Origin of the sequence: Streptomyces sparsogenes (assembly GCF_001704635.1) — a bacterium.
Classification (GTDB): Bacteria; Actinomycetota; Actinomycetes; order Streptomycetales; family Streptomycetaceae; genus Streptomyces; species Streptomyces sparsogenes.
Genome location: NZ_MAXF01000029.1, coordinates 1 through 93,983, shown reverse-complemented (window position 1 = coordinate 93,983; position 93,983 = coordinate 1). Strand labels below are relative to the sequence as shown.

Below are 93,983 nucleotides of genomic sequence, written 5' to 3'. Positions count from 1 at the left end.
GCTTCAGCAGGCCATCACCCCCGCCCGGCCGGATCTGCCCGAGCGGCGCTTCGGTGGCCGGATCTTCCGCGTCGGCGACAAGGTCACCCAGATCCGCAACAATTATGAGAAGGGGGCCAACGGGGTCTTCAACGGCACAGTGGGCGTTGTCACCTCCCTCGACCAGGACGAGCAGCGCCTGACCGTGCTGACCGACGAGGACGAGGAGGTGGCGTACGACTTCGACGAGCTGGACGAGCTGGCCCACGCCTACGCGGTGACCATCCACCGCTCCCAGGGCAGCGAGTACCCGGCCGTGGTCATCCCCGTGACCACCGGCGCCTGGATGATGCTCCAGCGCAATCTGCTGTACACGGCGGTGACCCGCGCCAAGCGCCTGGTGGTGCTCGTCGGCTCGCGCCGGGCCCTCGGGCAGGCGGTGCGTACGGTCTCGGCGGGTCGGCGCTGCACCGCGCTGGACCATCGGCTCGTTCAAAGGTGAACGTGTCGGGAGGGTTTCCGGACCGTCACGAACGGGGCAGGATGGGCGTGGATACGGCACTCAGTGCCGCCAAATGGCCCTTCGGCCGACCCCGAGTGCACGTTCATCGTCCGGATGGGGGAAGGTGGGGGGAGTCAGGGCACCTCGAAGAAGAGAAGCAGACGTCGGTGAGGGATGACGTGAGTGACAACTCTGTAGTACTGCGGTACGGGGACGGCGAATACACCTACCCGGTGGTCGACAGCACCGTCGGCGACAAGGGCTTTGATATCGGCAAGCTTCGCGCCCAGACCGGTCTGGTGACCCTGGACTCCGGTTACGGCAACACCGCCGCCTACAAATCCGCGATCACCTATCTCGACGGTGAGCAGGGGATCCTGCGCTACCGCGGCTACCCCATCGAACAGCTGGCCGAGCGCGCCTCGTTCCTCGAGACGGCCTTCCTGCTGATCAACGGGGAGCTGCCCACCGTCGACGAGCTGGCCGACTTCCGCGACCAGATCACGACGCACACGCTGCTGCACGAGGACGTCAAGCGGTTCTACGACGGCTTCCCGCGCGACGCCCACCCGATGGCGATGCTGTCCTCCGTGGTCAGCGCGCTGTCGACGTTCTACCAGGACAGCCACAACCCGTTCGACGAGAAGCAGCGTCACCTCTCCACGATCCGGCTGCTGGCCAAGCTCCCCACGATCGCGGCGTACGCGTACAAGAAGTCCGTCGGCCACCCGTTCGTCTACCCGCGTAACGACCTGGGCTACGTCGAGAACTTCCTGCGGATGACCTTCTCGGTCCCGGCGCAGGAGTACCAGCTCGACCCGATCGTGGTCAGCGCCCTGGACAAGCTGCTGATCCTGCACGCCGACCACGAGCAGAACTGTTCGACCTCCACGGTGCGGCTGGTCGGCTCCTCGCAGGCCAACATGTTCGCGTCCATCTCGGCGGGCATCAACGCGCTGTGGGGTCCCCTGCACGGCGGTGCCAACCAGTCGGTGCTGGAGATGCTGGAGGGCATCCAGGCCTCCGGCGGCGACGTCGACTCCTTCATCCGCAAGGTGAAGAACAAGGAAGACGGCGTGAAGCTCATGGGCTTCGGGCACCGCGTCTACAAGAACTTCGACCCCCGGGCGAAGATCATCAAGTCGGCGGCGCACGATGTCCTCTCGGCCCTCGGCAAGTCCGACGAGCTGCTCGACATCGCCCTCAAGCTCGAGGAGCACGCGCTCGCCGACGACTACTTCGTCGAGCGCAAGCTCTACCCGAACGTGGACTTCTACACGGGTCTGATCTACCGGGCGATGGGCTTCCCGACCGAGATGTTCACGGTGCTGTTCGCCCTCGGCCGGCTGCCGGGCTGGATCGCCCAGTGGCACGAGATGATCAAGGAGCCGGGCTCCCGCATCGGCCGTCCGCGCCAGATCTACACGGGTATCGTCGAGCGCGACTTCGTCCCGGTGGAGCAGCGCTGACACTGAGTGTCAGGCGAGCCACGCCATAGAAGAGGCAGAAGCGCCCCGCTGCCGATCCCCCCACGGGTCGGAGCGGGGCGCTTCCATTCCCGGTTACGGATTCCCCCCACGGGATCCGGCCGGGGGTCTGCTGGCCGCAGAAGCCCTCACCTGTACGCGATCTGCCGGGACGCGTACGCAACGGGAGGGCCGCTCAAAGCTCCCCGAGTACGTCGCCCCGGCCACGCGTAGCGGGATCCGTCCCCCAAGACGAACCCTCACCGCCCCATTAGACTCCCCACCCCCCGCGATGGTTACGTTCGGTCGCCTGTGATCTGCGTCTCTTGCCATATGGGGGCGTAAAAGGGCAAGAGCCTCGATTTGAAGATCGAGGCTCTCGTGTATGGGTGTTGTGCGGCTTATGGGGACTTGGTGAATCTATGGAGATTCGGTGAAGGTCCGCAGTCGCAGGCTGTTGGTGACCACGAAAACCGAGGAGAACGCCATCGCGGCGCCCGCGATCATCGGGTTGAGCATCCCCGCCGCGGCGAGCGGCAGCGCGGCGACGTTGTAGCCGAAGGCCCAGAAGAGATTGCCCTTGATGACGGCCAGGGTCCGGCGCGCCAGCCGGATCGCGTCCGCGGCCACCCGCAGATCGCCCCGCACCAGCGTCAGGTCCCCCGCCTCGATGGCGGCGTCCGTCCCGGTGCCCATCGCCAGGCCCAGGTCGGCGGTGGCCAGGGCGGCCGCGTCGTTGACGCCGTCGCCCACCATCGCGACCGTACGGCCCTCCGCCCGCAGCCGCCGCACCACGTCCACCTTGTCCTGCGGCAGCACTTCGGCGATGACCTCGTCGATGCCCACCTGGCGGGCCACCGACTCGGCGACCAGCCGGTTGTCACCCGTCAGCAGCACCGGGGTCAGACCGAGCCCGCGCAGCCGGGCCACGGCCTCGGCGCTGGTGTCCTTGACCGCGTCGGCGACCACGAGCACGCCGCGGGCGCGCCCGTCCCAGGCGACGGCCACCGCCGTGCGCCCTTCCGCCTCGGCCGCCGCCTTCGCGGCCGCCAGCTCCTCGGTCAGCCCGGCCCCGTGGGCCGCGAGCAGCTTCTCGCGGCCGACGAGGACCGTGTGTCCCTCCACGACGCCCTGGACGCCCAGTCCGGGCACGGACTCGAAGCCCTGGACCGCCGGGAGGGCGCCGGCCCGGGAGGCCGCCGCGTCGGCCACGGCGCGGGCCACCGGGTGCTCCGAGGCGTGCTCGAGGGCGCCGGCCAGCCGCAGGAGCCGGTCCTCGGTGACCCCGGGAGCGGTGTGGGCGCCGTGCAGCCGCATCCGGCCCGTCGTCACCGTGCCGGTCTTGTCGAGGACGACGGTGTCCACCCGGCGGGTGTTCTCCAGGACCTCCGGGCCCTTGATGAGGATGCCGAGCTGGGCGCCGCGGCCGGTGCCGACCATGAGGGCGGTCGGGGTGGCCAGGCCCAGCGCACACGGGCAGGCGATGATCAGTACGGCCACGGCGGCGGTGAACGCGGCGGTCGCGTCGCCGGTCAGCAGCAGCCAGCCCAGCAGGGTGCCGACGGCGATGAGGACGACGACGGGCACGAAGACCCCGGAGAGCCGGTCCGCGAGCCGCTGCACCTCCGCCTTGCCGTGCTGCGCCTCCTCGACCAGGGCGGCCATGCGGGACAGCTGGGTGTCGGCGCCCACGCGGGTGGCCTCGACGACCAGGCGGCCCGCCGCGTTGACGGTCGCGCCCGCCACGGTGTCGCCCACGGCGACGTCCACGGGCACGGACTCGCCGGTCAGCATGGAGGCGTCCACGGCCGAGGCGCCCTCGACGACCGTGCCGTCGGTGGCGATCTTCTCGCCGGGGCGCACCACGAAGCGGTCGCCGACGGCCAGCCGGGAGACCGGGATCCGGACCTCACGGCCCTCGCGCAGCACGGCCACGTCCTTGGCGCCCAGGTCCATCAGCGCGCGCAGCGCCGCGCCCGCCCGGCGCTTGGAGCGGGCCTCCAGGTAGCGGCCGAGGAGGATGAAGGTGGTCACCCCGGCCGCGGCCTCCAGGTAGATCGAGGAGGAGCCGCCGCCGCGGGCGACGGTGAGGTCGAAGCCGTGCCGCATGCCGGGCATGCCCGCGTCGCCGAGGAACAGGGCCCACAGGGACCAGCCGAAGGCGGCGAGGGTGCCGAGGGAGACCAGGGTGTCCATGGTGGCCGCGCCGTGCCGGGCGTTCGTCCAGGCGGCCTTGTGGAAGGGCAGGCCGCCCCAGACGACGACGGGCGCGGCGAGGGCGAGGGACAGCCACTGCCAGTACGTGAACTGCAGCGACGGCACCATCGCCAGGAGGACCACGGGCGTGGACAGGGCCAGTGAGATCAGGAGCCGGCGGCGCAGCGCGTCCGTACGGGCATCACCGGGCTCACCCGCCGCGGGCTTCCCGCCGGCGCGTCCGGCGTCCGTGGACGCGCCCGTGGACGCGCCCGTGGGCCCGCCCGTGGACCCGCTCGTGGAGGCGTCCGTGGGTGTGGACGGGGACGGGGCCGCGGGCTCGGACTCCGGCTCGGGTGCCGGGGGCCGCGGCGGCTCGGCGGTGTAGCCGGTCCTGACGACGGTGTCGATCAGGTCGGCGATCTCGACGCCGCCCTCGTAGGTCACCTTCGCCTTTTCGGTGGCGTAGTTGACCGTGGCGGTGACGCCGTCCATGCGGTTGAGCTTCTTCTCGACGCGCGCCGCGCAGGAGGCGCAGGTCATGCCGCCGATGGTGAGCTCCACCTGGGAGGCCGGGGTCGCCGGCGAGGTCTGCTCCGCTGTGGGTGTCTTCTCCTTCGCGGCGCGTGGGGCCGTGCTGGTCATCTCGGGCTCCTGGGGCTCCTGGGAGGAGGGCCGGGCCGGGTGGGCGGGGCCGCGCGGCCCGGCGGGGGTGGCGTCAGGCCCGGCCGGTCAGCTCGTAACCGGCCTCGTCCACGGCGGCGCGCACCGCCTCGTCGTCCAGCGGGGCGGCCGAGACGACGGTGACCTGGCCGGTGGCGGCGACGGCCTGGACGGAGCTGACGCCGTCGAGGGCGGAGATCTCCTGGGAGACGGCGCCTTCGCAGTGGCCGCAGGTCATGCCGGTGACCTGGTAGACGGTGGTGACGCCGGACGCGGTGGTGGCCTCTGAGCTCATGGCTTCTCCTCGGGTGAGCGGGCGGACACGGCTGAGTCCTCGGGTGCCCAGGGGGCGCGGGTTCCCCGGTGCCCCCTGATGATGACAAGCATAATACCCCTAGGGGGTATCAGGGGGTCCGGGACGGGGTCTCGGCGCCGATGATCGGGGCGAGATAGCCGTGGAGGGACGCCTTCAGCTCCTCGATGTACGCGGCCCGCTCCCCGCCCTCGTGGGCGAGTACGAGTTCGAGGCCCGCTTTGAACAGGGAGAACACCATCGTCGCGGTGCGGGTGCGGCGCTCGGGGGGCAGTGCGGGCTGGATGAACCCGATCAGCTCCTCGAGCCGGGCCTGCAGGGCGACGTGCAGCGCGTCGTGGTCCTCGGTCATCAGGCCGGGGATGTCACCCGAATGGATGAGAGTGAGGAAGACGGGGTTCTGGCAGTTGAACTCGACCATCGGATCGACGACCGCGTCCAGCATCCGGTCGAGCGGGAGCGAGGCGTACTCGGGGGTGAAGAGCACGCCGTGGGCCTCCCGCATCCGGTGGGTGAGCCGCTCCCCGAGCTCGACGGCGATGGCCTCCTTGTTCGGGAAGAACTGGTACAGCGTCCCGGGGGAGACCCCGGCCTCGCGGGCGATCGCGTTGGTGCTCGCCCCCGCGTAGCCCGCCCGGCAGAACACGCTGGCCGCCGCGTCGAGCAGCTGCTGGATGCGGCGCTCCCCGCGCGCCTGCCTGCGGCGCGGCTTCGCCTCGCCGGCGGGCTGGTCTGCCTTGGTCTCGGTCACGCGTCAATCCCCAGCTCTCGTGATCCATTGACAAACACGAGTGCTCGCTCGCATTCTGGAGAAACGCGAGCGGTCGCTCGTGTTTGCCGCTCCTTGGGCAATCAGCGACCCATGCTGCCTGCCTAAACGCCGACCGGGCGCGGCCGCGGGCGCATGGCCACAGGTGAAGGGGACACCGCGCTATGACCGTTGTCAACCGGCCGCAGGAGGGCCGGGCGGGAGGCTGGACCAGAGCGGTGACCGCCCGCCCGCGGCTCACACTGCTGCTCGCCCTGCTGTTCACGGCGCTGGCCGTCGTGGCCGGGCGGGGGGTCGCCGACCGGTTGGGAAGCGGCGGCTGGCAGGCCCCGGCCGCCGAGTCGGCGTACGCCACCAAGGCGCTGGAGAAGCACTTCCCCGCCTCCCAGCCCAATCTGCTGCTGCTCGTCGACAGCGGCGGGGCGACGGTCGACGCCCCGGCGGTCGCCGCCGAGGGCCGCGCGCTCGCCAGGAAGCTCGCGGGCGAGCCCTCGGTCACCGGCGTCACCTCCTACTGGGACGGGGCCGCCGGGCTGCGGGACCGGGGCGGGCATCAGGCGATCGTCGCCGCCCGGATCGTGGGCGACGAGTCCGCCGCCGCGAAGGTGCTGGAGCGCGTCGCCCCCGCCTACCGGGGTGACCACGGGCCGGTGAAGGTCTCGATCGGCGGCCCGGTCGCGGTGCGCCATGAGCTGCAGACCACCATCCAGGAAGACCTGCTGCGGGCCGAGATGATCGCCCTGCCCATCACCCTGCTGCTGCTCGTGATGGTCTTCGGCAGCGCGGTCGCCGCCCTGCTCCCGCTCTGCGTCGGCATCATCGCGATCCTGGGGACCAACGCCGTGCTGCGCGGCCTCACCGAGTTCACCGATGTGTCGGTGTTCGCGCTGAACCTGACCACCGCGCTCGGCCTCGGCCTCGCCATCGACTACGCCCTGTTCATCGTGCGGCGCTTCCGCGAGGAGCTGGGCCGGGGCGCCGGGACGCTGCCCGCCGTCGCCGCCACGCTGCGCACCGCGGGGCGCACGGTGCTGTTCTCCGCGCTGACCGTCGCCGTCTCGCTCGCCGCCATGCTGGTCTTCCCGCAGTACTTCCTGCGCTCCTTCGCCTACGCGGGCATCGCCGTGGTGCTGATCGCCGCGGCGGCCGCGCTGGTGGTGCTGCCCGCCGCGCTCGCCCTGCTCGGCGAGCGGGTGAACGCCCTGGATCTCACGCGGCTGATCCGCCGCGGCCGTCCCGCGCCGGGCGAGCCGGGGGCCGGCTGGGGCCGGATCGCCCGGCTGGTGATGCGGCGGGCCCCGCTGTTCGCGCTGGCCACCGCCGCCGGCCTGGTGGTCCTCGGACTGCCCTTCCTGCGGGTCGAGTTCGGCACCGCCGACGACCGCCAGCTGCCCGCGAGCGCCGAGTCCCACGTCGTCCAGCAGCACATCAGGGACGACTTCGCGGGCAGCCCCGGCGGGGCGATCGACATCCTCGTCGAATCCTCGCCCGGCCGGGCGGCCCTCGCCGACTACAGCGGCCGGATATCGGCCCTGCCCGGAGTGGAGCGCGTGGACAGCCCGGCCGGCCGGTTCGCCGGAGGCCGGCGAGTGGCGGAGCCCGGCCCGGCGGAGGCGGCGCGCGTCGCCGACGGGGCGGCCTACGTCACCGTGCTGGCCAAGGGAGAGGTGGTGGACCAGCCGAGCCAGCGGCTGGTGCGCGACATCCGGGCCCAGGACCCGCCGTTCGCCACCTCGGTCACCGGGATCGCCGCCGTCGTGGTGGACAGCAAGGACTCCATAGCCGAGCGGCTGCCCTGGGCGCTGGCCATCATCGTCGTGGTGACCCTGCTGCTGGTCTTCCTGCTCACCGGAAGCGTTCTGATACCCCTTCAGGCGGTGGTGCTCAACGCGCTGAGTCTCACCGCCATGTTCGGCGCGGTGGTGTGGGTCTTCCAGGAGGGGCACCTCTCCGGGCCGCTGTCGTTCACCAGCACCGGGGACATCGAGACCACCCTGCCGGTGCTGATGTTCTGCGTGGCCTTCGGGCTGTCCATGGACTACGGGGTGTTCCTGCTCTCCCGGATCAAGGAGGAGTACGACCGCACGGGGGACCACCGGGCCTCCGTCGAGTTCGGCCTGCGGCGCACCGGCGGGCTGATCACCGCCGCCGCGGTCATCCTGGCGGTCGTCATGGTGGCCATCGGCACCTCGCGGGTCACCAACACCAAGATGCTCGGCCTCGGCATCGCCCTGGCCGTGCTGATGGACGCCATGGTGGTGCGCAGCCTGCTGGTGCCCGCCGTGATGCGGCTCACCGGCCGGGCCACCTGGTGGGCCCCGGGCCCGCTGCGCCGGCTGCACGCCCGTATCGGCCTCAGCGAGGGCGAGTCCGCCACCCCCGGCACCGTCCCGGACACCCGGGACAGCCGCCCGGACATCCGAGACAGCCCGGACACCCGGGACGCCGGGGGTGGGTCCCGCGCCGCGCGGCCGGGCGGGGCGCGGGGCGAACGGGACGAGGTGAACGCGGGCCGCTAACGGTCCTCGGTCCCTCGCCGGGAGCGGTTGCCGGGTCTGAGGGTTACCCAGATCCGGATGGTGTCCGCGTACCAGTACGGCTTGCCGCCCTCCACGAGATCGGGGGGCGGCAGCAGACCGTGCTTGCGGTAGGACCGTACGGTGTCCGTCTGCACACCGATGTGCGCGGCGATCTCCTTGTACGACCAAAGCCTCCGGTCGGTCATCTCTCGCGCCTTTCCCGCAGGCGCCGCAGCCACGGCCCGCGAGGGCCGTCGGGGGAGCTGCGGCGCGACCGCTTGTGATCACTCAGCCTGTGCCCGGTCAACGACGGTGAGTGAGGTGAGGGAAGGCGTTGTTGAAGGGCTGTGACGGAAGGATCGCCGGGATGTGACGGCCGTGACGCCAGAGTTACCCAACGCGCATGACCCAGCCGTACAAACGCCGCACGCGTGGCTCAGCGGTAGAACGCGGGGCGCTCGATCATCTCCACGACCGTGCGCCGGCCGTCGGCCTGGGCCCGGACGCCCGCCGCGGAGACGGCGGCCGCGGCGTAGCCGTCCCAGGCGCTGGGGCCCTCCACCTCGCCGCGCCGGGTGGCGTTCACCCAGGCCTGCACCTCGCGGTCGTAGGCCTCCTCGAAGCGGGCCACGAAGTCGGGGGCGATCTCGCCGCCCCAGCCGCCGGTGCGGTTGATCAGCATGCCGTGGGCGTCGCCGACGCGCGCGGTGCCGCGCTCGCAGACCGCCTCCGCCTGCACCTGGTAGCCGAAGCCGCAGGTCGCGAAGATCTCGACATCGACCAGCGCGCCGCCGTCGGTCTCCAGGATCACCAGCTGGGGGTCGCCGAGCCCCTCGGGCGCGTTGGCGTTGGGGGTCGGGCGCAGCACCGTCACCGCGGTGATCTCCTGCTCCAGGAGCCAGCGGGACTGGTCCATCTCGTGCACCACCGAGTCGGTGATGAGCATGTCGGTGGTGAAGTAGGAGTGCACCGAGGCGTTGCGGTGGCGGCAGTGCAGCATCAGGGGACGGCCGAGTTCGCCGCTCGCGAGCAGCGACTTGAGCCGCATGAACTCGCTGTCGTAGCGGCGCATGAAGCCGACCTGGACCCGGCGGTGGCCCAGCCGCTGCTCGGCCTCCAGCACCCGCAGCGCGGAGGCCGGGTCCGGGGTGAGCGGCTTCTCGCACAGCACCGGCAGGTCCCGTTCGAAGGCGGCGAGCAGCGCCGCCTCGTGGGCCGGGCCGGGCGAGGCGATCAGCACCGCGTCCACGTCCGGGGCGGCCATGGCGGCGGCCGGGTCGGTGTAGGCCTGACAGCCCTCCACGCCGTGGGCGATGTGCTTGGCGCGCGCCTCGTCGATGTCGACGACGGCGGCCACCCGGGCGCCGCTGATCACCTCGTCGATCCGGCGGACGTGGTCGGCGCCCATCATGCCGGTCCCGATGACCGCGACCCCGAGCGTCCCCTGCTGCGTCATGGTGTCTCTTCTCTCTCTGTCCGGTGGGGGCGGGCTGTTCGGTGGGGGCGGGGGCGGGTCAGGCGCCGCAGGAGCGCAGGAAGCGGCGGGTGCGCTGGGCGATCGGGAACGGCTTGTCGGGCGGGCAGGGATACATGTCCTGCTCGACGATGGCGAACAGGTCCACGTCCAGCTTCCGGGCGGCGGCCAGCACCGGTTCGAGGGCGGGGACCCCGTGCGGCGGCTCGCACATGACGCCGCGCTGGACGGCGGGGCCGAAGGGCACCTCGTTCCTCACCACGTCGGCCAGGATCTCGGGATCCACCTGCTTGAGGTGGAGGTAGCCGATGCGCTCGCCGTAGGTCTCGATGAGCTTGACGCTGTCGCCGCCGCAGTAGGCGTAGTGGCCGGTGTCCAGGCACAGGCCCACCAGGTCCGGGTCGGTGGCGTCGAGGAAGCGGGCGACGTTCTCCTCGCCGTCGATGTGGGTGTCGGCGTGCGGGTGCACCACGATGTCGAGCCCGAAGCGCTCGCGCACCTCCCGGCCCAGCCGCTCCATGCCGGTGGACAGGTCGCGCCACTGCTCGGCGGTGAGCCGCGGCGGCTCGATCAGCTCGGCGGTCTTGTCGTCCCGCCAGAAGGAGGGGATGACGACCAGGTGCCGGGCGCCCATGGCCTGGGTGAGCGCCGCCACCTGCGAGACATGCTCCCAGGTGGCGTCCCAGACGCCGGGGCCGCGGTGCAGGGCGGTGAACACCGTGCCGGCCGAGACCTTCAGATTCCGCCGGCCGACCTCCTCGGCGAGCCGCGCCGGGTCGGTCGGCAGATAGCCGTACGGGCCCAGCTCGATCCACTCGTACCCCGCCTCGGCGACCTCGTCGAGGAAGCGCTGCCACGGGACCTGCTGCGGGTCGTCGGGGAACCACACCCCCCAGGAGTCGGGGGCCGAGCCGACCCGGATGCGGCCTGGGGCGGGTGCGGGGGAGGCGGCGGTCATGAAGGGGTTCTCCTCTCGCCGGCCGTCGGGGACCGGGGAAGGGCTGCGGTGCGGGTGCCGGCCCGGTGGTGTCCGGGACATGCTGTCCGGGCAGCTTCACGGCCCGGGTGGCCGTCCGTCAAGACTTCGTCAGGACATTCGGACGTAAGGTCAGGATGCCAGGCGAGGGGCGCGGGCCCGTACCCCTCCCCGGTGGCCCGCGCGCCAGGGGCGGGCATCAGCCGAAGTGTCGCCGATAGGTCCGAATGTAAGGACAAATTCTTGACACGGGGTGGGGGACACCTCTAGACCTGAAGGGCCACAGCCGCCCGGCAACTCCCGGGCCACCGGCCTGAGCTGTGTCTTTCCTGAAGGGGTGCGCATGAGTGAGCGGTACGACCTGATCACGATGGGCCGGATCGGGGTGGACATCTACCCCTTGCAGATCGGCGTACCGCTGCCGCAGGTCGAGACGTTCGGCAAGTTCCTCGGCGGCTCCGCGACCAATGTGGCGGTGGCCGCCGCCCGGCTCGGCCGCCGCACGGCGGTCATCAGCCGCACCGGCGCCGATCCGTTCGGCGAGTACGTCCACCAGGCGCTGCGCGACTTCGGCGTGGACGACCGCTGGGTCACCCCCGTCGAGGCCTACCCGACACCGGTCACCTTCTGCGAGATCTTCCCGCCCGACGACTTCCCGCTGTACTTCTACCGCCGCCCCAAGGCCCCCGACCTGGAGATCCACCCCGGCGAACTGGACCTCGACGCCGTGCGCGCCGCCCGCGTCTTCTGGATGACCGGCACCGGCCTGAGCGAGGAGCCCAGCCGCGCCGCCACCCTGACCGCGCTCGAGGCACGCGCCAAGGCCGGGCCGACCGTCTTCGACCTGGACTGGCGGCCGATGTTCTGGCCCGACCCGGCCGAGGCGCGCGCCCACTACGCTCAGGCGCTCCGCCACGCCACCGTGGCCGTCGGCAACCTCGACGAGTGCGAGATCGCCACCGGGGTCCGGGAGCCCGAGGCCTGCGCCGAGAGCCTGCTGGAGGCGGGGGTGGAGCTCGCCGTCGTCAAGCAGGGCCCCAAGGGCGTACTCGCCGTCCACCGCGACGGCACCAGGGCGGAGGTGGAGCCGGTCCCCGTCGAGGTCGTCAACGGCCTGGGCGCGGGTGACTCGTTCGGGGGATCCCTGTGCCACGGCCTGCTGTCCGGCTGGGACCTGGAGCGCGTCATGCGCTACGCCAACGCCGCGGGCGCCATCGTCGCGTCCCGCCTCGCCTGCTCCTCCGCGATGCCCACCGAAGCCGAGGTCGAGGCCCTGCTCGCCGGGCACTGACCCCAGGCGACCGGCCCGCCGGGCAAGTCGCCGCCACCCCGGCGAGTGAGCCGAGGCGAACCGAGCCCAGAAAACAAGAGGAGCACGCTTTGAGCATCAGCATCTCCGACCTCGTCACGGTGCGGAGCCGGCACCCGGAGGCGATCGCCGAGGCGGCCGCCCGCCGCGCCCGGCGCCCCCTCATCGGCGACAGCGGTCGTCTGATGATCATTGCCGCCGACCACCCCGCGCGCGGCGCCCTCGCCGTCGGAGGCCGCGAGCTGGCCATGGCCAACCGGGTCGAGCTGCTGGAGCGGCTGTGCGTGGCGCTGTCCCGCCCCGGCGTCGACGGCGTGCTCGCCACCGCCGACATCCTGGAGGACCTGCTGCTGCTCGGCGCCCTCGAGAACAAGGTCGTCATGGGCTCGATGAACCGCGGCGGCCTGGCCGGGGCCTCCTTCGAACTCGACGACCGCTTCACCGGCCACCGCCCCCAGGACATAGCCCGGCTCGGCTTCGACGCCGGCAAGCTGCTGCTGCGCATCGACTACTCCGACGAGGGCTCGCTGACCACCCTCGCCGCCACGGCCAGAGCCATCGACGAGATGGCCGAGCGCCGGCTGCCCGTCTTCGTCGAGCCCTTCATCTCCCGGCGGATCGACGGCAAGGTCCGCAACGACCTGAGCGCCGAGGCCGTCACCAAGTCCATCGCCATCGCCTCCGGCCTCGCCGGCACCTCCGCGTACACCTGGCTGAAGGTGCCGGTCACCGAGGACGCCGACGACATGGCCGCCGTCATGGAGACCTCCACGCTGCCCGCCGTCCTGCTGGGCGGGGACGTCGGCAGGACGCCCCGGGACCAGGAGGGCGCGTACGAGAAGTGGCGCAAGGCGCTGCGGCTGCCCACCGTCCAGGGCCTGGTGGTCGGCCGCTCGCTGCTCTACCCGGCGGAGGGCGGCGTCGAGCAGGCCGTCGACACCGCCGTCGGCCTGCTGTGACGGCGCCAGGACCAGGGACAGAGACGGCGCCAGGACCGGGGAAAAGAGGCGGCGCCAGGACCGGGGAAAGAGGCGGAGACTGACGACATGACCAGCGACCCTTCCACCAGCTTCCATCTGCCGGCCGGCAAGGCGGCCGCCGGCCCGTACGCCGTGCACATCGACCCCGCGCGGGCCGGGTGGGGCTACTCCTCCCTGCGCGTCCTGGACCTGCCGCCCGGCGGTACGCACGAGCTGTCCACCGGCGACAGCGAGTGGATCGTGCTGCCGCTGAGCGGCGGCTGCACCGTGGCGGCCGAGGGCCTGACCTTCGAACTGCACGGCCGGGAGAGCGTCTTCAGCGGGGTCAGCGACTTCGCCTACCTGCCGCGCGACGCCCACGCCCGGATCGCGAGCGAGGCCGGCGGGCGGTTCGCGCTCACCGGCGCCCGCTGCGAGCGCCGGCTGCCCGCACGCTACGGGCCGGCCTCCGCGGTCCCCGTCGAGCTGCGCGGCACCGGCAACTGCTCCCGCCAGGTCAACAACTTCGCCGCCGCAGGCGTCTTCGAGTGCGACAAGCTGATCGCGGTCGAGGTCCTCACCCCCGGCGGCAACTGGTCCTCCTACCCGCCGCACAAGCACGACGAGTGCCGCCCCGGCGAGGAGTCCGAGCTGGAGGAGATCTACTACTTCGAGATCGCCGCGGCGCACGGCAAGGAAGGCCTCGGCTACCAGCGGGTCTCCCCCTCGGGGCACGGCCGCGGCACGGACGTGCTCGCCGAGGTGCGCTCCGGCGACCTGGTCCTGATCCCCGACGGCTGGCACGGCCCCTCCATCGCCGCCCCCGGCCACGACATGTACTACCTCAACGTCATGGCGGGCCCCGGCGCGGAGCGCGACTGGCTGATCTGCGACCACCCCGACCACGCCTGGATCCGCGCCACCTGGCCGGACCAGCCGGTCGACCCCCGCCTCCCCCTCTACGACGCCCCCTTGGGAGACACACGATGAGTGGAGCCACCCGCAGGCTCACCACGGCCCAGGCCCTGGTGGAGTTCCTGGCCCACCAGTACACCGAGCGCGACGGGAGGCGGCGGCGCCTCATCGCCGCCTGCTGGGGCATCTTCGGCCACGGCAATGTGGCGGGTCTCGGCCAGGCGCTCCTGGAGACCGGCCGGGACGCCATGCCCTACCTCCAGGGCCGCAACGAACAGGCCATGGTCCACGCGGCCGTCGGCTACGCCCGCCAGTCCAACCGGCTCGCCGCCCAGGCCGTCACCACCTCCATCGGCCCGGGGGCCACCAACCTGGTCACCGGCGCCGCCCTGGCCACCATCAACCGGCTGCCCGTGCTGCTGCTGCCCGGCGACATCTTCGCGACCCGCCCCGCCGACCCGGTCCTGCAACAGCTCGAGGTCCCCTCCGCCGGCGATGTGTCGGTCAACGACTGTCTGCGGCCGGTCTCCCGCTACTTCGACCGGATCGTCCGCCCGGAATCCCTGATCCCGGCCGCGCTGCAGGCCATGCGGGTGCTCACCGACCCGGCCGACACCGGCGCCGTCACCCTCGCCTTCCCGCAGGACGTGCAGGCCGAGGCGTTCGACTGGCCCGAGGAGTTCTTCGCCGACCGCGTCTGGCACGTACGCCGCCCGGCGCCCGACCCGGCCGAGCTCGCCGCGGCCGCCCGGGCCGTGCGCGCCGCCCGGCGGCCGCTGATCGTCGCGGGCGGCGGCATCCACCACAGCGAGGCCGAGGACGCCCTGCGCGCCCTCGCCGACGCCACCGGCATCCCCGTCGCCTCCACCCAGGCGGGCAAGGGCTCGCTGCGCCACGACCACCCCGCCGACATCGGCGGCATCGGGCACACCGGCACCGCCGTCGCGGACGACCTCGCCCGCGGCGCCGACCTGGTCATCGGCGTGGGCACCCGCTACAGCGACTTCACCACCGCCTCCGCGACCCTCTTCCCGAACCCCGACGTCCGCTTCCTCAACCTCAACATCGCCCCGTTCGACGCGCACAAGCTCGCCGCGACCACCCTGGTCGCCGACGCACGCGCCGGCCTCGAAGCGCTCACCGAGGCGCTGGCCGGCCACCGCGTCGAGGAGGCGTACGAGGCCGAGTACGCCGCCGGAAAGGCCCGCTGGGAGGAGCGGGTCGACGCCGCGTACGCCGCCGTGGACGAGTCCGCCCGGCCCTCCCAGACCCAGGTCCTGGGCGCCCTCGACGCCGTCGTCGGCGACGAGGACGTCGTCATCAACGCGGCCGGCTCGCTCCCCGGCGATCTGCACAAGCTGTGGCGCGCCCGCTCACCGCGCCAGTACCACCTCGAATACGGCTACTCCTGCATGGGCTACGAGATCCCCGCCGCCATCGGCGTCCGGCTCGCGGCCCCCGACCGCCCGGTGTGGGCGCTGGTCGGGGACGGCACGTACCTGATGATGCCCACCGAGATCGTCACCGCGGTCCAGGAAGGCGTCAACATCAACATCGTGCTGATCCAGAACCACGGCTACGCCTCCATCGGAGGGCTCTCGGAGGAGACCGGCGGCGAGCGCTTCGGCACCGCCTACCGCTTCCGCGCCGCCGACGGCACGTACACCGGCGACCCGCTCCCCGTCGACCTGGCCGCCAACGCCGCCTCGCTGGGCATGGAGGTAATCCGGGCCGGCAGCGTCGCCGGACTGCGGACGGCGCTGGCCGCCGCGCGCGCCTCGGACCGGCCCACATGTGTCTATGTGGAGACCGAAACAGCCGACACAGTGTCCGGCGCGCCCGCCGCGCAGGCGTGGTGGGATGTGCCCGTCGCCCAGGCCGCGACCCGTCCGGCAGCCGTGAAGGCCCGCGAGCTCTACGACCGGCAGGCCGCCGCCCGCCGCCGCCACCTCTGATCTGTGAACGAAGAGAAAGGCCCGCAGCCATGAAGACCCTCAACCACTGGATCGGCGGCAAGCCCGTCGAGGGCGCGTCGGGCGAGTTCGGCCCGGTGTACAACCCGGCGACCGGCGCGCAGGACACCCAGGTGGCCTTCGCCTCCGTGGCGGAGGTGGACGCGGCGGTCGCCGCCGCCAAGGAGGCGTTCGCGTCCTGGGGCACCGTATCGCTGGCGAAGCGGACCGCGATCCTCTACAAGTACCGCGAGCTGCTGGACGCCCACCGCGACGAGATCGCCCGGCTGATCACCGCCGAGCACGGCAAGGTCCACTCCGACGCCCTCGGCGAGGTGGCCCGCGGCCTGGAGATCGTCGAGCTGGCGTGCGGCATCGCGGAGAAGCTGAAGGGCGAGCTGTCCACGCAGGTCTCCGGTGGGGTGGACGTGGCCTCGATCCGCCAGCCGCTCGGCGTGGTGGCCGGCATCACCCCGTTCAACTTCCCGGCCATGGTGCCGCTGTGGATGTTCCCGGTGGCCATCGCCTGCGGCAACACCTTCGTGCTCAAGCCCAGCGAGAAGGACCCCTCCGCCTCCTGGCGGCTGGCCGAACTGGCCGCCGAGGCGGGCCTGCCGGACGGCGTGCTCAACGTCGTCAACGGCGACAAGGTGGCCGTCGACCGGCTCCTCGAGCACCCCGACGTCGCCGCGGTCAGCTTCGTCGGCTCCACGCCCATCGCCCGGTACATCCAGTCCAGGGCCATCGAGCACGGCAAGCGGGTGCAGGCGCTCGGCGGCGCCAAGAACCACATGCTGGTGCTGCCCGACGCCGACCTGGACTTCGCCGCCGACAACGCCATCAACGCGGCCTACGGCTCGGCCGGCGAGCGCTGCATGGCCGTGTCCGTCGTGGTCGCGGTGGGCGACACGGGCGACGAGCTGGTGAAGAAGATCGCCGAGCGCGCCGCCAGGCTCCGCATCGGCCCCGGCGACGACCCGGCCTCCGAGATGGGCCCCCTCATCACCAAGGAGCACCGCGACAAGGTCGCCTCGTATGTGCACGGCGCCGCCGCGCAGGGCGCCGAGGTGGTGGTCGACGGGACGGGCTACACGGTCGAGGGCCACGAGAACGGCTTCTTCATCGGCGTCTCCCTGCTGGACAAGGTGCCCACCACCGCCGACGCCTACCGCGACGAGATCTTCGGCCCGGTGCTGTGCGTGGTCCGCGCCGAGACCTACGACGAGGCCATCGAGCTGATCAACAGCTCGCGGTGGGGCAACGGCACGGCCATCTTCACCCGCGACGGCGGCGCCGCGCGCCGCTTCCAGCTGGAGGTGGAGGCGGGCATGGTCGGCGTCAACGTGCCGATCCCGGTGCCCGTCGGCTACCACTCCTTCGGCGGCTGGAAGGACTCGCTGTTCGGCGACCACCACATCTACGGCAACGACGGCGTGCGCTTCTACACCCGCGGCAAGGTCATCACCACCCGCTGGCCGGAGCCCTCGGAGGAGGTCGGCATCAACCTCGGGTTCCCGAAGAACCACTGAGCCGCCGTGACCTTGTGATCGATCGCTCGTTCGGGTGAAGCCTCCCGCCGGTACGGATCCGGCGGGAGGCTTCGTGTGTATTCAGGGTGAGGGGGTCGCCAAGGCGGGGCTGTTACGGCCCTGTTGCACGGCGACGGGGCAACCATCCGCTCGGGGCGCGGGTCTCTCTTGGTGTTCGACCGATCAATGGCCACAAGGCCACTCACAGACTGATAAGCACCACACAGGGGGAAATCTCATGCTTCGTTCTCTTCGTCGCTCCGCGGCCCTCGCCGGTGGCTGCGCGGCCGCGCTCGGCCTCGGGCTCGTCCTCACCGCCGGCTCGCCCGCGTCCGCCGCCGAGCGGACCGACCCCAACGGCCGCTACACCGCGGAGGAGATCCACCACTTCCTGGAGGGCTTCTACGGCGACCACGGCCCGACCGCCTGGGAGCGCAAGCACCTAGTCTCCAAGCAGCTCAAGGAGAAGGCCGCCGAGAACCCCGGCTTCGACGTGCTGCTGTGCGCGCAGAACGAGCCGCTGGACATCGAGGTCGGGGAGGTCACCACGGCCCAGTCGGCGCGGGTGGGCTGGGCGACGATCACCACCACCTGGGGCGGCGAGCCGGGCACCGCGTCCTTCACCGCCTATGTGGACCTCGACGCCAGTAAGCCGATGAAGCTGCTGGACGTCGACTGCGGTGTGGCGGGCTGAGTGTCGCGCGGGCGCGACACCGACGAGGCGATGCCGCGGATGTGACTCTGCGGATGTGACGAACCAGTGCGGAACGGCCGGTTCAGTTTCCGTGGATCAAGGCCGTAACCTCGGCGTATGAGCTGGTCACACGCCTTGAAGGCGACCGCACGCGCGGGGCTTGCGATCGAGCGCACCAGGCTGGAACCGCTCGTCGCGCTGCGCGGCGCGTGCGGGGTCGCGCTGGTCATCGGCCTGACCCTGTGGCTCGGCTCGCCGACGCTGGCCGTCTCCTCGGCGTTCGGCGCCTTCTCGTCGGGGATCGCGACCTTCCAGCGCAGCTGGCGGCCGCGCCCCGCGCTGGCGCTGGCCGCCGCGGGCGGACTGGCGGTGTCCACGTTCCTCGGCTATCTGGCCGCCGCCCACACCGCGACCTTCCTCGTCATGATCGCCGCCTGGACGCTGCTGACGGGGATGGCCTGGGCGGTCGGCCCGGTGTCCGGGCTGGTGTCCACCCAGATGGTCGCGGTGATGCTGGTCACCGTCACCCTGCCGACCTCGGTGCTGGGCGCCCTGCAGCACGCCGCCCTGATCGGGCTCGGCGGGGTGGTGCAGGCCGCGCTCATCGTGCTCTTCCCGGTCCGGCCGTGGGGGGTGCAGCGCGACGCCCTCGCGGACGCGCTCGCCGCGGTGGCCGACTACGCGCGCCGGCTGCGCCACGACCCGGTGGCGCCGTTCGACCCGCAGCCGCTGATGGAGGCCCGCAGCGCCGCCGCCCTGACGCCCCGGCAGGCCCGGCGCCGCCCGCGCCAACTGCGTGGCTACCGGCTGCTCGCCGAGCGGATCCGGCCGGTGCTGGCCTCGCTCGCCGACCCGGTGGTCGGCGCCGCGCCGGACGGGCCCGAGCGCGACCGGGCGCGTGATCTGCTGGGGGCGACGGCCACCGTGCTGGACGCCGTCGCCCACGCGATCCGCTGGGGCAAGCCGGTGCGGCTGCCGCCCGACGCGATGGCGGTCCTGGAGGTGCCCCCGACCGGGCCGATGCTCAGCGGAGCCGCCCGCCGCGCCGCGCTGCGGCTGATGGCGCTGGTGGCCGATGTGGTGGAGTCCTCGGACGAGCCGGTGGAGGCCGTGACGGCCGAGGGGGCCAAGGACCGCCGCTATCTGCCCCGGCCCACCGTGCCCGGCATGGTGCCGGTGGCGCTGCGCGCCCTGCGGCGCGAGGCGCGGTGGTCCTCGCCCGTGCTGCGGCACGCGGTGCGGGTGTCGGCGGTCGCCTCCTGCGGCTATCTGCTGGGGGCCGCCCTGCCGTGGGGCCACGGCTACTGGGCGCCGCTCACCTCGGTGATGGTGCTGCGCCCGGACTTCGGCCAGACCTTCTCGCGGGGCGTGGCGCGCTTCACCGGCACGCTCGCGGGCGTGGTGCTCGGCGGCGCGGTGATGGCCCTGGCCCACCCCGGCCCGTATGTGAGCGCGGCGCTGGCCGTGGTCTGCGCGGCGTCGCTGTACCTGCTGATGCGCACCGGCTTCATCGTCGCCTCCGCGTGCGTGACCGCGTATGTCGTCTTCCTGCTGGGCATCGCGGGCGAGGGCTGGTCGCAGACGGTGGCGGCGCGGGTGGCGCTGACCCTGCTCGGCGGGGCGCTGGCGATGGCCGCCTATGTCGTCTTCCCCGCCTGGGAGACGCCGCTGCTGCGGGACCGGCTGGCCGACTGGCTGGGGGCGAACGGCCGCTATGCCGTCGCCGTCTTCGACGTCCACGCCCGCCCCGCCGACCGCCGCCCCCGCCAGGTGCGGGAGGCGCTGCTGGACGCCCGGGCCGCGCGGGCGGCCTGGGAGCAGAGCGAGGCGCGGGCCCATAAGGAGCCGGTGCGCCACCGCGGCCTGTCCCGGGGCGCCGCCCGGGCGGCGCAGACGGCGCTGTCCACCATGGGGCGGGTCACGATGCTGGTCGAGGCCCATCTGCCCGCCTCCGACGCGCCCGCGTCCAAGGAGGCCGAGGAGTTCGCGGAGGCGCTGCGGCAGTCGCTGCCGGAGGCGGTCACGGCCGTGCGGGAGCGCCGGGTGGCCGAGTGGGGCGCCGTGCACGAGGCCCTGGAGCGGTGGCAGGACCGGGAGGAGGAGCGGCCGGGGGTGGCGGTGCGCGGCGCCGAGCTGCTGGTGGAGGCCCTGGACGACCTGACCCAGGCCCTCGCCCGGCGGCCCGGTAAGCCAGGGAGCAGGCCAGGGGGTAATCCAGGGAAGGACTGACGCACCGCCTCAGCCGGGACTGCCGGGGCTGCCGGGGTTGTCGGGGTTGTCGGGGCTGCCGGGACTGCTGGGGCTTCCCTGGCCGCCGCTGAAGAGGCGCGCCAGGTGGGCGTCGATCAGGCCCATGGCCTCCTGGGGCGCGAGGGTCTCCATCAGCACCTCGCTGGAGAGCCCCTCGGTGAGCGCGATCAGCAGCGTCGCCTCGCCGACGGGATCCCGGTCCGCCGCCACCTCGCCCCGGGCGATGGCCGCCTTCACCTGGTCGGCGAAGAAGCCGCGGAGGGCCGCGGTGCCTTCCTTGGCGTGGGTGCGCAGCCGTTCGTCGTGCACGGCGCGTACGAAGTAGGAGATCTGCACCAGATGGCCGGTGCGGCTCGCGTCGTCCAGGGGCAGCATCTCGGCCAGCGTCTCGCGGAGGATGACCCACGGGGTGGGGGCGCCGGGCAGCGCCTCGATGCGGGTCCGTACGCGTTCCTCGGCCAGCTGCGCGATATGCCGGAGCGCGAAGACGATCATGTCGTCCTTGCTGGTGAAGTAGTGCTGCAGCTGCCCCAGCGAGATCCCCGCCTCCGTGGCCACATCGCGCAGGCTCGCCCCGTCCAGGCCGCGCTCGGCGGCGATCCGCCACAGCGCCCTGGCGATCTGTCTGCGCCGTTCCTCGTGGTCCACCCGCTTCGGCACACCGGCCTCCCTTCCCGCTTTCGCAAGTCGATCGTATTGCTATACCGTGGCGGGCGCGTGCCAATACAGTTGACTTGAAAAAGCCGGGGGATCTCCCATGTCCATGCCCACACCCGCGCCCCGTCTCAGGGATCCGCTCCACGGGGTCGATCCGCGCGCCCGCCGCTGGTGGACCACACAGGCGCTGCTCGTGGTGAGCGGGCCGATGCTGCTGACCGCCGCCGCCCTGCTGGTCCTCTCGCTCCTCTTCTTCCCCAGCGCGCTGCCCTGGCTCGGCCCGCTGCTGCTGGTCACCCTGGTGCTCCCCGCGCTCGGCTACGTCTGGGCCATGCCCCGGTGGCGCTACCGCACCCACGCCTGGGAGCTGGGCGTGCGCGCGGTCTACGCGGCGAGCGGCTGGTTCTGGCGCAAGCGGCGCATCGCCCCGCTGTCGCGGGTGCAGACCGTCGACACCGTGCGCGGCCCCCTCCAGCAGGTCTTCGGGCTGGCCACCGTCACCGTCACCACCGCCTCCACGGCGGGCGACGTCCGCATCGCGGGGCTCTCCGACGCCGACGCGCGGGAGCTGGCCCGGCGCATCGGCGACGCGGCGCAACTGGTGCCCGGTGATGCCGCGTGACCACCCACGGCACGACCCCGGACGACCCCGGACGGCACGACCCCGGATGGCACGGCCCCCGACGACGCGACGCGCGACGAGACGGAGGTCCCCTGGCGCGCGCTCGACCCCCGCACCATCGCGGTCCACTGCGGCTGGATGGCGGCCCCGCTCGCCTCGCTCGCGCTCACCGCGCTGGCCACCGGGGGCCACCTGGGCGACCGGGCCTGGATCACCCTCGCCGTCATCGCGGCCACCTTCGCCTGCGTCACCGCCGCCGGGCTGATCGGCTGGTCGCGCACCCGCTACCGGGTCACCGCCGACTCCTTCGAACTGCGCAGTGGCCTGTTCGTCCGCCGGCTGCGCGCGATACCGCTGCACCGGGTGCGCAACGTCGACCTGACCGCCCATCCCGTGCAGCGGCTCTTCGACCTGGTCGTGCTGCGCGCGGGCACCACCGGGGCCACCGGCGGCCGCGACGGGCTCACCCTGGAAGCCCTCACCCGCCCCGCCGCCGAGCGGCTGCGCGCCGAACTGCTGGCCCGCGCGGGTGGCGGCGACGCCGCCGACGAGCCGGTCCTGTCCACCGGGGACCCGCGCTGGCTGCGCTACGCCCCGCTCACGTTCTGGGTGTTCGGAGGGGTGTTCGCGGCCGTGGGGGCGGTGTGGCGGGTCCTGGACGACCTGGGCGTGCAGCCGTGGCGCATCGGGGTCGTCCGCCGCGCCTTCGAGCAGTTCGGCCACAGCGCCCTGTGGCTGACGGTCCCGCTGGCCCTGCTGGCCGTGGCCGCAGTGGGCAGCGTCGGCGCGCTCGCCGTGTACGCCGAGAACTGGTGGCGGTACCGCCTGGAGTGGGCGGACGCGGGCACCCTGCGGGTGCGGCGGGGGCTGCTCACCACCCGCTCGGTCTCCATCGAGCGCGCCCGGCTGCGCGGCGCGGTGCTGCGCGAGCCGATGCTGCTGCGCGCGGCCGGCGGGGCGACCGTACGGGCCGTGGCCGGCGGCCTCGGCGACAGCGAGGAGAACCGCGCGCGCAGCACGGTGCTCCCGCCCGCCCCGCGCGCGGAGGCGCTGCGGGTGCTCAACGGCGTCCTCGCGCTGCCCGGTGCCCTCCCGCCGCCCGGCGTGGCGCCCGTCGGCGAAGCGCTCTTCGACCGGCCCGAGTTGGTCCGCCACCCGCGCGCCGCCCTCCGCCGCCGTTTCGCGCGCGGCATGGCGTGGACCGTGGCGCCGGTGACGGCCGCTCTCGTCGTCCTCGGGGCGCTGCTGTCGCTGCCCGTGCTGCTGTACTGCGCCGGGGGCTTCCTCCTCCTCGCGACCCCCGTCGCGTACGCCCTGGCGCGCGACGCGTATCGCACGCTCGGCCACGGGCTGCCGGACGGACCCGACGGCCATCTGCTCATCCGCTCCGGCACCTTCAGCCGCGACACCGTCGCCCTCGCCCGCACAGCGGTGCTGGCCTGGACGTTCACCGACACCCCGATGGCGCGGCGGGCCGGGGTCACCACGGCGACGGCGGCCGTCGCGGCGGGGGAGGGCGGCTATCGCATCCCCGATATGGCGGCGGGGGAGGCGGCGGCCTTCGCGCACGCGGCGACGCCGGGCATCCTCGACGAGTTCCTCGCCTGGTGACGGGTGGGGCCGCCTCCGGGCCGCCCCCCGGGCCGCCGCCTCGGGGCGGCCCCACCGGGAATCCGTGGCGGCCCCACCGACCGGGCCCGTGGCAGACGCTCGCCCGGGGATGCTACGGTGCGGGGTCATGAGCAGCCCGGAGTCCGACAGACCGTAGCCACCGGCGAGTACCGGTGGCGTCAAGGCCGTTGAGCCACGCACACCGGTGGCCGGATCTCCGTTTCCTGGGCAGCGGACGACTCCGACCGGATGTTGAGTGTCGACTCCCCTTCGAGGGCACCTGATTCCCCTGGTTCCCGCGATGGTTCCCGCGATCTCCTTTCGGCGCACTCTCCCGTAGGCGCACTTCCGTGCCGGCGCGCTCTCCGTAGGCGCGCTGTCGCGCGGGCGCACTCCTCCTGGTGAGCCACTCCGTCGGTGAACGCTGCCCGTTCGCAGTCACGTCACCTTCACCTTCACCTTCACGCGGGGAGTACCCCTATGCCCTTTGCCGTCTACATGCTCGGGCTGGCCGTGTTCGCCCAAGCCACCTCGGAGTTCATGCTGTCCGGCCTGGTGCCGGACATCGCCGCCGACCTGGGGGTCTCCATCCCCCAGGCCGGCTTCCTGACCTCGGCCTTCGCCATCGGCATGGTCGTCGGCGGGCCGCTGCTCGCCATCCTCACGCTGCGCTGGCCACGGCGGACCGCGCTGGTGGCGTTCCTCGTGGCGTTCGCCGCCGCCCATGTCGTCGGCGCGCTCACCGACGACTACGGCGTGCTGCTGGCCACGCGGATCGTCGGCGCGCTCGCCAACGCCGGATTCTGGGCGGTGGCCGCCGGCGCGGCGGTCGGCATGGTGGAGCCGGGGGCCAAGGCCCGCGCCATGGCGGTGGTGTTGGGCGGGGTCACGCTGGCCTGTGTGGCGGGTGTGCCCGGCGGCGCGGTGCTGGGGCAGCTGTGGGGCTGGCGGTCGGCGTTCTGGGCGGTGGCCGGGCTGTCCGTCGCGGGCCTCGTCGCCGTCCTGGCCTCGATCCCGGCCGGCCGCCCCGACGCGCCCGCGACCGGGCTGCGCGCCGAGCTGCGCGCGCTGGTCGGCCCCCAGCTGCTGACCGCCTACGCCATGAACGCCCTCGTCCAGGGCGCGACCTTCTGCACCTTCACCTATCTCGCGCCGCTGCTGACCGAGGTCAGCGGCTACGGCGACGGGTGGGTGCCCGCGATGCTGGTGCTGTTCGGCCTGGGCGCGTTCGTCGGCATCACCGTCGGCGGCCGGATCGCCGACGCCCGGCCGTATACGGTCCTGCTGGCCGGCATGAGCGCGCTGACGCTCGGCTGGGCCGTGCTGGCCCTGACGGCCGGGGGCGCGGTGGCCGTGTTCGCGCTGGTCTTCGTCCAGGGCATGCTCGCGTTCGGTATCGCCCCCGCCCTGACCTCGCGCACCTTCTACCTGGCCGGTGGCGCCCCCACCCTCGCGGGAGGGTTCCTCACGGCGGCGTTCAACGTCGGCAACACGGCGGGCCCCTGGTTCGGCGGGCTCACCATCGACGCCGGCCTCGGATTCCGCGCGCCGGTGTGGACCAGCGCGCTGATGATGGCCGTCGCGCTGGGCACGCTCGGCCTCGCGGCGGTCCTGCGCCGCCGCGACGAGCGGCGCGAGGAGACGCCGGCGACGGCGGCGGTCTGAGCCCAAGGCCGAGCACGGGGTCCGAGGAGGGCCGCCACCGCCGGCCATACGGGTCGGCGTACGACACCCTCGTACGCCGACCCGTACACCCTCGTACGGTCAGCCCCGGTTCCTGCCGCCGCCCTTGACGCTCGCCCGCAGGAACTCCCGGTTCATCATGGAGATGCTCTGCAGCGGGATCCCCTTGGGGCAGGCCACCGCGCACTCGCCCGTGTTGGTGCAGCCGCCGAAGCCCTCCTCGTCCATCGCCCCGACCATGTCCAGCACCCGCGACTCGCGCTCCGGCTGCCCCTGCGGCAGCACGTTCAGATGGACGACCTTGGCCGAGGTGAAGAGCATCGCCGAGCCGTTGGGGCAGGCCGCCACGCACGCCCCGCAGCCGATGCACTCGGCGTGCTCGAAGGCCGTGTCGGCGACCGGCTTGGGCACGGGGGTGGCGTGGGCGTCGGGGGCGCTGCCGGTCGGCGCGGAGATGAAGCCTCCCGAGCCGATGATCCGGTCGAAGGCCGAGCGGTCCACGACCAGGTCCTTGACCACCGGGAAGGCGGCGGCGCGCCACGGCTCGACGTCGATCGTGTCGCCGTCGGAGAAGTGGCGCATGTGGAGCTGGCAGGTGGTGGTCCGCTCGGGGCCGTGCGCCTGGCCGTTGATGACCATGCCGCACGCGCCGCAGATGCCCTCGCGGCAGTCGTGGTCGAAGGCCACGGGCTCCTCGCCGCGCAGGATCAGCTCCTCGTTGAGGGTGTCCAGCATCTCCAGGAAGGACATCTCGGGCGAGATGCCGTCGATTTCGTACGCGGTCATGGCGCCGGGCTGCTCGGGGCCGCGCTGGCGCCAGATCCGCAGGGTGAGCCTCATGCGTAACTCCGCTGCGTGGGGTGGACGTACTCGAAGGCCAGGTCCTCGCGGTGCAGGACGGGCGCGCCGCCGGTGCCCTGGCCGTGCTCTCCCGGGGGCCGGCCCCCGGACCCCCGGTATTCCCAGGCCGCCACGTACGAGAAGTTCTCGTCGTCGCGGGCCGCCTCGCCGTCGGGCGTCTGGCTCTCCTCGCGGAAGTGGCCGCCGCAGGACTCGGTGCGGTGCAGCGCGTCCAGGCACATCAGCTCGGCCAGCTCCAGGTAGTCGACGACGCGGTTGGCCTTCTCCAGCGACTGGTTGAGTTCCTCGCCGGTGCCCGGCACCTTGATCCGCCGCCAGAACTCCTCGCGGAGCGCCGGGATGCGGTCGAGCGCCTTGCGCAGCCCGGTGTCGGTGCGGGCCATGCCGCACTCGTCCCACAGCAGTTCGCCGAGCTCGCGGTGGAAGGAGTCGGGGGTGCGGTCCCCGTCCACCGCCAGCAGCCGCGCCAGGCGGCCTTGCACCTCCGCCACCGCCTCGGTGACCGCCGGGTGACCGGGGTCCACCTCGCCGTGCGGGTGGCGGGCCAGGTAGTCGTTGATGGTGGCGGGGAGGACGAAGTAGCCGTCGGCCAGGCCCTGCATCAGCGCGGAGGCGCCGAGTCGGTTGGCGCCGTGGTCGGAGAAGTTGGCCTCGCCGATCGCGAACAGGCCGGGCACGGTGGTCTGCAGGTCGTAGTCGACCCACAGGCCGCCCATCGTGTAGTGGATGGCCGGGTAGATCCGCATCGGCACCCGGTACGGGTCCTCGGCGGTGATCCGCTCGTACATCTCGAAGAGGTTGCCGTACTTCTCCGCCACCGCCTCGCGGCCCATCCGGGCGATCGCGTCGGCGAAGTCCAGGTAGACGCCCTGGCCGCCCGGGCCCACCCCGCGCCCCTCGTCGCACACGTTCTTCGCGGCGCGGGAGGCGATGTCGCGGGGCACCAGATTGCCGAACGACGGGTAGATGCGCTCCAGGTAGTAGTCCCGCTCGTCCTCGGGGATCTCGGCCGGCGGGCGGGTGTCGCCCTTGGCCTTGGGCACCCAGATGCGGCCGTCGTTGCGCAGCGACTCGCTCATCAGGGTCAGCTTGGACTGGTGGTCGCCCGAGCGCGGGATGCAGGTGGGGTGGATCTGGGTGAAGCAGGGGTTGGCGAAGTACGCGCCGCGCCGGTGCGCCCGCCAGATGGCCGTGGCGTTGCTGTTCTTGGCGTTCGTCGACAGGTAGAAGACGTTGCCGTAGCCGCCGGAGGCCAGGACGACGGCGTCCGCGAAGTACGTCGAGATCTCGCCGGTGATCAGGTCGCGGGCCACGATGCCGCGGGCCCGTCCGTCGATGACGATCAGGTCGAGCATCTCGGTGCGGGGGTGCATCTCGACGTGGCCCGCGGCGATCTGCCGCGACAGCGCCTGGTACGCGCCGAGGAGCAGCTGCTGGCCGGTCTGGCCGCGGGCGTAGAAGGTGCGGGAGACCTGGACGCCGCCGAAGGAGCGGGTGTCCAGCAGCCCGCCGTACTCGCGGGCGAACGGCACGCCCTGGGCCACGCACTGGTCGATGATCTCCACCGAGACCTGGGCGAGGCGGTGCACATTGGACTCGCGGGCGCGGAAGTCGCCGCCCTTGACGGTGTCGTAGAACAGCCGGCGGATGGAGTCGCCGTCGTTGCGGTAGTTCTTGGCCGCGTTGATGCCGCCCTGGGCCGCGATCGAGTGGGCCCGCCGCGGCGAGTCCTGGTAGCAGAACTGCACCACGCGGTAGCCCTGCTCGGCGAGGGTCGCCCCGGCCGCGCCGCCCGCGAGCCCCGTGCCGACCACGATCACCGTGTACTTGCGGCGGTTGGCGGGGTTGACCAGCTTGGCCTCGAAGCGGCGGCGGTCCCAGCGCTCCTCGATCGGGCCGTCCGGGGCCTTGGTGTCGGTGATCGGCTCGCCGGTGGTGTACGCCGTATACGCGCTCATGTCAGCTCACTACTCCGGTCATGACGCCGATGGGCACGGAGATGAACCCGCCGGCCAGGACGACCGCCACGGCGGTCGAGGCGATCTTGAGGGCCCGGTCGCGGTGCGGGCGGCCCGCCCCGAGGGTCTGGATGGCGCTCCACAGGCCGTGCCTGATGTGCGCGCCGAGGGCCAGCATCGCCACGATGTAGATGGTGTTGCCATACCAGGTGGAGAAGGTCGCGACCACGTTCTGGTACGGGTGGCCGGGCTCGGCGCGCTCGTTCACGGTGAGCGTGGTCAGGTCCAGGATGTGCCAGACGACGAACAGGCCGAGGATCACACCGCCCCAGCGCATGGTCCGGGTCGCGTAGCTCGCGCCCTGCCTGCGGCGCGCGTACTTCCGCGGCCGCGCCGCCAGGTCCCGGCGGCTGAGCTGGTACGCGGCCACGCCGTGCAGCACCACGGAGGCCACCAGCGCCACCCGGACCAGCCACAGGAACCACTCGTAGTGCAGCGCGGGCTCGCCGATGACGCGCAGCCAGTGCGCGTAGTGGTTGAACTCCCCGGGGCCGAAGAAGATCTTGAGGTTGCCGAACATATGGGCCGCCAGATAGGCCAGCATGACCAGCCCGGTGACGGCCATCACCGCTTTCTTGCCGACGGTCGAGCGCCACACGGAGCCGATCAGTGACGGCCTCCGCGCGGGCTTCCGCGGCGGTTCCGGCCGCTGTCGCGGCCCCTTCTGGGCGGGCCGCTCAGGGTCCGTCCGCGTCGCCAGTGCCATGGGACAAGACGCTAGGCAGCCCTTGGCGATTCGTCCAAGACATGGTATGGCTGGAATCGATAGAGCATGCCTATCATGCCTGCGTGAGACTGCAGCAGCTGCGCTATTTCGCCACCGTGGCCGATACCCGCCATTTCACGCGGGCCGCGGAGATCCTGCATGTCGCCCAGCCATCGCTGTCCCAGCAGATCCGCACCCTGGAGCGGGAGCTGGGCGCCGAGCTGTTCCACCGCGCCCGCGGCAACATCGCCCTCACCGACGCCGGGGAGGCCCTGCTTCCGCTGGCCCGGCAGATCCTCGCCGACACCGAGACCGCCCGCCGCGAGGTGCAGGAGGTCGCCCAGCTGCGGCGCGGCCGGGTCCGGCTCGGCGCCCCGCCGAGCCTGTGCGCCAGCCTCGTCCCGGACGTGCTGCGCCGCTTCCACGACGAGTTCCCGGGCATCGAGCTGATCGTGGACGAGGGCGGCTCGCAGGACCTGGTGCGCACCCTGGCCGCGGGGGAGCTGGACCTCGCGCTGATCATCACCCCGCTGGCCGGGCAGGCCCCCGCGCTGGCCACCACCGAGCTGCTGCGCGAGGAGCTGGTCGTGGCCTCCTCGCCGGCCTCCCCGCCGCCCGTCCGGCGCCGTCACATCCGCGTCGAGGACCTGCGGGACCAGCCGCTTGTGATGTTCCGGCGCGGCTATGACCTGCGCGAGTTCACCACCTCGGCCTGCCGGGCGGCCGGCTTCGAGCCCGCCTTCTCCGTCGAGGGCGGGGAGATGGACGCGGTGCTCGGATTCGTCCGGGCCGGGCTCGGGATCGCCGTGATCCCCGGCATGGTGGCCGCCAGGTCCGGGCTGCGGGCCACACCCTTCGCGGGCCACGACATGCGGCGCACCATTTCCCTCGCGCACCGCAAGGACGTGGCGCCGCCGCGGGCGGCCCGGGAGCTGCGCCGGGTGCTGCTGGAGCACCTGCGCTCGCCGCGGGTGGGCCAGGAGCTGACCCCGGGCACCAGGCTGCTGCCGGCCGCTCCCGAATGACGGGCTGAATGAAGGGCTGAATGAAGGGCCGCGCTGGTCAGCCCCACAGGGCCCGGGCCAGCGCCGCACCGGCGAAGGCGGCGCCGAGCCCGGTGGCCACGCTCACCACCACATTCGCCACCGCGAAGCCCCGCGCGCCGTCCTCGGCCAGCCGCAGCGTCTCGTACGAGAACGTCGAGTACGTCGTCAACGCCCCGCACAGCCCCGTGCCCAGCAGCAGCCGCAGCTCGGGGGAGGCGGCCCCGGCGGTGGCGGCGCCGGTCAGCAGGCCCAGCACCGCACAGCCGATGACATTGACGGTGAAGGTGCCCCAGGGAAACACCGAATCGTGCCGGGACTGCACCGCGCGGTCGGTCAGATAGCGCAGCGGCGCGCCCACCATGCCGCCGATCACCACCAGCAGCCAGTTCACCGGGCCTCCCCGCTACCGCCGCCGTCGCCGCCGTGGTCGTTTCCACCGGGGCCCGGGGGGCGGATCACCTCGACCGGGTCGAGGACGGCCAGGCCCTCCTCGCCGAGGAGTTCCTCCAGGTCCGGCAGGAAGGCCCGGACCCGCTCCTCCGTGTCCACGATCACGATCGCGACGGGCAGATCCTCGCTCAGCGACAGCAGCCGTGAGGTGTGGACGACCGACGAAGCGCCGAACCCCTCCACCCCGCGAAAGACGCTCGCCCCCGCCAGGCCCGCCCGATGGGCGCGGTGCACGACCTCGGCGAACAGGGGCCGGTGGTGCCAGGTGTCGCTCTCGCCGACCAGGACGGTCAGCCGCAGGCCGTTCATCGCGCGCCCCCGCCGCCGGCACCGCCCGCGCCCCCGCCCGCGCCGGTCGCCTGACCGGCACCGCCGGCGCCGGTCACCCCTCCGGCACCGGCACCGGCACCGCCCGTCTCGCGCGCCCCGAACGCCCCGAACGCCCCGATGGCGCGCCGCGTCGCCGCCACCGCGGCCCACACCGCCGCCATCGCCACCACCGGAGTGGCCGCCAGGCAGGCCAGCCCGGGGACCGGGTGGCCCGTGTCCAGCAGCCGCTGGACGTCCACGGCGTACGTCGAGAAGGTGGTGAACCCGCCCAGCACCCCCGTGCCGAAGAACGGCCGGACCAGCCGGTGGGCCGCCCACACCTCGGTGATGAGCACCAGGAACACGCCGATGACCGCACAGCCGACCGCGTTGACCATGAACGTCGTCCAGGGGAACGCGCCCGTCGGCGTCGGCCACAGCAGCGACGCCCCGTACCGCGCGGCCGCCCCGGCCCCGCCGCCGACCGCCACCGCGCAGACCACCGGGCCCTGCCCGCGCCAGGCGCCGCGGCCCGGGCGCGCGCCGGCACCGGTGCCGTGCCCGGTGACCTGCTCCGCCAGCGGAGACCGTGAGCTGCCCATGGGCCTCAAGGTTACGGGGCGGCCCGCGCGGCGGCCCAGGGTGCTCCGGCCGCTGACGTGCCCCTCACGCGCGCCTCCGTGTCCCCGTGCCGCCGCCGCAGTACGTTGCCCCGGTGGCGCAGGATGATCAAGGCATTACGGGCGAAATGCGGGCATGGGTGGTGCGGAGCCCGGGCCGGCTCGACCAGGTGGAGCTGCCGGTTCCGCGGCCGGCGGCGGACGAGCTGCTGGTGCGGGTCAGGGCCTGCGGGGTGTGCCGCACCGACCTCCACGTACGCGACGGCGAGCTGCCGCCCCGCAAGACCCCCGTCGTTCCCGGCCACGAGGTGGTCGGCGAGGTGGTCGCGGCGGGACCGGCGGCCGAGGGCTTCCCGCCCGGGGCCCGGGTGGGGATCCCCTGGCTGCGCCGGACCTGCGGCCGGTGCCGCTACTGCCTCAGGGGCCGCGAGAACCTGTGCCCGTCCTCCGCGTACACCGGCTGGGACACGGACGGCGGCTACGCCGAGTACGCCACGGTCCCGGCCTCCTACGCGTACGAGCTGCCCGCCGACTACACCGACGAGGAGCTCGCCCCCCTGCTGTGCGCCGGGATCATCGGCTATCGCGCGCTGCGCCGCGCCGAGCTGCCGCCGGGCGGCCGGCTCGGCGTCTACGGCTTCGGCGGATCGGCGCACCTCACCACCCAGGTCGCGATCGGCCGCGGCGCGGTGGTCCATGTGCTGACCCGGTCGGCGGCGGCGCGCGCGCTCGCGCTGGAGCTCGGCGCGGCGTCCGCCGGCGACGCGTACGACCGGCCGCCGGAGCCGCTGGACGCGGCGATCCTCTTCGCGCCGGTGGGGGATCTGGTGCCGGTGGCCCTGGAGGCGCTGGACGCCGGCGGCACCCTGAGCGTCGCCGGGATCTACCTCTCCGACCTCCCGTCCCTGCGGTACGAGCGGCATCTCTTCCGCGAGCGCACCCTGCGCAGCGTCACGGCGAACACCCGGGAGGACGGGCGGGAGTTCCTGAACGCGGCGGCCGCCCACCGGCTCCGGGTCAGCGTGACGCCGTACCCGTTCGACCGGGCGGACGCGGCGCTGGACGACCTGGCGGCCGACCGGGTGCACGGGGTGGCGGTGCTGACGATGAACCGGGGAGCCCCCGGGGCGTCGAGCTGATCCATGTCATCGGAAGGACCCAGTAATCCCATGGACTTCGACCAGCGCGTCATCGAGGAATTCCGGGCGAACAACGGACAGGTGGGCGGCACCTTCGAAGGCGCCTCCCTGGTCCTGCTGACCACGGTCGACGCCAGGATGGGCAAGCCGCACACGACCCCCGCCGGGTATCTGCGCGACGGAGACCGCTATCTGGTCTTCGGCTCCCCCGCCGGCCGCCCCCGGCCCCCGGACTGGTACCAGGACATCCTCGCCGACCCGCATCTCACCGTCGAACTCGGCACCGAGGAGGGCGCCGTCAAGCCGTTCGCGGCGCGGGCGGTGGTGCTGGAGGGCGAGGAGCGCGACCGCTGCTGGGAGCTGCGGCGCTCGCGCGACCCGGGCTTCCGCGCGCACGCCGGGCAGACCGAGCAGGCCGAGCGGCCGGTACCGGTCGTCGCCCTCCACCTGCTCGACCTCGCCGGCAACCCGGAGCGCAATCGGATGATCGGCCAACAGCTGATCCTCCACCACCGCGACCTGCGCGCCGAGCTCCACCGCGCCCGCGCCGCGATCGACCGGGCGCTCGCCGGTGAGCCCGCCCCGGAGCCGGAGGCCGACCTCGCCGCCGGGATGCGGCGGCACTGCCTGACCTTCTGCTACGCGCTGCGGGCCCATCACCTCCAGGAGGAGGGCACCTTCACCGCCTTCGAGAAGCAGTTCCCGCACCTGGTCCCCGCCGTCACCCGGCTGCGGCGGGAACACGCGGTGGTGGAGCGGGCCCTGGCGGAGTTCGAGGCCCTGGTGGGCGGGGGCACCGAGGGGCTGCCCGGCGACCCCGCCGACGCGGAGAAGCTCCGCGCCGAGCTGGACCGGCTGGTCACGGGCCTGGAGGAGCACTTCGCGTACGAGGAGCGGCACCTGCTGCCCGCCCTGGGCACGCCCCTTCCCTCCTGACGCCCCCGCCGCGAGCGCGGGCGCGCCCCGGGATAACTTTGCCTCGAAGACGAGCACGGAGATGAACAGACGAACGCGCGGGGCCGTGAGGGGGCAGGGGTGTCAACGGAGCGCGAGCCGGCGTCCGGCCGGGAGCCGGGCCTGACCTCGGACGAGGCGATCCGGGCCATGCTCCTGCTGATGCCGCGCGTCGCCGCCCGCCTCAAGCGCACGAAGATCCCCGAGCGGCTGCGCTCCTTCCAACTGGCCCCCCGGCATCTGTCGCTGCTGTCCTATCTGCTGTTCGACGGCCCGATGCCGGTCAACGAGCTGGCCACCCGCCTGGAGGTCGCCCCCACCACGGTCAGCCTGATGGTCAGCGACCTCAGCCGGCAGGGCGTCCTGGAGCGCCACACCGACCCCGCCGACCGCAGGCGCGCCATCGTCGCCATCACGGAGGACGAGGAGACCCGCTCCGCCATCGAGAGCTGGCTCGCCCACGGCGCGAACGCCTGGCGCAAGGCCTTCGAACCGCTCACCCCCGAGCAGCGCGCCATGTTCGTCCGGACCATCGAGACGTACGAGAGCGGGGCCTCCGGCGCGGCCGACTGACCCCGCCGGCCGTCGGCCGCCGTCGGCCGCAGCAGGGATGCCCGAGGTCAAGGGCGGCCGCGGTGACTTTGCCTTCGCCCACTCGGCCACACCAGTCGGGACTGGCGGCGGGATTCGAACCCGCGAGGATGTGATCCAGAAGTATCCGCTGCCTGCGCACCGGGCACCCCGCAATGCTGCGTGTCCCTGGCCGGGGAAGGCCCGCCTGGACATCCCCACACTAGCCGCCCGCGCCGCCGGCGCCGACTGGGTATTCCCCGGCACGGTCCTTATGGCGCGTGAATGTCGACGAAGACCAGATAGACGCCGTACAGCGCGGACAGGGCGGCGGCCGTGCTCAGCAGGGTGAGCCGGACGCCGCCGGAGCGGACCCGGGCCAGGCCTGCCGCGAGCGGCAGCAGCAGGGGGAAGGCGGGCAGCAGGAACCGGGCCCGGACGCCGAAGAACGCCGAGTCGCCCACGGCGATCACCAGCAGTCCCAGGCTGTAGACGACCAGCGGCAGGGGCTGGCGGTGGGCCACCGTCAGGGCGCAGAGGAACGCGCCGGCGCACAGGACGAGCGCCACGACCACCGTGGCGAGCGGCGCCGAGGCGGGGTGGAGGCAGATGTGCCACAGCTCGCGGGCCGTGCTGACGCCCCCGTCGAACCGGGAGTGCCACAGCCTCTGGACGGCGAAGTAACCGTCCCAGCGATCCACCCGGGCGCCCACCCACGCGATGAAGCCCAGCCAGCCCAGCGGGGCGATCGCCGCCCCCAGACACGGCCGCCACCACTCCTCCGTCGACCCCCACCACCCCTCCGCCGATCCCCACCACTCCTCCGTCGGCCCCGGCGCCACCCGCCGCCCCCGCGCCCGCACCGACGCCGCGACGGCCGCGGTGACGGCCGCCGCGACGACCGCGGCCACCAGGGCCACCGCGGTGGGCCTGGTCAGCCCCGCAAGCGAGCACAGCGCGCCGGCCCGGATCCAGCGGCGGGTCAGCACCGCGTACAGCGACCAGGCGGCCAGGGCGGTGAACAGCGCCTCCGTATAGGCCAGGCTCTCGACGACGGCGTGCGGCAGCGCGCCCCACACCACCGCGGCCAGCACTCCGGTGCGCCGGCCGTGACACCAGGCGGCGACGGCGAAGATCCCCCAGGCGGCGGCCAGGGAGGCGACCCAGGCGATGAGCAGCGCGGCGCTCGGGAAGCCCAGCGGTGTCACGGCGCGCACCAGCCGGATCAGCGCCGGGTACAGCGGGAAGAACGCCAGGTTGGAGTAGGCGTCCCCGGTGTGCGCGCCGGCCCCCGGGCTCGGCAGGCCGTGGTCGTATCCGGCCGCCGCGACCTCGGTGTACTGCTGGGCGTCCCACAGCGTCGCCATTCTCTCCGCCGCCGGTCGCCCGCTCCGGTGACCCCAGGAGAAGAGCACCGCCACCCCGATGACCCGCACCGCCGCGAAACCCAGCAGCGCGGGGGCCGCCTCACGGGCGGCCGCGCGCAAGCGGCGGAGTCGCGCGGGCACGGCTGCCCCTTGTGGTCATGCCGTCACCGTAGGCAAGCTCCGCCGGTCCCACGCGCGGGACTCGGCCGTCCGGACCAGTGGGTGCCGGGCGCGCGCGGGGCTCGCCGGCGGGGCCGACCATGCGACACCCCTTCCTCTACGGGCGTAGAGGGAGGGGTGGGAGGCGCCCCCGGCAGGACTCGAACCTGCGGCCAAGTGCTTAGAAGGCACCTGCTCTATCCACTGAGCTACGGGGGCCGGACGGTGGTCACGCAACTGCTGAGCCCCCGGGTGCCCGCGGTTCCGACGGTGCGTGGCCGTGGTGCCGGTGGCCGGGCGCGGCGGATCCGTGACCTTGCCGGGGACAAGGATAGGGCTCCAGGTGCCTCGCCCCGGTTGCTTCACCTCCGTGGCACGTTGTGGAGGTTCGGTGAAGCGGTTAGATAATCGCAGGGAGGTGCGAATCCCGCATCGTTTTTCACGCCCCAAAGAGCGGGTGTTGTCTACTCGTTATGCCCGAGCCCCGGTCGTCACGTCCGCCCCTTGCTCAATCTGGGGTAATCCGGGTGGGTCTGTTTGACGCGCAGGAGTGAGCATACGCTTCAAAAAGAGATCAAAAGCGGGCATTCTTCACCCGTGGCGATCTTGGACGTACGGCCCCGACTGCTCGACGCACTGACCGCACTGCGCGCCCGTGTCGATGCCGCACGGTTTCCGCTCCCCCTCCCCGGCGCCGACCGCGCCCGGCGCGGCCGCGCCGAGCTGCTCGCCCAACTGGACGACTACCTCGTGCCCCGGTTGCGCGCCCCCGAAGCCCCCTTGCTGGCCGTCATCGGCGGCTCCACCGGCGCCGGCAAATCCACGCTCGTCAATTCGCTGGTCGGCCGCCGCGTCACCGAAGCCGGAGTGCTGCGCCCGACCACCCGCACCCCGGTGCTCGTCTGCCACCCCGACGACCGCCAGTGGTTCGCCGGGCAGCGGGTGCTGCCCCAGCTCACCCGGGTGTGGGTGCCCGCCCAGGGCGAGCGGACCGACGGCGGATACGAGGAGGAGGCGTACCCGGCGGCGTACGGGACGACCGCGTACGGGCCGGGGGACAGGGGCGCGCGGGCGGCCGGCGAGGAGGGCGGGGCGGCGGGCGCGCTGCGCGTCGAGACCGACCCGGGGCTCGCGCGCGGCCTCGCGCTCCTCGACGCCCCCGACATCGACTCCCTCGTCGCCCGCAATCGCGACCTCGCCGCCGAGCTGATCTGCGCGGCCGACATCTGGGTGCTGGTGACCACCGCCACCCGCTACGCCGACGCCGTGCCCTGGCACCTGCTGCGGACCGCCAAGGAGTACGACGTCACCCTCGTCACCGTCCTCGACCGGGTGCCCCACCAGGTCGCCGCCGAGGTCTCCCACCAGTACGCGGCCCTGCTCACGGCGGCCGGTCTCGGCGAGGTGCCCCGCTTCACCATCCCCGAGCTCCCCGAGTCGGCCGGCGGCGGCAGCGGGCTGCTGCCCGGCACGGCCGTCGCCGCCCTGCGCGACTGGCTCACCCGGCACGCCCAGGACCCGGCCGCCCGCCACGCCGCCGCCGAGCGGACCGCCGCCGGGGTGATCGCCTCGCTCCGCGCCCGGATGCCCGCGCTGGCCGGCGCGGCGGCCGCCCAGCACGCGGCGGCCGTGCGGCTGGTCCAGCATGTCGAGGGCGCGTACCAGGAGGCGGCCGAGCGGATGCGGCGCGAACTGGCCGCAGGGGCGGCGCTCGCGGGGGGCGCGCTCACCCACTGGCACGGCCGGCCCTACGACAGCACACCCGAGGAACTCCTCACCGCCCTCGCCGACTCCCTCGCCACCCTGCTGCGCAGCGTCACCGCCGCCGCCGACGAGCGGATCGCGGAGGCGGGCCGGCGCGACCCCGCCGCGCGCGCCGGGCTCGCGCCGTGCGACGCGCGCGGCGCCGGGGAGCGGATCGGCGTGGCCGTACGGCGCTGGCGGCGCTGTGTCGAGGAGCTCGCCGAGGAGGAGGTGGCCCAGCGGGCCGCCGAGGGCGGCTCCGGCTGCGCGCCCGACGAGGCCGCCGCGCTGCTTGTGGCCTCCCTCATCGGCGGGCGCCGCACCCGTACGGCGGGCGAGCGGCTCGCCGAGACGCTGGGCGCGCAGGGGGCGCTGCGCCTGCGCGACCGGGGCCGGCGGCTGCTCGACGACTGCGTCGGGCGGGTGCTGGCGGCCGAGCGGGACCGGCGGCTGGCCCCGCTGGACGCCCTCGATGTGACCCCGGACCACCAGGTCCGGCTGATCGCCGCGCTGTCCGTGCTGCAGAAGGAGAGGTGACGGTGGTGACGGCCACTGCGACGTCCGGGCCGGAAGGCGCCCCCTCGGGTGCTGCCGACGCGCCGCCCCGGCAGGCGTCCCGGCAGACCTGGGACGACGGCCTGATCGCGCGGCGGGTAAGGCACCGGCGCCCCGGACCGGCGGCCGCCGCCCCGGCGGGGGAGCGGGGGCCGGAGCCCCCCTGTGGGGAAGAGGACGACGGCGGGCCCGCTCAGGGGCACGGCGGCGGGGCCTATGCCGAGGGGTACGGCACGGGTCACGGCGGCGGGGCGTACGGCCACGGCGCCGGGGCGTACGGCCACGGCGCCGGGGCGCTGCGCGAGCCGTGCGCGCCGGTCTACGAGGCGTACGAGCCGTACGAGCCCGGCGGGCGCGGCTTCGTCACCGGGACGCTGCGCCCCCGCCTCGACGCCCTGCGCGAGCTGGTGGGGCTGTCCCGCACCCGGCTGGACGGGCGCACCCTCGGCGAGGCCGGGCGGGTGCTCGACGAGGCCGTCGCGCGCGGGCGGCACCCGCTCGGCCACACCGTCGTGGCCCTCGCCGGGGCCACCGGAAGCGGCAAGTCCACGCTCTTCAACGCCCTGGCCGGCGCGTATCTGTCCGAGGCCGGGATCCGCCGCCCCACGACCGCCGCGCCGCTCGCCTGCGCGTGGACCGACCACGCCGACGGCCTGCTCGACCGGCTGGACATCCCGCACCGGGACCGCCGCCGCCCCGCCTATCCGTACGACCCGACGCTGCGCGGGCTGGTGCTGCTCGACCTGCCCGACCACGACTCGGCGGCCCCGGGCCACCGCGAGCGGGTGGACCGGCTGCTGGGGCTGGTCGACGCGGTGGTGTGGGTGGTGGACCCGGAGAAGTACGCGGACGCGGTGCTGCACGAGCGCTATCTGCGCCCGCTGGCCGGATACGCCGAGGTGACTTTCGTCGTGCTCAACCAGGTGGACCGGCTCCCGGGCGAGGCCGCCGACCAGGTGCTGGACGACCTGCGGCGGCTGCTGGACGAGGACGGGCTCGCGCTCGGCGAGCACGGGGAGCCCGGGGCGACCGTCCTGGCGCTGTCCGCGCTGACCGGCTCGGGCGTCGGCCAGCTGCGGGAGGCGCTGGGCCGGCTCGCGGCCGAGTGCGGGGCGGCGGAGCGGCGGCTGGCGGCGGACGTGGACGGCGTGATGGAGCGGCTGCGCCCGCAGTACGTGGCGGACGGGGCGCCGGTCGGCTTCTCCGCGCGGGCCCGCGCGGAGTTCGAGGACCGGCTGGCGGACGCGGCGGGCGCGGTGGCGGCCGGGCAGGCGGCGGAGCGCGCCTGGCTGCGGGACGCGCGGTGGGCGTGCGGGACGCCGTGGGGACGGCTGAGGCAGCTGAGACGGGCGGGGGCCGTCTGGTCCTGGGAGCGGGACGTGGAGGCTGCGGGGAGCGGGGGCGGGGCCGGGCGGGAGATCCCGGGGGCGAGGGCGAAGGCGGCGGCGGTGCCCGCGGTCACCGCCCGGCCCGCGGTGGAGGAGGCGGTGCGGGCCTTGGCGGACGAGGCGACGGAGGGGCTGCCCGCGCCCTGGGCGCAGGCCGTCCGGGAGGCGGCGGCGTGGGGCGGCAAGGGGCTGCCGGACGCGGTGGACGAGGCGGTGGCCGCGTCGGCGGACCGGCGGCTGTCCCGGCCGGCGTGGTGGTCGGTGGTGGCGGCGGCGCAGGCCGCGCTGGCGGGGGTGCAGCTGCTGGGGGTGGCGTGCCTGCTGGCGGTGGTGGCGGGGGTGTTCGGCGGCCCGGCCTGGTGGGTGGCCGCGGTGCCGGCCGCGGTGGCCGGGGCGGGCGGGCCGGCGCTGGCCTGGGCGTGCGGGCTCGCGGCCCGGGGGCCGGCGCGGCGGTACGGGCTGGCGGCGGAGCGGCGGCTTCGGGAGGCGGCCGCGGAGTGCGGGCGGGCGCGGGTGCTGGAGCCGGTGGCGGCGGAGCTGGCGCGCTATCGGGAGGTGCGGAAGCAGTACGTCATCGCGGCGGGGGGAGCGCCCGGCTACTCACCCGGGCGGGGCAGCGGGTTGTCCACAACCGGGGAGTAGTCCACAGGCCCCGGCGGGCTTCCGCGAACGCGTGCAGCATAAAGGCGGAAGGACGCGGGAGCGCGGTGAAGCGACGGGGGAGGCGGCGCGGTTGAACGAGACGTGGGTGACGGTGGTGGGCAATGCCGCCACACGGCCGGACTACTGGGAGACGGCGGCCGGGGTGGCGGTGGCCCGGTTCCGGCTGGCGGTGACGGCGCGCCGCTGGGACCGGGCGCGGGAGGCGTGGCTGGACGCGTACACCAGCTTCTACACGGTCTGGACCTGGCGACACCTCGCGGTCAATGTGGCCGCGTCGGTCTCGCTCGGCGAACCGCTTGTCGTGCACGGGACGTTACGGGTGCGGGAGCGCTCGAGCGAGGGGCAGGGCGGATGGCCCGGCGAGCGGCCGGCGGAGCGGGCGGGCGAGCGGCGGGTGCCCGGCGCGGGGGAGGGGGCCGGGGAGCCGCGTCGGGAGGACCCCGGCGGGGCCAGGCGGTGGATCACCGCGGACATCGACGCGGTGGCGGTCGGCCACGATCTGGCGCGCGGCACCTCCGCGTTCCGCAGGGTCTCGCGGGCTAAACCTCTTTTAAACGCACCGAGTGGGGCAACCTCCCCGTGATCCCCGGAGATTTATCGATAAAGCCAGGTCAGCGGCCCGGTGTGATGAGATAACGATTTCGATTCGGATCGGTTGGGCCGTGACATTCCTGGGGATCGCGAGGCGCGATCTCCTTAGGATCCCTGGTGCCAACGGGGGCTCCTGAGTTCTGAGTTCGCCGGCGAGGCGCACCCACAGATCGGCGCTCGCCCGAAGGGGAAACCATGATTTCTGTAACGAGGCGGGGCTCCGCTCGCCTTGCAGCCGCTGTCCTGGCCTCCGGCCTGGTCGCCGCGGGTGCGATAGCCACGGCCGGCGTCGCCGCCGCGGACGAGGCCCCTCCGAGCCAGGGCGGCGCCACCGCCACGCTGAGCGGTCTCAAGACCTTCGACAGGGCGGTCATCCACGACAAGGGCAAGGACCAGCGCGTCGGCGCGGGCCTGTTCGAGATGGCGGTCGACAACGGCGGCACCATCCAGACGTACTGCATCGACCTCCACAACCCGACGCAGAGCAAGGCCAAGTACGAGGAGAAGCCCTGGAGCGCCACCTCGCTGGCGCACAACGCCGAGGCCGGCAAGATCAACTGGATCCTGCAGAACTCCTACCCGCAGGTCAACGACCTGTCCGCGCTCGCCGCCAAGGCCAACTCCGGCCCCCTGACGGAGAAGACCGCGGCCGCCGGCACCCAGGTCGCCATCTGGCGCTTCTCGGACGGCGCGGACGTCGACGCGGTCGACCCCGCGGCCCAGAAGCTGGCCGACTACCTCGAGAAGAGCGCGCAGAGCCTCCAGGAGCCCAAGGCGTCGCTCAGCCTGGACCCGCCCGCGGTCTCCGGCAAGTCCGGTGAGCGCCTGGGGCCGATCAAGGTCCACACCAACGCGGACAGCGTCACGGTCACCCCGGGCGACACCGCCTCCTCCGGCGTCAAGGTCGTCGACAAGGACGGCAAGACGATCACCAGCGCCACCGACGGCAGCGAGCTGTACTTCGACGTGCCGGCCGGCGCCGCCGACGGCAGCGCCACGCTGACCGCCCAGGCCGCCACCAAGGTCCCGGTCGGCCGCGCGTTCGCCAGCGCCACCAAGAGCCAGACCCAGATCCTGGCCGGCTCCAGCGAGTCCACCGTCTCCGCCACCGCCACCGCGGACTGGGCGAAGAAGGGCCCGATCCCGGCCCTGTCCGCCGAGAAGAACTGCGCCAAGGGCGGCGTGGACATCACGGCGACGAACAAGGGCGACGAGGCGTTCAGCTTCGAGCTCCTCGGTGAGAAGCACACCGTCGAGGCCGGCAAGTCCGAGACCATCACCGCCCCGGTGAAGGAGGACCAGGCCTACAAGTTCACGATCACCGGTCCGAACGGCTTCGAGAAGACCTTCTCCGGCGTCCTCGACTGCAAGACCGCCAGCACCGGCGGCGGCAGCGGTGACCAGACCCCGTCCTCCCAGCCGAGCCCGGCCTCGGCCGGCGGCGGCAGCGCCGACAGCACCAGCGGCGGCGACCTGGCCGAGACCGGCAGCAGCAGCAACACCCCGATCATCGCGGGTGTGGCCGTGGCCCTCGTGGTGATCGGCGGCGGCGCGGTCTTCCTCGTCCGCAAGAAGAAGGCGACCGCGACCGGTGAGTGATCGCTGACCGGATGTAATCGCCGAACGGGCCGGGGCCTCGCCAAGAGGCTCCGGCCCTTTCTCGTGCGGATTCTCGTGCGGATTCGCGCACGGATTCGCGTACAGAGGGGAAGCGCGGGGGTGGAAAGCGGGGGGAATCGGGCCGGGCCCGGGCCGAGGCGGGGCCGAGGGGCAACGAGTTTCCGTCGCGAGCTTGGCGTACGGCAAGATGGGGTGTATCCGATGACGCGGCGCGGCCGCATACCGACCCCACGCGGCGACCTTCGTGGTAGGGCCGGATTTCGATACCTACGATTGCCGGACGGTTTCTCTTGGCTGAGTACATCTACACCATGCGCAAGACGCGCAAGGCTCACGGCGACAAGGTGATCCTCGACGATGTCACGCTGAGCTTCCTGCCCGGCGCCAAGATCGGTGTCGTGGGTCCCAACGGCGCCGGTAAGTCGACGGTGCTGAAGATCATGGCCGGCCTGGAGCAGCCGTCCAACGGTGACGCCTTCCTCTCTCCCGGATACAGCGTCGGCATCCTGCTCCAGGAGCCCCCGCTGGACGAGTCCAAGACCGTCCTGGAGAACGTCCAGGACGGCGTGGCGGAGATCAAGGGCAAGCTCGACCGCTTCAACGAGATCGCCGAGCAGATGGCGACCGACTACTCCGACGCGCTGCTCGAGGAGATGGGCAAGCTCCAGGAGGAACTGGACCACGCCAACGCCTGGGACCTGGACGCCCAGCTCGAGCAGGCGATGGACGCCCTCGGCTGCCCGCCCGGCGACTGGCCGGTCACCACCCTCTCCGGTGGTGAGAAGCGCCGCGTCGCCCTGTGCAAGCTGCTGCTGGAGGCGCCCGACCTGCTGCTGCTCGACGAGCCCACCAACCACCTGGACGCCGAGTCCGTGCAGTGGCTGGAGCAGCACCTCGCCAAGTACGCCGGCACCGTCGTCGCGATCACCCACGACCGGTACTTCCTGGACAACGTCGCCGAGTGGATCCTCGAGCTGGACCGCGGCCGCGCCATCGGCTACCAGGGCAACTACTCCACCTACCTGGAGACCAAGCAGACCCGGCTGAAGGTCGAGGGCCAGAAGGACGCCAAGCGCGCCAAGCGGCTCAAGGAAGAGCTGGACTGGGTCCGCTCCAACGCCAAGGGCCGCCAGGCCAAGTCCAAGGCGCGACTGGCCCGTTACGAGGAGATGGCCGCCGAGGCGGAGAAGACCCGGAAGCTGGACTTCGAGGAGATCCAGATCCCGCCGGGTCCGCGCCTGGGCAATGTCGTGGTCGAGGTGGAGAACCTCTCCAAGGCGTTCGGCGAGAAGGTCCTCATCGACGACCTCTCCTTCACCCTGCCGCGCAACGGCATCGTCGGCGTCATCGGCCCCAACGGCGCGGGCAAGACCACGCTGTTCAAGATGATCCAGGGCCTGGAGACCCCCGACGCGGGCAACATCAAGGTCGGCGAGACGGTCAAGATCTCCTACGTCGACCAGACCCGCTCCAACATCGACCCCAAGAAGACGCTGTGGGCCGTCGTCTCGGACGAGCTGGACTACATCAACGTCGGCCAGGTCGAGATGCCCTCCCGCGCCTATGTGTCCGCGTTCGGCTTCAAGGGCCCGGACCAGCAGAAGCCGGCCGGGGTGCTCTCCGGCGGTGAGCGCAACCGCCTCAACCTCGCACTCACCCTCAAGCAGGGCGGCAACCTGCTGCTCCTCGACGAGCCGACCAACGACCTCGACGTCGAGACCCTCTCCTCCCTGGAGAACGCGCTGCTGGAGTTCCCCGGCTGTGCCGTGGTCGTCTCCCACGACCGCTGGTTCCTCGACCGCGTCGCGACGCACATCCTCGCGTACGAGGGCGACTCCAAGTGGTTCTGGTTCGAGGGCAACTTCGAGGCGTACGAGAAGAACAAGGTCGAGCGCCTCGGCCCGGACGCGGCCCGTCCGCACCGCGCCACGTACAAGAAGCTGACCCGGGGCTGATCATGGCCCGCCACACCTACCCCTGCCCCCTGCGCTGGGCCGACATGGACGCGTTCGGCCACGTCAACAACGTGGTCTACCTCCGCTATCTGGAGGAGGCGCGCGTGGACTTCATCTGGCGGCTGGCGCCGGGGGGCGGCAGCGACGCGTTCACCGGCGGCGTGGTGGTGGCCCGGCACGAGATCAGCTATCTCAGGCCGCTCGTCCACCGGCACGCGCCGGTGACCATCGAGCTGTGGGTGTCGAAGATCGGCGCGGCGTACGTCACGCTCGATTACGAGGTCAAGGACGAGGACGCCGTGTACGCGCGGGCCTCCACCACGATCGTCCCCTACGACCTGGAGCGTGGCCGGCCGCGCCGCCTCACCTCCGAGGAGGAGGGCTTCCTGGCGAAGTACCAGGAGAACGAGCCCTCCGGACGCGACGAGCAGCCCGAGGGGGCCATGGCCGTATGACGGGGCAGGGGGAGGAGCTGCGCTTCGCCGACCCCAGGGAGGCGGCGGACCTCGCCGCCTTCCTGGCGAGGCTGATCCACTACGACCGGGCCGCGGCGGTGCGGATCCAGGCGGGCGGCGGAGTGCTCGCCGTCTTCGGCCGCCCGCCGTCCTTCGAGGTGCTCGCCATCCGTACGGCGCGGCTCGCGGCCGACACCGTGCTGGACACGACGGTCTCGGCCGGGCAGTTCGCGGACGTGCTCGACGCGGGGGCGCGGCGCGCGGCCGACGGCGCCACTGAGGCGGCCCCGGTCCCGGCGGCCCCCGCCGGCGCACCGGCCACCGCCCCGGCCGTCGCCGTGCCCGAGCCGGTCACCGGCCCGCCGTGGGCCGGACTGCTGCCGCCGCGCGCCGGCTGGCGCCGGGTGCCCGGCCTGCCGGGCGTGGACGAGGTGCGCGCGGCGGTCGCCGCCGCGGTCGCCGAGTTCCGGACCCGGGACGCGGCGCTGCCCGAAGAGCGGCGCACCCGCGCCGAGCGGGATCGCATCGGCCGCGAGATCTGGTCCCGGACGCTCGGCGGGACCGGCCTCCCCCTGCGCGCGGTCCACGCCGCGCAGTCGCTGGGCTTCCTGCGCCCCACCCGGACCCCGACGCCGGTCGCCGCTGCCGTGGCGGCCGTCCCGTCGGGCCCCGGCACGACGGAACTCGCCCCCGAACCCGAGCAGCTCGCGCTGCTCGCCGCGGGCGGCTGGCTGCGGCTGCGCACGCCGTACGGCTCGATAGCGGTGCGCAAGACGGGGCTGACGGGCCTCTCCGGCCTCTCGGTGACGCCTGCCTGACCGCGCCTCGCCCCCTTGACGGGCCCCGGCCGTCCCCGGCCGGGGCCCGTACCTCGCGGTCTCAGCCGGCGGTGTTGACCATGGACGCGGCCGCGTAGGTCATGTACTCCCACAGCTGCCGCTCGAGCTCCGGCGCCAGCCCCAGCTCGTCCACGGCCACGCGCATATGGCGCAGCCAGGCGTCGTGGGCCGCGCGGTTCACGGTGAAGGGCGCGTGGCGCATGCGCAGCCTGGGGTGGCCGCGGTTCTCGCTGTAGGTGCGGGGGCCGCCCCAGTACTGCATGAGGAAGAGCCTCAGCCGCTCCTCGGCCGGGCCCAGGTCCTCCTCGGGATACATGGGCCGCAGCAGCGGGTCCTCCGCCACGCCCTGGTAGAAGCGGTGCACCAGGCGCCGGAAGGTCTCCTCGCCGCCGACCTGTTCGTAGAAGGTCTGCTCCTGAAGCGTGCCGCGCGGATTCTCAGTCACCCCTCCATGCTCTCAGACTGTGTTTCATGGCGGCTCGCCTCCGGGGCGCCTCAGTCCCTGTCGACGGTCGACCGTGCTCGGCTGCTCGTTCCTCGCAGCCTCCGCGCGCTCTCCCTTTCGACAGGGCCGCGCCCCTTCGGCTCGCTCGCCGTGTTTCATAGCGGCTGAGGAGAACTCCGGGCGTAGGTCGCGGTCGGGGCGCGGGCGCAGGACAGTGGAGTCATGGGCAGCGCGCGCACGAGCAGGCGCGGCGCGGACGGCACGGACCGGACCGCCGATCCGTACGCCGCGACGGCCGCGACGCTGAGGGCCGCCCTCGTCCGGGAGATCGTCGCGGACGGCGGGCTGACCGACCCGGCTTGGCGGGCGGCCTTCGAGGAGGTGCCGCGCCATCTGTTCGTCCCCCACTACTACGAGGCGGGCGGGCCGGGACCGCCGGGCGGGGCGGGGGCCTACGAGCGGCTGGGGCGGCACGACCCCGATCCGGCGCGGCGGGCGCGCTGGCTGGCCGGGGTGTACGCCGACGCGCCCCTGGCGACGCGGGTGCGCGACGGCGAACTCGTCTCCTCCAGCAGCCAGCCCTCGCTGATGGCGCGGATGCTGGAGGGCCTGGAGGCGCGGGAGGGGAACCGGGTGCTGGAGATCGGCACGGGCACCGGCTACAACGCGGCGCTGCTCGCCCACCGACTCGGCGACGGCCTGGTCACCACCGTCGACATCGACCCGGACATCACCGAGACCGCCCGCGACCACCTGGACGTCGCCGGTTACCACCCGGCGGTCGTCACCGGCGACGGGGCGCTCGGCGCCCCCTCGCACGCCCCCTTCGACCGGATCCTCGCCACCTGCGCCGTGACCTGGCTGCCGCCCGCCTGGCTGGCCCAGAGCCGGGCCGGTGGGCTGATCCTCGCGCCGCTCGCCACCGGGCTGGTCGCGCTGCGGGTCGCCGACGCCCGGCACGGGCAGGGGCGCTTCCTGGCCACCCCCGCGTACTTCGTCCCGCTGCGCGGCAGCGAGCCCCCGCCCCCGGTCCGCACCCAGGGCCTGCCGAGCCGGCCGCTGCTGGACGACTCCTTCCGTTTCCTGCTCAATGTGGTCAATGCCCGGATGGACTCGCTGGAGGCCCTCGCGCTGTGGGAGCACGAGGACCGGCCGGGGCGGGAGCGCTACGGCGTGACGGTGCGCGAGGGGCGGCAGTGGGCGTGGCTGGACGACCCGGAGGGTCCGTACGCCTGGCCGCTGGGACCCGCCGCCCGCACCGAGATGGGGCTTTTCTGACGCGGGCCCGAGCCCGGGCTCCCCGATGGCCCGGCCCAGGGGTGGGGTGTGGCCGGTGGCGGGCGATCGGCCGACGTCGGCCCGCCGCCCGCCACCGGCTCCGCGGCTGTCATTCCCGGCCGCTGCCCGCGGCCGTGAGCCCCGGCCGCTGTCCCCGGCAGCTATCCCCGGCGCACGGTGATCGTCGTCCAGGCACCGACGTGGACGCGGTCGCCGTCCTGGAGGGGGACCGGGACGTACGGCTGGATCGGCTCCTCGGCGCCGTTGATGGTGGTGCCGTTCGTCGAGTCCTGGTCGACGACGGCCCAGCCACCGTCGGGCTGCTGGACGAGGACCGCGTGCTGGTGGGAGACCCCCGGGTCCTCCGGCGGGCGCGCCAGGTCGATGTCGGGCGACTCGCCGGTGCTGTGGCGGCGGCGGCCGATGGTGATCTGCTGCCCGGTGAGCGGGAGCTGCTGCTCGGGGGAGTAGGCCGGGAGGTTCAGGCCGGCCGCCTCCGGGCCGCTGCGGTTCATCATGGCCATGAAGTACTCACGGTCGGGGGCGACGACCGCGACCCAGTTCCCGGGGCCGCCGGGGCCGGGGACGCCCGGGGCACCGCCGCCCTGGGTGAAGTGGGCGGGCGGCCCCTGATGCGGCGGCCCCTGTGGGGGTCCCTGATGCGGTCCCTGGGGCGGCGGCCCCTGCGGCGGTGCCTGATGCTGCGGAGGCCCCTGATGCGGTCCGGGCGCCGGGGCGCCCGGACCGCCCGGGAAGGGCTGGCCGTGCGGCTGCGGCGCTCCGTACGGCGACGGGGGCGCGGGGGCGTTCGGCGGGGCTCCGGCCCCGGCGGCGTTCGGCGGCGGCAGCGTCCAGTCGTCGTCGGCGAGGGCCGGGCCCGGGGGCCGCTGCGCCCAGTCGTCCTCGCCGAAGGCCGGGCCCGGGGGCCGCTGGGAGGGCGGGGCGTAGTCAGGGGTTCCGTACGGACCCTGGGGCGGGTACGGCTGGGGCTGCGGCGGCTGGAAGCCGCCGGGCCCGGGCGGGGGCGGCGGGGCGTACGAGGTGGGCGACTGGGTCAGGAAGTTGTAGCGGCACTCCTCGCAGAAGGGCGCCTGCGCCTCGCGGGGCGTACGGCACTGGGGGCACAGCTCCGCCTGGAAGGTCGAGTCCGGCGACTGCGGGCCGGGCGCGGGGTAGCCGTAGCCCCCGGGCGCGCCTTGGGGCCCCGGGGCGCCGGGCGGGCCGGGGAATCCGGGAGGGCCGCCCGGCCCGCCCGGGCCGGGCATCGGCGGCGGAGGCGGGGGGACGGCGCCCGAGGGCACGGGCGTCCCCGACATCCGGTGGCCACACACCTCGCACCAGTCGTCGGCCGCCGATTGGTGGCCGTTAGGGCAGGTCGGCATGTCGGTGTTCCCCCTCTTGTGCCGTTCTTGGCATGTGCTGCCGTTTTGTGCGCTTGTTGCGTTACTGCTTGTTACTTCTTGACGCGAACTGTCTTGGTGGAGCGCGTCTCGAGAGTCATCTCATCCGCCTCCGCGACCTTCGCCTTCAGTCGCACAGTACCCGTCGCCACGTCGACGACGTCCACCACCTTCGCAAGCAGTTTCGCCGTGTCCGCGTTCCCCGAGGCGCTCGCCAGCTGGACGGCACGTCCCAACCGCGCCGTGGCTCCTTCCACATCGCCCGCTTTGCGGGCATCCATCCCTTCTTGGATGGCCTGTGCCAGTTCGGCCTGGCCCGTGTAGTGCGCGACCTGCGGATTCATCGCGGTCGAGGCGGCGGCGTCATCCGTCCACACCGCCCGGACCAGCCCCTGGGCGAGGGTGGCCGGCAGTCCGCCGGCGGGCCGCGGCAGGACGAGGGAGACGCGGGCGGCCAGCATCTCCTGCCCGACCTCGGCCGCCGGCACCCGCACACACAGGTGGTAGTCGCGGGACTCGTCGCCCCACGAGCCCGTCGGATAGTCGCCCGCGCGCGCCCCGGCCTCGGCGCGCCGGCCGGTCAGGTCCTCCACCGCGGGCGCCACCTGCTTGAGGAACACCACCTCGGCGCCCACCGGCGTCCACACCCGCAGGCCGACGTCCGCGACCTCCTTGCCCATCACGGCCTCCATCATCCCGGTGAAGTCCGCGGTCAGCGCGGCCAGATCGGAGGGGTCGGCCACGATGTCGGCCGTGCCGAGCAGCGCGGAGGCGATGCCGGTGACCTCCTTGACCTCCCAGTCGGTGCCCACCCCGCGCGCGTCGCAGGTGAAGCGGCCCGCGCAGGCGTCCAGCGCGGCCCGCAGCTCGGCCGGCTCCTCGTGCTCGTCGCGGCCGTCGGTGAGCAGGATGCCGTGCCGGATCGGCGCCTCGGCCGTCGCCAGCAGCCGGTCGGCCAGGCGCAGCCAGGTGCCGATCGCGGTGCCGCCGCCGGCGCTCAGCCGGCGCAGCGCCTCCTTGGCCCGGGCCCGGGTGGCCGGGTCGGCCGTGGCCAGCCTGCCCCCGCCCGGGAAGACCTCCTCGGCCCGGTGGGTGCCGGCGACCACGGCGAAGGCGACGCCGTCGCGGAGCGTGTCGATCGCGGCGGCGGTCGCCTTCCGCGCATGGCGGATCTTCGTCGGCGGACAGTCCATGGAGCCGGAGCAGTCGACCATGATGACCACGGCCGCGCGGGGGGACGGATTGCTTGCTCGGTCCCGGACCGGGGCGGGTGCCGGGGCCGCGGGGAGGGGCAGGCCCCCGGTGGTGCCGCCGCCCGTGGAGGTGACCGTGACGATCGCGTTCACCTCGCGACCCCCCTCGGGGAGGTACTCGTTCTGGGAGACCTCGACCGAGAACCGGGGGACCGTGGACTTGGCGAAGTTGGCCATCAGATCCGCTCCTTGGCGCTTCCGCCGGCACTCACCGGAGGATCAGCCGGATCCTGCCCTGCCCGGCTCCGCGGGGAACGGCAGCACGGCCACTGTTACGTTGTCGTGGCCGCCGCCCTCCAGGGCGTGACCGACCAGGGCGCGAGCGCTGTGCATCGGCCGGGTGCGGGCGTCCGGCGGCACCGCGCGCGCCATCTCCTGCGCCGATTCGGCGTAGTTCCACAGCCCGTCGGTGCACACCACCACCACGCCCGGCCGGTCCGGCTTGAAGGACGCGGTGTGCGGGTCCAGTTCATAGGCGTCCGCGCCGAGCCAGCCGGTGATGGCGTGGGCCCGCTCGTCCGCGTAAGCCTCCGCCTCGGACATCAGACCTGCCGCCACCATCTGGGCCGCCCAGGAGTCGTCCTCGGTGAGCCGGGCGGGCGGGGCCGAGCGGTCGTCGGGCACCCAGTAGGCGCGGCTGTCGCCGATCCAGCCGACGGTGAGGATGCCGGGGGTGACCACCGCGCTGACGATGGTGCAGGCCGGCGCGTTCTGCTGGCGCTGGTGGGGGTCGTCGTGCGGGCCGGCCCCGCCGGGCTCCGCCGCCAGGGAGTTGACCGCCTCGGAGGCGGCGATGATCGCCTCGTTCATCGCCTGCTGGGGGTGGGTGCCGCGGGGGAGGGAGGCGAGCAGTGACCGGCCGGCGGCGTGGGCGGCGGCCGCGGAGGCGTCGTCGGGGCGGGTCGCCGAGGAGACGCCGTCGCAGACGACGGCGAGGACGGCCGGTGAGCCGTCGGGCAGCGCGGCGGCGGACACGGCGAACGCGTCCTCGTTGCGGTGGTGGCGCAGGCCGCGGTCGCTGGCCGCCGCGACACCCGCCAGTTCCCGCTCCATGTGGTCGCGGTCCCGGGGCTGGGCGTGGCCGCAGGAGTCGCAGTAGCCGTCGTGGTCGATGGTGCCCTCCTGGCACACGGCGCACCGGCGGCCGCCGCCGCCCGCCGGCCGGGGGTACGCCCCGCCGCCGCTGTTCGTATCACTGTCCGTCGGAATACCCGGAATACACGGAATGCTCGGAACACCCGGGTTGCTCAACGTGCCCGCGGTGGCCTGAGCGCCCGGGGCACCGAGCTCGGCCGCGGCCCGCGGGTCGGCCCCCGGGGGCCCCGCATCGGGTGCGGCGGCGTACGGGGCGGCCGGTGCCGGTGGGGCTGCCGGGGCCGGCGGGGCTGGCGGTGCCGGTGGGGCCGGCGGTGCCGGTGGGGTGGCGGGGGCGGGCGGTGCGTCCCAGACGGCCCCGGCCGGCGGAGCGGGGGGAGCGGGGGGACCCGGCGGGGCGGGCCGGGCGGCCTGGGCGGGGGCCGGGAGGGGGTAGTCCTCCGGCTCCTCCCGCCTGGCCCGCGCCGTCCCGCTCACCGGCGGCGCCGGATGACCCACGGCCACTTCGGGGGCCGGTGGGACCGGTGGGGCCGGTGGGACCAGCGGGTGGGACCAGCGGGGCCGGTGGGGTCGGCGGGGCCGGTGGGACCGGCGGGGTCGGCGGGGCCGACGCGAGGTCGGCCCCGCACACGCCGCAGAAGTTGTCACCCGACTCCAGCGGCTCTTCACAGGTCGGGCACGCTGCCACCCGGGGCAGCCGTGGCATCTGCGACATCGATCACACCCACGTCCTGGGGCGGAAACGGTTGGCCCGCTCCACCAGTTCGATCCTTTCCTCGCCGCGCTGTGCGAGCCTGGCGAGTACCCGGTACGAGCGTTCCAAGCCGAAGCGCAGTCCCCGCTCGTCCAGACTGCTGCCGAGCAGCGACGGCCGGGCGCCGCCCGGCGGCGCACCGTTGCTGCCGGACAGTACCCAATCCAGGGCGCTGCCCAGTACTTCCGTGCACAGCCGCTCGTACCGCACCGCGTCGATGCCCAACTGTCCCAGCCGCTCGACCTGTTGCGCCGAGGCCGTCAGATCGCCCAGCAGCGGCTCGTGCGCGGTGCGCTGCCGCAGCCGGGCCCGGACGGCCGCGACCCGGGCCGCCGTGTAGTGGATGGACGACTCCGGCACCGATTCGAGGGCGGCCACCGCTCCCGCGCGGTCCCCGGCGTACAGCAGGACCCGGGCCAGCCCGAAGGCGGCGCTCACATGGTTCGGGTCGGTCGTCCACACCAGCCGGTAGTACTCCGCCGCGTTGTCCAACTGGCCGAGCACCTCGGCGCACACGCCGAGCGCCAGCTTCGGCGCGGGCTCGCCGGGGAACGCGTCGTAGACGGCGTCGAAGGACAGGGCCGCCGTCTCGTTGTCCCCCGTCGCCAGCGCGTGCAGGCCCCGGTACCAGACGATCCGCCAGTCGTCGGGATAGCCGGCCTCCAGGCCGTCGAGCGCCACTCCCGCCTCGCGCGTGTGGCCGAGCTCCAGCTGGGCGCGGATGCGGCGCAGCCGCAGCTCCAGCGAGTCGGCCGGGGCCGCCCGCAGCGCCGCGTGCAGCTCGGTGGGGGCCGAGGTCAACAGCCCGGCCAGGAAACCGGCGTTGGCGTCGTCCGGGTCCACCAGCGGCACGGGCAGGGCCAGGGCGGTGGCGCGGGCGTCCAGCGGGGCGATCGCGGGCAGCGGCAGCGGGAGCACGCCCTGCGGCGGGGGCGGGTCGGCGGCCGCCTTGCCCCGGCGGGCGCGGCGGGCCCCGAGCGCGGACGGGTCCTGGCCCTGCTCCGCGAACAACAGGGTGTCCACCACCCGCGGTTCGGGCCCGAAGAGGGTGGACATCGCGGGCCGGGGCCGCCCGGTCTGCAGCGCCACGACCTCCCGCAGCACGCCCGTCAGCTGGTCGGCCATCTCCTGCGCGGAGCCGAACCGCCGGTTCGGATCGGGGTCGGTGGCCCGTACCAGCAGCCGGTAGAACGACTCGTAGCGCTGGAACACCTCGATGTTCCCCGGGTCGGGCAGGCTGTCCGCGAAGACGTTCGTATAGCCCTGGAAGTCGAAGGTCAGCACCGCGAGGGTGCGCGCCACCGTGTACAGGTCCGAGGCGACCGACGGGCCCAGCTCCGACACCTCGGGGGCCTGGTAGCCGACCGTGCCGTAGATCGGGCTCTCGTCGTCGTCCATCCGCCGCACCGCGCCCATGTCGATGAGCTTGAGCTGGTCCTGCTGCTGAATGGCGTTGTCGACCTTGAAGTCGCAGTAGAGCAGGTTGCGGCTGTGCAGATGGCCCAGGGCCTCCAGCGCCTCGATCCCGTACGCGCAGGCCTGCTCCACCGGCAGCGGATCACGCCTGCCGTCCGGCGCCCGGCGGGAGTTGGCGATGTCCTTGAGCGACTTGCCGCCGACGTACTCCATCACGATGTAGCCGTCGAGGCTGCCGGTGCGGCGGTCGAGGTGCTCGACGAAGTTGTAGATGCGGACGATGTTGGAGTGCTCGATCTCGGCGAGGAACCGGCGCTCCGACACGGCGACGGACAGGGCCTCCTCGTCGCCGGTGTCCAGCAGGCCCTTGAGCACCACCCAGCGGTCGGACACCGCGCGGTCGATGGCCAGGTAGATCCAGCCCAGACCGCCGTGGGCCAGACACCCCACCACCTCGTACTGGCCGTGCACGATGTCGCCGGGGCTCAGCTTGGGCACGAAGGAGTACGGATGGCCGCACTTGGTGCAGAACCCCTCGGTGCGGCCCGGCCGCCCGCCACGGGCCCGCCCCACCGGCGCCCCGCAGTCGCCCCGGCTGCAGAACCGCTTGCGCTCGGGCACCTCCGGGGTGGCCAGCACCGCCGTACGCGGGTCGGGTCGCGGCACCTCGGGGATGCTGACCAGGCCCGCGCCCAGGCGGTTGCGCCCGGACGAGGCCGCGGCCGAGGAGCGGGAGCTGCGCACCGACACCGAACGCGAGGAGGACCGCCCCGACCCCAGCGAGCGGGACAGCCGCCCGGACACCGACCGCCGGGACGAGGAGGACCGGGACGACGGGCGCGAGGAGGAGCGGCCGCTCCCCGACGAGCCGCTGCCCCGGACCGCGCCGCGCCCGACGCCGGTGACGCCGGTGGGCTGGGAGCCGACCATCCCGTCCCGCGAGACGACCGGGGCCATCCCGCACGTGTCGCAGTACAGCTGGCCGCCGCCCACGTCCTCGTACGACCCGCCGCACCCGCGCCGCTGACACCTGCCCGCCTTCACAGCATCCCCCGTGAGCCCCGCCGCGGCAGCGGCTGATGTCGCCGTCGCCCGCGCAGCGACAGTTCGTGCATCGTGGTCGTCTGCGGCCCGGCGGCCGCGCGTGCGACGCTCACAGGACCTCCCCCGTCCTCCGGCCGCCCGGCTCCGTCCCGCGCGGGGCCAGGGTCTCGGCCGCGGCCTGCTGGTAGCGCAGCACCGCCGCCTCGGCGGCGCGCAGGTCGCAGGGCGCGCTCCACAGCATCCGGCGCGCGGTGTCGTACCGCTCGATCAGCAGCGGGTCCTCGGCCAGGCCGTGCCGCGCGACCTTCGCCTTGTACGCGTCCAGACGGCCGCGCAGTTCGGCGCGCACCGCCAGCGGCGCGGTCACCGCGGTCAGCGACTCCCGGGCGCGCAGCAGCTCCTCGTCCGCGCGTTCCTCCAGGGACTCCAGCAGCGGGGAGAGCCGGTGCCACTGGGCGCGCCTGCGGTACTCGGCCGCCGTGACCAGCTGCTCCTGCAGCACGGTCGGCGGGCCGCTGACCGCGGGCACCTCGGACGCCGCGATCTTGGCCAGTACCTCGCCACGTGCCTGCCGCGCCTCGGCGAGCGTGCGGTCCGCGCGGGAGAGCACATCCCGCAGCCGCATCAGCCGCCGCTCCGCGTCCTGCCGCACATCGAGGACCGCCTCGATCTCGCGCCGCACGTCCTCCAGGGCGCGGGCCGCGGCGTCATAGCGGGTGGTGTCGGGGCGGCCGCCGCCGGGCGCCGAGCTGGGCGAGGCCCCGGACCAGAAGGCGAGCGGGTCGCGGACGACCTCGGCGCGCAGCGAGGTCAGCTCGGCGGTGATCCGCTCGAGGTCGTCCCCCGAGGGGTGCTCCCCGGGGCGCACCCCGACGGAGTGGGCGAGCGAGCGGGTGCGCCGAAGCTCGGCGGAGAGCATGTCGATACGGGCGGGCAGCGCGGACCACACCGCGTCGGCCGTCACGATGACGTCGAGCGCCTCGGCGTACCAGCGGTTCATCCGGTCGACCAGCGCCTGCAGCGTCAACTGCTCGCTGAGCAGCGGCGAGCCGGTGAGCGAGGCGCTGCTGGGCAGTGTGATGCCGGGGCCGCGCAGCAGCTCGGTCAGCTCGGCCAACTCGCCGGGCGTGGGCCAGCGGTGGCGGGCGCGCACCTCACGGGCGGCGTTCAGCGCGTCGGTGTAGGCGTCGAAATACGTCCACAGCAGGGAGATGGCCTGCTCGGTGGTGGCCCAGCGGTCCTTGGTGACGCCGGTCAGCTCGGCGCCTTCGAGGAGTCTGCGGCCGGCGTGGTCCTGGAGGGCGAGCAGCGAGGACTCGATCGCCTCGTGTTCGGCGACGAGCCCCGCCAGCACACGGTCGACCTCCTCGCGGCCCATGACCGGCTTCTCGGGTTCCCCCGTGGAACTGGGGAAGGGTCCCGTGCCCCCCATCGATCACCTCTCCGTGTCCGTGCCCTGCGACTCAGTCCTTGTAGGCCGGCGCGGGTGCCGCCGGATTCTCCTCCGTCTTGCCGAGATCTTCGGCGAGCCACTTGCGGTAGGCCCGCATCCAGCGACTGTTCTCACCCCCGGAGCGGTACTCCTCCAGCACCTTGTTGACCCGGCGTACCAGGTCCTTGTCGGATCTGTTCATCGCCACGCCGTAGAACTCCTCGGTGAACGGCTTGCCGACGAGCTTGACGGACGGGTCCTGGGCCGCCTGCCCGGCCGCCAACGCGTTGTCCGTGATCACGGCGTCGACCTGGCCCAGCTGCAACCTGACCAGGCAGTCGAGCTGGTTGGGCACCGGGTCCACCTTGATGGCGCCCAGGTCCTTCGCGCCGCCCTTCTCCTGGTCCAGCGCGGCCTCGGCGGTGGAACCCTTCGCCGTGCAGACCCTCTTGCCGCGCAGCGACGTGTTGTACCCGGTGACGGAGGAGTCCTTGGGGACGAGCACCTGCTGGCCCGCCTTGAAGTAGGCGGTGGAGAAGGCGACGTCCTTCAGGCGGTCGCAGTTGATGGTCATGGTGCGCACGACGATGTCCACCTTGCCCTGCTGGAGGGCCTTGATCCGCTGACTGGTGGGGATCGCGCGGTAGATGACCGCGTCCGGGTCGCCGAAGATGTCCTCGGCGATGGCGCGCACCAGGTCGATGTCGAAGCCGGTGAGATCGCCGGTGGCCGGGTCGCGATAGCCCCAGCGGTAGCTGTTCTGGTCCACCCCGGCGATCAGCTTGCCCAGCTTGTGGCCGTCCACCCGGCGGTTCTTGATGCGCTCTATGGCCGGGCCGCTCGCGCTCGACGGCCGCAGACTGGCCTCCGGCCGGACGCACGTGTCGGCGGTGGCCGCCGCCGTGGTCCGCGCGGCCCTCGGGTGCGCCCCGGCCCCGCCGCGCGCGGTCCCGGCCCCGTCGCCCTGGTCGTCCAGCGTCGCGGGCACGAAGATCGCCGTGGCCACACCCAGGGCGCACACGGCCGCCGCCGCGCCCGATCGCACCGATCGCCCGGATCGCATCCTCACGCCCCCCGTCGCCCTCATCGGTACTCCGCCAGCCGGCGGCCCATGCCCAGCAGCGCGGCCACCGCCCCCAGCGCGGCCAGCACCCCCGCGCCGACCGCGAGCCCGGTCAGCGCGCCGCGTCCGTCGTCCGCCGCCCGTGCGAACTCCCGCTGCTCATGGGCCAGAGCCTTCGCCAGCAGCTTGTCGACCTTGTCGAAGGACTCGCCGGTGCTGCCCTCGCCCCCGATGACCTTCGCCCGCGCGTCCTTGTAGTTGCCCGCGTCGTCGGCGGCGCGGGCGGCCTTGTGGCGCTCCTGCCACTCCCTGAGGCGGGCGACGGCCTCGTCCACCGGGGCGCGGCCCTCGGCGTCGTCCGCGAGGTCCCGCGCCCGGGCCAGCAGGCTGCCGGAGACGGCCCGGTCGACCCCGGCGCCCGCCCCGGCGCCGGGCTCGCCGACGAGGTCGGCCATCCGCTCCGCATAGCTCACCTCATAGGCGTCCTTGCCCTTGTCCTCGCCCCTGTCGACGACGACCGCGCCGCGCGCGACCAGGGTCAGGTTCTCGTCGCCGCGGGCGCGCAGCGAGTCGATCCGGGCCTCGTTGAGCACATGCAGGGACTGGGCGCCGTGGCGGTCGGAGTCGTCGAGCCCGGCGCGGGCGAGGGCGTGGCCGGCCACCAGCCACAACAGCGCCACCGCCGAGGCGGCGGTCGAGGCCAGCAGCCCGCGGTTGAACACCCGATTGGTGCGCAGGAAGTCGCGGCGCTGCGCCCAGCCCAGGGCGGCCAGCGCGGCGGCGCCGGTGCCGATCGCCGCCCACGGCCAGGACTTCGCCTCCCCGTAGTCCTCGCCGAGCCGCGCGGTCTCGGCCTGGTACAGCCGGCCGGCGGACGGCAGCAGCCGCTCCCGCATGGTGTCGTTGGCGTACCGCAGATACGCGCTGCCCAGCGGCAGGCCCTGGCGGTTGTTGGCGCGGGCGGACTCGATCAGGCCCGTGTAGACCGGCAGGAGTTGATTGATCCTGCGTATCTCCTCACGAGCGGTGGCCGAGCCGTCCGTGGTGGCCGCGGCCCGCACCAGCAGCTTGGACGCCCGGTCGATGTCCGCCTCGTACCTGCGGCGCACCTCGGCCGGCTCCTGCCCGCCGGCCAGGAAGGCGCTCGCGGCGGTGGTGTCGGCGTCGGCGAGGGAGCGGTAGATGTCGGCCGCGGCGGCGCTCAGCGGCTGGCTGTGCTCGGCCACCGCGTCCGCCGCGGTCCGCCGGTCGGAGACCTGCCAGGCCGTCACCGCCCCGAAGGCCACCACCAGGGCAGCGAGCACGGCTCCGATGAGGCGCAGCCGGCCCGGCTCGGTCGTCGCCGCGGCCCGGGCCCGCTCGATGCCCTCCCGCCACGCGGGCCGCCGCCCCGACAACGCGCCCGCGGCCGGCGATCCGGCCGCGCCGGTGGTCGGCGGGTGTGCCACGAGACCTCCCCCTGGGTCCTGACCCCTTACGTCACTGTCGGCGGCCCGTCGCCCGGTGCGGCGGGGGACAGGTATCCGGGCAGCAGTATGGACTCGGCCGCTGATGAGCACACCGGTCGTGCCCGGATCTTGGCCCGATCGCGATCTTCGCCTCGGGGCCGTCGGGCCCGGGGGGTGTCCGCGTCGTCCTTCTCCTCCTCCCTATCTCTCATACGGTTTTCGGCGCGTTTCGGTTCCCGATGACCCGCCGCGACCTGGAACGACCCGGAACGACCCGGGGCGCAGGCGTCATCGGCGGCGGGCGTAGTGCGCGCGCAGCGCGGCGTACGCGGCCGCGGGGGCGTCCGTGCGGTCCAGGCCCAGCAGCGCGGCCCCGAGGACGGGCGGCGCGGTGACCACCCTCGGGTCGGCCTTCGGGGCGCGCTCGGCGAGCAACTCGCGCACCCGCCCGTCCAGGAGCGGCTGGCGCGCCGCGAGCACCCCGCCGCCGAGGACCACCGGCGTCGGCTCACCGAGCAGGTCGAGACGGGTGAGGGCGACGGTGGCCATGGTGACCACCTCCTCGGCCTGTCGGGCCACGACGGCGCGCGCGATCTCGTCGCCGGCGTCGGCCACCGCGAAGAGCACCGGCGTCAGCTCATGGCGCCGGGCCGGGGCGATCCGCCCCAGGTGGAGCGCCTCGATCAGCTCGTACATGGTGGTCAGCCCGAAGTGCTCGGGCAGGGCGCGGGCCAGCAAGGTCGGCCCGCCGCGGCCGTCCTCGGCACGCGCCGCCCACCACATGGCCTCTTTCGACAGATCGCCCCCGCCGCCCCAGTCGCCGGAGATCCGGCCGATGGCGGGGAACCGCGCGGTGCGGCCGCCGTGGCCCAGGCCCGCGCAGTTGATGCCCGCGCCGCAGACGACGGCGACGCCGGTCGGCTCGCCGTCGTCCGCGACCCCGGCCCGCAGCAGCGCGAAGGTGTCGTTGGCGACCGTGACGGTGGCCCCCCAGCCCTGGGCCGCCAGCAGCGGGGTGAGCTGCTCCTCCTCCGCCGGGAGGTCCACATTGGCCAGGCACGCCGAGACGTGCCCGGCCCGGGGCGGCCGGTCGAACCCCGCGGCCTCCGCCGCCCGCGCCACCAGCGGGACGAGCGAGTCCACCGCGGCCTTCGGGCCCACCACGGGCGGCAGGAACCCGCCGCCGCGGGCGGTGCCGAGGACCGTCCCGTCCCTGCCGACCAGCGCCACGTCGGTCTTGCTGTTGCCCGCGTCGATCGCCAGGACGGACGCGTGCGGAGGGTGGGCGGTCAGGCCCTGGGACTGCGTCAGGCCCACGCCAGGTGCTCCCGGTTGTGTGCGAGGAGGGTGTCGGTCAGCTGCTCGGCGTACTCGATCTGGCCGATCAGGGGGTGGGCCAGCAGGGCGTCGAAGACCCGCTCGCGGCCGCCCTTGAGCGCCGCCTCCAGCGCCAGGTCCTCGTACGCGGTGACATGGGCGATCAGCCCCGCGTACAGCGGCTCCAGGGGGCGCACGGGCAGCGGGCTCGCACCGCGGGCGTCCACGGCGGCGGGGACCTCGATCACCGCGTCGTCCGGGAGGAAGGGCAGCGTGCCCTGGTTGAACGTGTTGACGATGCGCACCTCGCCAGTGTCCCGCAGCAGGGACGAGGTCAGGTCGACCGCCGCCTCCGAGTAGAAGGCGCCGCCGCGCTTGCCCAGCAGCTCGGGCTTCTCGTCCAGCGCCGGGTCGGCGTACATCTCCAGCAGCCGCCGCTCGATCTCCGCGACCTGGGCCGCCCGCGAGGGCCCCGCCTTCAGCTCCCGCACGACCGCGTCGTGCTGGTAGAAGTACCGCAGGTAGTAGGAGGGCACCACGCCCAGGCGGTCCAGCAGCGCGCGGGGCATCCGCAGGTCGTCCGCGATCGCGTCGCCGTGCTCGGCGAGCAGCTTGGGCAGCACGTCCTCGCCGTCGGTGCCGCCGAGCCGCACCGCCCGCTCCCAGGTGAGATGGTTGAGGCCGATGTGGTCCAGCGACACCTGGTCCGGAGCCACGCCCAGCAGCTTGGCGAACTTCCGCTGGAAGCCGATCGCGACATTGCACAGCCCGACCGCCCGGTGCCCGGCCGTCAGCAGCGCCCGGGTCACGATGCCGACGGGATTGGTGAAGTCCACGATCCAGGCGTCGGGGTTGCGGCGGCGCACCCGCTCGGCGATGTCCAGCACCACCGGGACCGTGCGCAGCGCCTTGGCGAGCCCGCCCGCGCCGGTGGTCTCCTGGCCGACGCAGCCGCACTCCAGCGGCCAGGTCTCGTCCTGGTTCCGGGCGGCCTGTCCGCCGACGCGCAGTTGCAGCAGGACCGCGTCCGCGCCGTCCACGCCCGCGTCCAGGTCGTCGGTCCAGGAGATCCGGCCGGGGTGGCCCTGCTTGGCGAAGATCCTCCGCGCCAGCCCGCCGACCAGCTCCAGCCGGTCGGTGGCCGGGTCGACCAGGACCAGCTCCGCCAGGGGCAGTGCGTCCCGCAACCGGGCGAATCCGTCGACGAGTTCGGGGGTGTAGGTGGAACCGCCACCCACCACTGCGAGCTTCAACCCTTGACTCCTGTCAGTGTGACGCCTTCGACGAAGGCTTTCTGAGCGAAGAAGAAGACGATGATGACGGGGGCCATGACCAGCAGTGTCGCGGCCATCGTCAGGTTCCAGTTGACACTGTGCGCGCTCTTGAAGCTCTCAAGCCCGTACGAGAGAGTCCAGGCGCCCGGATTCTGCGCGGCGTAGATCTGTGGGCCGAAGTAGTCGTTCCAGCAGTAGAAGAACTGGAAGAGCGCGACGGCCGCGATGCCCGGCTTGGCCATGGGCACGATGATCCGCAGCAGGGTCCGCAGCTCCCCGCAGCCGTCCACCTTCGCCGATTCGAGGTATTCGCGGGGGATCGTCAGCAGGAACTGGCGCAGCAGGAAGATGGAGTACGCGTCGCCGAACGCCATCGGAATGATCAGCGGCCACAGCGAGCCCGACAGATGGAACTGCTGGGCCCACACCAGATACATCGGCACCACCACGACCTGCGGCGGCAGCATCATCGTCGAGATGACCAGGATCATCGCGGTGCGGCGGCCACGGAAGCGGAATTTGGCGAGCGCGTAGGCGACCGGCAGGGAGGAGATGAGCGTGAAGGCCGTGCCGAGACCGGCGTAGATCAGTGAATTGCGCCACCAGTCGAGAAAGCCGGGGGTGTTGAAGACCTCGGCGTAATTGGACCAGTGCCAGCCGTCGGGCCACAGCTCGCCGCTCATGGCCTGGCTGTCGCTCATCACCGAGGTCAGGAAGACGAAGACGAACGGCAGCACGAAGAAGAGCGCGGCGGCGACCGCGACCGCGTGGACGGCGATCCAGTGCAGCACGGCCTTGCGCCGGGCGGCGGGGGCCGGGGAGCGGCGGGAGGCGGGCCGTACCGGCGCGGACGGCGCCGAGAGGGTGGTGGTGGTCATGTCGGTTTTTCCTCTCGAGCCTTCTCAGTCGTCCGCCGACAGCAGGCCGGCGCGCCGGCGCATCAGCAGGGTGGTGACGGCCATCGCGATCGCGAAGAGCACGAGCGAGAGCACACAGGCGGCCCCGGTGTTGAAGTTCTGGAAGCCGAGCGAATACACGAGCTGGGGCACGGTGAGCGTGGAATGGTCGGGATAGCCGGGCTCGATGACGGTGCCCGGTCCGATGCTGACACCCGAGGCCAGCTTTCCGGCGACCAGGGCCTGGGTGTAGTACTGCATGGTCTGCACCACGCCCGTCACGACCGCGAACATCACAATGGGAGTGATCGACGGCCAGGTGACATAGCGGAATTTCGTGAACGCCCCGGCGCCGTCCAGCTCGGCCGCCTCGTACTGCTCCTTCGGCACATCCAGCAGCGCGGCCATGAAGATGACCATCAGGTCGCCGATGCCCCACAGGGACAGCAGCACGAGCGAGGGCTTGGCCCAGGCCGGGTCGTTGAACCAGTTCGGCGCGTCGATCCCGACCTTTCCCAGCATGTCGTTCACCGGGCCGGTGCCGGGGTTGAGAAGGAAGACGAACGCCACGGTCGCCGCGACCGGAGGAGCCAGATAGGGGAGGTAGAAGGCGGTGCGGAAGAACCCTGCCCCGGACTTTATCTTGGTGATCAGCAGCCCGATGCCCAGGCCGAAGACGACGCGCAGCGCGACCATCACCACGACCAGCCACAGCGTGTTCCACAGCGCCGGCCCGAACAGCGGCATCTGCTCCAGCACATACCGCCAGTTGCGCAGGCCCACGAAGGTCGGCGCCTTGATCTGGTTGTAGTGCATGAAGGAGAAGTAGACGGTGGCGACCAGCGGATAGCCGAAGAAGACCGTGAAGCCGACCAGCCAGGGGGAGAGAAAGCCGAGGGTGCGCAGCCGCTCGCGCAGCCGCTTGCGGCGCAGGGCGGGGGCGGTGGTTGTCGTCGTGGCCATGTCGCGCTCCGTCAGTCCTGCGCCTGGAGAATGTCGGCGTCTATCTGGTCGTCCAGTTCCTTGAGGCCCTTGTCCAGGTCATGGACCTTTCCCGCCTCCACGCCGTAGGAGAAGTCCCGCAGCGATACGACGTACTGTCCACCGTTGACCGAGGGCGGAAGGGCGTTGCTGTACTTATTCTGCGCGATGTCGAGAAAGGCGCGGAACGCCGGGTCCGGGTCCAGCTTCGGGGAGGTGAGCGCCGCTTTGGTGGACGGCACATTGTGGATGGCGTTGGCGAAGGCGACCACCTGGTCGGTGTCGGCGGTCAGGAAGCGCACCAGTTCCCAGGCGGCGTTCTGGTGCTTGCTGCTGTGCGCGATGCCCGTGACGGTGCCGGTGAGAAAGCCCCGGCCATAGGTGTCGGCCTGGTCGTCGGGCACGGGCAGCGGGGCGGTGCCCCAGTCGAACTTCGCGTCCTTGAGGAAGAGGCCGCGCCATTCGCCGTCCAGGTGCATGGCCAGCTTGCCGGTCAGAAAGGCGTTCTGGGAGGAGAACTCATCGCCGAAGGAGGTGCGGAAGGTCTCCAGCGCCCCGTATCCGCCCTGTTCCCGAATGAGGTCCCGCACGGTGGCGTAGAACGCCTTGATCTTCCCTTCCTTCGCCAGCCGCGCCTTTCCGTCCTTGTCGAAGTAGGCCGGCCCCCACTGGGCGAAGAGCCGGTCCGGGCTGTTCTGGTAGAGCCGGAAGTTGGGCATGAAGCCGACGCGCTCCAAGCCGCCGCCCTTGGTGCGCCGGGTCAGCTTGGCGGCGTCCCGCTTGAGCTCCGACATGGTGCGCGGCGGGCGTTCGATGCCCGCCTCCTTGAAGGCGTCCTTGTTGTAGTACATGCCGTAGGCGTCGGCGAGCAGCGGCAGCGCGCACTGCTTTCCCTGGTAACTGGTGTAGTCCAGAAGCGTCTTGGGGAAGACCTTCTTCTTGTCCAGGCCGGTCTTCTCCATGAACGGGTCGAGATCGACCCACATTCCGGACGAGCAGTACTGGCCCACGTTGTTGGTGGTGAAGGACGTGACGACATCGGGCGCGTCGCCACCGCCGGCCCGCAGGGCCTGGTTGATGGTCTCGTCGGTGACATTGCCGACGGACTTCACGGTGATGTTCGGGTGGAGCTTCTCGAAGCGGGCGATGCTGTCGTTGATCGCCTTCACCTCGTTCTTCTCCGACCAGCCGTGCCAGAAGGTGAGGGTGACCGGCTTGGTCGGATCGTCGTCGGCGCTGCCGGTGCTCGGGTTGGCGCAGCCCGCCAGCAGCAGGGCGCCGGCGCCGAGCGCGGACGCGAGACGGGCCAGTGGTCGTCGTGGCATGGGCGGACTTCCTTGTGCGCGGGGGACGGCAAGGTGGGGCCGGCGGATCAGGCGGTGTCGAAGACGGTGTGACGGGCATCGGCGAGCGCCGTCTGAAGCGCGCCGATGAGAATCGGGTCCCCCTCGATGGCGCTGATCCGCAGGAGCGGCCGGGGCAGCGCGAGCCCGGTCATCTCCGCCTCGACCAGCTCGCGCAGCCGCTCCCCGCCGGCCTGGGCGACCTGCCCGGAGAGCACCACCAGCTCCGGGTCGACCACCGCCACGACCGAGGCGAGCCCGGTGGCAAGCCGGCGGGCCAGCTCGGTGAGGACGGCGTCCCCCGCGCCGGGCGTGCGCAGCGCGGTGGCGAGCGCCTCGGGGGCGGTCGGCGCCTCGATGCCGTGCTCCCGGGCCAGCTTCACCACGGCGGGGGAGCCGACCAGCTTCTGGAAGCCGCCGCCGGCGTCCGGCCGGGCGGCGCTGTCGTCGCCGCGCGCGAGCGGGGCGCCCGGCAGCGGCATGTAGCCGATCTCCCCGGCGCCGCCGGTCGCCCCCCGCAGCAGCGTGCCGCCGAGCACGATGGCCGCGCCGACGCCCTCGTCGGCCCAGACCAGCGCGAAGTCGTCGAAGTCCTGCGCGGTGCCGTGGTGCTGCTCGGCGACGGCCGCGAGGTTGACGTCGTTCTCGATCACCAGCGGGGTGCCCAGTACCTCGGCCAGCTCGTCCCGCATGGTGCGGGACTGCCAGCCGGGCAGGTGCGGTGCGTAGCGCAGCACCCCGGTGCGCGGGTCGAGCGCGCCGGGTGTGCCGATGACCGTCTGCCGCAGCTCGCCCCGGCCCAGCCCGGCGGCGGCCAGGGCGCCGTCCACGGCCTCGGCGACGAGCTCGCCGGTGCGGTTGCGCACCGACTCGGCGGTCGCGTCGGCGTTCACCCGGTGCTCGCCGAGGATCCGGCCGGTGATGTCGGCGACGGCGGCGGTGATGCCCTCCTGGTCGACGGAGAGCGCCGCGACATGGGCGGCGGCCGGGTTGATCTCGTAGAGCTGGGCGTTGGGCCCCGGTCGGCCGGTGACGTTCCCGGTCGTCCGGACCAGTCCGGCGGCCTCCAGGCGGGTGAGCAGCTGGGAGGCGGTGGGCTTGGAGAGACCGGTCAGCTCGCCGAGCCGGGTCCGGGTCAAGGGGCCGTGGGCGACCAGCAATTCGAGCGCGGCCCGGTCGTTCATGGCGCGCAGCACGCGCGGCGTCCCCGGAGTGCCTGATGCCGCCATGGTGGGTGCCCCCGTATCGCTTCCGGTCTCTGTTAAGAAACTTTCCTATTGATGAAGAGCAAGGTAAGGTGCGGAAACGGGACGCGTCAATGGGTGCGACCGATCCTCCACCGGCGGTCCAGCGGCGCCTGACACCGTCGCCGAGCGACGGAGAGAACGAGGCCTCACCGGAACGGGGCCTGGCCCGTTCGACGGCAAGGACAAGGCCTGCGACGGCAACGCGCTGGGCAGCGGCTCACGCCGACTGGTGGTCGCCTCGGGCAACTATGTGTGATGCGGCGACGGCTTCGCCTGGAACCAGTCCAAGGAACTGTTCATGAGCGCCGAGGGGTGACTCGGCCAACGGGAGCCGGCACCCCACCGGCGCGGCTACTTCTGGACGGGCGGGGCGGCCGGAGGGGCGGCGGGTGGCGGTATCGGGGTGGCGGCCTGGGCCTGCGGGGAGTCCGGGTTGGACAGGGCCGACGGCGGCGCGACGGTCACCGTCGTGGTCGAGGCGTCCTCGGGCTGCAGGTCCGCGTCCACGGGGCGGCCGACGATCCGGATGCCCGCCTCGTCCAGCGCCTTCTTGATCCGCCACCGCAGCTCGCGCTCGACGCCGAGCGCCTTGCCCGGCATGGTCCGCGCCGACACCCTCACGACCATGGAGTCCAGGTAGACCGCGTCCAGCCCGAGCACCTCGATCGGCTCCCACAGCCGCTCGTTCCAGGGCTCGTCCTTCGCCATGTCCACGCCCACCTGCGTGATCAGTGCCCGGACCTCCTCCAGGTCCTCGTCCGCGCGGATCTGGACGTCCACGCCGGCCGTGGCCCAGCCCTGGCTGAGGTTGCCGATCCGCTTGACCTCGCCGTTGCGCACGTACCAGATCTCGCCGTTGTCGCCGCGCAGCTTGGTGACGCGAAGACCGACCTCGATCACCTCACCGGAGGCCACCCCGGCGTCGATCGAGTCGCCGACCCCGTACTGGTCCTCCAGGATCATGAACACGCCGGACAGAAAGTCGGTGACCAGGTTGCGGGCGCCGAAACCGATGGCCACACCCGCGACACCGGCGCTGGCCAGCAGCGGGGCCAGATTGATCTGCAGCGTCGACAGGATCATCAGCGCGGCCGTGCCCATGATCAGGAACGAGGCGACGGAGCGCAGCACCGAACCGATCGCCGCGGACCGCTGACGCCGCCGCTCCGCGTTGACCAGCAGGCCGGCCAGCGCGGTGCCGTCCACGGCCTGGGCGGTGCGGTTCATGCGCTCTATCAGCTTGGTGATCGCGCGCCGCACGACCGACCGCAGCACGAAGGCGATCACCAGGATCAGCGTGATGCGCAGCCCGATGCTGAGCCAGGTGGACCAGTTCTCCTCCACCCAGCCCGCGGCGTTGGTGGCGCTCTGCTGCGCGTCCTTCAGCGTCGTGGGGGGAGGCGTGGAGTCGGCGGCCGGAGCAGCGGACCAGAACACAGCGGAAACCCTTCATGTGCGACATGCCCGCCCGGAGGACCGCGCGAGCAACCCTTCACACAGTAGCCGGGGCGGGAATGCGCCGTTCCTGTGTTCGAGAGCGCGTGAAGGCGTCAAGGGGGCGTACGAGAGCGGGGCGAGGGCGTGGCCCCGGCGGTTTCCGCCGCCGGGCCCGGGTGGCCCGTGATTCTCGCCACTCACGCGGCCGACCCGGGCCCGGACCGCCGCCCGATTCCGCTCGTTCGGCGGTATACGGGCGGGGCCCGGAAATGCTTCTCAACCGTTAACCCGGTGATGGTGGCGTTCCGGCCGGGGTTCAGGGGAAACTGGGGGAGATCGTCCCGGCGCGAGCCACGCGCCGCCGGCGTACAAGGAGGCACCCGTGCCGCATGTCCTGGTCCTCAACGCGTCGTACGAGCCGCTCGGCGTCGTACCGCTCCGCCGCGCGCTCGTACTCGTCCTCAATGACAAAGCCGTCAGCCTCGAGGACTCAGGCGCCCTGATGCACAGCGCGACCCGTGCGATACCCGCCCCCAGCGTGGTCCGCCTCAAGCGGTTCGTGCGGGTGCCCTACCGAGGCCCCGTCCCGCTCACCCGCCGTGCCCTCTTCGCCCGCGACGGCGGGCGGTGCGCGTACTGCGGCGGTGTGGCGACCAGCGTCGACCACGTCATCCCGCGCAGCCGCGGCGGCCAGCACACCTGGGAGAACGTGGTCGCCGCGTGCCGTCGCTGCAACCACGTCAAGGCCGACCGCCATGTCGCCGAGATCGGCTGGCGGCTGCGTCATCAGCCGGCGCCGCCGTCGGGCCTCGCCTGGCGGATCATCGGCACGGGGCATAGGGACCCGCGCTGGCTGCCATACCTGCAGCCGTACGGCGCGGAGGACGCCATGGCCCGGATCGACGGCAAATCTGCCTGAGTCCGGGCCATTGTCATGACTGCGGACGGTCCACCGGCCGTCCGCGGGGCGTCCCTACGGAGATACCCCCCTGGAGGGAGACACCCGCTAGTCCTCCGTCACCCCGTACGCCGACACCGACCACAGGGAGTAGCCGAAGCGGGTGGCGCGCTCGACGCCCTCGACGCGGATGAAGCGGGTGCCGGGGGCGTCCATCCGGACGGTCTCGTGTCCGCCCCGGCCGTCGGAGACGGTCGCCGCCGTGCGCCAGGTGCGGCCGTCGGCGGAGACCTGGACGCGGTAGCGGGAGGCGTAGGCGTCCTGCCAGTGCAGGTCGAGCCGGCCGACGCGGGCCGGGCGGGCGAGCTCCAGCCGCAGCCAGGCCTCGTCCTCGGCGGGGGAGGACCAGCGGGTGGCGGGGTCGCCGTCGATCGCGGCGGAGGCCGGGAAGTCGGGGGTCTCGTCCCCGGACGAGGTCGCCGTGGCGCCGTCCGCGCGGGCCAGGTCCGGGCCGCCGGTGGGCGGGACGGCCCGGACGGTCAGCACGCGCTCCTGGGAGCCGAAGCGCACCGGGACGGTGAAGGTCCCGGTCCTGGTCCCGGCGGGGACCGAGAGCTCGATACGGGCGGTCGCGGTGCCCCCGCGCGGGGCGGTCACCGCCTCGTCGGCCGTGACGCGGACGCCGCGCGGGGCGTGGACGGTCAGCTCGTCGTGGACGTCCTCGGGGCGGCGGGCGGTGACCCGGGCCTCGACGACGGCGGCGCGGCCGCCCGCCTCCACGTCCACCGCCTCCCGCGACAGCCGCAGCTCGGCGGCCGGGGAGTCGGCGAACCACGGGGTGATCTCGTGCATGGCGGGGGGCGTGGCGCCCGCCGCCCAGGTCAGGCGCAGCGCGTCGGCCCGTAGGCCACGGCCGGCGAGCTGGGTCCAGCCGCTGCCGGAGACCGCGCCCAGCCGCCGCCAGCCCGTGCCGGGGACATGCGCCTCCACGGTGCCGGGCGAGGCGGCCGCGCGGCCGGTGAGCGCGGAGACGGCGGTGAGCGGGCGGGCGCGGTCGAAGCGCACGGTGACCGGGTCGTCCGCGGTCACCGAGGTCGTGGCGTCGCCGTCGGCCGCGGCGCGCAGGTCCTTGGAGGTGCGCAGCGACGCGCGGTCCGCGCCGTCCAGGCCGACCCAGGCGTCGGCCCGGGCGAGGGCCTGCTTCAGGAAGGGGGCCAGGACGCCCTTGCCCACCGTCACCCGGCTCTCCGCGATCTTCTCCCACAGCTCCTGCACCGCGGTCCGGCCGCGCCAGCCCGCCGCCCCGTCGCCGCGCGCCTGGGCGGTGAGCATGTCCACGGCCCGTACGCCGGCGTCGCCGTAGCGCCCCAACTGGTCGAGCCAGGGGCCCAGTTCCTCGCCCAGGGTGGCGGAGAGCCGGTCGGGGGCGTCCCGCATCGTCCTGAAGGCCGAGCGCAGCCGGTCCGCCGCCCGGTCGAGGCGCTCCCCGCCGGCCCCGGGCTTGCCGGTCTGCCCTGGCTTGCCGGTCTCCCCGGACAGCGCCGTCCAGAACGCCTCGATCAGCGGGCGCAGATACGCGGACTCCTCGCCCCCGAGGACCGAGGACGCGTCGTTCCCGGCGAGGGCGCGGAGGGCCGCGCGGGTGCGCGGGTCGGGCCCGGCCAGGTCGTCGACGGCCGCCCGCCAGGACTCCTGGGGGCGGTAGCCGCGCGGGTTCCAGGCGAAGTCGGCGGCGGTGAACAGCGCGACGCGGGAGGCGACCGGCTGCTCCATGGCGTTGGCGAGCAGGGCCGCGGACCGGCCGGCGACGGCCGGGTCGCGCCCCTCGTAGGGGCCGAGGAAGACCCGGTCCTGGGCGTAGTCGTTGACCGGGTAGTTGTCCATGGTGACCAGCGCGTGGCCGAAGACGGCCCGGGCGCCGGCCAGCTCGGCCCCGGTGATGGTTTTGGGCACCACCCCCACGCCGGTCCAGGCGACCTCCACGTCGGGGTCGAGCCGCTCGGCCAGCGCGCGCCTGAAGTCGGTGTCGCCGTCCTGGTAGTACTCGGTCGGCAGCAAGGAGAGCGGGGCGGCGCCCGGGTGGCGCGCGGCCAGGTGCGCGGCGACCGCGCCCGCGACCCGGGCCTGGGCCTTCGCCGCCGCCTCGGGGCCCGAGCCGAAGGTGTCGGCGTCGGCGCCGCAGTGCCACTCGCTGTAGCTGACGTCCTGGAACTGGAGTTGGAAGGCGCGCACGCCGAGCGCCCACATGGCGTCCACCTTGCGCAGCAGCGCCTTGAGGTCGTCGGCGGAGGAGAAGCACAGCTCCTGGCCGGGGGAGACCGCCCAGGCGAGCGTGACGTGGTTGCGGCGGGCCCGGTCGGCCAGCTCCCGGAACTGCTCGCGCCGCTCGGCGGGGTACGGGTCGCGCCAGCGGGCCTGGCGGTAGGGGTCGTCGCCGGGCGCGTAGAGATAGCGGTTCTGCTTCGTACGGCCCATGAAGTCGAGGTGGGCGAGCCGGTCGCGGTGGGACCAGGGCCGGCCGTAGAAGCCCTCGGTGGTGCCGCGCACGGCGGCGGCCGGCCAGTCGCGCACGGCCACCCCGGGGAAGGTGCCCGTCCCGCCGTCGGGCCGGACCATGAGCCGGCGCAGCGTCTGGACGGCGTGGAAGAGGCCGTCCGGGCCGACGCCGGACAGCGCGACCGTCGGCTTCCCGGACACCTGACCGGTCGCCAGGCGGTAGCCGCCGGAGGGGAGATCGCCGCGCTCGGGCGCGTCCAGGGCGCGCAGCGCGCGCTCCGCGCCCCGACCGCCGACGCGCACCACCAGCCCGTCGGCCAGCGGCATGCCCTTGGGCGTGGGTTCGGTGGCCTCGTTGACGACCCGTGCCCCGGCGTCGTGCAGCAGGGCGCGCAGCGCGTCCAGCGCGTACGGGTCGGAGGCGGCGTCGGCGACGAGCGTGACCTCCCGGCCCACGCTCACCCCGGCCCCCTGGGCGCGCAGCGACTGGGGGCGCGGCCATACGGGCGGCAGGCCGCCGTCGCTCTCGCGGTCCGTGGCCGAGGCGCCGGGGGCGGTGGGAGCCCCGGGCGCGGCGGCGGCGCCCGGCGCGGCGCCCAGCAGTCCGCCGATGACCGCCGCGGCCATGGCCGTGGCGCCGGCCGCCCTCGACGTTCTCCCGCGGCTTCCCCGGAACTGCACGGGCTTCTCCTCGATCCGGACGCGTGTGGCCCCACCGGTCGTCGAGCCCACCATCGCGCGCGCGAGGGTGTCAACGGCGGTGACCGAAGTGCCGGTAATGCCGTGGTGGGGCTGTCGCGAGGTGAGCGGTGTGGGCCCACGGCAGAGGGCGGCGGCGGGGCGGGCGGCGGGGTGCGGGCTCCGCAAGTCTGACGCCGGAAGGCCCGGTCGGTCAGTAAGCTGTGTGCCCCGGGCCCCTCACGGCCGTGAAATCGCCTGCCTCAAAGAAATGTGACCTGGGGCACGTTAGGGGACCGGTTACGTCTGCGGCCGCCCTTATTGGGTAGGCCTGCCCCTGACCCACTGCCGACACCCCCGGAGGCCCGTGTGGCCGCGTCAGCTCAGCTTCTGCTCTCCGCCCTCTCCAAACCCATGCCGGAGCCGGACCCGTTCGCCGGGGTCTCCCACCCCGACTGCGGTCTGTGCGGCCTCGAGGGGTCCGGCTCCGGACCGTACGCTGAGGCGCCGCTCACCAGCGAGCCCGCGCCCGCCGACCTGGCCCCCCTCACCAGCGAGCCTCCGCTCGCCGCCGAACCGCGGCTGACGAGCGAGCCGACCACCGCCGCGTTCGGCCCGGGAGCGGGCATGGAGCCGATGGAGTACTGATGGGCAGAGCGCGGCTCGCCGAGCTGCACGGCGTCGCCACCTCCTATGAGCCCGCCCCCGGGCGCACCGTACGGGTGCCCGACGAGACCGTCGTCGCCGTGCTCGCCGCGCTCGGCGTGGACGCCTCGACCCCCGACGCCGTGCGGGCCGCCCTCGAGCGGCACGACCGCGAGGAGCGCTCCCGGCTGCTGCCCCCGTGCGTGGTGGCCCGCCCCGGCAGGCCGCCGCGTCTACGGCTGCCCGAGGGCACCGCGCTGCGGGTGGAGACCGAGGACGGGGCGGTGCTCGACTGGCGGCCCGGAGCCGACGGCCCGGCGCCCCCGGGTCTCCCCCCGGGCAGCCACACCGTGCGGGCCCAGGCCCCCGACGGCCGCTCGGCCACCGCCACCCTGATCGTCGCCCCCGACCGGATGCCCGCCCCTCCGGCGCGCAGCCACGGCTTCCTCGTCCAGCTCTACTCCCTGCTGTCCGCGCGCTCCTGGGGCATGGGCGACCTCGGCGACCTGGCCGACCTCGCCGCCTGGTCGGGCCGGGCCCTGGGCGTCGGGTTCCTCCAGCTCAACCCGCTGCACGCGGCCCTGCCCGGCACGCCCGCCGAGCCCACCGACCCCTCGCCGTACCGCCCCTCCTCCCGCCGCTTCCCCGACCCGGTCCATCTGCGGGTCGAGGACGTGCCCGAATACGCCCATCTGCGCGGCCCCGTCCGACAGCGCGTCGACGAGCTGCTGGACCGGGCAGCCGCGCTGCGCGCCGCCGTGCTCCACGAGGGCGCGCTGATCGACCGGGACGCGGTGTGGGCGCTCAAGCGCGAGGCCCTGGAGCTGGTACGGACCGTGCCTCTCAGCCCCGGCCGCCGGGCCGCCTACTGCGACTTCCTGGCCGAGCGCGGCCAGGCCCTCGAGGACCACGCGCTCTGGAGCGCGCTCGCCGAGATCCACGGCCCCGCTTGGCGCGCCTGGCCGGACGGGCTGGCCGACCCCGGCTCCGCCGCCGTCGCCCGCGCCCGCGGCGAGCACCTGGACCGGGTCGACTTCCACTGCTGGCTCGCCTGGCTGACGGACGCGCAGCTGGCCGCCGCCCAGCGCGCCGCGCGGGGCGCCGGGATGGCCATCGGCCTGGTGCACGACCTGGCGGTCGGGGTGCACCCCTCGGGCGCCGACGCCTGGGCGCTGCGGGACGTCTTCGCGTCCGGGATGTCGATCGGCGCGCCGCCGGACGCGTTCAACTCCCGCGGCCAGGACTGGGGGCTGCCGCCGTGGCGGCCGGACGCCCTGGCCGCCACGGGCTACGCCGCCTACCGCGACCTGCTGCGCGGGCTGCTGCGCCACGCGGGCGCGCTGCGCATCGACCATGTGATGGGCCTGTTCCGGCTGTGGTGGGTGCCGGAGGGGCGGGAGCCGACCGAGGGCTGTTACGTCCGCTACGACGCGGAGGCCATGCTCGGCGTGCTCGCGCTGGAGGCGCACCGCGCGGAGGCGGTGGTCATCGGCGAGGACCTGGGCACGGTCGAGCCGGGGGTGCGGGAGGCGCTGGCCGAGCGGGGGGTGCTGGGCACGTCGGTGCTGTGGTTCGAACGGGACTACACGGGCGCGAATGGCGCGGACGGCGCGGACGGCGGGACCAGCGGGGCCGCCCCGAGTGGGGAGCAGAGCGAGCCGGGGGAGGGCGAGGGTGCCGCGCCCGCCCGGGCCCGTCCGCTGGCGCCCGAGGAGTGGCGCGCCGACTGCCTGGCCACCGCCACCACCCACGACCTGCCGAGCACCGCCGCCCGCCTCACCGGCGACCATGTCGAGCTGCGGCACCGGCTGGGCCTGCTCACCCGCCCGCTCGAGCGCGAGCGGGCCGAGGACGCGGTGGAGGTCGCGGAGTGGCTGGCGCTGCTGGGGCGGCTGGGGCTGCTCCCGGAGGGCCCGGACGACGAGGAGGGGGCGGTGAAGGCGGTCCACCGCTTTCTGCTGCGCACCCCGGCGAAGCTGGTCGGGGTGTGGCTGCCGGACACGGTGGGGGACCGGCGCCCGCAGAACCTCCCCGGGACCTGGGACCAGTATCCGAACTGGCGGCTGCCCATCGCGGACGCCGCCGGGCGCCCGGTGTCGCTGGAGGATCTGGTCGCCTCGCCCCGGCTGCACGCCCTGATGGGCGAGGTCACGCGGGCGGCGCCACCCGGGGCCGAGGGCGGGCGCGGGATCAAGCCCACCCCGGGCACGCGGGGCGCGAGGGCGTCCGATACCGTGAGTCCGTGAGCAACAAGGTCAAAAAGAACGCCGTGCGCGCCGGTGCCATCGTCGCCGCGACGACGGCGATGCTGATGGTGTCGTCCCCCGCGTTCGCGTTCCGCGACGACGGTGACGACCCGGGTCCGGGCTTGAGCGTCGCCGAGACGCTGGGCCTCTACGTCGTCACTCCCCTTGTCCTCTTCGCCGTCATCGCCGGTCTGGTGATGATCGGTGACAAGAGCCGCAAGCGCAGTGACTGACATGAACTGACGCGACGACGCCGTGAAACGAGGGCGCCCCCGGCCATGGGCCGGCGGGCGCCCTCGTCGTATCCGTGCCTGTCCGTGCCTGTCCGTGCGTGTCCGTGCCTGTCTGGGCCTGTCCTGTCTGTGCCTGTCCGCGCCTGTGCGTCACCGCACCGGACGCCCGCGTTCTCCCGCAGCACGGGGTCCTTTTATTTTCGCTTTAACCTACGGTGTCGTAACCTACGGACCCGTAGGTCGAACCTACGCAGCCGTAGGTAACACATCCCACAACGCCCCCAGGAGCCGCTGTGACCCTTGCCCCCTCCCACCGTCACGGTCAGGCCGTATGGAGCGACAGCCGCCTGCTGTACGCCCTCGAAGAGGTCGTCGAGGCGGAGCTCAACCGGCATCTGAAGGTCGCCAAGGAGTGGATGCCCCACGAGTACGTGCCGTGGAGCGAAGGCCGCGACTTCGACGGCGTGATGGGCGGCGAGGCATGGGCGCCCGAGCAGTCCAAGGTCAGCGACGTGGGCCGGATCGCGCTCGTGGTCAACCTCCTCACCGAGGACAACCTGCCCAGCTACCACCACGAGATCGCCACGCTCTTCGGCCGCGACGGGGCGTGGGGCTCCTGGGTCCACCGGTGGACGGCGGAGGAGGGCCGGCACGGCATCGTCATGCGCGACTACCTGCTCACCAGCCGCGCGGTCGACCCGGTCGAGCTGGAGCGGTTCCGGATGAGCCACATGTCGGAGGGCTTCGAGTCCGACAACCGGCACAGCATGCTGCACTCCGTGGCGTACGTGGCCTTCCAGGAGCTCGCCACCCGCGTGTCCCACCGCAACACCGGCCACCACTCCGGCGACCCGGTCTGCGAGCGGATGCTCGCCCGCATCGCCACCGACGAGAACCTCCACATGGTCTTCTACCGGAACCTGCTGGGGAAAGCGTTCGAGCTGGCGCCCGACCAGACCATGTGCGCCGTCCGCGACGTGGTCGTCGGCTTCCGCATGCCGGGACACGGCATCCCCGGGTTCGAGCGGGCCGCCGCGCAGATGGCCATCGGCGGCATCTACAACCTGCGCATCCACCACGACGACGTACTGCAGCCCGTGCTGCGCTTCCTCAAGGTCCTGGAGATCTCCGGGCTCACCGGCGAGGGGCTCAAGGCGCAGGAGGAGCTGGGGCTGTACATGGGCGGCCTGGACGCCCAGGCCACGAAGTTCGACGAGCGCCGCGAGGCGATGCTCGCCCGCCGCGCGGCCCGCGCCGCGAGCGTCTGACACCGGCCGGCCCGGTCGCCGGACGGGCTGATCAGCCCGTCCGGCGACCGGGGACCGGGGCCCGGGGCGGAGCCCCGGGACGGGATCAGCCCGCCGCCGCGTCCGCCGCCTGGGCCTTGAGGGCGCGCTCGACGCCCGCGCGGGACTCGGTGACCAGGCGGCGCAGAGCCGCGCTGGGCTCGGCCGAGGCCAGCCAGGCGTCGGTCGCGTCCAGGGTCTCCTGCGAGACCTGCACGTTCGGGTAGAGCCCGATCGCGATCTGCTGCCCCATCTCGTGGCTGCGGGTGTCCCAGGCCCCCTTCACCGCGGCGAAGTACTTCTCGGTGTACGGGGCCAGCAGCTCGCGCTGGTCGGTCTGGACGAAGCCGCGGATGACGGCCTCCTGCACCGCGTTGGGCAGCTTGTCGTCCTCCACGACCGACGCCCACGCCTCGGCCTTCGCCTCCGGCGTCGGCCGCGCGGCGCGCGCGGTGGCGGCGTGGCGCTCGCCCGCCGAGGTGCGGTCCCGCTCCAGCTCCGCGGCGATCGCCTCCTCGCCGGCCCGGCCGGTCGCGGCCAGCCGCTCCAGCAGCGCCCAGCGCAGCTCGGTGTCGACGGCCAGGCCCTCGATGGTCTCGGTGCCCGCGAGCAGCCCCGCCAGCAGGTCGAGCTGCTCGTCGGTGCGGGCGGTGTCGGCGAAGGCCCGCGCCCAGGCGAGCTGGTGGTCGCTGCCGGGGGCGGCGGCCCGCAGGTGGTCCACGGTGGCCTCGGTCCACCGCGCCAGCCCCGTCTCGCGCCAGTCGGGGGCCGCGTACAGGTCGAGGGCGACCTTGACCTGGCGGTGCAGCGACTGGACGACGCCGATGTCCGACTCCTTGGGGATGCCGGAGAGCACCAGCGAGAGGTAGTCGCGGGTGGCCAGCTCGCCGTCGCGGGTCATGTCCCAGGCCGAGGCCCAGCACAGGGCGCGCGGCAGGGACGCCTCGAAGTCGCCCAGGTGCTCGGTGACCACGGCCAGCGAGTCGGCGTCGAGCCGCACCTTCGCGTACGACAGGTCGTCGTCGTTGAGGAGGACCACGGCCGGGCGCTTGCGGCCGGCCAGGGCCGACACGGGGGTCAGCTCGCCGTCCACGTCCACCTCGAGGCGGTCGGTGCGCACCAGCTTGCCGGTGTTGTCGAGGTCGTACAGGCCGATCGCGATGCGGTGCGGGCGCAGCAGTGGCTCGCCCTTGGCGCCGGGCGGCAGGGCCGGGGCCTCCTGGCGGACCGCGAAGGAGGTGATCGTGCCGGTGGCGTCGGTCTCGATCCGGGGCCGCAGGACGTTGATCCCCGCCGTCTCCAGCCACGCCTTCGACCAGGTCTTCAGGTCCCGGCCGCTGGTCTCCTCGAGCGCGCCGAGCAGGTCGGACAGCCGGGTGTTGCCGTACGCGTGGCGCTTGAAGTACGCCTGGACGCCCTTGAAGAACTCCTCCTCGCCGACGTAGGCGACGAGCTGCTTGAGGACCGAGGCGCCCTTGGCGTACGTGATGCCGTCGAAGTTGACCAGGACGTCGTCCAGGTCGCGGATCTCGGCCATGATCGGGTGGGTGGACGGCAGCTGGTCCTGCCGGTAGGCCCAGGTCTTCATCGAGTTGGCGAAGGTGGTCCAGGCGTGCGGCCACCTGCTGCCGGGGGCGGACGCCTGGCAGGCGATGGAGGTGTAGGTGGCGAACGACTCGTTCAGCCACAGGTCGTTCCACCACTCCATGGTGACCAGGTCGCCGAACCACATGTGGGCCAGCTCGTGGAGGATGGTCTCCGCGCGCATCTCATAGGCCGCGTCCGTGACCTTGGAACGGAAGACGTACTGGTCGCGGATGGTGACCGCGCCCGCGTTCTCCATCGCGCCCGCGTTGAACTCCGGCACGAAGAGCTGGTCGTACTTGGCGAACGGGTAGGCGTAGTCGAACTTCTGCTGGAACCAGTCGAAGCCCTGCCGGGTCACCTCGAAGATCGCGTCCGAGTCCAGGAACTCGGCGAGCGAGGGGCGGCAGTAGATGCCCAGCGGCACCGACCGCCCCTCGCCCTCCCAGCTGCTGTGCACGCTGTGGTACGGCCCCGCGATCAGCGCGGTGATGTACGTCGAGACGCGCGGCGTCGGCTCGAAGCGCCAGACGTTGTCCTTGGGCTCCGGCGTCGGCGAGTTCGAGATCACCGTCCAGCCCTCGGGCGCCGTCACGGTGAACTGGAAGGTGGCCTTCAGGTCCGGCTGCTCGAAGTTCGCGAACACCCGGCGCGCGTCCGGCACCTCGAACTGCGTGTAGAGGTAGGCCTGCTGGTCCACCGGGTCGACGAAGCGGTGCAGGCCCTCGCCGGTGTTGGTGTACGCGCAGTCCGCGACCACCCGCAGCTCGTTGCGCCCCGCCCGCAGGCCGGTCAGCGCGATCCGGGAGTCCGCGAAGACCTCCGCCGGGTCCAGCTCGTACCCGTTGAGCACCACCTGGTGCACGGTGGGCGCGACCAGGTCCGCGAAGGAGTCCGCGCCCGCCTCGGCCACCTCGAAGCGCACCGTGGTGACCGACCTGAAGGTGCCGCCCTCCTGCGCGCCCGAGAGATCCAGCTCGATCTCGTACGAGTCCACGGTGAGCAGCCGGGCCCGCCGCTGCGCCTCTTCGCGGGTCAGGTTCGTTCCAGGCACCTGGGCATCTCCTTCGCATACGACGTTTCGGCCATCCTTCCACGCAAGGCCGGTCGGTCGCCCGCGATAATCCGCCCGGCGCCGCGGGTGCGCCCCTCAGGTGCCCGGAACGGCGGTGCTCAGCTGAGCTCGGCCGCCACCAGCTCCGCGATCTGCACCGCGTTGAGCGCCGCACCCTTGCGGAGGTTGTCGTTGGACAGGAAGAGCGCGAGGCCGTTGTCCACCGTCTCGTCCACCCGGATGCGGCCCACGAAGCTGGCGTCCTTGCCCGCGGCCTGCAGCGGGGTGGGGATCTCCGAGAGCTCGACGCCCGGGGCGCCCTCCAGCAGCTCGTAGGCGCGGGCCACGCTCAGCGGGTTCGCGAACCGGGCGTTGACCTGGAGCGAGTGGCCGGTGAAGACGGGGACGCGGACGCAGGTGCCGGAGACCTTCAGGTCGGGGATCTCGAGGATCTTGCGGGACTCGTTGCGGAGCTTCTGCTCCTCGTCCGTCTCGAAGCGGCCGTCGTCCACGAGGTTGCCCGCGAACGGCAGCACGTTGAAGGCGATGGGGCGCTTGTAGACGGCGGGCTCGGGGAACTCCAGGGCCGACCCGTCGTGGGTCAGCGCGGGCGCGCCGTCCACGACCTTGCGGACCTGCCCGTCCAGCTCCTCCACCCCGGCCAGGCCCGAGCCGGACACGGCCTGGTAGGTGGTGGCGACCAGGGCGGTGAGGCCGGCCTCCTCGTGCAGCGGGCGCAGCACCGGCATGGCGGCCATGGTGGTGCAGTTCGGGTTGGCGATGATGCCCTTGGGGCGGTGCGCGGCGGCGTCCGGGTTGACCTCGGAGACCACCAGCGGCACCTCGGGGTCCATCCGCCAGGCGGAGGAGTTGTCGATCACCACGGCGCCGGCCGCGGCCACCTTGGGCGCCAGCGCCCGGGAGGTGGCGCCGCCCGCGGAGAACAGCGCGATGTCCAGCCGCGAGTAGTCGGCGGTGGCCGCGTCCTCGACGGAGATCTCGGTGTCCCGCCAGGGGAGCGTCCGCCCGGCGGAGCGGGCCGAGGCGAACAGGCGCAGCTCCTCGACCGGGAAGTCCCGCTCCGCGAGGATCTTGCGCATGACCCCGCCGACCTGGCCGGTGGCTCCGACGATTCCGATCCTCACGACGCGCTCCTTCATGTTCCGTGCCTGCTGCTGGGGGCCGCTGTGGGCCCGGCGTGCCCCCATCATGCGGGTGGCCCCGGCGGCCTTGTCCAATCCATTGTCCGGACCTCGGGACGCTTCCGCGCCGGGCGTACGCCGCGCGCACACGGCGCACACGCCCCGCCCCGGGTTCTGCCGGGGTTCCCAGCCCCGGTGAACTCCGGGTGAGCGGCGGGATTCCGGCGGCGGAGTGCGGGATGACCGTTCGCTCCCGCCAAGATCCACGTGCGTATTTCGGCGGCGGGCGTTGCCGCATCGTTAACTCGCAGGTCACCCCGGCTGCCAACGATCCCAGGTGACAGGGCAGCCCGCTGCCCGACCGCTGCCGCGCATCCACTCGGGGAGATCCCGCATGTCCCGCATACGGTCCGCCGCCTCCACCGCCCTCGACCGCCGCACTCTCCTCGTCGCCGCCGCCTCCGCCAGTGCCGCCACCGGCCTGGGGCTCGCCTTCGGGCCCGGCAGCGGCTCGGCCACCGCCTCCCAGCCCGCCCAGGTGCGCGCCGCCGGCCGCAGGGTCGCCACCGCCCCCGCGCTCCCCTCGACCGCCGGGACCACGCTGGAGACCTTCTCCGCCCCGCGCGGCGCCGGCTCCTACCGCCGGCTCGGCGACGGCCCGGCCTGGGCCCGTACCGTGCGCACCGAGCTGGCCGGGGCCAAGAGCGGCCGGGAGGCCCGGCGCACCACGCTCGCCTCCTTCGTGCAGCTCACCGACCTGCACCTCACCGATGTGCAGCACCCGCTGCGCTACGAGTTCCTGCGCGCCGGGCGGCCCGGTTCCTGGCGGCCCCACGAGGCGCTGACCGTGGTCGGCGCCGCGTCCCTGATCGAGCGGGTCAACGGCCTGCGCGGCGGGCCGGCCACCGGCTCCCCGCTGTCCTTCGTCATGACCACCGGCGACAACACCGACAACAACGCGCGGATCGAGCTGGACTGGTTCCTGGGCGTGATGAACGGCGGCCGGATCACCCCCAACACGGGCGACCCGCGCCACTACGAGGGCGTGCAGAACAGCGGGATCAAGGCCTTCTGGCACCCGGAGAGCGCGCTGCGCGACGCCGACAAGCAGCTCGGCTTCCCGCGCGTCGACGGCTTCCTCCAGGCCGCGCTGCGCACCGTCAACAGCCCCGGGCTGCGGCTGCCGTGGTACTCGACCATCGGCAACCACGACGACCTGGCCGGCGGCGTCTACTCCTTCGGCGGGAACTACTTCGCGGACCTCGCCACCGGCAGCCGCAAGCTCCACATCATCCCGGCCGCCGAGGCCGCGGAGCGCTTCAAGGACGAGCGCAAGGGCGGCGACCCCACGGGCAAGGTCATGAAGGAGCTGCTGCGCGCCCACGCCAAGGACATGCGCACCGTCACCCCCGACGAGCGCCGCGCGCCCTTCACCCGCCGCGACTTCCTCACCGCCCACCTGGACCCGGCCCACACCGGCCCCGGCCCGGTCGGCCACGGCTACACCAAGGCGAACCTCGACGAGGACACCTGCTACTACTCGTTCCGGATCTCCGACGACGTCCTCGGCATCAGCCTGGACACCACCGACCCGGGCGGCCACTACACCGGGTCGCTGGGCACCGCGCAGCTCCGCTGGCTGGAGCGCACCCTGAAGGCCCACAAGGACGACCGGATCCTGGTCTTCAGCCACCACTACAGCCGCAGCATGGACAACCTGAACCGGGACCCGGCCCGCCCCGCGGAGGCCCGGCACGGCGGCGACGAGATCGTGGCCCTCTTCAAGCGCCACCCCCAGGTGCTGGCGTGGATCAACGGCCACAGCCACAGATGCGAGATCACCCCGCGCGGCACCTTCTGGGAGATCACCACCGCCTCCCACGTGGACTTCCCCCAGCTCGCCCGGGTGATCGAGGTGGTGGACAACCACGACGGGACGCTGTCGCTGTTCACCACCCTCGTCGAGTCGGCCGCGCCGCGCCGCACGGACCACTCCGACCTGTCCCAGACCGGCCTCGCCGCGCTCTACCGCGAGCTGTCCTACAACGCCCCGGGGCGCAGCCAGGCCCTCGCGGGCGACCCGGGCGACCGCAACACCGAGCTGCTGCTGCGCAAGCCATGAGCCCCGGGCCCGGCCGCCCCGGGCCCGCCGCCCACGGCCCCGCGACTCACCGCCGGGCCGCTCACCGCCCGGCCGCTCAGGGCCGCCCTCACAGCCCCGCCGCTCAGCGGGGCCGGATCACCACATAGGGCGCCGGCTCGCGGTCCACCGCGGCGATCAGCGCCGTGCGGACCACCGCGGCCTGCGCCTCCGGGCACTCGCGGAGCTTCCTGGGGGTGACGCGCACGACCGTGATGCCCATCCGCTCCATGTGCTCGCCCCCCGGCGTGAAGCCGCCCAGCGGGGCGGTCGCGCCACGGCGGGGCGTGCGCGCGTCGATCTCCAGCGCCACAGCCTGCGCCGGCCAGTAGGCGTCCACCCCGGCCAGCAGGGAGCCGCCGGGCAGCCGCAGTTCGACGTTCCACAGCGGCTCGGGCAGCGCGTGTCCGCGCACCATCTCGTACAGCAGGCCCTCGGCCAGGGCCCGCCCCTCGGCCAGCAGCGCGTCCACGGCGTCCACGACGTGCGGCCGGGACAGCAGCCGGGCCCGGCTCAGCTCCCGCACGACGGCCGACGCCTCGCAGTGCCCGTGGCGCACGGCCTCGACCAGCAGCCGGCGTACGGCCACGGGGTCGGGCAGCCGGCCCACCGCGTCGGCGAGGGCGCGGGCGGCGGGGGCGGTCGGCAGGCCGGTGATCCGGCGGGGGCAGGGCAGGGCGGCGGCCCGGACGAAGCGCACATAGCCGGTGGAGCGCAGCCGCCGCGAGCGCGGTACGAGCACGTCGACGTGGTCCAGGGAGCGCAGCGAGGGGGCGGCGGAGAAGCGGTGCAGGGCCAGCGCCGCAAGCCCGGTGATCATGGCCTCGCCGTAGGGCTCGCCCGCCCCGGTGGCCCCGCCCGCGCCCGCCCCGTCCGTGGCGCCGGCGCGCTCGCGGCCGGCCGCGTACAGCAGCGCCGCGCGCAGCCGCTCCTCGCCGGTGGCGGGGCCGGGGTGGAGCAGGTGGACGCCCGGCAGGATCCGCTGCCAGGGCCCGCCGGGACGGCAGCGCTCGGCGGCCTCCGCCGCCGTCACACCGTGCTCACGGAGCTGATGACTCGTCAGAACGCTTCGCCCGCCGTCCACGAGGTGGTGCAGCGGGCGGGGCGAGAGCGGGGTGTCGGAGTTCATGCCTCCGCCATTCCCGGGCCCGCCCGGCCCGCTAACCGCTGTGACACACTCGTCGACAAACAGGGACAACACCGCACTAAAGTACGGGAGTTCGATTGCCGAAAGCGCTCTGCCGGACGGCTCCCCCGGACAGCTCCGTCAGGCGGGTCCGTCGGCCGGCTCCGTCAGGCGGCCGAGCGCGCGTCGCACTCCTGTCCGCGCAGCGCCCGGGCCAGGTCGTCCCGCGCCTCCAGGACCAGCCGGCGCAGCGCGGGCGGGGCGTCGGGGTGGCCGGCCAGCCAGGCGTCGGCGGCCTCCAGGGTCGCCGTGTCGCCCTGCCCCGGGAACAGCCCGCGGACGATCGACATCGCGATCTCGATCGACCGCTCCCGCCACACCCGCTCGATCACGGAGAAGTACCGCTCCGCGTACGGCGCGAGCAGCTCCGCCTGCGACGGCTGGGCGAAGCCCGCGATGGTGGCCTCCACCAGGGCGTTGGACAGCGCGTCGGAGTCCACGACCGCCGCCCACGCCTCGGCCTTGACCTCGGCCGAGGGCCGGGCGGCCAGGCAGCGCACCTGGTGGCGCTTGCCGGAGGCGGTGTCGTCGCGCTCCAGCTCGGCCGCGATCCGCGACGCGTCGGCCGCGCCCTGGGCGGCCAGCGAGGCCAGGAACGTCCAGCGCAGCTCCTGGTCGACGTCCAGCCCGTCGACCCCGGCCGTGCCGTCCAGCAGGCCGCGCAGCAGCCGCTGGTCCAGCTCGGTGGCGGCGGTCTGGGCGAAGAACCGGGCCCAGGCCAGCTGGTGGCCGCTGCCCGGCGCGGCCCGCCGCAGCTCGCGCAGCGCGCTCTCGGCGACCCGCAGGCCGCCCTCCTCGCGCCAGTCGGGGGTCGCGTAGTGCTGGAGCGCGGACTGGGCCCACGCCTGGACCATCTGGAGCACGCCGATGTCGGTCTCCGCCCCGGCGAAGCGCTCCACCAGGGCCAGGAAGTCGCGGGCGGGCATGAGCGCGTCACGCGTCAGGTTCCACAGGGCGGACCAGCACAGCGCCCGGGCCAGGGGGTCGGTCAGCTCGCCCAGGTGGCCGCGCAGGGTGTCCAGCGAGACCTCGTCGAAGCGGACCTTGCAGTACGTGAGGTCGTCGTCGTTGACCAGGATCAGATCGGGCCGCTCCGCCCCGGTCAGCTCGGCCACCACCGTGCGCGGGCCGTCCACGTCCACCTCGGCCCGGGCGTAGCGCACCAGCGCGCTGGGCTCGCCCGCGGTGGCGCCGGTCCTGCGGTAGAGGCCGACGGCGACCCGGTGCGGGCGCAGCGTCGGGTGCTCCGGGGAGGCGGCGTCCTGGACGATGGACAGCTCGGTGATGTGGCCGGCCGCGTCATAGGTGGCCTGCGGGGTGAGCACATTGACCCCGGCCGTCTCCAGCCACGCCCGGGACCAGGCCGTCATGTCCCGGCCGGAGGTCTCGGTCAGCACCGACAGCAGATCGGCCAGGCGCGTGTTTCCGTAGGCGTGGCGCTTGAAGTAGCGGCGCGCGCCCTCCAGGAAGGCGTCCCGCCCCGCGTAGGCGACCAGCTGCTTGAGCACGGAGGCGCCCTTGGCGTACGTGATCCCGTCGAAGTTGAGCTTGGCGTCCTCCAGGTCGCGGATGTCGGCCGTGACCGGGTGGGTGGACGGAAGCTGGTCGGCGCGGTAGGCCCAGGCCTTGCGGCGGTTGGCGAAGGTGATCCAGCCGTCGGTGAAGCGGGTCGCCTCGACGAGCGAGAAGGCCCCCATGAAGTCGGCGAAGGACTCCTTGAGCCACAGGTCGTCCCACCACTCCATGGTGACCAGGTCGCCGAACCACATATGGGCCATCTCGTGGAGGATCACATTGGCCCGGTGCTCGTACGAGGCCTGCGTGACCTTGCCGCGGAAGACGAACTCCTCCCGGAAGGTCACACAGCCCGGGTTCTCCATCGCGCCCAGGTTGTACTCGGGCACGAAGGCCTGGTCGTACTTCCCGAAGGGGTACGGGTAGTCGAAGTGGTCGTGGAAGAAGTCCAGGCCCTGCTTGGTGACGGTGAAGATGTCGTCCGCGTCGAAGTGCTTGGCGAGCGAGGCGCGGCACAGCGCGCCCAGCGGGATCTCCAGGGTGGAGCCGTCCGGCAGGGCGCGGCTGTAGTGGTCCCGCTCGTAGTGGTACGGGCCGGCGACGACCGCCGTGATGTAGGTGGAGATCGGCTCGGTCGGCGCGAAGCGGGTGGTGGCGAACCCGCCGCCGGCGCCCGCCGGCTCCACCGCGGCCGCCGCGCCGTTGCCCAGCACGGTCCAGTCCTGCGGAGCGGTCACCGAGAAGGTGAAGCGGGCCTTGAGGTCGGGCTGCTCGAAGTTCGCGAAGACCCGGCGGGCGTCGGCCGGCTCGTACTGCGTGTACAGATAGACCTGGCCGTCCTCGGGGTCCACGAAGCGGTGCAGCCCCTCGCCGGTCCTGCTGTAGGCGCACTGCGCGTCCACCACCAGCTCGTTCTCCCCCGCGAGGGAGTCCAGGGCGATCCGCGCGCCGTCGAAGACGGCCGCCGGGTCGAGCTCCCGGCCGTTCAGCCGCACGGCGGTGACCTCCGGCGCGACGAGGTCGATGAAGGTCCCCGCCCCGGGCTCGGCGCAGCGGAAGCGCACCGTGGTGGTCGAGCGGAAGGTGCGGGGCCCGTCGCCGGAGGGCTCCCCGACCGCGGACCGCAGGTCGAGCGCCACCTCATACGCGTCCACGGCCAGCAGCCGCGCGCGCTCTCGGGCTTCGTCACGGGTCAGGTTCTCGCCGGGCAAGACGCGGCTCCCTCGTCATCGTCTCGAATGTCGCGTATCAGATCGTGGACACCCGGAATCATGTCACGCGGCAGTGACAACGGGAATCGGGGAATGGCCGCCGCGCCCGGCCGTGTTCCCTGGAGCGCATGACACTTTTCCGCAGTTGCCCGTGCGAGGAGAAACCGTGACCGAGACCGCCAAGACTCCTGCCGATTTCTGGTTCGACCCGCTGTGTCCGTGGGCCTGGATGACCTCCCGCTGGATGCTGGAGGTGGAGAAGGTCCGCCCGGTCGAGGTGCGCTGGCATGTGATGAGCCTGGCCGTGCTCAACGAGCCCAGGCTGGACGAACTGCCCGAGGAATACCAGGAGATGATGCGCGGCCCCGCCTGGGGTCCGGTGCGGGTGTGCATCGCCGCCGCGCAGAAGCACGGCGACGGGGTGCTCGGCCCGCTCTACGAGGCGCTGGGCACCCGCTTCCACAACCAGGGCCTGGAGCGGAACCGCGAGACGATCGTGGCCGCCCTCGAGGAGGTGGGGCTGCCCGCCGACCTCGCGGACGCCGCCGACACCGACGCGTACGACGAGCGGCTGCGCGCCTCCCACAAGGAGGGCATCGACCTGGTCGGCCAGGACGTGGGCACCCCGGTCATCGCGGTCCCCGGCGCGGACGGCGAGCAGATCGCCTTCTTCGGCCCGGTCGTCACCCCCGCGCCCAAGGGCGAGGCCGCGGCCAAGCTGTGGGACGGCACGCTGATGGTCGCCTCCATCCCCGGCTTCTACGAGATCAAGCGCACCCGCACGGTCGGCCCGATCTTCGACTGAGGCACCCCGGCGCACCTCGCGCGCGGATACGGAAAAGCCCCCACGCGGCCGCGCGGGGGCTTCCTCCGGCTCGGCGTCAGCGCCGCGTCGTCACCATCCGCTGCCGCAGGTAGCCGACCGCCGCGAGCGCCACCGCCAGGCCGGCCGAGAAGTACAGCTGGGTGCGGGTGTCGGCCTCGCGCGTCATCAGCGCCAGCACGGCGACGATCCCCGCCAGCGCCACCCAGGTCAGATACGGGAACAGCCACATCTTCACCACGAGCTTCTCCGGCGCCTCGCGCTGCAGCCGCTTGCGCATCGCCAGCTGCGAGACCGCGATGAAGCCCCACACGATCAGCACCGCCGCGCCGACCGCGTTGAGCAGCCACTTGAAGACGGTGTCCGGCCACCAGTAGCTCAGCAGCACCGCGAAGAAGCCGAAGGCGGAGCAGGCGAGCACGGTCACCCGGGGCACCCCGCCGCTGACCTTGGCGAGGAACGCCGGCCCCTCGCCGCGCCTGGCGAGCGAGTAGGCCATGCGGGAGGCGCCGTAGATGTTCGCGTTCATCGCGGAGAGCAGGGCCACCAGCACGATGACGTTCATCAGCTGCCCGGCCGCCGGGATGCCCAGGTGCCCCAGCACCGCCACGTACGGGCCGTCGGTGACGACCGACGGGTCGTTCCACGGGATCAGGGTGACGGCGACCAGCATGGAGCCGACGTAGAACACCGCGATGCGCCACATCGCGGTGCGCACGGCGCTCGCGACCCCCTGGACCGGACGCTCGGACTCGGCCGCCGCGATGGTGACCGTCTCCAGGCCGCCGTAGGCGAACACGGTGGCCGGAAGGCCCACGATGAGGCCGTCGAAGCCGTTGGGCAGGAAGCCGTGGTTCCCGGTGAGGTTGGCGGTGCCCGGGGCGTCGGTGTCCGGGAGCACACCGAGGATGGCCAGCACGCCCAGGACCAGGAAGAGCGTGATGGCGGTGATCTTCAGCGCGGCGAACCAGAACTCGAATTCGCCGAAGTTGCTGACGGCCGCCAGGTTCGTCCCGCAGAACAGCACCATGAACAGCGCGACCCACATCCAGGACTCCGTGTCCGGCAGCCACTGGACCATGATCCCCGCCGCGCCGATCGCCTCGGCCGCGATGGCCACGCACAGCAGCGCGCAGAACATCCAGCCCGCGGTGAATCCCGCCCACGGGCCGATCGCCCGCTCGGCGTGCACGGAGAAGGAGCCGGAGGCCGGGTTGGCCGCCGACATCTCGCCGAGCATGCGCATCACGAGCATCACGAGCAGCCCGGACACCACATAGGCGATCACGATCGCCGGCCCGGCGGCGGCGATGCCGGTGCCGGAGCTGACGAACAGGCCCGCACCGATCACGCCCCCGAGGGCGATCATCGACAGATGGCGTTGCTTGAGGCCGTGGGACAGCAGGGCTCCGTCGGCCCGGTCGGTGCCGACCGCCTCGGCGTCGCGCGGCTGCGCGGAGGACGCGGGTGTCCGGTTCATGAGTCTGTTGTGTCCATTACATGAGAGCGGATGGGGCACGGTGCAAAACGACCTCAGTGTGAGGGGAGTGTCCGCTCAGGACAACACTCGGATCCCAGATGTCTGAATATCGGACCCCGGAGTGACGCTGTGTACCCGCCGCGTCGCCATGCCGGAAGCCTCCAAGCGGCCCGGTGCGGGTTTGTCGCTCGTCCACCGTGATCGCACCCCGCCCCCCGGGTTACCGTCACCCTGTCCCACACTGCCTCTCACCTCGGAGAACCGTCGATGAGTACCGCATCTGCCGCCACCGTCCACCCGGGCACGGTCCTCGCGGACGTGATCTTCCCTGCCCGCCGGGCCCGCCTGGCGGCCCCGTCCGCCAGGTACACCCTGGCCCGCGACGCCGCCCTGGTCCTCGGCGGAGCCGCGCTCACCGGCCTCGCCGCGCAGATCTCCGTGCCCGTCCCCGGCTCCCCGGTCCCGGTGACCGGCCAGACCTTCGCCGCGCTGCTGGTCGGCACCTCGCTCGGCGCCCGCCGCGGCTTCCTCTCCCTCGCGCTGTACGCCCTGGTCGGCATGGCGGGCGTGCCGTGGTTCGCGGAGGGCCACTCGGGCGCGGCCATGCCGTCCTTCGGTTATGTGCTGGGCATGCTGCTCGCCGCCACCGTGGTGGGCGCGCTGGCCCGGCGCGGCGGGGACCGCGGTGTGCTGCGCACGGCGGGCACCATGGCGGCCGGCTCCGCGATCATCTACGCGGTCGGGGTCCCCTACCTCGCGCTGGCCGCGGACATCTCCCTCGGCCAGGCGGTCGCCGCGGGCCTCACCCCGTTCCTCATCGGCGACGCGCTGAAGGCCGCGCTGGCGATGGGCGCGCTGCCCGCCGCGTGGAAGCTGCTCGGCCGCCGCGGCTAGCTCGTCTCCGTACGCACTTGTCTCCGTACGCACTCAGGCGCCGGACGGGCATTGCCTCGTCCGGCGCCTGAGTCGTGTGCGGGCGGAAGCCGGCCCTACGGGAGCATGGCCTCCTTGGAGCCGCTGTCGGCGCCCTTGGCGGCGGCCGGGCCGCGGGCCCCGGGGAGCCGGTCGCGGATCAGCGCCACGGCCACGACCACCACCGCCACGGCCGTGGACAGCAGCACCTGCTCGCGCCCGTCCTTGTCGGTGAGCATGTAGACCAGCACGAACGAGATCATCGCGATCGTCGCCCAGGTCAGATACGGGAACAGCCACATCCGGACGACCAGCTTGTCCGGGGACTCGCGCAGGATGATCCCGCGCATCCTCAGCTGGGTGAAGCAGATGACCAGCCAGACGAACAGCGCCACCGCGCCCGACGAGTTCAGCAGGAACTGGAAGACCGTGTCCGGCCACTGGTAGTTGAACCAGACCGCGACGAAGCCGAAGACGACCGACCCGAGGATCGCGGCCTGCGGCACGCCGCGCGAAGTGGTCTTCGCGAAGGCGGCCGGCGCGTCCCCGCGCCGCCCCAGCGAGAAGGCCATCCGGGAGGCGGTGTAGAGACCCGAGTTCAGACAGGACAGCACGGCGGTCAGCACGATCACGTTCATGACGTCGGCGGCGTGCGGGATGCCGATGGAGTCCAGCGCGGCGACGTAGCTGCCCTTCGACTTGTCCGCGATCCTCGGGTCGTCCCACGGCAGCAGGGTCACCACGACGAGGATCGAGCCCAGGTAGAAGACGGCGACACGCCAGATCACGCTGTTGGTCGCCTTGGTCACCGCCCGCCGCGGGTCCGCGGACTCACCGGCGGCGAGGGTGACGATCTCGCTGCCCATGAAGGAGAAGACGACCAGCAGCACACCGGTGAGGATCGCGCCCGGGCCGTGCGGCAGGAACCCGCCGTGGTCGGTGAGGTGCGCGAGGCCCGCCCCCTCGTTGTCCGAGCCGGGCAGCAGCCCGAAGACGGCGAGCCCGCCCACCACGATGAACGCCGCGATCGCGACGACCTTGATCCCGGCGAACCAGAACTCGAACTCGCCATAGGAGGAGACCGAGGCCAGGTTGGCCGCGGTCAGCACCACCATCACGATCAGCGCCCAGCCCCACTGCGGCACCTGCGGCACCCAGCCCTCGAGGATCTCGGCGCCCGCGGTCGCCTCGACCGCCAGCACGACCACCCAGAAGAACCAGTAGAGCCAGCCGATCGAGAATCCGGCCCAGCGGCCGAGCGCCCGGTCCGCGTAGGCGGAGAAGGAGCCGGAGGTCGGGTTGGCGGCGGCCATCTCGCCGAGCATCCGCATCACCAGGACGACCATGAGGCCGACCAGCGCGTACGAGATGAGGATGCCGGGCCCCGTCTTGGCGATGCCGGCGCCGGATCCGACGAACAGCCCCGCCCCGATGACCCCGCCGATAGCGATCATGGACAGATGGCGGTTCTTCAGGCCGGCCTTGAGGCCGTCGGACCCCGGCGCTCCGGGGCCGGAGCCATCGGCCGACACCTCGGCCGCGTTGGTGGCGGGTTGTGCGCTCATGCTCGATCCTTTGCTCTTGAGTGACGAGCGTCGCAAGTGAATCCCAGGGTCACGATCAAATGAACCTTTGATTCCGGATCGTTACCTGGGATTTCCGTGAGTTTCCTCGGCATTACTGGGGGTTTTCGGAACTCGTACCCCGGGCGGTGACGGCGACACGGCCGTGTCACACTCGGGGGCATGCGCGTGTACCTCGGCTCCGACCATGCCGGTTTCGAACTGAAGAACCACCTCGTCGAGTGGCTCCGGGCGGCGGGCCACGAGCCCGTCGACTGCGGGCCCCACATCTACGACGCCCAGGACGACTACCCGCCGTTCTGCCTGCGGGCGGCCGAGCGGACCGCCGCCGACCCCGACAGCCTCGGCATCGTGATCGGCGGCTCCGGCAACGGCGAGCAGATCGCCGCCAACAAGGTCAAGGGCGTGCGCGCCGCCCTGGCCTGGAGCGAGCAGACCGCCGCGCTCGGCCGTGAGCACAACAACGCCAACGTGATCAGCGTCGGCGCCCGGATGCACACGCGGGAAGAGGCGACCAAGTTCGTCGAGATCTTCCTCAACACCCCGTACTCGGGTGAGGAGCGTCACACCCGCCGCATCGAGATGCTCTCCGCCTACGAGACCACCGGCGAGCTGCCGCCCATCCCCGCCCACCACCCTCAGCAGGACTGATGGCCTGATGCCCGAAGGGCACACCATCCACCGGCTGGCCGCCGACCACAGCGAGCTGTTCGGCGGCCGGCCCGTACGCGCCGGCAGCCCGCAGGGCAAGTTCGCCGACGGCGCGGCCCTCATCGACGGGCAGGTGCTCGAGCACGCCGAGGCCCACGGCAAGCACCTCTTCCTGAGCTTCCCGCCGACCGGCTGGGTCCATGTCCACCTCGGCCTGTTCGGCACGTACACCCTGGGCCGGGCCCCCGCCCCGCCGCCCACCGACACCGTACGGCTGCGGCTTTCCACCGAGGCGGCGTACGCGGACCTGCGCGGGCCCACCGCCTGCGCGCTGATCACCGACGACGAGAAGCAGGCGGTGCACGACCGGCTCGGCCCCGACCCGCTGCGCCCCTCGGACGACGGGGACCGCGCCTGGGCCCGGATCTCCCGCAGCCGCACCAGCGTCGCCGCGCTGCTGCTCGACCAGAAGGTGGTCGCGGGGGTCGGCAACGTCTACCGCGCCGAGGTGCTCTTCCGGCACGGCATCGACCCCTACCGCGCGGGCCGTGATCTGACCCGCGCCGAGTGGGACGCGATCTGGGCGGACCTGGTCGCGCTGATGCGCGAGGGCGTGCGGAACAACCGGATCGACACGGTCCGGCCCGAGCACACCCCCGAGGCGATGGGCCGCCCGCCCCGCGTCGACGACCACGGCGGCGAGGTGTACGTCTACCGCCGGGACCGGCAGCCCTGCCACATCTGCGGCGGCGAGGTGCGCACCGCGGAACTCGCCGCCCGCAATCTCTTCTGGTGCCCGAACTGCCAGCGCCGTTAGGCCCCGCCGGCGGCGGGGCCCGGACGCGATCAGAAGCCGTGCGGGAGCCAGGGCGCGACGTCGCTGAGGAAAGCGGCCGACGCCCCGGCCAGCGCGCCCGGGCGCAGCTCCTCGACCCGGCCCGCGCCCGCCAGCGCGGACAGCGAAATCCCGCCAAGATACGCCGATCCCAACTCCCGCGCGCCCAGCCGCAGCTCCGGCGCGTCGGCCGTACGCTCGCAGCTCGCGCCCTTGGCGTCGCCGGTCAGCCGCCAGCGCCCCTCGTTCCACGGGCAGAACGGGTCCGTGACCTCCAGGACCACATCCACCGGCAGGGCGTACGCGCGCGCCGCGAGCGCCGCGCCGAGGTCCACCGGGCGGACGTGCAGATCGTCGCGCAGCCGGACCTGGCAGCGCCGGATGTCGGAGACCATGTGCTGCCACGGATCGTCCACCGGTCGCCGACCGGTCTGGATCGTGCAGGTCAGGTCGAGATCGAAGAGAAAACGCCACAGCGCGCCGTAGGACGCCGGATCCAGAGCCTCCAGATCGCGCAGGATCACCACCCCCTTGGGCCCGGCCGCGTCCCAGTCCGGCCTGACCGCGAAGCGCGCGTAACCGGTGACCCCGCCGTCCCGCTCGGCCAGCACACAGCGCAGCGGCGAGGCGCCCCCGCGCTCGCCCTCCGGGTCCAGCAGCGGATGCCGCTCCCAGCCCGGGCGCCGCTCCAGCATCCCCGGCCGGGCGGGCACTCGCCGGGCGTAGACCGCCTCGCAGGCCTCCAAAGCGGCCTCGGGCTCCACCGCCCGCAGAGCCACCCCGTCGGCCCCCTCCGGCACGGTCAGGCGCACCCGCGCGGTGTCGATCTCGGCGGACGCGGCATGGGTCGCCGTCCCGTAGCCGAACCGGCCGTAGATCTCCGGCTCCGACGCGGTCAGGACCGCCAGCGGCTCGCCCGCCGCGCGCACGTCGTCCAACTGGTGGCGCATCATGGCGCGCAGCACCCCGCGCCTGCGGTGCGTCGGCTGCACGCTGACCATGGTGAGGCCGGCCGCGGGCACCACGGCCCCGCCCGGCACGGACAACCGGAAGCTGAACGATCCCGTCGTGCCGACGATCTCGTCCCCGTCCCAGGCCACGATCGATCGCTCACACTCGGTCAGGTCGTGGAACAGGGCGCGCTCCTCGGGGGAGGTCCGAACCCCGCCGAACGCCAGCTCCAACTTCCCGAACCACTCGTCCCAGCGGGACGGGTCAAGCACTCGCAGCTCTATCGTCATATTCCCATCCCTAGCAGCGCTTTCCGGCACGCGCGAACGAATTTCGCTTACGATTGCCCACTCCGGTGGGTGGTTCGACGCGCCACGAATCGACGCGCGTCCGAACGGGTGGGTAGGGTCCCGATGCAATGACTGGCGGCGTAGACACTCCAACGGCCCGGATGCGCAAAGCACTGCACCGGGCTCGCACTGGCGTGCGCAAAGCCGGCGTCGACTACTTCCGGGGCGGCGGCTCCGACCGGCTCGCCCTCACCCTGTTGATGCTCGCCGTCCCCACCATCGCCTTCGGCACCATCGCCCAGCCGGACTGGTGCGCCCCCGCCGCCCTCGTGCTCCCCATCGTCGCGGGCGGCCTCGTGCTGCGCCCCGCCAGCCTCCTCACCCTCTACGCGGCGGCGGCCACCGCCCTCATCATCGAGTCCGCCGTCCTCGGCCCCTACACGGAGGAGGACACCTCCGCCCGGGTCACCCCCGGCACCATCCTGGTCGTCGCCGCCGTCGGCTTCTTCGGCCTGCTCATCGCCCAGTTCCGCAGCCGCGTCGGCGTGCCCTGGCGGCGCGGCGGCACCATGCTCTTCGACCTGCGCGAACGCATCCGCGTCCAGAGCAAGCTGCCCGGCCTCCCCGGCGGCTGGCACCGCGAGATGGCGCTGCGCCCGGCCGGCGGGCAGTCCTTCTCCGGCGACTTCGTCGTGGCCGCCCGTACGAACGGCGGCCGCACCCTCGAAGTCGTCCTCACCGACGTCTCCGGCAAGGGCATGGACGCGGCCTCCCGCGCCCTCCTCCTCTCCGGCGCCTTCGGCGGCCTCCTCGGCTCCCTGCCGCCCCACGGCTTCCTCCCGGCCGCCAACGGCTACCTGCTGCGCCAGGACTGGGACGAGGGCTTCGCGACCTCCATCCACCTCGTACTCGACCTCGACAGCGGCGATTTCGAGCTCTTCTCGGCCGGACACCTGCCCGCCCTCCAGCTGAGCGCGGGCACGGGCAAGTGGGAGGAGAAGTCCGCCGACGGCCCCCTGCTCGGCGTCTACGACGGCGCCCAGTTCGACCCCACCAAGGGCACGCTGCGCCCCGGCGACGTCCTGATGCTCTTCACCGACGGCCTCGTCGAGACCGCCGACCGCGACATCAGCGAGGGCATCGACCGCCTGACCGGCGAGGCCGACCGCTATGTCGCGTCCGGCTTCCAGGGCGCGGCGTGGCACCTGATCGAGACGGTCGCCAAGGACGTCAACGACGACCGGGCGCTGCTGCTCATCTGCCGCCAGTAGCCGGGGGCCGAGGCCCCATGCCCCGCGTTCGGTAACGCCGACCGGGGGCTAGCCCTACCCCGGAAACGGCGGCGGCCGTCATGGTCGCCGGACCCCCGCGCTCCGTACGTTCGAGGTGTTGACGAACACCTCGGAAGGGCGGAGACCATGCGGCTGCGCAGGCGGCGCGACGAGCGGCGGGACGAGTGGGGGGAGGGGCTGCCCGGCGCGGGGGACGCCGCCGTCGAACTGCGGGGCGTGCGGCGCCAGTACGGCCGCGGCTCGCGCGCCGTGCACGCCCTGCGCGGCATCGACCTCACGCTCCCCCGGGGAAGCTTCACCGCCGTGATGGGGCCCTCCGGCTCCGGCAAGTCCACCTTCCTCCAGTGCGCCGCCGGCCTGGACCGGCCCACCGCGGGCTCGGTCCGGCTCGGCGGCACGGAGATCACCGGCATGAGCGAGAACACGCTCACCGCGCTGCGCCGCACCCGCCTCGGCTTCGTCTTCCAGTCCTTCAACCTCCTCCCCTCCCTCACCGTCGAGCAGAACGTGGTGCTGCCGATGCGGCTCGCGGGCGCGCGCCCCGACTGGGCCCGGGCCCGTGCCGTGCTCGCCCAGGTGGGCCTCGGCGAGCTGGGCGGGCGCCGCCCGGGGCGGCTCTCCGGCGGGCAGCAGCAGCGGGTCGCCATCGCCCGCGCGCTGGTCACCAGCCCCGGTCTTCGCCG

74 protein-coding genes and 1 tRNA gene are annotated in these 93,983 nt (G+C 73.4%); 37 read left to right on the top strand and 38 right to left on the bottom strand.

What is annotated here, in order from left to right; genetic code table 11:
- The coding region (locus tag BBH68_RS06115; RefSeq protein WP_170066537.1) for an ATP-dependent DNA helicase at positions 1-481 on the top strand (481 nt) is incomplete at its 5' end.
- A gap of 179 nt (positions 482-660) precedes the next feature.
- Positions 661-1,950, top strand: coding sequence for a citrate synthase (locus tag BBH68_RS06110; RefSeq protein WP_065959490.1), 1,290 nt, complete (start codon positions 661-663; stop codon positions 1,948-1,950).
- Between the two features lie 417 nt (positions 1,951-2,367).
- Here the strand turns inward: BBH68_RS06110 and BBH68_RS06105 are convergent, their stop codons facing one another.
- The 3 genes from BBH68_RS06105 to BBH68_RS06095 all read right to left on the bottom strand — a co-directional run bounded on the left by BBH68_RS06105 (position 2,368) and on the right by BBH68_RS06095 (position 5,870).
- The gene (locus BBH68_RS06105) at positions 2,368-4,788 is read right to left on the bottom strand and encodes a heavy metal translocating P-type ATPase (RefSeq protein ID WP_065959489.1); all 2,421 of its coding nucleotides are present in this window, start codon (positions 4,786-4,788) and stop codon (positions 2,368-2,370) included.
- A gap of 73 nt (positions 4,789-4,861) precedes the next feature.
- Positions 4,862-5,101: a heavy-metal-associated domain-containing protein gene (locus tag BBH68_RS06100; RefSeq protein ID WP_065959488.1), complete on the bottom strand. Its 240-nt coding sequence runs from the start codon at positions 5,099-5,101 to the stop codon at positions 4,862-4,864.
- Positions 5,102-5,210: 109 nt separating this feature from the next.
- A complete protein-coding gene (locus BBH68_RS06095; protein ID WP_065959487.1) occupies positions 5,211-5,870 on the bottom strand; it encodes a TetR/AcrR family transcriptional regulator in 660 nt (219 codons plus the stop codon).
- 182 nt (positions 5,871-6,052) lie between these two features.
- Between BBH68_RS06095 and BBH68_RS06090 the strand changes: the two genes are divergently transcribed.
- Positions 6,053-8,407 carry an MMPL family transporter gene (locus BBH68_RS06090; RefSeq protein WP_079150831.1) on the top strand — a complete coding sequence of 785 codons (2,355 nt, stop codon included), beginning with the start codon at positions 6,053-6,055 and terminating at the stop codon, positions 8,405-8,407.
- On the opposite strand, the gene BBH68_RS06085 is transcribed toward BBH68_RS06090, so the two are convergent.
- The 3 genes from BBH68_RS06085 to BBH68_RS06075 all read right to left on the bottom strand — a co-directional run bounded on the left by BBH68_RS06085 (position 8,404) and on the right by BBH68_RS06075 (position 10,839).
- Positions 8,404-8,613 carry a helix-turn-helix transcriptional regulator gene (locus tag BBH68_RS06085; protein WP_065959485.1) on the bottom strand — a complete coding sequence of 70 codons (210 nt, stop codon included), beginning with the start codon at positions 8,611-8,613 and terminating at the stop codon, positions 8,404-8,406. The genes BBH68_RS06090 and BBH68_RS06085 overlap by 4 nt on opposite strands.
- A gap of 230 nt (positions 8,614-8,843) precedes the next feature.
- Positions 8,844-9,863, bottom strand: a complete 1,020-nt coding sequence (locus tag BBH68_RS06080; protein ID WP_065959482.1) for a Gfo/Idh/MocA family protein — start codon at positions 9,861-9,863, stop codon at positions 8,844-8,846.
- Positions 9,864-9,921: 58 nt separating this feature from the next.
- Positions 9,922-10,839 carry a sugar phosphate isomerase/epimerase family protein gene (locus BBH68_RS06075; RefSeq protein WP_065959481.1) on the bottom strand — a complete coding sequence of 306 codons (918 nt, stop codon included), beginning with the start codon at positions 10,837-10,839 and terminating at the stop codon, positions 9,922-9,924.
- A gap of 361 nt (positions 10,840-11,200) precedes the next feature.
- Here BBH68_RS06075 and iolC point away from each other — a divergent pair, with 361 nt between their 5' ends.
- The 7 genes from iolC to BBH68_RS06040 all read left to right on the top strand — a co-directional run bounded on the left by iolC (position 11,201) and on the right by BBH68_RS06040 (position 20,444).
- Positions 11,201-12,148: a 5-dehydro-2-deoxygluconokinase gene (iolC, locus tag BBH68_RS06070; RefSeq protein WP_065959479.1), complete on the top strand. Its 948-nt coding sequence runs from the start codon at positions 11,201-11,203 to the stop codon at positions 12,146-12,148.
- Between the two features lie 89 nt (positions 12,149-12,237).
- Positions 12,238-13,125, top strand: coding sequence for a Cgl0159 family (beta/alpha)8-fold protein (locus tag BBH68_RS06065; RefSeq protein ID WP_065959478.1), 888 nt, complete (start codon positions 12,238-12,240; stop codon positions 13,123-13,125).
- An 87-nt stretch (positions 13,126-13,212) separates the two neighbouring features.
- Positions 13,213-14,115 carry a 5-deoxy-glucuronate isomerase gene (gene iolB, locus BBH68_RS06060; RefSeq protein ID WP_065959475.1) on the top strand — a complete coding sequence of 301 codons (903 nt, stop codon included), beginning with the start codon at positions 13,213-13,215 and terminating at the stop codon, positions 14,113-14,115.
- Positions 14,112-15,995: a 3D-(3,5/4)-trihydroxycyclohexane-1,2-dione acylhydrolase (decyclizing) gene (gene iolD / locus BBH68_RS06055; protein WP_065959474.1), complete on the top strand. Its 1,884-nt coding sequence runs from the start codon at positions 14,112-14,114 to the stop codon at positions 15,993-15,995. Before iolB ends, iolD begins: the two co-directional genes overlap by 4 nt.
- A gap of 29 nt (positions 15,996-16,024) precedes the next feature.
- Positions 16,025-17,521 (top strand): CoA-acylating methylmalonate-semialdehyde dehydrogenase, encoded by a 1,497-nt coding sequence (locus BBH68_RS06050; protein WP_065959473.1) that lies wholly within the window; start codon positions 16,025-16,027, stop codon positions 17,519-17,521.
- 238 nt (positions 17,522-17,759) lie between these two features.
- Positions 17,760-18,215 (top strand): hypothetical protein, encoded by a 456-nt coding sequence (locus BBH68_RS06045; RefSeq protein ID WP_065959470.1) that lies wholly within the window; start codon positions 17,760-17,762, stop codon positions 18,213-18,215.
- A gap of 117 nt (positions 18,216-18,332) precedes the next feature.
- Positions 18,333-20,444: an FUSC family protein gene (locus BBH68_RS06040; protein ID WP_065959469.1), complete on the top strand. Its 2,112-nt coding sequence runs from the start codon at positions 18,333-18,335 to the stop codon at positions 20,442-20,444.
- 9 nt (positions 20,445-20,453) lie between these two features.
- On the opposite strand, the gene BBH68_RS06035 is transcribed toward BBH68_RS06040, so the two are convergent.
- On the bottom strand, positions 20,454-21,125 hold the full coding sequence (locus BBH68_RS06035) for a TetR/AcrR family transcriptional regulator (protein WP_065959467.1): 672 nt from the start codon (positions 21,123-21,125) through the stop codon (positions 20,454-20,456).
- A gap of 97 nt (positions 21,126-21,222) precedes the next feature.
- On the opposite strand from BBH68_RS06035, the gene BBH68_RS06030 reads away from it, so the two are divergent.
- The 3 genes from BBH68_RS06030 to BBH68_RS06020 all read left to right on the top strand — a co-directional run bounded on the left by BBH68_RS06030 (position 21,223) and on the right by BBH68_RS06020 (position 25,020).
- Positions 21,223-21,744 carry a PH domain-containing protein gene (locus tag BBH68_RS06030; RefSeq protein WP_065959463.1) on the top strand — a complete coding sequence of 174 codons (522 nt, stop codon included), beginning with the start codon at positions 21,223-21,225 and terminating at the stop codon, positions 21,742-21,744.
- A gap of 138 nt (positions 21,745-21,882) precedes the next feature.
- Entirely contained in the window at positions 21,883-23,355 is a 1,473-nt protein-coding gene (locus BBH68_RS06025) for a PH domain-containing protein (protein WP_079150830.1), read from the top strand.
- A 480-nt stretch (positions 23,356-23,835) separates the two neighbouring features.
- Positions 23,836-25,020: a Cmx/CmrA family chloramphenicol efflux MFS transporter gene (locus BBH68_RS06020; protein WP_065959461.1), complete on the top strand. Its 1,185-nt coding sequence runs from the start codon at positions 23,836-23,838 to the stop codon at positions 25,018-25,020.
- Between the two features lie 99 nt (positions 25,021-25,119).
- Here BBH68_RS06020 and BBH68_RS06015 read toward each other — a convergent pair whose 3' ends face one another.
- The 3 genes from BBH68_RS06015 to BBH68_RS06005 are packed head-to-tail and all read right to left on the bottom strand — an operon-like array spanning position 25,120 to position 28,623.
- On the bottom strand, positions 25,120-25,878 hold the full coding sequence (locus BBH68_RS06015) for a succinate dehydrogenase/fumarate reductase iron-sulfur subunit (protein WP_065959459.1): 759 nt from the start codon (positions 25,876-25,878) through the stop codon (positions 25,120-25,122).
- A complete protein-coding gene (locus tag BBH68_RS06010; RefSeq protein ID WP_065959458.1) occupies positions 25,875-27,857 on the bottom strand; it encodes a fumarate reductase/succinate dehydrogenase flavoprotein subunit in 1,983 nt (660 codons plus the stop codon). Before BBH68_RS06010 ends, BBH68_RS06015 begins: the two co-directional genes overlap by 4 nt.
- Before the next feature lies 1 nt (position 27,858).
- Positions 27,859-28,623: a succinate dehydrogenase gene (locus BBH68_RS06005; protein WP_104531229.1), complete on the bottom strand. Its 765-nt coding sequence runs from the start codon at positions 28,621-28,623 to the stop codon at positions 27,859-27,861.
- Positions 28,624-28,706: 83 nt separating this feature from the next.
- On the opposite strand from BBH68_RS06005, the gene BBH68_RS06000 reads away from it, so the two are divergent.
- Positions 28,707-29,648: a LysR family transcriptional regulator gene (locus tag BBH68_RS06000; protein ID WP_065959456.1), complete on the top strand. Its 942-nt coding sequence runs from the start codon at positions 28,707-28,709 to the stop codon at positions 29,646-29,648.
- A gap of 37 nt (positions 29,649-29,685) precedes the next feature.
- Here BBH68_RS06000 and crcB read toward each other — a convergent pair whose 3' ends face one another.
- From crcB to BBH68_RS05985, 3 genes are read right to left on the bottom strand one after another with little or no spacing between them, the layout of a single operon-like run.
- Positions 29,686-30,060, bottom strand: a complete 375-nt coding sequence (gene crcB / locus BBH68_RS05995; protein ID WP_065959455.1) for a fluoride efflux transporter CrcB — start codon at positions 30,058-30,060, stop codon at positions 29,686-29,688.
- On the bottom strand, positions 30,057-30,428 hold the full coding sequence (locus tag BBH68_RS05990; protein WP_065959453.1) for a DUF190 domain-containing protein: 372 nt from the start codon (positions 30,426-30,428) through the stop codon (positions 30,057-30,059). Before BBH68_RS05990 ends, crcB begins: the two co-directional genes overlap by 4 nt.
- Positions 30,425-31,030 carry a fluoride efflux transporter FluC gene (locus BBH68_RS05985; protein WP_065959452.1) on the bottom strand — a complete coding sequence of 202 codons (606 nt, stop codon included), beginning with the start codon at positions 31,028-31,030 and terminating at the stop codon, positions 30,425-30,427. Before BBH68_RS05985 ends, BBH68_RS05990 begins: the two co-directional genes overlap by 4 nt.
- A 146-nt stretch (positions 31,031-31,176) precedes the next feature.
- On the opposite strand from BBH68_RS05985, the gene BBH68_RS05980 reads away from it, so the two are divergent.
- The 3 genes from BBH68_RS05980 (at position 31,177) to BBH68_RS05970 (ending at position 33,714) form a co-directional block, all read left to right on the top strand.
- Positions 31,177-32,187 carry a zinc-binding alcohol dehydrogenase family protein gene (locus BBH68_RS05980; RefSeq protein ID WP_065959448.1) on the top strand — a complete coding sequence of 337 codons (1,011 nt, stop codon included), beginning with the start codon at positions 31,177-31,179 and terminating at the stop codon, positions 32,185-32,187.
- Positions 32,188-32,217: 30 nt separating this feature from the next.
- Positions 32,218-33,123, top strand: a complete 906-nt coding sequence (locus BBH68_RS05975) for a nitroreductase/quinone reductase family protein (protein ID WP_065959446.1) — start codon at positions 32,218-32,220, stop codon at positions 33,121-33,123.
- A gap of 99 nt (positions 33,124-33,222) precedes the next feature.
- Positions 33,223-33,714, top strand: coding sequence for a MarR family winged helix-turn-helix transcriptional regulator (locus tag BBH68_RS05970; protein ID WP_245737912.1), 492 nt, complete (start codon positions 33,223-33,225; stop codon positions 33,712-33,714).
- A 269-nt stretch (positions 33,715-33,983) separates the two neighbouring features.
- Here the strand turns inward: BBH68_RS05970 and BBH68_RS05965 are convergent, their stop codons facing one another.
- A complete protein-coding gene (locus tag BBH68_RS05965; protein ID WP_076972125.1) occupies positions 33,984-35,219 on the bottom strand; it encodes a hypothetical protein in 1,236 nt (411 codons plus the stop codon).
- 164 nt (positions 35,220-35,383) lie between these two features.
- Positions 35,384-35,456: transfer RNA gene (locus tag BBH68_RS05960), tRNA-Arg, on the bottom strand.
- A gap of 387 nt (positions 35,457-35,843) precedes the next feature.
- Between BBH68_RS05960 and BBH68_RS05955 the strand changes: the two genes are divergently transcribed.
- From BBH68_RS05955 to BBH68_RS05925, 7 genes are all read left to right on the top strand, one after another.
- Entirely contained in the window at positions 35,844-37,517 is a 1,674-nt protein-coding gene (locus BBH68_RS05955; protein ID WP_065959499.1) for a GTPase domain-containing protein, read from the top strand.
- On the top strand, positions 37,514-39,565 hold the full coding sequence (locus tag BBH68_RS05950) for a GTPase (protein WP_065959444.1): 2,052 nt from the start codon (positions 37,514-37,516) through the stop codon (positions 39,563-39,565). The genes BBH68_RS05955 and BBH68_RS05950 overlap by 4 nt, the downstream gene beginning before the upstream one ends.
- 91 nt (positions 39,566-39,656) lie before the next feature.
- Positions 39,657-40,169 carry a single-stranded DNA-binding protein gene (locus BBH68_RS05945; RefSeq protein ID WP_065959442.1) on the top strand — a complete coding sequence of 171 codons (513 nt, stop codon included), beginning with the start codon at positions 39,657-39,659 and terminating at the stop codon, positions 40,167-40,169.
- Positions 40,170-40,372: 203 nt separating this feature from the next.
- Positions 40,373-41,776: a Cys-Gln thioester bond-forming surface protein gene (locus BBH68_RS05940; protein WP_065959441.1), complete on the top strand. Its 1,404-nt coding sequence runs from the start codon at positions 40,373-40,375 to the stop codon at positions 41,774-41,776.
- Between the two features lie 311 nt (positions 41,777-42,087).
- A complete protein-coding gene (gene ettA, locus BBH68_RS05935) occupies positions 42,088-43,752 on the top strand; it encodes an energy-dependent translational throttle protein EttA (RefSeq protein WP_065959439.1) in 1,665 nt (554 codons plus the stop codon).
- A gap of 2 nt (positions 43,753-43,754) precedes the next feature.
- Positions 43,755-44,207 carry an acyl-CoA thioesterase gene (locus BBH68_RS05930; RefSeq protein WP_065959437.1) on the top strand — a complete coding sequence of 151 codons (453 nt, stop codon included), beginning with the start codon at positions 43,755-43,757 and terminating at the stop codon, positions 44,205-44,207.
- Positions 44,204-45,025, top strand: a complete 822-nt coding sequence (locus tag BBH68_RS05925) for a DUF8185 domain-containing protein (protein ID WP_065959435.1) — start codon at positions 44,204-44,206, stop codon at positions 45,023-45,025. The genes BBH68_RS05930 and BBH68_RS05925 overlap by 4 nt, the downstream gene beginning before the upstream one ends.
- 61 nt (positions 45,026-45,086) lie before the next feature.
- On the opposite strand, the gene BBH68_RS05920 is transcribed toward BBH68_RS05925, so the two are convergent.
- Complete coding sequence (locus BBH68_RS05920; RefSeq protein WP_065959433.1) at positions 45,087-45,491, bottom strand: globin; 405 nt, start codon at positions 45,489-45,491, stop codon at positions 45,087-45,089.
- Between the two features lie 222 nt (positions 45,492-45,713).
- On the opposite strand from BBH68_RS05920, the gene BBH68_RS05915 reads away from it, so the two are divergent.
- Positions 45,714-46,769, top strand: coding sequence for a methyltransferase domain-containing protein (locus BBH68_RS05915; RefSeq protein WP_065959430.1), 1,056 nt, complete (start codon positions 45,714-45,716; stop codon positions 46,767-46,769).
- Positions 46,770-46,930: 161 nt separating this feature from the next.
- On the opposite strand, the gene BBH68_RS05910 is transcribed toward BBH68_RS05915, so the two are convergent.
- The 14 genes from BBH68_RS05910 to BBH68_RS05845 form a co-directional block, all read right to left on the bottom strand.
- On the bottom strand, positions 46,931-48,151 hold the full coding sequence (locus BBH68_RS05910; RefSeq protein ID WP_065959428.1) for an FHA domain-containing protein: 1,221 nt from the start codon (positions 48,149-48,151) through the stop codon (positions 46,931-46,933).
- Positions 48,152-48,222: 71 nt separating this feature from the next.
- Positions 48,223-49,599, bottom strand: a complete 1,377-nt coding sequence (locus BBH68_RS05905) for a VWA domain-containing protein (protein ID WP_065959426.1) — start codon at positions 49,597-49,599, stop codon at positions 48,223-48,225.
- A 42-nt stretch (positions 49,600-49,641) separates the two neighbouring features.
- Positions 49,642-51,021 carry a PP2C family protein-serine/threonine phosphatase gene (locus tag BBH68_RS05900; protein WP_425428778.1) on the bottom strand — a complete coding sequence of 460 codons (1,380 nt, stop codon included), beginning with the start codon at positions 51,019-51,021 and terminating at the stop codon, positions 49,642-49,644.
- Positions 51,022-51,235: 214 nt separating this feature from the next.
- Positions 51,236-53,731, bottom strand: a complete 2,496-nt coding sequence (locus BBH68_RS05895) for a serine/threonine-protein kinase (protein ID WP_065959425.1) — start codon at positions 53,729-53,731, stop codon at positions 51,236-51,238.
- A 109-nt stretch (positions 53,732-53,840) separates the two neighbouring features.
- Complete coding sequence (locus tag BBH68_RS05890; RefSeq protein ID WP_174588983.1) at positions 53,841-55,163, bottom strand: coiled-coil domain-containing protein; 1,323 nt, start codon at positions 55,161-55,163, stop codon at positions 53,841-53,843.
- Between the two features lie 31 nt (positions 55,164-55,194).
- Positions 55,195-56,226, bottom strand: a complete 1,032-nt coding sequence (locus tag BBH68_RS05885; RefSeq protein ID WP_245737911.1) for a glutamate ABC transporter substrate-binding protein — start codon at positions 56,224-56,226, stop codon at positions 55,195-55,197.
- Positions 56,227-56,246: 20 nt separating this feature from the next.
- Complete coding sequence (locus tag BBH68_RS05880) at positions 56,247-57,674, bottom strand: hypothetical protein (RefSeq protein WP_065959419.1); 1,428 nt, start codon at positions 57,672-57,674, stop codon at positions 56,247-56,249.
- Positions 57,675-57,962: 288 nt separating this feature from the next.
- On the bottom strand, positions 57,963-58,991 hold the full coding sequence (locus BBH68_RS05875) for an N-acetylglucosamine kinase (RefSeq protein WP_079150829.1): 1,029 nt from the start codon (positions 58,989-58,991) through the stop codon (positions 57,963-57,965).
- Complete coding sequence (locus BBH68_RS05870; protein WP_065959416.1) at positions 58,982-60,244, bottom strand: 6-phospho-beta-glucosidase; 1,263 nt, start codon at positions 60,242-60,244, stop codon at positions 58,982-58,984. Before BBH68_RS05870 ends, BBH68_RS05875 begins: the two co-directional genes overlap by 10 nt.
- Positions 60,241-61,143, bottom strand: coding sequence for a carbohydrate ABC transporter permease (locus BBH68_RS05865; protein ID WP_065959414.1), 903 nt, complete (start codon positions 61,141-61,143; stop codon positions 60,241-60,243). The genes BBH68_RS05870 and BBH68_RS05865 overlap by 4 nt, the downstream gene beginning before the upstream one ends.
- Positions 61,144-61,167: 24 nt before the next feature.
- On the bottom strand, positions 61,168-62,124 hold the full coding sequence (locus BBH68_RS05860; protein WP_065959413.1) for a carbohydrate ABC transporter permease: 957 nt from the start codon (positions 62,122-62,124) through the stop codon (positions 61,168-61,170).
- 11 nt (positions 62,125-62,135) lie between these two features.
- On the bottom strand, positions 62,136-63,467 hold the full coding sequence (locus BBH68_RS05855; RefSeq protein ID WP_065959410.1) for an ABC transporter substrate-binding protein: 1,332 nt from the start codon (positions 63,465-63,467) through the stop codon (positions 62,136-62,138).
- 47 nt (positions 63,468-63,514) lie between these two features.
- Positions 63,515-64,714, bottom strand: a complete 1,200-nt coding sequence (locus BBH68_RS05850; protein ID WP_076970971.1) for an ROK family transcriptional regulator — start codon at positions 64,712-64,714, stop codon at positions 63,515-63,517.
- 369 nt (positions 64,715-65,083) lie between these two features.
- Positions 65,084-66,169, bottom strand: coding sequence for a mechanosensitive ion channel family protein (locus tag BBH68_RS05845; protein WP_065959408.1), 1,086 nt, complete (start codon positions 66,167-66,169; stop codon positions 65,084-65,086).
- 382 nt (positions 66,170-66,551) lie between these two features.
- On the opposite strand from BBH68_RS05845, the gene BBH68_RS05840 reads away from it, so the two are divergent.
- Positions 66,552-67,088, top strand: coding sequence for an HNH endonuclease (locus tag BBH68_RS05840; RefSeq protein WP_065959406.1), 537 nt, complete (start codon positions 66,552-66,554; stop codon positions 67,086-67,088).
- An 87-nt stretch (positions 67,089-67,175) separates the two neighbouring features.
- On the opposite strand, the gene BBH68_RS05835 is transcribed toward BBH68_RS05840, so the two are convergent.
- Positions 67,176-70,190, bottom strand: a complete 3,015-nt coding sequence (locus BBH68_RS05835; protein WP_065959405.1) for a glycoside hydrolase family 84 protein — start codon at positions 70,188-70,190, stop codon at positions 67,176-67,178.
- Positions 70,191-70,610: 420 nt separating this feature from the next.
- On the opposite strand from BBH68_RS05835, the gene BBH68_RS05830 reads away from it, so the two are divergent.
- The 4 genes from BBH68_RS05830 to BBH68_RS05815 all read left to right on the top strand — a co-directional run bounded on the left by BBH68_RS05830 (position 70,611) and on the right by BBH68_RS05815 (position 74,633).
- Positions 70,611-70,889, top strand: a complete 279-nt coding sequence (locus BBH68_RS05830) for a hypothetical protein (RefSeq protein WP_065959403.1) — start codon at positions 70,611-70,613, stop codon at positions 70,887-70,889.
- Positions 70,889-73,132, top strand: coding sequence for a 4-alpha-glucanotransferase (malQ, locus tag BBH68_RS05825; RefSeq protein WP_065959401.1), 2,244 nt, complete (start codon positions 70,889-70,891; stop codon positions 73,130-73,132). Before BBH68_RS05830 ends, malQ begins: the two co-directional genes overlap by 1 nt.
- Entirely contained in the window at positions 73,129-73,365 is a 237-nt protein-coding gene (locus BBH68_RS05820; RefSeq protein ID WP_065959399.1) for a hypothetical protein, read from the top strand. Before malQ ends, BBH68_RS05820 begins: the two co-directional genes overlap by 4 nt.
- A gap of 293 nt (positions 73,366-73,658) precedes the next feature.
- Complete coding sequence (locus BBH68_RS05815) at positions 73,659-74,633, top strand: acyl-ACP desaturase (RefSeq protein WP_065959397.1); 975 nt, start codon at positions 73,659-73,661, stop codon at positions 74,631-74,633.
- Positions 74,634-74,718: 85 nt separating this feature from the next.
- On the opposite strand, the gene pepN (BBH68_RS05810) is transcribed toward BBH68_RS05815, so the two are convergent.
- Both pepN (BBH68_RS05810) and BBH68_RS05805 read right to left on the bottom strand, forming a co-directional pair.
- Positions 74,719-77,289 (bottom strand): aminopeptidase N, encoded by a 2,571-nt coding sequence (gene pepN / locus BBH68_RS05810; protein ID WP_065959395.1) that lies wholly within the window; start codon positions 77,287-77,289, stop codon positions 74,719-74,721.
- Positions 77,290-77,408: 119 nt separating this feature from the next.
- The gene (locus BBH68_RS05805; protein ID WP_065959491.1) at positions 77,409-78,434 is read right to left on the bottom strand and encodes an aspartate-semialdehyde dehydrogenase; all 1,026 of its coding nucleotides are present in this window, start codon (positions 78,432-78,434) and stop codon (positions 77,409-77,411) included.
- 391 nt (positions 78,435-78,825) lie between these two features.
- On the opposite strand from BBH68_RS05805, the gene BBH68_RS05800 reads away from it, so the two are divergent.
- The gene (locus BBH68_RS05800) at positions 78,826-80,553 is read left to right on the top strand and encodes a TIGR03767 family metallophosphoesterase (protein ID WP_065959394.1); all 1,728 of its coding nucleotides are present in this window, start codon (positions 78,826-78,828) and stop codon (positions 80,551-80,553) included.
- A 103-nt stretch (positions 80,554-80,656) separates the two neighbouring features.
- On the opposite strand, the gene BBH68_RS05795 is transcribed toward BBH68_RS05800, so the two are convergent.
- Together BBH68_RS05795 and pepN (BBH68_RS05790) are read right to left on the bottom strand one after the other, a co-directional pair.
- Complete coding sequence (locus BBH68_RS05795) at positions 80,657-81,700, bottom strand: hypothetical protein (protein WP_065959390.1); 1,044 nt, start codon at positions 81,698-81,700, stop codon at positions 80,657-80,659.
- Between the two features lie 164 nt (positions 81,701-81,864).
- A complete protein-coding gene (pepN, locus tag BBH68_RS05790; protein WP_065959387.1) occupies positions 81,865-84,483 on the bottom strand; it encodes an aminopeptidase N in 2,619 nt (872 codons plus the stop codon).
- Positions 84,484-84,649: 166 nt separating this feature from the next.
- On the opposite strand from pepN (BBH68_RS05790), the gene BBH68_RS05785 reads away from it, so the two are divergent.
- Positions 84,650-85,288 (top strand): mycothiol-dependent nitroreductase Rv2466c family protein, encoded by a 639-nt coding sequence (locus BBH68_RS05785; RefSeq protein WP_065959384.1) that lies wholly within the window; start codon positions 84,650-84,652, stop codon positions 85,286-85,288.
- Positions 85,289-85,364: 76 nt separating this feature from the next.
- On the opposite strand, the gene BBH68_RS05780 is transcribed toward BBH68_RS05785, so the two are convergent.
- The gene (locus BBH68_RS05780; protein WP_065959382.1) at positions 85,365-86,786 is read right to left on the bottom strand and encodes an amino acid permease; all 1,422 of its coding nucleotides are present in this window, start codon (positions 86,784-86,786) and stop codon (positions 85,365-85,367) included.
- Positions 86,787-87,053: 267 nt separating this feature from the next.
- On the opposite strand from BBH68_RS05780, the gene BBH68_RS05775 reads away from it, so the two are divergent.
- Positions 87,054-87,680 (top strand): biotin transporter BioY, encoded by a 627-nt coding sequence (locus BBH68_RS05775; protein WP_065959380.1) that lies wholly within the window; start codon positions 87,054-87,056, stop codon positions 87,678-87,680.
- A gap of 95 nt (positions 87,681-87,775) precedes the next feature.
- Here the strand turns inward: BBH68_RS05775 and BBH68_RS05770 are convergent, their stop codons facing one another.
- Positions 87,776-89,263: an amino acid permease gene (locus BBH68_RS05770; RefSeq protein ID WP_065959379.1), complete on the bottom strand. Its 1,488-nt coding sequence runs from the start codon at positions 89,261-89,263 to the stop codon at positions 87,776-87,778.
- Between the two features lie 180 nt (positions 89,264-89,443).
- Between BBH68_RS05770 and BBH68_RS05765 the strand changes: the two genes are divergently transcribed.
- Entirely contained in the window at positions 89,444-89,932 is a 489-nt protein-coding gene (locus tag BBH68_RS05765; RefSeq protein WP_065959377.1) for a ribose-5-phosphate isomerase, read from the top strand.
- 7 nt (positions 89,933-89,939) lie between these two features.
- Positions 89,940-90,749: an Fpg/Nei family DNA glycosylase gene (locus BBH68_RS05760; RefSeq protein WP_065959375.1), complete on the top strand. Its 810-nt coding sequence runs from the start codon at positions 89,940-89,942 to the stop codon at positions 90,747-90,749.
- A gap of 29 nt (positions 90,750-90,778) precedes the next feature.
- On the opposite strand, the gene BBH68_RS05755 is transcribed toward BBH68_RS05760, so the two are convergent.
- Positions 90,779-92,008, bottom strand: a complete 1,230-nt coding sequence (locus BBH68_RS05755; RefSeq protein ID WP_065959374.1) for a GNAT family N-acetyltransferase — start codon at positions 92,006-92,008, stop codon at positions 90,779-90,781.
- Between the two features lie 128 nt (positions 92,009-92,136).
- On the opposite strand from BBH68_RS05755, the gene BBH68_RS05750 reads away from it, so the two are divergent.
- On the top strand, positions 92,137-93,279 hold the full coding sequence (locus BBH68_RS05750) for a PP2C family protein-serine/threonine phosphatase (protein WP_065959372.1): 1,143 nt from the start codon (positions 92,137-92,139) through the stop codon (positions 93,277-93,279).
- A gap of 147 nt (positions 93,280-93,426) precedes the next feature.
- On the top strand, positions 93,427-93,983 hold a 557-nt coding region (locus BBH68_RS05745; RefSeq protein WP_141712956.1), incomplete at its 3' end, for an ABC transporter ATP-binding protein.

Excerpts from the sequence above, each read along its gene's own strand:
- BBH68_RS05990 (WP_065959453.1), bottom strand. The coding sequence starts at position 30,428 with ATGAACGGCCTGCGGCTGACCGTCCTGGTCGGCGAGAGCGACACCTGG.
- BBH68_RS05800 (WP_065959394.1), top strand. The coding sequence starts at position 78,826 with ATGTCCCGCATACGGTCCGCCGCCTCCACCGCCCTCGACCGCCGCACT.
- BBH68_RS05750 (WP_065959372.1), top strand. The coding sequence starts at position 92,137 with ATGACTGGCGGCGTAGACACTCCAACGGCCCGGATGCGCAAAGCACTG.
- BBH68_RS05860 (WP_065959413.1), bottom strand. The coding sequence starts at position 62,124 with ATGGCCACGACGACAACCACCGCCCCCGCCCTGCGCCGCAAGCGGCTG.
- BBH68_RS05765 (WP_065959377.1), top strand. The coding sequence starts at position 89,444 with ATGCGCGTGTACCTCGGCTCCGACCATGCCGGTTTCGAACTGAAGAAC.
- BBH68_RS05755 (WP_065959374.1), bottom strand. The coding sequence starts at position 92,008 with ATGACGATAGAGCTGCGAGTGCTTGACCCGTCCCGCTGGGACGAGTGG.
- BBH68_RS05975 (WP_065959446.1), top strand. The coding sequence starts at position 32,218 with ATGGACTTCGACCAGCGCGTCATCGAGGAATTCCGGGCGAACAACGGA.
- iolC (WP_065959479.1), top strand. The coding sequence starts at position 11,201 with ATGAGTGAGCGGTACGACCTGATCACGATGGGCCGGATCGGGGTGGAC.
- BBH68_RS06090 (WP_079150831.1), top strand. The coding sequence starts at position 6,053 with ATGACCGTTGTCAACCGGCCGCAGGAGGGCCGGGCGGGAGGCTGGACC.
- BBH68_RS05980 (WP_065959448.1), top strand. The coding sequence starts at position 31,177 with ATGCGGGCATGGGTGGTGCGGAGCCCGGGCCGGCTCGACCAGGTGGAG.
- iolB (WP_065959475.1), top strand. The coding sequence starts at position 13,213 with ATGACCAGCGACCCTTCCACCAGCTTCCATCTGCCGGCCGGCAAGGCG.
- BBH68_RS05760 (WP_065959375.1), top strand. The coding sequence starts at position 89,940 with ATGCCCGAAGGGCACACCATCCACCGGCTGGCCGCCGACCACAGCGAG.
- BBH68_RS05910 (WP_065959428.1), bottom strand. The coding sequence starts at position 48,151 with ATGCCGACCTGCCCTAACGGCCACCAATCGGCGGCCGACGACTGGTGC.
- BBH68_RS05930 (WP_065959437.1), top strand. The coding sequence starts at position 43,755 with ATGGCCCGCCACACCTACCCCTGCCCCCTGCGCTGGGCCGACATGGAC.
- BBH68_RS06100 (WP_065959488.1), bottom strand. The coding sequence starts at position 5,101 with ATGAGCTCAGAGGCCACCACCGCGTCCGGCGTCACCACCGTCTACCAG.
- BBH68_RS06020 (WP_065959461.1), top strand. The coding sequence starts at position 23,836 with ATGCCCTTTGCCGTCTACATGCTCGGGCTGGCCGTGTTCGCCCAAGCC.
- BBH68_RS05775 (WP_065959380.1), top strand. The coding sequence starts at position 87,054 with ATGAGTACCGCATCTGCCGCCACCGTCCACCCGGGCACGGTCCTCGCG.
- BBH68_RS05915 (WP_065959430.1), top strand. The coding sequence starts at position 45,714 with ATGGGCAGCGCGCGCACGAGCAGGCGCGGCGCGGACGGCACGGACCGG.
- BBH68_RS05855 (WP_065959410.1), bottom strand. The coding sequence starts at position 63,467 with ATGCCACGACGACCACTGGCCCGTCTCGCGTCCGCGCTCGGCGCCGGC.
- BBH68_RS06040 (WP_065959469.1), top strand. The coding sequence starts at position 18,333 with ATGAGCTGGTCACACGCCTTGAAGGCGACCGCACGCGCGGGGCTTGCG.
- BBH68_RS06075 (WP_065959481.1), bottom strand. The coding sequence starts at position 10,839 with ATGACCGCCGCCTCCCCCGCACCCGCCCCAGGCCGCATCCGGGTCGGC.
- BBH68_RS06005 (WP_104531229.1), bottom strand. The coding sequence starts at position 28,623 with ATGGCACTGGCGACGCGGACGGACCCTGAGCGGCCCGCCCAGAAGGGG.
- BBH68_RS06080 (WP_065959482.1), bottom strand. The coding sequence starts at position 9,863 with ATGACGCAGCAGGGGACGCTCGGGGTCGCGGTCATCGGGACCGGCATG.
- BBH68_RS05905 (WP_065959426.1), bottom strand. The coding sequence starts at position 49,599 with ATGGCCAACTTCGCCAAGTCCACGGTCCCCCGGTTCTCGGTCGAGGTC.
- BBH68_RS06085 (WP_065959485.1), bottom strand. The coding sequence starts at position 8,613 with ATGACCGACCGGAGGCTTTGGTCGTACAAGGAGATCGCCGCGCACATC.
- BBH68_RS06030 (WP_065959463.1), top strand. The coding sequence starts at position 21,223 with ATGTCCATGCCCACACCCGCGCCCCGTCTCAGGGATCCGCTCCACGGG.
- BBH68_RS05835 (WP_065959405.1), bottom strand. The coding sequence starts at position 70,190 with ATGGCCGCGGCGGTCATCGGCGGACTGCTGGGCGCCGCGCCGGGCGCC.
- BBH68_RS06015 (WP_065959459.1), bottom strand. The coding sequence starts at position 25,878 with ATGAGGCTCACCCTGCGGATCTGGCGCCAGCGCGGCCCCGAGCAGCCC.
- BBH68_RS05885 (WP_245737911.1), bottom strand. The coding sequence starts at position 56,226 with ATGCGATCCGGGCGATCGGTGCGATCGGGCGCGGCGGCGGCCGTGTGC.
- malQ (WP_065959401.1), top strand. The coding sequence starts at position 70,889 with ATGGGCAGAGCGCGGCTCGCCGAGCTGCACGGCGTCGCCACCTCCTAT.
- BBH68_RS05770 (WP_065959379.1), bottom strand. The coding sequence starts at position 89,263 with ATGAGCGCACAACCCGCCACCAACGCGGCCGAGGTGTCGGCCGATGGC.
- BBH68_RS05940 (WP_065959441.1), top strand. The coding sequence starts at position 40,373 with ATGATTTCTGTAACGAGGCGGGGCTCCGCTCGCCTTGCAGCCGCTGTC.
- BBH68_RS05795 (WP_065959390.1), bottom strand. The coding sequence starts at position 81,700 with ATGAACTCCGACACCCCGCTCTCGCCCCGCCCGCTGCACCACCTCGTG.
- BBH68_RS06045 (WP_065959470.1), top strand. The coding sequence starts at position 17,760 with ATGCTTCGTTCTCTTCGTCGCTCCGCGGCCCTCGCCGGTGGCTGCGCG.
- BBH68_RS05925 (WP_065959435.1), top strand. The coding sequence starts at position 44,204 with ATGACGGGGCAGGGGGAGGAGCTGCGCTTCGCCGACCCCAGGGAGGCG.
- BBH68_RS05850 (WP_076970971.1), bottom strand. The coding sequence starts at position 64,714 with ATGGCGGCATCAGGCACTCCGGGGACGCCGCGCGTGCTGCGCGCCATG.
- iolD (WP_065959474.1), top strand. The coding sequence starts at position 14,112 with ATGAGTGGAGCCACCCGCAGGCTCACCACGGCCCAGGCCCTGGTGGAG.
- BBH68_RS06025 (WP_079150830.1), top strand. The coding sequence starts at position 21,883 with ATGGCGGCCCCGCTCGCCTCGCTCGCGCTCACCGCGCTGGCCACCGGG.
- BBH68_RS05865 (WP_065959414.1), bottom strand. The coding sequence starts at position 61,143 with ATGACCACCACCACCCTCTCGGCGCCGTCCGCGCCGGTACGGCCCGCC.
- BBH68_RS05780 (WP_065959382.1), bottom strand. The coding sequence starts at position 86,786 with ATGAACCGGACACCCGCGTCCTCCGCGCAGCCGCGCGACGCCGAGGCG.
- BBH68_RS06010 (WP_065959458.1), bottom strand. The coding sequence starts at position 27,857 with ATGAGCGCGTATACGGCGTACACCACCGGCGAGCCGATCACCGACACC.
- BBH68_RS05890 (WP_174588983.1), bottom strand. The coding sequence starts at position 55,163 with ATGGGGGGCACGGGACCCTTCCCCAGTTCCACGGGGGAACCCGAGAAG.
- BBH68_RS05985 (WP_065959452.1), bottom strand. The coding sequence starts at position 31,030 with ATGGGCAGCTCACGGTCTCCGCTGGCGGAGCAGGTCACCGGGCACGGC.
- BBH68_RS06105 (WP_065959489.1), bottom strand. The coding sequence starts at position 4,788 with ATGACCAGCACGGCCCCACGCGCCGCGAAGGAGAAGACACCCACAGCG.
- BBH68_RS06050 (WP_065959473.1), top strand. The coding sequence starts at position 16,025 with ATGAAGACCCTCAACCACTGGATCGGCGGCAAGCCCGTCGAGGGCGCG.